This is a genomic window from Paenibacillus sp. SRL342 (assembly GCF_984798905.1).
This window is the reverse complement of the sequence record NZ_OZ481790.1, coordinates 2,824,222-2,939,564: the sequence shown is the minus strand read 5'-3', so window position 1 is coordinate 2,939,564 and position 115,343 is coordinate 2,824,222. Positions and strand designations below refer to the sequence as shown.

Sequence of the window (115,343 nt, the reverse complement as noted above, 5' to 3'; positions counted from 1 at the left end):
GATTCACTTATCGTGTTGCCCTGAGATTGCTGCGGGATCCAGTATCTTTCTCTTGCAAATGGATAGGTCGGTAGGGCGATCCGTTGGGGTTTACCCTCAGCAACATATAATGTATTCCAGTCCAGGTTCAGACCCTGCACCCATAAATCCAGTAATTTCTCATGCTGGCCCTTCTGAATCCACCGGTTCACCATTTCTTCCATATCCTCATCCCGACTAAGGATGGAAAGCATCTCTTTACCCTTTTTCACATGACCGGTATAAAAAACCATTTGCGAAGCTTGTGTTTCCAGATTGTTTGCCTGTTCAACATACTCTTTTAGTTTCGCAATGAGTTCCTCTATGGACACCGCCAGCAAGCCCAGACGCTCTTCCATCGATTCACGTCCAACTTGCAAAGTATAGGACAGGTTCCTCATATCCGAATCCACATATATTCCGGTGTATAACGCTTCAAGTAAGTCTTTGGCCTTTGCCAAGAGTCGTTCCTGATTTCTTGCGGACAACACAACGATAACAGGAGATTTAGGGTGATCTTTGCCAACTGTTATCTGTTCCGAGTACATACCTGTCTGGGTATACTCTTCAATGATGATATGTGCATTGGCACCCCCAGCTCCAAATGAAGATACGCCTGCACGTCTTGGGATCTGCACTCCATCTATTTCCGGACGCTTCCATGGTCCGAGCAACTTCTGAACCACAAATGGACTCTGGGTAAAATCAATGTTTGGATTGGTCTCTTCCGCGTGCAAGGATGGCGCGAGTTCCCCATGCTGCAGCTGCAGCAACACTTTGGTTACCGCAGCAATGCCTGCTGCGCTCTCGCAGTGACCAATGTTGGATTTGGCTGAACCGATGGCACACTTGAAGTTGGATTGGACCGTCCGCTGAAATGCTTTTGTTAAACCGGCCACTTCAATAGGGTCCCCGAGCGAGGTTCCTGTTCCATGCGCTTCCACGTAACTGATCGTTCGCGGATCAATACCTGCTTCAAGCAGGGCGTCACCGATAACCTCAGCCTGTGCATTGGGATTTGGCACGGTGTATCCATTGGTTTTCCCCCCGTGATTCAGCGCCGATCCTTTGATCACACCGTAAATCCGGTCCCCATCCGCTATGGCTCTCGCCAACGGTTTCAACAGAACCGCGCCGACACCTTCACCCGGAACATAGCCGTCCCCACCTTGGCCAAAGCTCTCACACCGTCCTTTGCTGGACAGAAACTTCCCTTGAGACAAAAGAATATATTTGTTGGGATGAACCGACACATTCACACCGCCAGCTACAGCTACCTGGCACTCGTTCTGTCGCAGGCTTTGACAGGCCAAATGAATGGATGTTAATGACGACGAACACATTGTATCCACGGCCATGCTTGGTCCGCGAAAATTACAGAAATACGAAACCCGATTGGCAATGGAAGAAGGATTACCGTTGAATGCCATGGAATTCTGGGACCCATAGAGCTGATACTCCTCATACATCACACCTACATAGACGCCCACTTTCTCCGTGCTCAAGCTTTGTCTTGTGTATCCCGAATCTTCCAGTGTTTCATATACACACTGCAAAAAAAGTCGTTCTTGAGGGTCCATTGTTTCGGCTTCACGAGGAGATACCTTGAAAAACAACGGATCAAACTCATCCACACCATCCAAAAAACCACCCCAACGGCCATAAGTTTTGCCTAGAATTCCTGGCTCTGGGTTATACACCTGCCCGTGATCCCAACGTTCAGATGGAATCTCGGTAATACTGTCCATACCACTACGCAGGTTATGCCAGAATTCACCGATATTACGGGCACCAGGATATCTGCCCGCCATTCCGATAATGGCAATATCCTGATGCTGATTATTCTTGCCCTTTTGACCACCAGAAGGTGAGTCCATATGAATGGCAAGGTCCGGGTCCGTTTCTTTCAAAATAGGTTCGGCTTCGGGTTCGAATGGGGTTCCTGTCAGCAGCGTTCGTTTCGACATCACGGCGTGTGTTGGTGCGTGTGTTTGGGAGTCCGACACATTCTGTAAAATCGCTAGCACATTCTTCTGTGTCATTCCGGCTGGTTTCATCCCTCGTTGCTGAAGCAGCGTATCCAAACGAACCTGATGAATGTTCATAAAGTAATGACTTAGTTCCCTCAGGGTCTGATATTCAAAGAACAGCGTTTTGGACAGAGACCCCAATTCATTCTCCAATACGTCCGTCATCTTCATAATGAGCAGCGAATCGATACCATACTGCTCCAGCGGGACATCTGGCTCAATCCTTGATTCTGGCAAGCCAATCACGGGAGCCAATGTTTTAATTAACCAAAGGATGGTTTGATCCTCAAGATTGCCTTCAAGTCCAGCAACCTCTTCCGTATCCTCGATACTCACAGATATATCTGCTGTTGAACTCTTGGAAAGGTTTAATTGACCCACGAACTGCTCAGCGGTTGCGTGGAGGCTCATTTGTTCCAACAGTGTCTCTGCAGAAATATCCCATCCATGCCGAGTTAGCAGTCTGCGGGAAAGTTCACTCCATTGCACCGGGTCCAAACCATATTCGCTCCAGTCCATGTCCGGGTCCACGTCCTGCTCCCCTACGTTCAACAAAGCGGCCACTTCCAACGTGAGCACAGATACAGCTTCCTGTTGGGTCATGCCTCCCGCCAGAGGGGCTCCAAGCTTGATGGATAACGATTCCGGCGAAGGCGCTTGCCTATCTGCGTCTGCGTTTGCTGGCTCGATCGATTCAGTTAACCCCGAATCTACCGGCTCCAGCAGGCTTCTTCGCAGCACCGACAGCTTGCCTTCCGCCACCAATACCTGGTTGCCTCCACTCGCCCAGGCCTGATACAACGCCTTTACTCCCGACGCGGTTCCCAGCGGTCTCAGTCCATGCTGTTTCCACAGACGCTGCTTCCCCTCTTCCTCCAGCTGCATTCCGCCTTCTTCCCACAACGGCCAGTTGATGGATAAGGTTCTCCCTTGACACTCCCCGCGTTTCATCCGCGCATTTCGGCTCACCGCATACGCATCCATATACCCATTGGCGGCGGCATAATCACCCTGCCCTGCATTCCCCGTCACCGCTGCACCCGAGGAGAACAGCAACAGCACATCCAGCGCTTCGGTCCCGATCGCTTCTTCCAGATTCCGTATGCCGACTACTTTCGGAGCCAGCACGGCCTGCCAGTCGGATTCCGTTTTGTATCGCATCAGACTGTCCCGGATTTCTCCGGCACAATGCAGCACCCCGTTCACCTGGCCATACTGCTGACGGATACGCCCGAACAGTCCGTGGACCGCCTCCCGATCGGTGACGTCCACTGCTTCATAAAGCACCTGGGCAGGGAGCTGCGCCATCTCTCGCTGTACCGCCTCTGGCATCGCCGGGGATCGGCCAGTCAATATAAGCGTACTGCCTTCCGTTTGGGCTGAAATCTCCCGGGCCCAGATCCGTCCCAGGCCACCGGCTCCGCCTGTAATGACGTACACGCCTCCGTCTCTCCAAGGGGACAACAGTGGGACACTGGTCTTCCGCTTTGTCTTCACCTCTGTCTCTGCATTCCCATTCGTCATCTCATCCATATCCACATTTGTATCCATGTCCACGTCGACCGCCTGCCAGCCCACTCGCTTCAGCTCACCCGCTTCCCAACGCAGGTGGCTCTCCTCCGCATGGAGCGCACACTGGTGCAACTGTTCGGTCAATATGGCGGCCGATGTCTCTGGCTGGACTTCGACAAGCTGTGCCAGACAGCCCGGATGCTCCAGTCGCACCGTCCGCAGCAGCCCGCTCAGGCCGGCGAACCGTCTTCCTTGTTCATCTCCCGCCACGACGACCTGCACAGCCATCCGGTGGCTTCGCTGCATCGCAAGCTGCTGCTGCACATGGTGCAGAATGGCCTGAACAGCCTGTCCGTATCGCGCCTCCAACGACCCCGTTAACACCATCTGCTTCCAGGACACATCCGCAGCCGCGAAGTCTTGCGGGGCCCAATCACACAGCAGCACCGCGGGTTCAACCCCCACAGCTTCAGCCGGTAGGGAGCGCTTCGGCAGCTCCTGCCACTCGGGCTGCACCAGCAGCACACCTTCCCGGCTTTCGGGTACACGCGAGGTCACGCCCCGCAGTCGAATGCAAACCTGTCCCTCTGAATCGCACAGCTCCAGATCCAGTTTACGGACGCTAGCCTCAGCGGAAGATGCCGCAGACTCGGGGCGAACACGCACCACCGCCCACATGTGCGCCTGGCAAGGGGATATCACTTCCGCCTCCTCCAGTGCAAAAGGCAACGGAGCGGAGGCGGGCGGGTTCCCATGTCGTTCTGTTGTGCTCGCAAGGGCCGTGCTCTCCAAGCTTACTGCCCCCTCCTGAGTAGTGGATCTCAGCACTTCCGCGATCTGATCTCCGGCCAGCAGGGCGATGGATGCTTGCAAGGCCCCATCCACCATACCGGGATGCAGCACAGTATCCGCTTGCCCTTCGAAGAGCGCTTGTGGCAGACGCAACTGCGCCAAGGCCTCGTTTGCCCCCCATTGCAATTCGGCAATGGTCTGATGGGACGGACCGTACTCCAGACCCAGTTTTCGGAATGCTTCATAACAAACTGCTCCACTGGCCTGTCCCTCTGTACACCGGCTGCGCACAGCCTGCAAATCCAAGGTTTGCACGGCTTCTACGAGAGGTCTTCCCACACTTACACGCCCTTGACTATACACCGCTTCTCCAGATTCAATTGCAGACTCATTTGCTGGCGCTGCCGAAACTCCATAGGACAGGCTTCCATCTGCCTCGGCCTCAAGCACGAGATGAACCTCCAGAGGCTCCTCTCCAACAACGAGCGGCCTGCTCCACATTACATGCCGCAGCAGCAGACTGTGTGTGAGCGGAGGCCAATTCGCTGCATGCGCCGCTGCTGCCCGGGCCATCTCCAGCTGAACAACAGCTGGAAGCAGCTTGTGCCCCTGTACAACATGATCGCTTAGGAAAGGCTCATTTCCATTGAACTGACTACTGTACCACTGGCCCCGCAGCAGATCCGAACGGTTGTGGTGCAGCATGGAGTGCAGAACTGTAACCTTTTTGCCGAAACCTGCAGTCCCGCTCTCCCTTTTTGCATGGACCATGGGGACCCAATAGCGTTCTCTTTGAAATGAATAGGTAGGGAGACTGATTCGAGTAGGCCTGCTGTCCTTCTGGTACATGCTGTTCCAATCAATGGTTATTCCTTTGGCCCATACTTCAGCGATTGAAGCCATCTTTCTTTTGTTCATCCATATTTCGATTGCTGTCCGAATGTCTTCATCTGATTGAAACAGTTCTGTGATCGCATCTTCTTGAAGCCTGACTTCTCCCTCATAACCAGCCCGACTGTTCAAAGATCCAATCCGCTGGCCTTGGTCTTTGCTTTGCACATACTCTGTACATTTCCTTCTCAGCTCTTCAAGAGAACTGACAACAAAGGCAACCCTGTATCGCATATGCTCTCTGCCCACCTGCAGCGTGTATGCCAGATTGGATAGCTTGATTCCCCGTGTGGCGGCGGAATTTTGATGTTCCTTACTGGTGGAGAGATAATTCATCATGTCGCGCACATGATCAAGCAGACTTGTTTGACTTTTGGCAGATAACGGAACAATGACTGGAAGCTCGGACTCCAAATCTGAACTGGAATTTACTGCTGTTGGTGCATATTCTTCAACAATCAAATGGGCGTTACTGCCGTTTGCTCCGAAGGAGCTAATACCCGCTCGCAAAGGATGGGTTTCTGGAGTGTTACGATCTGCCTTCATAGTTCTCCAGTCCTTTCCTTCCCTCTCCACATAAAAAGGAGTGTTCTGAAAAGGAATGTACGGATTCAGACGTTCCGCATGTAAGGAAGGAAAAATCCGATTGTGTTTCATCTGTAACAGTACCTTGGTTAACGCAGCCACACCCGCAGCCGCTTCCAAATGCCCGATATTGGACTTCAGTGAACCAATTGCACAACTCTGTTCCGGCAGTGACCAGTCCGCCAATGCTTTATTCAGTCCCTGTACCTCGATCGGATCTCCGAGGGACGTTCCTGTGCCGTGTGTCTCAAAATAACTGACCGTTCGAGGATCAACCCCTGAACGTTTGAATGCATGTTTAATAACTTCCGACTGTGCTGTTGAGTCTGGTACCGTTGGGCCTGATGTTTTTCCTCCATGATTGATTGCAGACCCTTTAATAACACCATAGATGGAATAACCTTGCTCTTCGGCATGACTCAGACTGGTCAGCAACACCGTTCCTGCTCCCTCACCCGGCACATATCCGTCTCCGCCCTCTCCGAAACTGCGGCATCGTCCATCGGATGATAATAGCTGTGCCTCTTTCAAAAACATGTATCGATGTGGATGCGTAATGACGTTGACTCCGCCAGCAAGAGCATACTCACATTCCTCATTTCGAATGCTTTCGCAGGCCAGATGAATGGCCGTTAGTGCGGAGGAACACATGGTATCTACCGCAAGAGAAGGACCATGGAAATTCATGCAATACGATACCATGTTTGCAACGGACGCTGCACTGATCCCCAAGGATGTAGGTACACCGCGATCTGTCAATTCCGATGCAAACAGCTCATAATGATTCCAGAATACGCCGGCAAATACACCTACACTCCGGGTACCTGTTGAAGCATCCTGGTGCTGACTGCGTTCAACGCGAAATCCCGCATCTTCACAGGCTTCCCATGCCGTCTCCAGAAAAAGTCTTGCCTGGGGGTCCATCATCTCCGCCTGACGGGGAGATAAATTAAAAAATAGTGGATCGAACTCATCAATCTTATCGATGAATCCCCCAAACTGATAATATGATTCCGGCGTATACGAAAACCGCCCCTGTTCCCAACGATCTCTGGGAAAACCTGTAATGCAATCCTTACCTGATAACAGATTGGCAGCAAATTCATCCACATTCCGAGCCATCGGATAGCGGCCAGCCACACCAATAATGGCTATATCTTCTGTATGCATTTCCGATGGTCTCTTTTCTTTTCGAGGAACCTCATGATTTAAAAGTTTTGCTGCAGAAGGGCCCTCCACATGGATAGTAGTTTGTGCAAAACTTCGGATAAACGAAGGTTTACCATACATCACAACAGTCTGCGTTGATGCATTCATCATAAGCGAATCGAACAGTTGCATTCCTTCGTCTTGAGGCAGCGGGGCCAATCCCGTTTTGACTTCCAACTGCTGCTGGTAAACTGGATCGATCGACATGCCTCCATTCGCCCATAGAGGCCAATTAATTGAAAGGGTTCTGCCTGATCGCTGTCCTGCCACAACCTGTTGCTGACGCCGCTCTGCAAACCGATCCATAAAAGCGTTACCACAAGCATAATCTGCTTGTCCCATATTCCCGAGCACAGCCGATAGTGAAGAGAATAAAATAAAAAAGTCCAGTGGTTGATCACGAGTATATTCATCCAGGTACCAAAGTCCGCTCACTTTAGGGCCTAGCACTTCCGAAATATTCTCTTTTGTTTTCTGTAAAATGAATTGGTCCCGGGTAACTCCTGCACAATGTATGATTCCCCGAATAACTCCCAGACTGGTCCGAATCTGCTGGATGACATGACTCGTCTGCTCGCTATGCGTTAGATCTGCCTGAAAATAATGAACATCCGCTCCCAGACTCTTCAACTCCGATATCTTATCGGACTCTTTTTTGCCAAGAGAAGAACGCCCCACCAGCGCCAATGTAACCCTCCCTTGCTCAGCCAAATGGCGACCTACCATCAAGCCTAATCCACCCAATCCACCAGTAATCAGATAAACACCATCTTTTGCAACATACTGGCTTTTCTGCAGCATCGGTATCGGCTTCTCACGGTATTTTTTCACCATCCGCACACGAGATTTTCCGGTGTAACACACTTCACTGACTCCCGAGGAATGTGTTACTCGCTCTTTCTCCAACCAGTCCGCCCATTGGGTTCTTGTAACGTTATGAATATCATTCACCGTGATGATCTGTCCATGTAGATGAGGGTTCTCTGCATGAGCTGTTCTTAAAAGGGCTCCCATCGCGCCTGAAAAATCAGTGCCCGTTCCTGACGGACCAATTATTTGAATATGGGTCTCCGCTTTGGGAAACTGCTGCATGTAATTCTGAAGCCAGACTATACTTTGCTCGCACATTTGTTCAAATGACTGTGGCATGGTACGTTCACTGGTTAGTGTGACAACCTCTGATTGCGGAAAACATTCCTTGATCATTTGATCATGTCCAATTGCCTGCTCGCAAAGAATAACAACGTGGCTCCGCACTGTGTTTGAGGTGTTACGCATATGCAGCGTGACCTCTTCCCAGAAGGGTTCGAGCATGACAGATGAGTAATCATCACTCTTTCCCCGATCATGATTGAGTTCTGAAGTTTTGATGCTTGCCTTGCTGGCCGAAGCTTTGCTCTCCGTGTACTGATTTTCAGTAAATGCCTCAGGCCAATGTTGGTGCAGGTATGCAGCAAGAGACTTAATATTGGAATATTCAAATAACAGCGTGGGGTAAAGCTGCTCCTTCACTTTGTTCTCCAGCGTCCTTGAAAGGTTGATAAGCTGCAAGGAATCCAGTCCCATCTGATAAAATCCCAGTTCTGTGTCCAAATTCGCTTCAGATGTTCCAAGCACTTTGCCTATCTCTACCTTTAAATAGTCCGCAACCTGCTTCGTGTTCCCTTCTGGAACACCTCTTCGCTGATTCGATAGTTCGGATGTATCATCTATGATGACAGGTGAATCTTGTATATTGACCTTTGTGGCCAGCTCTGGTACAGATGAATCCTCTGAACCTGAGCCTGCTACCCCATTTGGATTCTGATGTACTTCGGCCCATTGCTGTATCAAATGAGGATTACGAATACGTTTAGCGGTTAAACGCTCAAATTCAACCAAGGACTTGCCAGCAGAATCAACCACTCTAATATCTGTAGAAATCAGATCTGGTGATGAGACAGAATTATCGTTTATCAATGGTCGAGCGAGCGAGTACACACCAATGGTGTCAGGTAACGGACCATAAATACAGAAGCGTTCAATCATAAAAGGAATATAGGGAGTCTGATCATCAAACATCCCCTGTGCTTTTTCCTTTAAACGAAATGAGGAGCCCGCAAAAGTTGCCCCATCCAAAAAAGCTGCATGTGCATAAAATTCATTGGAGTAAACGGAAGCCTGCTCACTGAGATTCAGACACATAAGCTCCTGATTCTCATATTGGTAGACGACCCCTGAAGTTTGCATAAATGGCCCATGCTCGATGTTGACCTGCCTCGCCAATTGATAAACCTCATCCATGCTCCACTGATCTCGGGATTGAGTTTTCAGATCCTGAATATGGATCACGGGTGGATTAAACTCAGGATCAACAAGAAACATCGTACATTGCATATGTTGTTCTTCACTGCCCTGATCGATGGTACCATTCATCACTTTGTTGCTTGTAATGGTTACCCTCCATTGCAACTCTGAAGGTACAGGTGAGAACGTCACAGCAATCTCGCGATCAAATTGCTCTGATGTCACAATGGGCGTTGTAAACAAAATCTGCCGCAATTCGACAGAGTGTGTCTCCAAATATAAAGCCGACAAACGATAGATCATATCCAGTAGGGTGACCCCGGGTAACGTACAAATTCCGTGTACACGATGATCCTGAACGATGGCGTTGCTGTGGCTTAAACGTTGCACGTATGTTTCTTGATTGCGACCTATCAACGACAGTTCCCCCTTACTGCAATTTTTTCGGTGTGAAGAAAGACAGCATATGCTCAGGCTTACGATGGGTTTGTCCTGAAGACGATCCGAACACCAAGTTTTTCTCCTCAACCTCATCCGGCCAAAACCGGGCTCTATTCCAGATAATGCGATTGAAACGAGGTTCCAGTGTTGCTTTATTTGGGTCTGGTACACCTTCATTGCTGACAAGGATATGAGCGTTATTTCCTCCGAGTCCAAACGCGCTGACACCCGCACGCAACACTTTATTGGTCCAAGGTGTAAGTTCTTGAACAAGGAATAACGGACTTTCTTCAAACCGAAATCTCGGATTCGGATGCGGACAATTTAAACTGGGCGGGATCTGACCATGTACCATACTCAGCAAAACCTTGATCATGCTAACTGCCCCTGCTGCACTCAACAGATGTCCCACATTGCTTTTGACACTTCCCACACCGCAAAGATCCCCCTTTTTCATACTGGTTCCCAGCACTTGGGTTAACGCTTTAAGCTCAATGGGATCTCCAATGACCGTGCCTGTTCCATGTGTTTCTACATAATTGATTGAAGCCGGATCAATATTTGCATCCTTGATGGCACGTTCGATTAACGACTGCTGAGCCTGGGGATTCGGTGTGGTGACGCCCATTGTATGACCATCATTGTTAATCGCAGAGCCATCAATCACTCCGTAGATTTTGTCACCGTCCGTTATGGCCTGTTCCAATCGTTTCATGACGATTACTCCACAGCCCTCCCCAACCCCAATTCCATTAGCGGAGGCATCAAAGGTTTTACATTGTCCATCTGGTGACAGCACCTTTGATGCAGTCAGGGAAAGATAAGGGGTCTCGTCCAATAAAACTTCAACCCCACCGGCGATCACCAGATCTGCTTCCCCATTCTGCAAACTCCGGGCACCCAGATGGATGGCTGTTAGGGAACTGGAACAAGCGGTGTCCACGACCATGTTGGGACCTCTGAGGTTATATAAATGAGCCAAATGTGCCGTAATAAAATTTTGACCTGTGCCAATAATGGTTTGTTTGTTGTCCCGACGTATTTTGCTCATGAAATGACCTGTTCTTGCCCCTGCAAATACACCAACCTCAAGCGACTCAAGCTGACTCTTTCCATATCCTGCATCTGCAAGTGCTTCAGCGCTAACCTCAAGCCACTGCCTTTGCAAAGGGTCCAGATGAGTTGCCAGGGAATGATCCATTCCGAAAAAATCGGGATCAAACCATTCCAGCTCATCGAGAAAAGCCCCCCATTTGCTCATGCTTTTCCCGGCTTTGCCATCAGGATGGTAGTACGTTCTCCAATCCCACCGGGATGACGGAATTTCACGTATACTGTTTTTGCCTGTTTTTAGATTGTTCCAAAATTGTTCCGGGTTCACCGCATCCGGGAAATGACAGGCCATTCCAATGATGGCCACTCGGGATCGAGAACGATCTTTGGGCGGCTGGAGAATCTGTCGAGCCTCATGTCTGTTGATCTGTTCGGGAGATGTACGTGGACTTGTTGCGTATTTTTGCAGCAAAGCCCCTGTCAGTCCTGCAATCGTTGGATAGTCCAAAAAAAGACCAGGTTCCACCACAGGAATTTGAAGTTCGCGTTCCATCCGGCGTGCCAGCTGAGCAATCAAGATTGAATCCATCCCGAAATGTTCGAAGGATCGGTCCGGGTTCATTTTCTCGGGTTCAATACACAATTCCTCGGCGAATATGGAACTTAATTTCATCTGTAATATCTCGGATGTATCAGAAAAAGGAACACCACTTGTCATAGGTATTTCGGACATCGTTTCTGCTTTCACCACTCTGGAAATTCCCAATTTCCCCTCAGTGTCAATGAATTCGCTACTCACGATTGCCGGAAGCATAACTGCACCTGGTTGAGTGATTAGTGCCCAGTCCAGCAGCTTCAATCCTTCTTCATCCGTGATGCTAAGCAGACCGGTTTCGTTATAAGCTTGACTTGGAAACTCACCCATCCCGGATTCCTTCCAGTTCGGCCATTGGATACTGATGAGTGGACTGGTATGGGCATTCGCTTCGGCATAATAATCCATGTAGGTGTTAGCCATAGCGTAATCGCTTTGTCCGACACCAAGTTTCGAAATGGCTCCAGCCACAGAAGAGAACAGGACAAAAAATTTCAAAGGATCGTGACGGAAGCATTCATAGAGTGCTACAGTGCCTAATATTTTGGGAGACAATACGTTCCGAATCGACTCCAGTGGTTTACGAATAAAGGCGGGATTTTCCATGTCGGCTATGCCAGCTGCGTGAATTACTCCTCCGGCTACGCCCATCGTTGAACGTATGTGTTTTGCAGCCTCCAGAAGTTTCTCTTTATCACCTATATCAAAAGACAGTACTTCAATCTGAACGCCCTGCTTCTCCAATTCCAGGATACTTCTAACTTTACTGCCGATCTCATCTTTGTCCTCGCGTCGTGCCCCCCATTCATGTCGAGATGGAAATGGGGTCTGACCCATCAGAACAAGTTTACGGACCCCGTAGTGTCGGACGGCATGCTGCGCACAATGCATGCCTAGACCCCGTGTCCCTCCAGTGACCCAAAGAACGTGATTGGAGGGAAAAGCGAGTCGGTTTTGATTCAACTGCTGTATATTGATGTTTTCGAGTGTATCAAGATAAGCACTGTACCGCTGTCCTTCACGATAACAGACTTCCTGTTCCTTACCCGTATGAGTTAACTCCTGAACGATTTGTGCTGCGACATCAAGCTCACTGTCAGCCGGGTCCACATCGATATGCCGCGAAATAATATGTCTGTACTCACTTTGTAGTATCCTGTAGAGCCCAGCCCGTTCTGCTCCACCTAGATAAATCGATTTATTTTGGAAAGACTCCAGCCCCATAGTGACTCCAAGCAGCTTTAATTCTTTGTGACCACGGGTATCAATCATTTGTTGAAGCCTTGCTAACCAGTAGATCAGTTTGTCCAGCATCATTTCTTCTGCTTCCATCTTTCGCCCACAACCTGACAGATCTATAAAAGCATCACAATTCATCAAAACATCGAGCAAACGTCCAGAGTCCTGCTCCTCCTCACTCACAAGCACAACCTGGCTGCCCTGTATCATTTGTGAAAGTTTATTGGCAAGCCCAACGGTTTCCAGTGTAGATCCAACCACAACTTTTCCATGCCCAGGATCAGGATTTGTAACTGCCGAATGCTTCCATTGCTTCAAAAGAAGCTTTGCTATTCTCTCCTCTTTGTTGTCAGAAGCAACATTCGAAATCTCACTTTTTACATCTGTTTCAACGGACCTCGTCGCTATCCCAGACCTCACCCAATATTTTTCCCGTGCAAAAGGATACGTTGGCAGAGGTATTCTTTTATACTTTTCTGTCAAATAAAGCCGGTTATAATCCAATTCATACCCTTGTACATACAGTTCTGCAATAGTATGCAGGTTTTCAACATATCGCGAATCATCTAATGATTCGGTAGCTATTTGTTGGATACATTCATTGCCAAAACGTCGAAGAACGGATTGCTCTTGGGAAGGCTGGCCTGATAAATCCGTCGTGTAGATCTGTGATGAGCCTCCGGTGTCCAGCCATTGTTCCAAAATGGAGGCCAGATCGTCCGAATGCTGGACTACACAGGCTGCCCGATGCTCCAAATGCCTTCTCCCCGTCATCAAAGTGAAGCTTGCACTAGCAAAATCAAGCCGGGCAGCCACTTTCCCGTAATGTTGCACCATTCGTCTCACTTGTTCCCTTAACTGTCCTGTCGATTGTGCAGACCACACCAATAGATAACCCGGTTTATGTATTAAAGGAGACAACTCTCCGGGAGGCTCCTCAATGGCAAGGTGAGCATTGGTTCCACTAAAGCCAAATGAGCTTACAAGTGCAGCCCTTTTTTGTCCGGGGGGTGTATGCCATGGAATTAATTGAGTGTTGACATAGAATGGACTTTTCGAAAAATCAATATCTGGATTCGCTTTGGAATAATGAATGGATGGCGGAATCTGTTGATGTTTCAAGGCCAATAATAATTTGATCACACCAGCTATGCCCGCTGCTGCAATCGAATGTCCCATATTGGACTTGATCGAACCTAGTGCAGCATATTGTGAACGACTTGTATACTTCCGGAAACTTCGATTCAGCGCATCGAATTCAATGGGATCACCCAACTTCGTTCCAGTACCATGTGCTTCAACCAATTGGATCTGCTCCGGATTAACACCGAACTGGTCGTATAACTGGCGTTCCAGTCTTTCCTGCGAAGCTCTACTAGGGGCTGTGATACCATTGGTACTCCCATCCTGATTGATACAGCTGCCTTTGATGATCCCGTGTACATGATCGCCATCTCGGATGGCATCCTCCAGCCGTTTGAGCAACACGGCTCCAACACCTTCACCCGGTACAAAACCGTCTGCACGTTCATCAAAGCTATGACACCTTCCAGCAGGGGACAACATGCCCGCCCGACTAGCAGAATTATAAAAATCAGGCGTCGATTGCACAAACACTCCACCTGCCAGAGCAAGCTCCACTTCCCCTGACCATAGAGCTTGACAAGCCAGATGAATGGCAACCAACGAACTAGAACATGCGGTATCCACTGCGATTGCTGGCCCCTGTAAATTCAGAAAATAGGATACCCGGGCAGGTACGATGGATGCAGCATTACCCCAAAAAGCTTGTGCAGGTGCCTGTTCACCGACCAACTTCTCATAGTCTCCTCCGCAATATCCGGTGTAGACTCCGCATTTGCGGCCATGAATCAGTTCCCCTGCATATCCAGCGTGTTCAAGGGTTTTCCACGATTCCTCCAGAAACAATCGCTGCTGTGGGTCCATATGCATTGCTTCAACATTGGAAATTTTGAAAAACAAGGGGTCAAAACAGTCGCTATCTTCCAAAAAAGCTCCATGATTATTTTCCGTTTTCTCTACGGATGATCCTGTCTGTTCCGAAGTCCACCGCGCCCCACGCTGAATCAAGTCATGACCTGCGGCCAAATGCTCCCATAATTCATCCACATTATCCGATTGCGGGAATCTGCCGCTGTAGCCAATGATCGCAATATCCTTGTGTCTGTTGTTGGAACCGGGGGATGTTATATCGCCATCGGAATGACTCTCCATGGCATCATCCAACGTGAACTCTCGCTCTTCACTAATCCGTTCAGTTCGTTGAACGTCGGGCTTCTCGGCACTGCAACCTCCATGAAACTCCATTTGTTGTTCTGGCTCCAGCGGTTTCTCCTGATACATAGGGGCAATATACTGTGCAAGCAGGTTGACACAAGGAAAATCAAAAATATCAGTGGTGAACAGCTCCGTTCCCAATCGTTCATTAATCGAATGAATTAATCGAACACCCGTTATGGAGTCAACCCCATAATCGGAAAAAGCCTCCTCATGGTCGATAAGCTGTGCCTCCACTTTCAAAGATTCGCATAGTGTCCGAACAAGCACTTCCTTTATGTACTTCAGTTTTTCTTCGGATGAACGTGAACTCTCCAATTCAGGTAACCGGATTTCTGACGGTTTTTCCTGCATATTCTGCGAATTACGGCTCGTTTGACTTTGGACCTGATGTTTTACCGTTTGCTCATGTTTCAAGGTTTGCTGACGTACCACGCCATTGCTTGTCCCCATTATCACTTGCTGGCCCTTGAATTCGTCAGTGTGAGCCAGTAACTGAACTTCCCCGAACCCCTCGGATAACAATACGTTTTTCCAAGTTTCCTGTTCAAGCAAAGGTCCTCCGGAAATACGCAGAGCAGGGTCCACATAGCTCCACCACCCATCCAATAACCCAAACGTAAGGTGATTCATAAGCGTATTTTCGGTAATTTCATTAATCAAAAAGACACCCTTACAACGGAGCAATGCCTTAACATTCCTTAAGGCAAGGCGAATATTAGGAGCAGCATGCATGACATTAGTTGCTATCGCTATATCATAGGTCCCCGCTTGCAAAGATTGGGTGGACACCGGTTTGGACAAATCAAACGTTCCGTATGTAAGGTACGGATAACGCGGGCCATATACCTTTTGGGCATGACTTAAAAAAGCCTGGGAAAGATCCGTATAACAGTATTCCAGAATATGGGGATAAAAATCATTCAGACGGTTAAAAACTGCCTGGCTCGTGCCTCCTGTTCCAGCTCCGATCTCCACAAGGCGAATATGTGCACTCGGCTCCCGCACAAGTTGCTGTTTTATAATAGCTGCAACCCGATCTGCCAAAACGGCATTGAAATAATCGGCAGCAGGATTGTTCATGTAAATGTTCTCCACCAGATGCATGGAACTATTCGGAAAAATAATGTCGGTTGCGGACTTCTGACCAGTCAAAATGTCCGGCAGTGCTCGGAGCGTGGCATCCAGCAGTGGAATGTAGGAAGACACATTTGGATCGGATAGCCACAGCAATTTTTTCCTATCCCATTCCTTCCATGCATGAGCCAGGTCCGTATCGTTGGTCTGAATCAAGGGATTTACAGCGTCAGTAGAGGTGCAATAACCGTATTTTCGCAAATAAAGGAAACTCTCCCGCCACCATCTTTCGTAACGCTCGATCAATGAATCAGGTATTTCTGCTACAGCTGCATCTTCACCCCGGAAATTACTCAAAAGTCCTGCAGCATGCAGTCTGCCCCATAATAATTGACCCAACAACTCTTTCAGTTCTGTCATTACACGTTCCCCCCACCGTCTGATAATCCCCGCTCTTCAGACCCCTGTTATATAACCTGAGACGGTACAGCCCCCTGATAGACCATAATGGATTCTTCTTCATCTAAGATCTGTATATCTACCAAAGACTGTTTCTTTATCAATGCAATCTGATCCAGCACACCATTCATCAGTACATCTAGAGCCTCCATCGCTTCAGGAGCTTCGATTGAACCTTGTCCTGCTTTCGCCATGCGTGTCTTATAATATTCAGAACGTACCGAACCCACACTTCCCCAATATCCCCAGTTCATCACTTTGATAGGAAAATCACAGCACTGTCTCAAAAATTGGGCAAATACATCTTTGAACGTACAGCCGGCTACGTAATTCGCCTGTCCGGCCGAATTCAAAAAGGAATTCATGGACGAAAAAAAGAGTACAAAGTCAGGCGACTCTCCGATACACGCTTTGGCTATATTGATGCTGATGTCTACCTTGGTGGAATAAGCTTTCCGAAAAGAAGCTTCGTCCATATATTCCAGACTGCGATCCTCCAACACGATGGCAGAATGAATAAAACCATTAATGGCTTGATGATTCCGCCTAATATTTATACATGCCTGACGCATTGCTTCTGAATCCGTTGCATTAACAGCCATGTAACAGGGCGCGGGGCCAAGCTCGCCCAGCCATTTCAATTTCGCCTGAATATCAGCATCCATTTCCCTTCTTCCCAGCCAGATGATCTGGGCTTTGTAATGCCGGATCATATATTCACTCCATGCCTCTCCGATTCCGCCTGCTCCTCCAATAACAACGTATACACCCCCATGGCGATAGGAATGAGACTGCCCGGAACTCACAGGAGAATATGTAACGGGCACAAGTTGTTGACGAAACCATTCGCCTTGTCGGTTTACATATGGGAATCCATAGGAATCAGCAGACAGCGAAAACAATTCGTACATATTCTTATCATTCAACTGATCCAAATCCACCTGTCTAACCTTCCATCCGGGTCGTTCTTTGCACAGGACTCCTATAAGACCATGTATCCCGGCATGAGTGGGATCAACGGAATCAAGTGTATGAATGGCGTTTGCCCGCATCGTGATTACAGTCCATTCCATGCTCCGATTCCCATATCCATTCTGAAAAAGTGCCTTAATCAGTCTGTATAGAAGAAACACGCCATCTTCCTGAGCCTCAACCATTCCCTTGACATCAGGCGAGCTTCCAGCCGTGATCGGAGATATCCACACCATATGACGAAGGTTCATGATTAGGTTTAGTTGTTCAGAGATGCGCATGATCGAATCCTGTGGATTCAAAACGATCATCTCGGCATGTGGCAGGTGTTTGAGCAGCTGGGTCAAGTACGAGCTCTTCGTACCTACCAAGCATATTTCTCCCGGGAGATCGTTGAGTACACGTTCATGTTCATACAAGCCGATTGTCTGCTCTTTCCATACAGGGGCCAACATTTGTAACTCGTAAGTCTCCACACCTTTAGTTTCTTCAAGATCTGGAACTTTCGACTCAGGTCTTCTAAAACGCATTGCCCTAACGGATACCCGTACATCACCCTTCACACTAAACAAATCTATGTCATATTCGGTATCCGCGTGCACAGCAGCGCTGCCACTCTCCTGATGGACTCGGACATGAGCCCACATCTCAGCTTCACAGGAGCCAATGATTTGAATTTGTTGTATAGAGAAGGGCAACAAAGGCGTATCTTGCTGCTCGTCCTGAATACTTCCCGAAGTACTTAGCCAGATCCCGATTGCAGCCTGAAAAGCGTTATCCAGAAGTCCGGGATGAATGGTGCCGTCCTGATATCCATCCATAATACCCGGAGGCAAGGCAATTCTGGCCAGAGCTTGATCATGACCCACTGCTACAGATTTCAGACCCTGGAAGTCTGGACCATACTGCATACCCCTGGCTGAAAAAAAGGAATAACATTGCTCTGATGTAAAATTTCCCAGACTACAGCTGCTCAGGATAGTCTCCATTTCGTATGTTTTACGTACTTCACGCTTGGTTATCACAGCAGTCCCTTGGCTAAAAACCACGGTGTTTGTCTCATCCCCCTGAGAACTAGTTGGAGAATGAACGGTGACCTCAATAAATCCATTCGAAGATGGTTTAAGAAGTATTTGAAGCCTTCCCATGCCTTTTTTGGCGACAACAGGTTTGAGCCATACGAGCTTTTTAAGGCTGATTTGTTCGCCCTCTCCTGGTTGAGCAGCCATCATGACAGCGGCTCTGATCAATTCAATATGAGCTGAGGCAGGCAATACGTTATATCCGTTTATTTCGTGATCCCGAAAAAAGGATTCTTGTCCAGTAAATGCAAATTCGTAGCTGTATGCGCGAAAATCCGATCTATTTTCCAGCTTCATCATGAATCTGTTGTCCACTCCCGACCGATGAATCTCTTGGCTTTCTATCCGTTTGACTGGATTAGGAAGCCAGTGCCGTGTCTCTGCAAACGGATAAGTCGGGATGGAAATTTTCCGTTTCCGTTCTCCTTTATCCATTGAAGACCAATCAATCCGGTTGCCAGTTACCCAGAGCTGAGCAAGTTTATGGAGCTCTGCTTCAACCATGAAATCCTGATCTGTGGAAGGCTGATGGTAAGCTATAGCCTGTTCATCTTGTGAGGGCTTGCGCTTGGTTACGCTCCCTTGCCAAAATGGAGATAGATTTTCTGTCTCATCTGCAATAAACCGATTAAGCATTTCCACGGTGTCATCGATGCTTGAACTCACCAATGCAAGTCTTTCCTCCATCTCTTCCCTGCCCGTTTGCATTGTAAATGCAACATCAGCCAGGGTAATCCCATCCGTTTGACTCAGAAATTCAACGATTCGCCTCGCATATGCTTTCAATCGATCTCTGTTCTTTGCAGAAACGATGAGTAACTGGGGGCGATTGAATATAATCAGGGAACTGTCATGCTTAGTCACGTATTCGCTGATGACAATATGAGCATTGACACCTCCAAAGCCAAATGAACTTACGCCTGCACTTCTTGGGGCAGTATCATGTTTACGATTCCACGTCTGCCCTTCCTTTACGATATAAAACGGACTGTTCTCCAACTGGATGTAAGGGTTAACTTCATTTAGCTCCAGATTCGGCAACAATCGGTTATGCTTCATACTGAGTAACACGTTGAGGACTCCCGCTACTCCTGCTGCTGCCTCCAAGTGTCCAATATAGGTTTTTATCGTTCCGACTGCACAGTGCGGAACGGAGGACTCTGGGGCAGAACCGCTCGGCTTACCATGCAACTCATCCCAGTCTTGAACCAGCTGAGAGAAAGCTTTTTTAAGCGCATTTATCTCGATCGGATCACCCAATGGGGTCCCCGTACCATGTGCTTCAATATAATCTACTGTCCTCGGATCAATTCCGGATCTGGACCACGCTTCAACAATAAGTTCTGCCTGTGCATTAGGATTTGGAGATGTCAAAGTGTTGGCATGTCCCCCATGATTTATAGCCGTTGCCTGAATTACTCCATAGATATGGTCTCCATCCGCTTCCGCTTTGGACAACGGTTTGAGCAGCAATGCCCCACTACCTTCGCCACGAACGTACCCATCAGCACCTTGATCAAAGGTTTTACAGCGACCATCCACACTGAGCATGCCTGCCTGATTAAAGGCAATCATCAGCTGTGGACTTGCGATAACACTGATGCCTCCAGCAACTGCCAGTTCACATTCTCCGTTGTGTATCGATTCCACTGCCCGATGAATGGCGACCAGTGAACCGGAACAGGCTGTATCCACGGGTTCACTAGGTCCATGCAGATTTAGAAGATATGAAATTCGGTTAGCCAGAATGGAATGAAATATGCCCAAAGCTGTATGTGCTTCAGTTGGAATGCCTGATTGGTGCATCAGGTCATAATAATCTGAACTAACCACCCCGACAAACATACCTGTTTTACTCCCGGACAACTCCGATGGCCTGTAACCGGCATCTTCAATGGCTTCCCATACAGTTTGCAAATAAATGCGCTGTCTCGGGTCCATCAACCCAGCTTCATGAGGCGAAATTCCAAAAAACGAAGCATCAAATTGATCAATGGCTTTCATAAATCCGCCCCATTTGATGTTGGTTTTGTTGACTTCTTTTATTGGGTCCCCATAATATTGATGCCAATCCCAGCGTTCAGGAGGGATTTCGGAAATGAATGTTTTCCCGGAAACCAAGTTCTCCCATAGTTCATCCATACTCTCGGATTGAGGCATGTGAGCGCCTATTCCAATAATGGCAATGGGTTCTTTATTCCTCCTATGGAGTTCGATAGGCTCACTTGCAATCTCATGTGTTTCATCATCACCGACCATATGCGGAGTCTGCAATTCGAGTTCAACGTGCCCGCCACTCATTCCATGATATCGGGCGATGTCTTCGCCATAAGCTCCGATTAGGTAGGTTGCAAAAGCCCCTAAAGTCGCATATTCAAACACAATAGGGGGCGTTAGATCAATGTTGTACGTTGCGTTGAGTCGATTGACAAAGTCAGTCGTCGAAATGGAATCAAACCCATAGTCGCTTTTATCCGCATCCAGATCCATTTCATGTACATCAACACTGAGAATCTGTGAGGATATGGTCAACATAATTTCTGAAGCCCTTTCTAGTAAAACCTCCTCATTTATGCTGTTCTCTAACAACATTTCTTTTGGAACCGAGTCCACATCCGCAAACGACGTTTTCTCGTGTACCTTCTGAAATTTGGTTGCATCCCCGCCAACAATCACTAGCTGACTTTCCTTACAATGAAAAGCATCCTCAAAAGCTTGTATAGCATGTTCGCTGGATATCGATGAAACCCCGAGCGTATTTTCCAAAAAAAGACGATGGGTTGAATCTACTCCCATCCCTCCTTCCAACCACAGAGGCCAATTCAGAGAGAGCGTTTGACCCGAACGCATCCCCTCTTTGTTCAACCGATTCCGCTGACGGCAAAAACTGTCCATAAAGCCATTGGCAAAAGCATAATCACATTGTCCAGCGTTGCCCAGAATGGACATGACGGAAGAGCAAACGATGAAAAAGTCCAACTGTTCATGACAAGAAGCTTCGTCCAGCCAAACCGTTCCGTATACTTTAGGAGCGATAACAGCATCCATGTCCACTTTATTTTTGGATTGAAGCATTGAGTCTCTCAATACGCCAGCGCAATGAATCAGACCATGAATGCCCCCAAATCTGGTTTTGCACTCACGGATGAGATTAAAAGCGGACTCACGTTGCGATACATCCGCCGCAATATACACTATTTCAGCTCCAAACTTCCCTAGATCACACAATTGTTGTTCCTGATCCCTACTCAGAATGGAACGTCCAGACAAAACAATGACTCGAGCGGATTGGGCAAGCAAGGAGGCAAACTGGAGGCCGATACCACCCATCCCACCTGTAATCAAATAAACGCCTTGTTTATTCCACTCTACTTGTGAATATTCTGTTTTCGGCAGCGATAGCAATCTCTTCACATAACGTCGATTGCCCCGATAACGAACCTCTACCGCCTGGTCCCGAGCTTCCATCTCCTGTTGGATGAGGTGAAACATATCGACTGGTTCATTTCCCATGTCCAATGTACGGCATGTCCATTGCGGGTGTTCCCATTTCACACTGCGCATGAAACTGCTTACAGCTTCATTTGCCGGTTCTTCTTTACGATCGCTGGAATAAGCATATAAAAGATGTACTTTCTTTTTGTCAGCACATTTCGCCAGCCATCGGCATGTATAAAATAAGGTGTACACACCCTGGGCGAGCCACTTGTTCAATAGGGTCCCTTCATTTTCTGGAAGTACCGTACCACTCCATCCATGAACGACAGTATCAGGAATCCACTGTAATTCGGACAGCCTGTTGAACAAACGGTCAACATCCTCTTCCTGTCCCGGGCGGACTATAAATGTATTAACATCCTGCTCAATGAATTGATTTCCCTGTAACACACGAATTACGGAAGTGCTCTGGTTCCATTGCTGCATGTGTTCTTCACCAGAAACAAATAACAGAAGCCTTTCACTTTTGAAAACGGTACGTTGAAGGTCTTGAATTTCCCAGGATGGATACAGGTACGTATTCTGATGCAGGTTTTTCTTATTGGAAGCCGAAGTATCATGCCGCTCTATTTCCTGTATAAGCTGGTAGGCTGTCTCTGATGAGAGACGTCGTCCCTTCACCATTTCAAGAATCTGATCCAGTGATAACATCTGATCTTTTCTCATCGTTCCTCCATATAAGTTAAGACATCAATAGGTTCAACCTCTCCGGCTTCCAATTTTCGCAAAAGTGTTTTCAATGGGTCCTTCGCATGACTCTTTTTGTCCCGAACCTGTCTTACTGTAAAGTCGCTCATTTCCATGCATATTAGTTCCTGCTCATCAAGCAGTACAATATCAAACTTGAATGCTTTTTCCCCTTGCGTACCCTGCTGCCTGACATATACACTTCCCTTGTCTGGAAGCCGCTTCCACCATTTGACCGCACCTATGGAATAGGGCATACAAGGAGCAGAGCTCACCTTTTGGGCAAGTAACATCGCTGTCTGCAGTGCGCTGTCCATCACTACAGGATGAAGCGTATACGCGTGTAACTGTTCATAACAAGGGATTGGAAGGACAAACCTGGCAATAGCTTCGTTCTCACCCATACAGCAGTCCATAATGGATTGGAAGGAAGGACCGTAGACCAGATGGCTCTTTTCAAGTTTGCGATATACTCCTGAAATAGGGTCAACACATCTTCCTCTAATCGCATCGATATCCCGTTTAACCCTATTAGGATTGCCTTGTCGTGTGTCCTGTTTGTTGCCATCTGTCTTTATTCCATACAACGTCCCTTGCCCATAAACTTTTCTAGGGTTCACATCTTCGCCGGTCCATACGTGGAACTGAATTTTTTCCTGGGTTTTAGACAACGAAATGTTTACTTCAACAGGTTGCTCCATGACTATTAGGGGTCTTGACCACACCACATCACCAAAACCGATGACCTCCTGGATGCCTGCATTCTGCACAGCGGCTAATGCCATCTCCAAATAAGCAACACCTGGTAATGTTCGTTTACCGTCTACGCGGTGATCATTCAGAAAAAATTCTTTGCCTGTAAACAACGTTTGATACTTGAATTCATCCAAGGTTGAGGTATTCCGGCCGATCATCGGGTGCGACGCCCTATCCAAGCTGTTCTCATATACACTTGTAAGCATATATACATCGTTAACCGATTGATTAGCTACATGAGCTACCGCATCATTATGGTCATGTAATCGATGTATTACAGACTCGAAACGCTGAGTAGGCAGGGCAAGCTTGTTAAATGTTCCTGAAGGGAACCATAGGTCCCACCTCACATTCACGCCATGGAGCCATAACTGACCGAGGATATTCCAGAAGTCATATCCCGCTTCATCCTCTTTTAAAGCAAGTTTCAGCGTATCAGGTGCGGCCGATTGAACTACTCCGATGTCAATGATTTTGATGTCTGACGAAATCTTCTCCAGATCAACTTGGCTTTCTTGTGTTTGATGCAGCCATTGCTCAACATTTACAATTTCGGGCACGTTATCAATTCGAGCACATAATCGGTTGTCATTGGGCTCCATATCCCTTTCTCGCTGTTTCAGGTTCATGGATTCGGCAACAACCTTATAGTCCACATTGGAATCCAAAACAAGCCGGGCGACCATTTCAGGAAGTAAGATGTGATCGTTCATCAGATCCAACATTTCTTCGAATCGTGGATCGGGCTCAGCCATTATCGTCAAATTCCATTTGCGGTTCAACTTCCTTAGGGAATAAGCCACAACCGTAACTATAATGAACAACTGCTGAGTGGAAAGCTCCGTAAACATCAAGACATCAACAGGCTTTCCAAGCAACTCCTCCAAATTCCAATCGTCCCCACTTACTTTACCTAGAAGATTCGACCATTCATCTACATACTTTCTGAAGGTGAACTGATGAGCGATGAGTGATTGACCCTTAGTCAGATAATATTTAACCCGTTCGTGATCACTTACCATTGGATATTCGAATCGATCATGCTCGCTATTCCCAGAGTCCACACTTTCAATTTGCGAGCTACCCAACAAACGCCGGAGATAAGACTCGCCAAAGGACATCGGATACAAAATATCTCGCACTGTTGGGTCATAGTAAGGCAGACACGGACGATGTAGTTTAATGAAATCAGCTTCATTTTTTCCTGAAAGCCTCAAAAGAATTTCTTCGGGAGCGATCATTTGGTTTACGGCAAGAACAGCCCACATCCCTGTATGCTCCCCTGTCATCCATTCCACTTTTAAGCCCGCATCAAGTAAACATCGAAGTACGGCATATCCAGCAATGAACTGACAGCACGGAAGTGTCTCTTGCTCCCATGGTTCATTGTAGAACATCTGCCGATAGTGATCGGCAAGTGGACGATCACTATCGGCAATTTGATTCAGTAAGGATTGGATGATGTCCTCCACATGCGGTAAACCACGGGTTAACTTGCTAAATTGCTCATAGTTTATATAGGAAAAGTGCCCCACTCTTATTGCCCACTTTTGCTGCTTGGGCATGAAAAGACGACTTGATTCCGAATGTAACTCTTCCTTCAACTGCTGTAAATTGTCTACCATCACAGCATAACGATAAGGAAAAGCCACTCTTCCCGTGGACAATGTTCCACTAATATCACGCAGCGTACACTCATCAAACTCGGATGTTAGCGAGAATGCTCTCCACGATTCAAGCTGTTTTTCCAAATGCCATTTCGATTTGCCTGATAGCGTGAACAGTTGAGAACGGGCGGCGACGGCATCCTTCTGTTTGTTCGAGTGTGCAGTGCACCACTGTTCAATCACCAGATGTGCGTTGACTCCACCAAAACCGAAAGAGCTTATGCCCGCTCTTAAAGGTAAACCTTCGCCAGCACTGTTCCAATCAGTTAGAGCCCCCGCCACTTCAAAAGGAGTATTCTTAAAATCTATGATCGGATTAGGATCGTTAAAATGAAGGTTGGCAGGTATTTTACCATGTTTCATCATCATGATCACTTTCACAATACCAGCCATGCCCGCAGCACTCTCCAAGTGGCCAATATTGGTTTTTACCGAGCCAATCCGACAGAATTGGGTTCGGGAAGTATAGGCAGCAAATGCATTTTTAAGCGCTTCAATTTCAATCGGATCTCCCAATGACGTTCCCGTTCCATGTGCCTCAATATACGTGACCATTTCCGGGGAAATATCTGCATCCTGATAAGCAGCCAAGATGACGTCTTGTTGTGCCCTCATGCTCGGAGCAGTTATGGATGCGCTTCTTCCACCATGATTGCAGGCAGATCCTTTGATAACCCCGTAGATATGATTACCTTCTGCTAACGCATCTTCAAGCCTTTGAAGCAACAACACGCCTGCTCCATCCCCTGGTACATAACCATTGGCTTCCTTATCAAAGGTTTTACAACGTCCATCCGGACTTAACATTCTTGACTTGGAAAATGAGATAAACTTCCAGGGATGCAAATTTAGATTTACACATGCAGCTAAGGCGTAATTGCACTCTTTTCGTTGCAGGGCTTGTTTGGCTTCATGGACGGCTACTAATGAAGATGCACAAGCTGCATTTACTGATATACTCGCGCCCTTGAAGTCCATAATGTAAGAAATTCGATTGGCAAGAATACTTTCATAATTTCCAAGACAAGCGTAGCTATCTATCTCCAATTCGGGAAGGCACGCCATTTGGCGGTGATCTACCGTCATTACTCCGGCATAAACGGAAGTGATCTGATTCTGTAACCTTTGAAGTGAAATCCCGGAATCTTCAATGCATTGCCAGGAAACTTCAAGCATCATTCGTTGCTGTGGGTCCATATTTTTGGCCTCTCGGGGAGAGATACTGAAAAAGCGGTGATCAAAAGAATACACATCATCAAGCAGACCGCACCATTTACCAATGCTCTTATTCGGGGCGTCAATATCTTGAGAATAGAACTTCGATACATCCCATCGATCTGGAGGAATCTCCTTGACAGAATCCACTCCATTCGCAAGATTATCCCAAAACGTCGTATAATGATCAGCCTGCGGAAACCTGCATGCCATACCAACAATTGCAATATCTGTAAGGCGAAATCCTGGATCAATATCGGATGTTGGCTCCATGTTCTTCTTTTGTCGCATCATCACACCCCCCTGTCCCCACAATGCTAAAAGTTAGTTCATCTCAACGGCCATAGCCAATTGTTTCAGGCGCTCTTGCATAACCAAAACCGTATCTTCCATTAACTTTATGCCCACTTCAGCTACGCGGCGGTTTCTCCAGTCCTCCAGCGGTGTGCCTTTCACCCATTGATTAAAAGCTCCCAAGGCAGGACCACAGTGGATTTGATAATCGACCTGATGACCTGCTGTTCCTTCCATTGCAAGCATCGTACTGTGGGCAAAATACCACTTGAATACCAATGCCATTTTGTATTTGGGATTCTGTTCGGCTTTTTGTATTTCCTCCGGAGATCTATACTGAACGACCTGGCGATATACTTCTTCAAAGGTTTTTTTGAAATATTTGTTTTCCAGCTGCTGTTTGTTTTTTTCACTAATGTCATTTAAAGAATCATGCTGCCGGTACAAATCATAGAGCTTGTTCGCTCTGGCGGGGAAAAATACACCTTTGCGGAGAACCTGTACCTTGGCTCCAATCTCAAACATGTCTCCAGCAGGAGCATATTCCGTGTCGTGAATGTTCATATCCTGTAGTAAATCTTTGACAGCGTCACTAGTAGCTGCTTCAACCGTGCATTGATTGATTGAACCTGTTACGATAAAATCCGCTCCGAGCAAAAAAGCAGCTGCTGCTGCTTCAGGTGTACCAATACCACCGGCAGCACCAATGCGGACTTCTTTCGAATAACCGTACTTTTCCATCATTGTATTGCGAAGACGAACCATGGCAGGCAGCAGGACATACGCCACACCCGCATCTGTATGTCCACCCGAATCAGCCTCAAGGCACAGATCCTCTGCAATGGGTACTTTTTTCAGGAGTTCTGCCTGAACAGATGTAATCTTGTTTTCCTTCAACATCTTCTCAACCATGAATTCCGGAGCGGGGCTTAAAAATGCTTCAGCCACTTCAGGTCTGGATACTTTTGCAATAATGCGATTGGTTGCGGATACCCGCCCGTCTGATGAACGCTTCAGTCCATGGGCACGGTACTTGATTAATGCCGGAGTAACACCCATGAAGGCAGAAGCCTCTACTGTATTTACACCTTTACGTAGTAATAAGTTAACCTGTTCTTCTTCACGTTCAGGATGTGTCATTTGATGAAGAAGATTTAACCCATATGCCTGTCCATCCTGCAAATGGTGTTGTATATAATCGATTCCTTCTTCGATCTGCTTCAGGCTTAACCCCCCTGTGCCCAAAAAGCCCATCATTCCCGATTGCCCCACTTTAACAACCATCTCCGCCGAAGCAATGCCTCTGTACATTGCACCTGTCAAATAGGCCATTTTCAGATTATAGTCCTTTTTGAAGGGTTTCGAGCCAAGAGACTCGGCCAGTCGAGTTTCTTGGTTGCCAGGCTGTACAACGGATGATATTGGAGTATCGGGGTGGACTGCTGACGATAATGGTTTGACAGACATGTCTTCAGGACGATATACGATGGGTTCGCACTCTGTCTGAATCTTGGTAACCAGCTTAGTCAGCACATTGCCTGGACCGATCTCTTCTATTGTGTTTACGCCCATGCCCATCAGAACCCGTACCGTTTCAGACCAGCGAACCGGATGTGTAATTTGGCGGACCAAATTGGCATGAATTTCATTTGTACGATAGGGTCGGGCTGTATAATTTGAGATGACGGTCATCGTAGGAGCGGAAAATGTATAACGCTGGAGATGCTGATCGAATTGTTTGGCTGATTTTTCCATATAACGCGAATGAAATGCGCCGCTGACCCTGAGAGGGATATACATCTGTGCACCGTTTTGTTCAAAAATTGGTTTGGCCTGATCAATGATTTCTTGAGGCCCTGCCAAAACAATTTGGGTCGGGGAGTTCAGATTGGCGATATCCAGTTGATACAGTCCAAATCGTTGAAGAATTGTCTTCAATGCACTCTCGGTTAAACCGATAACCGCGGCCATCCCCCCTTTAGGGGCCATGCTCATGATTTCTCCTCTTTTATGTACAAGCTTCAATCCTGTAGCAAAATCAAATACGTCTGCGGCAAAAAGCGCATTGTATTCTCCCAAACTGTGGCCCGAAACCAAACTTGGCTTTCTGCCCGTTTCCTTGATTTTATGTAGATACATCATGGCATTAACAACAAACAAAGCCGGCTGCGTATATTCTGTCAGGCTCAATTGCTGAGACCGATCGTACAAGCACAGTTCCTGAATGGAAAATCCAAGAATATCATCCGCTTGCCGGGTCAACTCTGGAAACTGCTCAAATAATCCTTCACCCATGCCCAACTTCTGTGATCCCTGCCCTGGAAATACATATGCCCACAAAGGTTCATCCCCTCCAGTTTCATTCGAATTGGCGTAACGACTAATGATCTCTTCCACATGTTTTGCATCCTGATGGAAGGGAGTCATGGTTATATATGTTCGTTCCTTCCTGTGGCTAATCTGATTTATGAGGCTGGAAAGTGTACCCGAAGGCCCCAAATCCAGAAATATACTATCCGGTTTCTCTTCTCGTATATGAGATATCGCCTGAGAGAAAAGAATCGGTTCCTTGACAACTCGCCAAAAATGATCGGTTGATACCTTGGTGACAGCTTGTCCGGTCAAGCTAGAGACAAGCGGAATCTGGGGTGCATCGTAAGACAGCTTGTCCAGATAGGCTAAATACTCTTTGGCCGCAGGATTGATACATGCTGAATGGAAGCCATGAGTAACAGACAGTCTGACATGAGAAATCCCTTCGCCTTTTAGCCAATTCTCCGCTATTGTAAGCCCTTTCAACTCCCCCGAGATGACTAGATGATTTGACGAGTTCACAGCAACAAGCTCACACTCCGCATGTAGCTCCGGATTAGTGTCATAGATGTCACGACTATGCAATACAGCCAGCATGCCTCCCGGAATACAAGTCCTGTGTATAATTTCAGCTTGTCTATACACTGCTTCCAGTCCCGCCTTGGGAGTTATTACGTTGGATACAGCCGCTGCAGCGAACTCCCCCAAACTGGTACCAACAACGGTTGTGGGTATAACCCCGTTCTCCATTAATGTCCTTGCAAGCGCATATTCCAGCATATAAATGGCGGGATGTGTAATTAGAGTTTCTTCGAAACTATCAGAATAAGGCCGATTTGAATCATATAATTCCTGTATAATGGATCTGCCGCCGATGTCTTGAACCCAACGATCCATCTGCTGCATCCATCGGCGAAATACCGAATAACTCCGGTATAATTCTTTTCCCGCTTGAAGATATTGTGAACCCTGACCGGAGAACATAAAAACAATGTTTTCTTTCATATGCCACTCCTCTTGTTCCTTCACACAAAGCTTTTGGCATCCGGCTGATTCCTTCTCATCCGGAAAGCAATAAACTGTTCTTCATCGAAAATATTAAAATATATGTTTCTCTCAAGCAGCATCTGAAGTGTCTGACCCGGTTCAATGCCAAATGAATGTGCAGGGTATACCCTGACGGAAGGGTGTATTTGCTGCCGTATTTTTTGCAAACTCTGATACATCGCACCTGGATCCCCTCCGCGTTCGGAGCATATGCCACATCCCTCTGCAAACAGAGTATCTCCTGTAAAAATATGATTTGTTAATGAATAGCATATAGAGCCCGGCGTATGTCCTGGGGTGTTTATACAGGATATTAGTGTATTGCCCATTAAAACGGCATCTCGATCCTTTACAGGCTTCAAATTCTTACAGTGGTACCTAAAAAAATCAATTTCGGCACCCCCCATATAAACCTGAGGATTAAAACGGTCGAGCAATGCCCCCACAAGATGTACATGATCCGTATGGGAATGTGTCAACAGGATGTGTGTGAGTTTGGCCTGCTCAGCTTCCAGGGAATCCAGAATGGCTTCGAGGTCCCAGGAAGGATCAATAACCGCTGCCTCCCGGGTCGTTTCATCAACGACAATATAGCTATAATTAATGAATGCTTCATAACTGGATTTAATAGAAATCACCTTGTATTCACTGGTTGTCATATGAAGTTCTCCTTGTTAAACAAATGAAATGATCATGTACAAACACGCAAAACCAACGATAAGTATAAACGGTGTATCTACAGTATGGGGTGAGAATGCCTCAGCTAGAGTTACAGCTATAGGAAGAACCAGCAGTGCAACAACTAATTGTGGAACTGTAAAACTGCTTGCAAACACCAAAAGGATCAATACTGCGGATAAGAACACACATAAACTGCCTTCGATACTTCTCGTAAACTTTTTCTTCGAAAATAAGGCATGAACACGATATTTATGTTTTCCAAAGCGAATACCGATCGGTTCGGCAAGCCCGTCTCCTAGTCCATTAATGATAACGGGAATAAAGGCCAGCGTACCATAACCTATGCTTTGAAAATACAGAAAGCAGGGTGCCAGAACGACGTAGCCGGCAATTAATTGCGTATTCATCCACAGCAAAGTATGAGGACGATCTTCCGGACGATCAAAAGAAGCAAACATGCGTTGAACCAATACACTTTTCTCGCGAATTGGCTTAATATAAATGAGCATAATAACGCAGTTCATCAGCATTCCGACGATAAAAATGGGCCCGGTATATCCTGTACTGGAACTCACGATCAATTCAATAGCCATTGGTGTAATAAAAGACATGAAATGAACAATTTTACGAGCGTAATTCACACGCAACTGATATTTGAGTACAATCGTACCGATCAAAAATTGGATTCCATACAGTATGACAAACATGATGCTTTGCTTTATGATGAATGGTGTCATATTTTGCGCTCCCACCCCAGTAGATGAATCTCCCTTGATAACTACCTATTTCCAAAAAAAAAGCAAAAGGGAATCTTTCCTTTTCAATGTGAGTTGATAAAAACACTGATCATGGATAAGACTCCCGGCGACGGTTAATTTATTCACATGTAATAGATAATAAGAATGCTCTAGTTTAGCAAAAAGATCCAAAAAGCGGCTGCCAATACAAAACGATAGATTGCAAAAGGAATCAGTTTAATCCGGTTAATCAACTTCAGGAAAAATTTAACTGCAATCATGGCTACAATAAAAGCAGTCACAAACCCCGTAATAAATAAGGGAAGATCATCAACCGACAGATAATCCCAGCTCTCGTATAAATCCTTCAGTGAAGCTCCGAACATAATAGGAAGTGCCATGATAAACGTAAATTCCGAGGCTGTTTTGTGACTCATGCCTGCTAGCAAACCTCCCGATAGCGTAGCACCCATTCTCGAAAAACCGGGAACAAGTGCAAAGCACTGGAACAGACCTACGATTAAAGCCTGCCGGTACGTGACTTGATCCAATGTTTCTGCAGCCGGCTTTTTTGGTTTAAATATTTCGGCTGCAATCATCAGAATCCCGCCAAGGATTAACGTTACAACAACCGTTTGAGCACTGAACAAAACCTCTTTTATGTAATCGTAAAAAAATACGCCCCCAACACCAAAAGGGATAACACCAATAATGATATGAATAAGTGTTAATTTTTCCGTAGACTTTGTCGCTTTCCGATCTTCTCCAACATGGATACCGAGGATGCTGAGAATTCGTTTCCAGAACAGAAAAGCCACAGCCAGGATTGAACCGAGTTGGATTACAATCTCAAATGTCGAAGCACGCACAGTACCCTCGAAACCTAGCAAATGTCCCACCAAAATCAAATGACCTGTAGATGACACTGGGGCGAACTCCGTAAGTCCTTCCACTATACCTAGTATAAGCCCGATAATAATATCCACTAATTTTCCTCCAGATCCAATGAATTAAATTTATCGTGGTATGAATTCACAAAAATCGTTATATTTTGATAAACATTTACACTAGATTCGCTCCTCCCCAAAACTCTTAAACAAAATGGTAATGGATGCATCAAATTTTGTCAATAAATCCAATGAATAAATTTTATTTGTTTTTATTCCATAAATCTACCTCATCATGTTCAAACTGGACTTGACCTGAAAACCCCTTATAGAATAAATATGTCAACCCCTTACCTTATATACTAAAACCTGTTGAGTGATGAGAATTGTTCTTTGATCACTCGTTTCCACTCTCACGAAAACACCCTATAAAGTAGACGACGTGTCTGCTCCATAGGGTGAAATAGCGTAGTTGTGATGTCGCCCCAAGTCACTGTGACTTGGCGTGTTTTCTGGACTTGTTATGTTGCACAGACTTGATCTTTTTCACCTCAATCGTAGCAGGCTCCTGCGGATGTTCCACCGGGTACATTTTGCGGAACAATAATGTCTGTAGTACAAGGAATGCCCCCCCAACTGTCCAGTAGAGCGGCATCGCTGCCGGAGCTGTAAGAGAAAAGAATGCCATCATCAATGGGGAGAGATAACCCATAATGGCGAACTGTTTTCGCTGCTCAGGCGCCATATTGGCTTGTGATACCTTGGCTTGAATCAGATATATGACCGCAACCACCACAGCGAGTACATAGTCCGGCGCTCCCAGTTTGAACCACAGGAACGAGTGGGAGGACAACTCCGGTGTAAGTCGGATGGCTGTGTAAATACCTGAAAGTATAGGCAGCTGAATGAGCATCGGCAAGCAACCAATGTTCAGCGGATTGAACTTATGTTTCTTGTATAGCTCCATCGTTTCCTGAGACAGCTTTTGCTTATCAGCAGGATCATTTTTGCCTTCATATTTTTTCTTGAGCGCATCCATTTCGGGTTTCATGGCGTTCATGATGACTCGTGTTCCCTGCTGGGACTTGGCTTGACGCATCATCAAGGGCAACAGTGCTAAACGAATGACCAGCGTAATTACGATAATCGCGACCCCGTAGCTTCCGTTAAATATGGTGGCAATATGCTGAATCAGATACGACAGTGGAAATACAATGTAGTGATTAAAAAATCCCGGTGTCGATGAAGTAATCTCCGACACGTTGTTGCTGCATCCGGCAAGCAGCATGACTGCAAACAAAATGACAATCAGGCCATAGATCCGTCCCTTGCCCGTTCTAAAAGTGAATCCCTTGTTAGTCTTATGTTCCATATATATCCTCCTCGTTGATTTGTTGACCAATCGTTCAACGAGGAATGACAATCTGGTTCATCTTCATCGGGCGCTTCTCTTCGTCTAATCATGCGACTCCAGTCTTCCTGTCTATGCTGTCTGTCCAAACACAGGGCGGGAAGTACAGGTTCAAGTCCACCACCGGCGCCACCTTCCATCCAGTACTCTGTCATGCCACAATGAAGATGGGCAATATAGGCATAACTGACGGTGAAGATGAGTCCAATCGAAAATAAATATGGTAATAACTCCTGCAGTTCAAACAAGGGATTCACCCCCTTTATAGGTTAGTTTTTATATTATAACACTTACATATTGTTTTTGCATAAATCCGTACGTGAAAACAACTACTATTCAGCTATTCCGTTCTCAATTTGGACATTTCTAGCTCAGCTCGGTGTCTCGCCACGTTATAAGAAGGCCATGAACGATCTGATGCATCTCCGTCCAGGTAGGCTTGACGTTCCAGCATTTCCCTCTTAAGATCCAGATACTCCTCCTGAGCAAACTCTCGAAGTAACGGAACTGCATCTGCCGACAGACTTGCCAGATAGGTTGCATCAATATTGCCAGTCTGATGATAACGTTCTATGTTCAGCTCGGCAATCCGTTTATCCATGCCCACATAGTTGACTGCAACATAAGCTGTGAGCGCCAGCACGATATACCAGCGGATCAGCGGTATTGATGTGTACCGTATACGAAGGCCAGCAATCAGCAACAGGAGTGCGAGGAAGATCATGAATGCGTGTACCAGGAAGCGGATGTACGTATATCCATATGCCTGCTCATACAGATTTAAGCGCATAAACGCGGAATACAACATAATTGCTGAACAACTGACCAGAATCAAGAGAAGTACCTGATGCACGATGGAACCCGCTTTGCCACTCGAACGGGTATACTGCAAAGCAACAATAAGAATAAAGAAGTTAATACCTGTGACGAGAATTAACTCTGCGAATCCACTTCTCGCATAATCTGCGTAAGACAGATCTACCGGAAGATGCCCCTCTCCTGCACCAAACAGATACGAAAACTGTACAAGTACAAACAAAACGTACACACAGTTAATGACAATCAGCATCGTCCCCACAATGATGGGGTCCAATCTGAATGGTTCCCGCTGAACCGGAGTGCGTTCGGGCTCGGGGGTAATCTTATTGGTAACCTGACCTTCAGTGGCCGGGCCCACAGGAGAGAATATATAGGTGTGATCACGCTTATCAACCGTGGATGCTGCTCCATTTTTCCAATGTGCGTTCGCTCTCTTCTCTGCCTCATATTGCATTGGCTGTACAAATCCCCATACATAACCGAACAGTAATACACCTGCGATGACAATCCAGATGATTCTTGGTATCCCTGGAGTAAAAGCCAACTGATTCAGCCACTCCGGAAAACCGGCTAAATACTGATCAAAGACCCCGTCAGCAGAGGACAATAATGCAACGACTACAATGAGGATAGGCAAGGACGCCACAAGACCAATGAGCACTTTGAAAACAACTGTTTTCTGGGATTTGCCCATGCCACGCCCGCCTGCTCTCACAGCAATAGCAGCAACAGTCCCCCAATGACGTATGGCTTGAGGCAGCAAGTGGTCAATCGCCGTACCAATCAAACCGATCTCCCACCATTGCTTCTGTTTTCTGCCCATCAGATACGTCATATGTAAGATAACTACGCCAGGTATGACCAGAAAATTAAGAACATACAGCAGTTCATTGTCGTATAACAGGAACGTTAGCGACAACAATAGCACTACAGCCGCCACAAAAGCATCAATGAACTTGAAAGACCTCATGCGATCCCGTGCAAACAGATACATGAACACATAAAAGAGAATTACAAAGATAGGATACGATACGCCAATCTCATTACCATAGAATAAATACTGGTGAATGATTGCCAGCATCCAAGCAGACAGTAGCGTGATTAGAGCGCGTTGCGGTGAAGCCATTATTTTATCAATCATGGGAAAAACCTCCATTAACCTTTCTATGCTATATTCTAGATGATAAAATAGGAATATAAATAGAAATTAAATTCGACAAAACTTCTTATTTTAGAGGAATACGTCAGAGTTCACCTCCAGGAGGGAATCAACACTTGAAATTACATCAGCAATATCTGCTGTTGCATCGCCATTACGGCCACCACACAGAACATGAACTTACACTCGCCGATCTCGCTGAGTTGCTAAATTGTACACATCGCAATACGTTAACGATTGTCAAAAAGATGGTTGCCCATGACTGGGTTCATTGGGTTTCCCAGCGTGGCAGGGGTCGGCGTTCTTCACTTACCTTGCTTGTTCCGGCTGATCAAATCGCCGCAGAATATATGATGCAGGCCATGAATCGCCGGGAATTGCAGGAAGCTGCCGAGCAGGTGAGCGCATTCTCCAGTTCAACAATCATGCAGGATCATCTAAACCAGTGGTTGCTTGGGTATTCAGGACATCATACGGAAGCCGGCACCAATAATGAGCAGATTGATACGCTTCGGTTGCCCCTGCGCCAACAGCTTCATGCGCTTGATCCGCTGTACATTAATCTATTAGCTGAATCCTTTGTTACCAGCCATGTCTTTGACGGGTTGGTTCAGCGGGGCGAACAGGGAGAGATTCTCCCATGTCTCGCTCATACCTGGGATGTCAGTGCAGACCGAAAGACCTGGATCTTTTATTTGCGAAAAGGTATTACATTTCACGATGGTCAGTTGTTGACGGCCCATGATATTGTTCATACGTTTGAACGGCTGCAATCTACAGATCGCCGGACACTGTACCGTGATGTAAGTAAACAGATTCTATCTATTGAAGCGGTCGATTCCTTAACCGTGTGTTTCCAGCTTAAAAATCCTCATGAATTGTTTTTGTCCTTCCTGACAACAAGTCGTGCGGCGATTGTACCCTCATCAGGAACAAACGAACATAAGATGAAGCATTCGAGTGATGTGCATGGGATGCAAAAACCTGTTGGGACGGGACCGTTCAAGGTCACCGCCTGGGATGATCACTTGTGCAGACTTGAAGCCTTTTCATCGTATTTTCAGGGTAGAGCCCATATGGACCGGGTAGATATCCTGCAAATTCCGTGGAGTGCCTCGGCAAAAATGGATGATAGCCAAGATATCGAAACTCCGTTCTTTCATCTTGTTCATAATCCGTCTTCGTCTGCGGGTGCAGACTGGACACAGATTAGTGCAGGGGTGATGGTTCATAAATTACTCACGTGTAATACGCAAAAAACCGGACCGTTAAACGATCCGGAAGTAAGAGCACACCTTCAGTCATGCCTTGCTGGAATGTATAGAGATGACGGACGTGGAGATAACTCTGAGGTCGTGGAGACTGATTTTAGTGCCGTGAATACCAAGAAAGTCCAAGTCCACTCGGAGGGATTTAGCGATATATCGATGAGTTCCGTATCCTCCAGTCCCGTCTCCCTGCACATTGCAACCATCCCACAATATCGCAGGGATGCCCAACATCTGGCGTCCATACTGGAGCAGTGCGGTTTCTCCTGTACTGTCCGTACTGCTACGATGGAGCAGTTCAAAGGAAATCTGCGGCTGGAGTCTGATCTGATTCTCTTCTCTCTCATTCGGGACAGGGACGAAGAACTGCGAAGGTATGATCTCTACTCTACGTTATCTGAGCATCTGGAAGATTCTACTCGTATAACGATCCATGAGATCTTGCAAACCATCGTAGCCTCTCCCATCGCTGCGGATCGAACTCGTGAATTAGACCGCATTGAGCAATTTTTGGTTGGTCAGAATTTACTGTTCCATTTATCCGAAAAACCGGTAGAAACCGCTTATCTGCCTTCGGTACGTGGTATATCTTTCAACAGCCAGGGCTGGGCGAACCTGCGTCATATCTGGTTTCCTTCGCAGGTGATGAAGTGAGATTGTTATGGATTGTGCTAAAATAAGCAAATGATATTAGCTCACATCTTACACGCACTTGCACCATACTAAGGAGGCATTACATTCATGAGCAAATTGATTTTCTTTCTCGGCGGGGCCGGAAGTGGCAAGACTACACTTGCCAAAGCCCTTTCCCGTAAACATAAAGCGGCTTTCTTCGATATGGATATTCTGCTTCGTCCCGCGGCTGAGGCGATCATGACCCTCCAGGGACTTGATCCATCCGACCGAGATTCGCCTGAATACAAAAGGTTATGCCGTGATCTTGGGTACCGCATTACGATGGATGCTGCTCTGGATAACGTTCAGTTGGGTATCGATACGATCGTTGTGGGGCCATTTACCAAGGAAATCGGTACCCCGGATTGGATCAAGCAGGAACTTGCACGAATTGGACATACCCTGGATGATACGGATGTGCGTGTTGCCTATATTTATCTAGAGAATGAAGCGTTGTATCACAAGCGGATCACAGCAAGACAATCCCCACTAGATGAATGGAAGTTAGCCAACTGGGATGCCTTCACAGCTTCTCTCGTCCGTAAAGAAATAGCCTGGCCCCTCCCTTCTGCATCCGTCGCTTATATTGATAATTCCAGTGATGATCCTGCGATTGCCTATTCTGAACTTGAACGACGGATGTACGAATAGTTTTATAAAATCTACTTCCCAATTACTTTGCACTATGTCGCTTTGCATAGAAAATAAAAGACGAAACAAAAAGAGGTATTTGTCGAGGTCCCTGTTGGGTCCATCATGACAAATACCTCTTTTCATATATTCAAGATCATTCAAAACTCACTCTTCATACTCCATAATTGCGGGATCACGCAAAAAGGTTTGCGGAAGTCCTGCCGTAATAAGCGCGTACTACGGAATCGCCATCACATTTGAACTGATAGATTATAGATGTACTTAGATGTAAGAGAACGAACATATCTCAACTCAAAGGAGAATTTCATGAAATCTCACGTAGCAACATGTCCAACTCGACAACAACAAGAACAGAACTACAAATCAAATCACAGGTGGAAACGTGCCATAGCCAACATCCTCCTGGTTGCATCTCTGAGTTTTACCACAATAACCAGTGTATCCGCAGAGAGCAGACCCCCTCTTCCTCAGGTAAGCCCTCAGGAAACTGAATCGTTCATCAATCAATTCTTCGCCCAGCCTGAAGTGAAGTCTGCTCTGAAAGGTGCGGTAGTCACCGTTGTTCACGATCAACAGATCGTGTTGAATAAAGGATATGGTTATGCCAATGTGGCAAAACAAATCCCCGTCGACGCCGACTCCACTCTATTCCGTGTAGCCTCCATCTCCAAAACGCTGACAGCAACCGCCATTATGCAATTGGCCGAGCAAGGTAACGTAAAGCTTGATCAGGATATCAGCGCATACACAGACGCTTTGCATCTGACCAACCATACCGGAACAGCGTTAACATTGGAACATCTGATGACCCACACCAGCGGGTTTGATTTCACAGATGCAGCAGCTACAGACAGAGAACTTGAAAGTTCTTATCCGCTTGAGCAATTCATCCAAGACAACAAACCGTCCGTTGTTCGCAATCCAGGAGAAGTTTTCCGTTACGACAATTACGGCTATGCACTCTTGGGCTACATCGTTCAGAAACAGTCCAAACTTCCGTTTGAGACTTATGTACAACAACATATATTTAACCCTCTTCATATGTCGGATAGCCATTTTACCCTAAGCAAAGACACGCTGGGAAAACTCGCAACTCCTTATGGCGCTGAAGGACAGGAGCTTCCGCAATACCCCAATATACCGGACAGCTCCCCTGAGGGCGGATTAATTACAACTGGACGGGATATGGCTCACTTTATGCTTGCGCAGCTCAATCAAGGTTCGTACCAGGGTGCACGTATACTCGAACCGTCATCCGTCCAAGCGATGCAAACGTTGGATGTGTCCATACACCCGGATATACCTGGCACAGGTTACGGATTCGAATCCACCTATTCGCAGTATAATCATGGACGGAAAGTCGTGAGTAAAGCAGGCGATCTTGACGGATTCCACTCCAATCTGTGGCTGTTGCCTAACGAGAAGACTGGACTATTTATCGTCTCCAACAGTGATGGACCAGATGTGCGAGAAGCGCTTTTCCAAGCATTTATGGATCATTTTTATCCAAACAACGAGACGCATTATAGTGATTATAGCGTACCCAAGTCTTTACTTCTTACCTACGAGGGACTATATCGAGATATCCGTCTGCCCGCATGGTTGTATGATATTTCAGCAACAGAGAAAGGTCTTCAGGTTATAGATGCTTATGGCACTCACACTTTAACACCCGTTAAGGACATGTTGTTCATGGATGAGGACGGTAAGCTTGCTGGTTTCAAAAAAAATCAGTCAGGTGAAATCACATACTTCTATTACAACAAGTCAGATAGCTGGTCCGAGAAATTGCCAGAAGCCAAGCCTTATGAAGATGTGCCAGAAAACCATCCCTATGCTCCATACATCTATCGCTTAACACAGATTGGCCTGTATCCACAGGATCAATCCCTATTTGAACCGGAGAAACCCGTAAGTCGTGGGGAGTTCGTAACACAGGTTGTGGGCATAAGCGGGATGTCCATTTCAGCTCAATCACCAAAATTTAAAGATACCCAATCAAGTCCCTATGCCGCTTACATTCAAACAGCCCTTGAACTGGGCATTGTGCAAGGTAATACCCGTGGATTGTTCCATCCTGACCAAGCCATAACAAGGCAAGAGGCCGCGGTGATTATTTCGAGAACGGCACAACAACTCCTTGGCGCACCTGCCGTAACTGCCGATCTCATCGGTTCACAGGATCGTTGGGCTGAGGAAAGTGTCCAGTTTGTGGTTGCTCTAGGTCTCTACGGTCCGGAAGTATCTGTATCCAGCAGCGGTGCTATCGATTATAGATCGAAGCAGCCTATGCTCAGGCAGGAATCATCAGTTTTGATGTACAAAATGTTAGGCACTCTGCTACATTAACATAGAGTGATGCTCGGCAAGCCATGTCATTGCTACATGGCTTGTTTTTCCACTTCATTTTACCAATGATGCATTTTATAAGAACGGATGATTTTACCATGCGACTAAAACTCTCATTACATAGATTCATGAAAACTAAATTTAATTTCGTATGGATTGTAACGATGTTGTGCTTTATACTGACAGCCACGTATATCCATATCTCTTCATTTATGAATCCTTATATCGGACTTTCGTTGACACCAAATGCCTCCAATTCTTGGGCAGTACATGATGTAGATCCGCAAGGTTTAGCCTATACATCCGGGATTAGATCAGGTGACACCGTTATCTCGCTGGAACCCAAAGGAGGAGTCCGCTTACTCCATCAAAAAGGTGTATTCTTAGTGACTGAAGCCTACACCATCGGCGTTGAGAATTCTCAAGGTCAGGCATCCGAACATACCATGAAGCCTGGAACACGTGAATGGTTCAACATCGGCTTCTCATCCATTGTAGAATTATTGCTATTGCTGACCGGAACCTATGCCTTGTTTAGCCAACCCGGTTCACGAGTGATGCGCCTGTTCTACCTCCTTAACCTGTCCATGGCCATATGTATACTGACGATATACACATCCCAGTTGCCTTTATCTAATTATATTTTGGCCTTTTGTGCGGCATGGTTACCTTACTGTCTAACTGCTTTTTATGTGTCTTTTGTATTCCGTACCCGCCTGCATCGCTTCCGGTGGTTACTATTCATCAGCAGAGGTATTGCCGTTGCCTACTCTACTGGCCTTGCCTTTCTGTACATCAGGCAGTGGATGATGACCGATGTTCAGATCAATCAAGGCATTACTATAATTAGCACACCTGCTGCACCGTCTGGTCCAACCAATCTGCTTAACTTTATTCTTTGTGCAACCCTTCTGATCTTAATCTGGATGACATGGGTTAATCGTAAAAGCTACAATCGCAAGGAGCAGAACCAGCTATTGCTCATGTTAACAGGAATACTTGTTAGCCTAATTCCCTTCATCATCTGTTTTGCTATTCCAACCCTGCTTCAAGGTGAACCATTATTGCCTGTAGAGTACACATTAATTGGATTTCTGCCTTTATCATGGATGTTCACTTATGTACTTGTACAACGGAGTATGCTTGACCTCAAACTGGTTATGCCAAGATTGATGATTCATGGACTATATGCTTCAATCGTATTTTTACTGTTTCTGGCTGCTTCTCACCTGCATTCGTTAATTCATATCAGCTTGTTGTTTGTCTCGTTTTTGCTGATTACTTGGGTGTATCAGTACATGCTCACCCGCTCACGCAAGAAAAACAAACTTAACAAAGACTGGTTGGAACACCAGCAACTGCGGTTGACTGTGCGAATGGCTGAGCAGCAAAACATGCGGGACATGATTCACGTGTTTGCCGAGATGTTCCACAAGATGCTGGATATTGAAGGTGTAATTGTCATATGGATTGATGATAAACATAGATATTCTCAGGAAGGTACAGGGATTTTTGCTTCCATTCAGAATATAGATAACCAGGCGTTGGATATTGAAGTTTTACGACAAAAATATGATTTGGCACAAGTTTGGGAGCTGTCAGGTGAACCAACAACGGAGATGGCGGGATTTCTGGGCATTGGTCACAAAGAAAATCGAACCCTTTTTTCAGCAGAAGAGCAGGATATCATTGAACAAGGCAGGCTGGAAGCGATTCGAATGCTCGTCAATGGCAGACTCTTATCCGATCTTCAGAAGCGATATGAACACCGTGTAGATCAGACAACGCTTCATGAACACCAGATACGCCGTCAACGGGAGTTCAATGATATTTTGATGGAAGCCCAACAGGCAGAGCGTATGAAAACCTCATATTTCCTTCATGACCAACTGCTTCAAAACCTGATTTTCCTGTCTCGTGATTTGGAGGAATTACACGATACCGGAGAGACGCATAAGGATCAAACGGCTGTTTGGCTGGAGTGCCTGTATGCTTCCCAGAGAGATATACGCCAATTATGTGATGATCTCTACCCTCATATTATGGATCGAAGCGAACTTGAGGAAGCGTTGCAATGGCTCATCCGTACACTTCAAATGCAAAGTGGCATCAGAATGGAACTTAACTACAACGCCCTCTCTGAAGAGTTAAAGCACGAACCTCTGAAGTCCACCGTCTTTCGGACGGTCCGCGAACTCATTATGAATGTGATGAAGCACGCACAGGCGTCGTTCTGCTCCATTCAGGTACATACAAGGGATAATGACTTGATTCTCCAAGTAGAGGATGACGGCTTGGGGTTTAATGTTCATACCACATTTGATACTGCAACAGGGCACTTCGGTTTGATATCCATACAGAGCAGCATTCAACATCTCGGTGGAGAATTCACCATACATTCCAGCCTTGGCAAAGGAACCTCAATCAACATCCGTTTGCCTTTAACCAAAGGAGCAACTGAACAATGAGCGAACCCATTACAGTCGTACTACTTGATGATCACCCCCTGGTCATGGAAGGCCTCAACAACCGTTTGAATCGTGAACCAGACATACAGGTAGTGAAGACATTCAGCGACCCATTGCTTTTTTTATCCGAAGTAGAGGCGCTGCGGCCAGATGTTGTTGTGATGGATATCCGCATGCCCCAGCTTGACGGGTTCGAGGTTGTGAGAAGATTGAAAGATCAATACGGGTTATCCGTCAAAATTATACTACTATCCGGATACAATTATCACGAATTCCAGTTAAAAGCTTATGATCTCGGCGTTCATGCCTACTTGTCGAAACAAGCAACGTATGGACAGATTATCAACGCCATCCACCAAAGTATGTTGGGTCATGTGCTTATTCCAGAGAAAATGTTATCTCCTAATCTGGAGGAATCCCTCACAGCAACTGAACGGGAAGTGCTTAACCGCATTGCACTGGAGATGACCAATAAGGAAATTGCACAGGATCTGGCGATCAGTCAACGTACAGTGGAGTATCATATAACCTCTATTACACAGAAATTTGGTGTGAAATCTCGAATTGGTGCTGTAGTCAAAGGCTATCAGGCAGGGATTCTCGGTGACGTAACACTCCCAGAGAAACGGTAAAAACATATATCACCTTAAAAAGAACAACAAAAGAGCGGCAGAACCCCCTGTAATACAACCTGAGGTTTATTCTGGACCGCTCTATCTGTTGGTTTACTTTTCTATAAGGTGCATTCATGCTTGATGCGTGTGCTCCCTATCCGCGCTGACGCGCCGCATGACGTTCAGCAATACGAGCCGTGATTATTCCATGACTCTCATCGATTTCTTCCGGTGTACACGCGGCTTTCAGCTCATATACTTTCACTGGTGAACGATCAATGATATCCAAAAATGAATCAAAAAAGGTCATGTCTTTACTATGAATGTATGGACACCAATGATCTGATAACCCTAAGGTTTCATGAATATGCACGCCAACCACGTGATCAATCAATGTGTTAGCCTCACGTACATTATCGTACAGCCCCATTCGATCCATCATCATGCCGTGACCAATATCGTACCATAGACCAAGCGGTGCGCCCTTCATTTGCCCAATAATCGTTCCGGCTTCATGCAAAGTCGGCATCTGATAACAGCGTGAACGGGTCTCAATACCGAAATTCACCCCATATCCTCGCTTTTCAGACAAGTCACATACCTCTTCCAGACTCTCCTGAATCCGGCTCAGGTAATGTGCGCTGCCATCTTCCCGCTTCTCCAGCATCTCTTGCCATAAAGATTGATATGCCGGTGAGTCCGGCCCCTGATCGTGGTATATCTTTTTCAACGCTTCATCTATGTTGTATTCAAACGGAACCTCACCGGGATGTACAACAACAGCCTTGGCACCATAACGATGTGCGTACTCGGCTGAGCGAAGTAACAGTTCAATCGCCCGTTTGCGGCGCGGTTCATCATCGAATCCAAGCAGGATGGAATCCGTTCCGTAATCCGGATCAGCCACATGCGGAAATGTATTATGCACACTGGATACACCGATCTCTCCCCGTTCAATCATCGGCTCTATCGTCTGCAGCATCTCTTCCGTAACGTTATAATTCAGTTCAACCTGTTTGAATCCGAGAGACTTGATCTCCTCAATCATGCCTTGTCCGGTCGTATGACGTTTGATATTCCAACATGTTGAGAACGAATATTCTTGTTTGTCTGTGTACATACTTGGTCCCCCTGACACTCATTCTATCGGCCATTCATATTCCATTTATCTCTATCTATATAAGTTGAACCAATAAACTTTACACTAGATCACTCCAATTGCAGTACCATCTTCCGATCGCTGTTATCCCCAGATTTTTTTGATCCCCTTCTCCAAAGGGAAAAATCCGGTGATAGCTTATGCTTCCGATGCAGCTTTCTTGCAGAAAGCTTTCAGGCGAACGCTCCGCTTCTTCAGATCGGTTCTGCACTCTTCGTTCTCGTGTAAATGTTCAGTTCATCTTATCTACCTATTTATTCCTCAAACCGTTGTCTTCACGGAGAGTCAATTCAAATCTCATCTTGTTTGCCGTCTTCCCAGGCACATAACGATAGATGATCTCCGCATGATTCACGTACATTAACACAGATGGTTCAGGCGCTTCAGCCTTCACGGCACACGTAAGTCCAGGGAACTGCCATAACGCTGGTGTAATATCCTGCTGACGAAGGGATGGCCCTCTGATTTCAAAATAAACATCGATCTCTTCCTCCGTATAGAGCTTCACATCAATGGTTAACGAATCAGGTGTGAGATCCGCATCGAACGTTATTCCGCGCAGATGACTATTCCACCCCTCGCCCACCTCACGGCGGATCAAGCGAAGATAATAACGCTCCCCCGTCTCTGTCTGCCAGTGGATCGTGGCTGGATGCATCTGGCCGTTGGTATTCACACTTCCCGACATGGCCCCGATCATCCGGTCCTCACCAATCCAGGCTTTGGCTGTACACAAATTCCGATTGGACGTTGGATCATTGCGCTCACACAGTTCCATGAACTGTTTCTGCACAAGCCGATCCTCTTGATGATCCTTGAAATATGGCACGGCTTCAGCGGGCACATCCACCCCAAGGAGCGCAATCAATGGATCATGCCCAGATTCACAGTTGATTCCTGCCAGATATTCATAGCCTTCACCGAGCAAGAGATAGATAAATACACCGATCGAACTATGTTCTCGCATCTCCATGTCGTACGCCCGAGAGAACGGGCCGGAGAGATTTTCGAGGTTGGCATTGTAATATAGCGCAATGTTATTCCACAGCCCATGTTCAATCCGGTGTCCAATTTCGATCAAACGTTCGGTGAGTCCATACTTTCGATACATGCCAAGCACGGACAGATCCACCCCATAATACGTTGTCGTATTGAACTCCGCGAATGTACCATCGTATTGTTCAAACTCTTTTATCAACCCCTCCGCCTGTTCATCCGAATGCTGAATCCAATCTGTTCGGTTCAAACGATGGCCGTAGTAGTGGGTGATGAAAATATGCATTAACTCAATATTGGTGTTCATCGGGATTACGTCCGATAACCTGCGTTCTATTGATCCTTGAACAGCCAGTTCCATCGCATAATCCATCCGTTTCACGAGTGTCTCCGGCAGTAGATCGGCGAATTCAGCAGTTACAACCACACAGACACAAGCGATAAACTCACGCCAGTTGGGATCATAGCTGATCCAGACTGGTGGCAGAACCTGATTCACTGCCGAATAAAAAAGGTTTTTCAGTTGTTTGGGGTCTGCTGCCTCTGTTAGCAGAGAACCCTCTTCCTGTAGTTTATGGATAAACTGCGCAGACACCTTCTCAAAGGTGCGTTCCAGGAAATAGGCCGTGCCTGGCGCAAAAGATTTCCAAGCGTAGTGACCCGCTGGTGGATGCACATCATTGGGTCGGGTCGCGAAGGTCCCGTGATAGATCTCATCCGGAGCGTCATATTGAACATCGAGCACCTTGTGGAACACTCCTATCGCGCGTTCCACATCACCAGGCTCATTTCGAATCAACAACCCGAGTGCATAATGTGCACTCGCTCGTGTGCTGTGCTGCGATGAATCCTCCTCTTCAAAACTCCGAAGCAGATCCAATTCCTCGTCATAAAAGCTATCCATCATCAACATGGACTGATTTATAAGATACTGCTGCTCTTTCGACATCTTCTCTACCATTCGTTGTGTCATGTCATGGACCTCCCGAGACTGTTAACCTTTTACAGCACCTACCATTACGCCACTGATAAAGTACCGCTGCAACCACGGGTACACAAGCAGGATCGGTAACGTGGAGAATATAACACTGGCTGCTTTCAGACTCTCAGGCAGTACTTGAACAGCACCAATGCCTTCGTTCTGCATCAATTCTGTAATCTGGTTTTGCTGAATCATCTGATACAACTTCAATTGCAAAGGATATAGCTCAGGCTTCGTAATATACATGAGTGCATCCTGGAAACCATTCCACCGTCCTACCGCGTAGAATAAGCTCAGTGTCGCCATAACCGGTAGGGACAGCGGCAAGATAATGCGCATAAGTGTTCCGAAGTGGCTGCTTCCATCAATGCCTGCTGCTTCTTCCAGACTTTCAGGAATACCTCGGAAGAAGGTAATGAGGATAATCATGTAGAACGGACTAATCAATCCAGGCAGAATAAGTCCCCATGTGCTATCGAGTAAATGTAGATTTTTGATCAGAATGTACTCGGGGATAATGCCGCCACTGAAGAACATCGTCACCACAATGACAAGCATGAACCACTTGCGCCCTTTCAGATTACTCTTCGCCAGTGGATAAGCTGCTGCGATAGTCATCACCATGCTTAGCACCGTACTCAGGACGGTCAGCCAAATGGTATAGATCAGGGAACGAATCATTGATCCATCTGCAAATACTTTGGTGTACGCCTCAAAGGACAACTCTTTGGGGAAAAAGGAAACTTCTCCTGAACCGATCGCCCGGTTTGAACTGAGCGAGATCGCAATAATATGAATGAATGGTGCAAGGCACAGCACCATCGTAATGATAATAAGAATGACGTTTACCGTGTTGAATATTCGATTCGCCGTGTTTTCAGACATCTCACTCACTCCTTACAGATCATATGTGAATCTAATCCACTACATAATGCTCTCATCAGTTAATTTCTTGGACGTGTAATTCGCTCCCAGTATGAAGACAAGTCCAACTAATGCCTGGAACAAACCTACAGCTGTTGCGAGCGTGACCTGACCAGATTGTAAACCGACACGATAGACAAACGTGCTGAGTACATCCGAGTATTCACGTACAGCCACGTTTCCGATAATAAACGGTCGGTCGAAACCGATGGAGATCATGTTGCCGACATTGATGATCAATAAGGTAACAATCGTTGTTTTGATGCCTGGCAAGGAGATATGCCAGATTCTGCGTAACCGACTTGCTCCATCCACTTCAGCCGCTTCGTAGAGTTCCCGGTTAATGCCCGTCAGGGATGCCAGATACAGAATCGTACCCCAGCCTGCACTCTGCCACACACCTACCGCAAGATACGTAAAGAGCCAATAGTTTTTGTCTGAAAGGAAAGGCAATGGATCAAACCCCATGCTCATTAAGATATTGTTAATGAAACCGGATTGCGTACCAAATACCTGAAGTACGATTCCTCCAATAATGACCCACGAAATAAAGTGAGGAATGTACAGTAAGGTCTGTGCCAACTTTTTGAACCAGGCCTTCTTCAGCTCGAATAATAAGATGGCCAGTATAAGCGGCGCCGGGAAGGAAACCAGTAAATCCAGCATGTTTAGCACTAACGTGTTGCGTAATGCCGTGTAGAACCCCTGATTTTGAAAAACTTCTCTGAATGCATCCAAACCAATCCACTCACTACCAGAGATCCCTTGAAAGAAGTTAAAATCCTTGAACGCAATCTGCACGCCATACATTGGCCCATACTTGAAAATAATGAAGTAGATCATGGGCAGTAGGAGCAACGCATATAGTTGCCAGTTTCTGCGGAAATAGATGCTTGTTTTCATAAACCTTCCCCCCATGTCATTCAGGATTCTTCATCAAGGCGATGTTGCCATCGCCCTAATAAAATCCCTGTTCTTTGTTGTCATACACATTTAGATGTGATCTCTACTCTACTTATTTCATCGCTTTGTAAGCTTCTGTACGTTCATCCAGGATTGCTTGACCACCGCTCGCCATGTAGTCCTTCATCATGCTGTCATACGTGGCTTCAAAATCAGCGGGTTTGGAAATGGTAGTTTTGACGAAAAACTCCATGAACTTGTCTTTTAAACCGTTACCGTAACGTGCTTCTGCATCAATCGGTTTGGAGAAACGTACTGGTTGAATGGTGTCCGTGTTAGAGATCGCTACCGACTTGCGCATATCATCCCGATACTTCGACTCTACCTGTACGACATAGGCCTCTTCATTTTTCTTGTCATCCCCAACGTATTTACCGTTCACGATAATGGCAATGTCACCGGAATTATAGATACGGCCTGCAATTTCAGGAGAAGCATCATCTTTGATCAGTGGTACCCCATCCACAAGTTCATAGTTCTCGTTTTCAACACCGAATTGCAGGTCGAACAGGTTGTTGCCCGAAGCCATCCAATCCAGATACTTCATCGCGGCTTCCGCATTTTTGCTCGATTTCGGGATCATGACATACATCGCATTGGGTGCATATGCCGGTTTGGCAAATTTGCCTTCCGAGTTTTTAAATGCATCAATTGGTGTAATCACTGCACCCGGTTGATTGGTTTGCAGGTTTTTGTACGTACCAGAGATATAAATCTCCCCTGCATCCTCAGTGTAGAATCCAACTTTCCCGTTAGATACATCTTCCCACAGCTTTTTCTTGTCTTTGTCGAGTCCAAAGTCCTTGCTCATTAATCCTTCATTATAAAGTGTGTTCATATATTTCAGGGCGTCCTTGAAACCAGGCAACAACGTTGGATAGTCATTGGAACCCAGTTGCTGCGTTAATGTATATTTCTGTTCTTCCGTCAGCGGTTCAATGAATGACCAGATCAGTGGTTCATATTGAGCCGAGGCAATCGACATCCCCATCGGAATAAGTCCTGTACCGACTTTACCCGGATCTTTTTCCTTAAAGGCCTTCAGTGTTGTATGCAGCTCCTCAGCTGTCTCAGGGGAAGGCAATCCGAGCGCGTCCAGCCAGTCCTGACGGACATAGGATGCGTACTTGCCAAGTACAAGACGTTTACCTGGAACCGCGAACTGTTGTCCATCGTATTGACCGTAGGCCAGCGTTTCATCTCCCAGGAACTTCTTCAGGTTAGGACCACTTTGATTGATCAGATCCGTAAGTTCGGTCAGACCTCCTTGCTCTGCATACCGGTTGAATGTTCCCGAATCGTAGGTAAAGACGATATCAGGTACTTCAGAGCCACTCGCCATCAGAACATTAAGCTTCTGTACTTCCTCCGAACGTGGTACTGGAACAAATTGAACATCGATGTTGTTTGGATCACCAAACTTCTCTTGAATGAAGCGAGTCAGATAACTGTCCGAAATGGTGTAGCCCGCCGGGGTGTTTCCCCGGTCGAAGATTTCTACTTTCAAAGTTGTTTTTTCCCCCGAACCCGACTCTCCTGATGAAGATGTCGATTCGCTTCCTGATGAACATGCAGATAATAATAGAGCGAACGCTGTTACCACTGCGAGGATTGAACTTGCCTTGCCTGCCTTACGTCTTTGAAATAATCTCATTTGACCTTTCCCCTTTCGCACACTCTCTGAATGGATTCACATGATTGCCACTCCACTTTGTTCATCCCATTTTGTTGCACCTGTGAATGTCACTAATCATTACATACGATCTGATATTTAGACAATAAACTATTTTCAAAATGTAAAACTCACGGTTTTTAAGTTAAATACTGCGATATATAAACATAATTCCTGACAATATACAATTTTCACACCTTTAATGTTAACTACAATAACATAAAATGTTGTATTCTATTTGATTTCTCATACCCAATCTGGCATCCCCCAACTTGCAATAATCTTTTTTCCATTAAATATCTGTTCAAAAAATGAAAAAGAGACCACATCTTATGTGATCTCCTTGTTTAGCAACACGAGTAGAACGATTCGACGTATTAATTCCTTGGCGGAAGATTAAACTTCATTTGACCAAACAAAATATCGATGGCATTTCCCGCATGTAAAAAATCTCCTGCAAAGGAAGACAAGGTTAAGGACCTTATTCCCTCATACAGGAGATTTCATGGATATCTCTAGGATTATTCGATTTCCCCCGATACCCGGATGTTCTAACACGTGCAATTCCGTTATTGATCTCCTTGTTTTCCACTCTGCTTGCGGTAGTCCCCTGGTGTCACGCCCATAATCCGTTTAAATACTCTGCCAAAGGAGATGGCATTGGCATAACCCACTTGCAGAGCAATATCCTGAACAGCCATATCGGATGCAGACAACAGACGGCAGGCCTTTTCGACCCTCAGTTTTACCAGAAAATCAACAAACTTCATTTCAAACTCTTCCTTGAACAGATAACTCGCATATTTGCCCGAGATCTGGAACCGATCACTCAAATGTTTCAGCGACAGATCCGGATCATCAAAATGCTCTTCAATATAGATCCGCAGCTCGTTGATCATCGCGCGATGACTTTTCGTTTCATTTACAGACACATAATTGCGATAAACCTCTTTAAGCCACTCCTGCAAAATCTCTTGAATCCCCTCCAGTGTCTCCACCTGCTGGATATCACTGCGAAGACGAGTCAGGATTTCCTCGGCAAATTGGCTTTGCAACCGCTCAGACAGCTCCCCGAATTCACGGGACAACATCTGGATTAACGCCTGCAGCAACATGCGAATATCGTGATCTGTAATCTGATCTTCGCTGAACGCAACAAACATCTGGTCCAGCTGCGTTCGCCAACCATCACCGGTTAGTCTAAATTCACGGACAAAGTCTGCGAGCATCTGCAAATACTTGTACGATTGCAGCTCAATACGATCCGGCAGTTGCTCACTGAGAACGATGGCATCTTTACCAAGCGTAAGTCTATGCTGCAAACCCGCATCTGCACTCGCATAGGAACGAGTAATCTCCTCCCAGCCCGGTACGGTTCGTCCAATCCCGAACGTAAACCGTAAGCGGAAGTTTTCCGCAATCCACATATGCATCTGCTTAGCCAGATCCATAAGTAATTCACGATCCAGTCCTTCCTGCTCATCCGATGCAATCACTACAATAAGCCTGCGGTTCCCAAACCATTCAGCCCAACCGCCGAACTGGGTCTCATTCTGCACAAGTTCTTCCACTACGTTCATAAGCGCAATCTTCAGAATATTCTGATTGGTCGAGAGATCGTCACCATTCATCTCCGCAATGAGGACTGCAACACTCTTCGGTTCCATGAATCGTTCCTCTAGCGGTTGCAGATGGCGAAGTCGCTGACGGAACGAATCCATTCGCTCTCCTTCCATCAGATCAACAAGCAACTGTCTGCGATGAATCAGCAAGTTTTCATGATGTTGTTTCTCATAGTCAACCGTCTGAGCAATCAGATGTTCCAGCGCACGATCGATGAGTGCCAGTTCATCTTTGACGGATGGAGTTGCTTCATCCTCCTCGGCACGTGGCTGTAACGCCTGAATTCGATTCATGATCAGCTGAATGGGGCGTGTATTTCTGCGAGTAATGTAGATTAGTCCAGCCACCGCACCAACAATCGTTAATAATCCAATACCGATCCACACATAAGAGACAAGGGATACCCATGAATACAGCTGTCCGGATTGAATACCACTCTCAAAGATCAGACCAAGCTTGTCCGCAGTCACACGATTAAGGATTTCACCTGCTGAAGGGTCAATTTGATGGGCGGTATAGATCAGATTGTCGCTTTTATCCCGAACCTGAAGAACAGATAACTTTTCATTGGTCATGTTATCAATCTGCCGTTCCACTGCATACATGCGGATGGTAATGACGAGTAGTCCTTCCCCGCCCCACGGTAAAGGAAGCCATTTATTCATGCTAATCACCTGTGAAGGTACGTCGAAGGAACGTTCCTTATAATCACGTGGCAAGTTCCAACCGAGGTTCTCGCGATCTTTCAAGGCTTGCTCAATATAGTCACGATCTTCGAAATCTTCCAAACGCATCATGCCTCTGGGCGTAAGAATCTGGGAATCGGACATACGATAGAGATAAATGGATTGAATCATATCCTGCTGATCCAGCATACGTCCCAGTCCACTTGCCGCATCATAGATGAACTGACTCGATAATTGTCCCTGTCCAGCTTCCAGAAAGCGACTATATGTCTTGTTTGCACCAATGTCTTCAAGCAACCGAAGTTCAATGTCACTTAGCGAGCGCTCCAGTGTATCCACGATATAGCGGGTGGAGATCATGTCGGCTTTTTGAGTTTCGTTACGTGAGAGTTCGTTGACAATCAGGAAGGAGAGAAAGATCAGAATGGAAATCGTAAGCAGAAAAATAGGAAAATACGAATACATTAACTTGGTGTGCCAATTCCGCTTCAGATTTACTTTCATAGGCTCCAACTCCTTCCATCTCTATTCTAATGAGTATACTCTTCTCTGTTCTTTGGCCTGCCTGCTGACGATATACAGAATCACTGATCCTAGTGCTGCACTGATCGTGCAAGCCAGATACATCAGTGATGGACCGCCGGAATCGAGCAAATATCCGTTAAGCATATTACCAACAATTCCGCCCAGGCCAGCAAATACCATGTTAAATAAACTTTGACCTGTGGCCTGCATCTCCCGTCCCGTAACGGAAGCCACATATTCCACAGCTGCAATATAAAAGAATCCGAAGGATAACCCATGCAGCACCTGAACGCCAATCATGACCTCAGGCGATGGCCATAGCCATTGTATTCCCCAACGTAACATATACGCCCCCGCTGCAAGCAGCATCGTCCGTTCATGTCCCCATTTTCGGAGTATGAATGCCGCTGCCAACATGGATGGAACATTAGTAATTGACGCCAGCAACAGTGCTGTACCTGTCATGGTCACAGAACCGCCAGCCATCTGAAATGAAATAACAAAAAAGGAGTTAAACGCAGTGAGCGTTTGGTTAATCAGGAAACAACCTGTTAGAAATAGAAGGAATGTCCGGTTTCGGAGCAATCTTGCCAAACCTACGGAGAAGGTTACCGAGGACGAGGATATGCTCGTCTGCCGGGGAAGTGTACTTGCCAGTATAGCGCTCAGAATGTTAAACAGGAGAAATGGCAGCCATAACATGTGAATGGAAAACTGGGAGAGATACATCCCTGCGGCAAATCCCCCAACTCCCGTTCCTATGCTGCCGAAGAGTCGGATCATGCCATATGAGGTGTTCGCGGCTCTCGCAGCTGTAACCGCATAGGAGTCAGCAACGGGTATTTGAGTCACTTGGAATATAGTGCATAAAGTATAAATCAATATTAATATAAAGTACACTTGAATATTGTAGAAATACGCTAACGATGCAGGAACAAGCAGGCTTATCACCAGTACGAACCGTGTCTTTTTAAACTTGTCTACCAGAATTCCCCATATAGGTTGAAGAATAATGGATACAAGTGTGCCAAACGCCATAATAAATCCGGTTTCTTTACTGGAAAACCCTTGTGCTACCAATATGGGATTAATGTACGGATTAAACATCCCCCCGGCAAGCCCCATAAACAGATATAGCCCCTGCAATTGGAGTAAAACACGTTTTGCATCATTGGAATCGGCTTTTGTTTTCTCTGTGTAAGCCTTCATATGTCTACTTCTCATCCGGATCTCCATCCTTTATGTCTGTAGTTGCTTCGCCTATTCTCTATTTTTATGTGCGTGTCAGACTCGACTTGATTGCAGCCAATGCCCCGATTGCTCCTGCTTTGTTCCCCAGTTCAGCTACAGCTAAAAGTGTAGGCAGAACAGTATAACGTTGGAGGCGTGTATGCACTTCATTTAGATAATAGGATGGGTTGGATGCAGCCACGCCACCACCGATCACTATAATGGAAGGATTGAGTAAAGCCGTAATATTCGCCAGACCTCTAGCCATATAACGCATGGGCAGTTCCAGAATTTCCAGGGCAGCAAGATCACCCGATTCCGCTGCTTTGAACACATGCCTGGCTTCAATCTGTTCCGATTCCCCTCCTGCCAGACTCATGATCACGGATAAGGAACTTCCCTTTCCATCAGCAAAATACCGCCTTGCCTGTTCCGTAATTCCGGTACCTGAAGTCGCTTGCTCGAATACACCAAATGAATCAGCATCCGCAACGTAGCCTGAATGAAGCCCTTCGTCTCCTGCAATAAAATGCCCAATCTCGCCGGCTGCTCCATGCTGACCACTGTATAGCTGTCCATTCAGAACTAGTGCAGCTCCAATGCCGGTTCCAACCGTGACCATCACGCAATGGCGATGTCCCTGCGCTGCCCCTTGATCATATTCTCCCATTGCGGCCATATTCACATCGTTATCCAACATGATGTTCCCGGTGTAATACTTCGCAATAATAGGACGAATATCTTGCTCAGGCCACTGAAAAGCTGGAGCATTTCGCAGTATTCCTTCCTCCTGCAGAATCACACCAGGAAATCCCAAACCTGCACCTGAAAGTTGATTCAGACTGCACCCCACCTCACGGCAGAACGTTTCCAGTTCAGCGAATAACCATCGGAAAAACACATCCGGCTGATCACTGGCAAGAGTAGGCAAGATTCGTTCATGAACTTCATTTCCAGCCTGTTGTGATGACAAGAGCATTAATGTTTTGGTGCCTCCAATGTCAATACCTGCAATCCAGCCGGATGGATCCCCTCCAACCGTACCATTCTGATTGGACTGATAATCATTACTTACGTTTTTTACGGATTCTGTCATGCCTTTCCCTCCTCACATGTTGTCTATCCAATCTCTTATTCCATGGCTTCCTGCTGAAGGTTCAGCATCGTTTGTTGTATGGCTACTTGTACCGCACCAGTGACAACAGCCTGCTCACCAAGCTTGGAACAGATTAACTGTGGTTGCACCGGGAATTGCTCAGAGATGATCTGCCTCAGTAAAGGCAATAACACATCACCGTTTCCTCCTACACCTCCGCCAAGCACAATGAGATCCGGAGCAAGCACAACGCTAATCTGACGCAGAGCGGAAGCAATCTTCTGGCTGTATTGTTGTAGAATCTCTACAGCCTCTACTTCTCCACTGCGTGCAGCTTCGAATAACTTCTCAGGAGTCAGGTGTCTGTGAAGAACATCCGCACCCGAATGAGCAGCCTCCAATAATAGTTCATCATGCTGATCTAGATCATCTTTTGCCAGTTGCATCAGACCATCAGCGGACAGCACTTCCTCCAGACGTCGGCCATCGTCCACCAACATCTCCGCGATCTCTCCAGTTAAGCCACCTAAACCTCGAAGCAGTTGGCCATGTACCATGATGCCAGCGCCCGTCCCTGTACCGATGGAGAAAAAAACAAACAAGGGATACCCTGCTGCTGCACCACTCCGATACTCCCCAAGCGCCGCAAGATTCACATCATTTTCCAGTATTACTTCACAGGGAAAAGCTCCTGACAACGACTCTAGAGAGAAAGCTTCTTCCAGACCCGCTAACGGGTCCACAATACGATTGATACGCCCTGAATCAGGCAGCACTACGCCTGGTATACCGAACCCGATGCACTGAATCTGATCCCAGTTCAGATGATTCTCATCAAGCAGTTCGTTCATATGGCTTCGAAGAAGCTCCAGCATTGTCGCTTCTGCTCGCTCATAAGCTCCTTGAACAACCATGGGATATGTTCGATAGGCAATGATCTCTCCATTCAGATCGGATAACGCAATCCGAATACGTGTTGCACCGATATCTATACCACAGACATAATAAGCCGTTTCATTGAAACGAATGAGGGTTGCTTTTCGACCCTGAGCGTTGTCAGCTCGCCCCATTTCCTTCACCAGATTACGGTCAATCAGATGTTCGACCGCCAAAGATACCGTTGGTTTACTAAGTCCGGTCTGACGGCTGATATCCGCTCTCGACATGGTTCCCTGAGTTATAAGAACATCCATGATGAGATTTTCATTCAGATTGCGAATATATTGCGGTGTGCCAGCCATATTATCGCCTCCTCCTATAGTTAGTTAAGTTTATTAACAAAATAATTAAATTCAATATATCATCGTGCTTGGTAGGTGTACAGCTTTTTGTCATTGCACTCTTTTACTAGAAAGAATCACACCTTCACCTGTAACACAAAAGCCTAATAAAGGAATTATTATACAATAATAGACGTTTATACATTTCCGAAACAGTGACCTGTTCATAGAATACCTTATCACGATCAGGGAGGTTTTAATATGTACAGAAAGCATCATAAATGTCATCATCCAAGACCAAAGTGTTTTTACAAAAAAATTACGAAAACTTGTGTTACCAAAGTTAAATATGTCCCTACAAAGTGTAAAAAACACTGTCATGTCACTGTTGAATATTGTCCAGTCAAAAAAAGAAAACATTATTAATACTCTTTTGCCCTTCTCTTCGGAGAAGGGTTCTTTCTTATCGAACTAGATTAATACCGCATACCATTAACCTATCAAAAAGTTGCGGTGATATTCACCGCAACTTTTTCTTCCTTATATACATATATTCATCAAGTTTTGGAGAGCTCAATAAATCCTTCACCGAAAACATCACGCACGTCATGAATGGTGATAAAAGCAATCTCATCTTCTGCTCGTACAATCTTCTTCAGCATAGAAACTTCCTGCTTGCTAATCACAATGTATAGAATTTCTTTCTTATTTTTTGTGTAATAGCCATGACCGGACAGGACGGTTACTCCGCGATCCATCTTCTCAATGACTTGCTTTGCGATTTCATCCTGTTTGGAAGAGATAATCATAACGGCTTTTTTCGGATTGAGCCCTTCAATAATGAACTCCATCGTTTTTGTTCCAACAAACAGCAAGACAATTGTACACATTAATCCTTGTGGTCCAATGATGAAGTATGAGGAGAAAGCCACAATCAGATCGAAGAACAGAAGTCCGTAACTGATATTCCAATCCAGATATTTGTTGGCAAGTCGGGCCAGGATCACTGTTCCCGCCGTTGTGCCTCCCACTCTAACAATCAAGCCAATACCAAGACCGGCAAATAATCCAGCAAAAATGGTATTGATCCAGAGTTCATCCGATGCAATCGTCCAACTCTCCGTCAGATGCAGGAACAACGAGTTGAATACCACTGCAATAATTGTATATACCGTAGTCGTTTTATCAAGAAACCGATATCCCACAATTAACAAAATACCGTTCAGGATCAAGTTCATCAGTCCAGGGGACCATTCAAACAGGTAATACAAAATAATCGTGATACCCGTGACGCCGCCTTCAGCCAAATCGTTCGGGATGACAAACAGGTTCACCGCCAGTGCAAACAGAAATGCACCTGCCATAATAAATAGGATATCCGTAATTCGTTTCTTCATTATGCATTCCATCCAATCCATCAGAAATCAACCTAATCGACCCGTCTCATAAGTTGTCATAACCACTCAAGGATAGATTTTACCATGCTCCCAACAAAATTTGTATACATAATACAAATTGTTGCGTAATTTGTGCAAAGGAATTAGTAAAACCTGCTCTTCTGTCTTCTGCAGAGCTATTGAGTATCATAACACCCATGACAAATGTCATGGTCCATCGTTGATATTCATCATTACAGAAGGCTGACGTTTATGACTTACTGTCATGTTCGGATTGTTTTACAATGATAAAAACGCTTCCCACAGGAAAGTCTAGCGGGAAACGCCAAGTTGTAGCTGATTACAGTTATAACGATTGAAGGAGGACACAATTTTATGAACAGATCAAAAGAAATGGCCTTAAAAAAAGAAGTTACCCCTTACGAAAAAAATGATCTCAGACTAAGTATCCGCCAGTTAATCAATACATTGCTCCCGCTCTTCTTGTTATGGGCTGCAGCTTACTTTAGCTTATCGGTTTCCTACTGGCTGACCTTCCCGATTGCCTTGGTGGCATCCGGATTTGTACTGCGGACCTTTATTATTTTCCATGACTGCTGTCATGGTTCATTCTTCAAGAGCAAACGCGCCAATGATATTCTCGGTACCATTACTGGTGTATTAACAGTTACACCCTATCAGCAGTGGAAAAACGAGCATTCTATCCATCACGCAACAAGCAGTAATCTTGACAAACGTGGTGTAGGTGATATCTGGGTTATGACGGTTGACGAATATAAAGCAGCTTCTCCTTGGGGTCGTCTCTTCTATCGGATTTATCGTAACCCGTTTGTATTGTTTTGTATCGGACCCATTTACGTGTTTCTGTTGGCTTACCGTTTTAACCGTAAAGGTGCTAGACGTAAAGAACGTATCAATACACACCTGACTACCGTATTGATCGTAGTGCTCTATGCATTCATGTCCTGGTTAGTCGGATGGCAGGCTTTTGTAATGGTGCAGGCACCTATCTTCTTCTTCTCCGGTTTCTTTGGGATCTGGCTGTTCTACGTTCAACATCAGTTCGAAGAGACGTATTTTGAACATGAAGATGAGTGGAGTTATGTAAAAGCAGCTGTTGAAGGCAGTTCTTATTACAAATTGCCAAAATTATTGCAATGGATCAGTGGTAATATCGGGTTCCACCATGTGCATCACTTGAGCCCGCGTGTACCTAACTATTTCTTGGAAGAAGCACATAACGCAACACCACCTTTGCAAAAAGCAACAACTATTACACTACGTTCCAGTCTGGTTGCCCTGCGCTTCCGTCTGTGGGATGAAGATTCCAAACAGTTTATTAGCTTCAGACAGCTCAAAAACTTATCCCGCAAGCCGTATGTTCAACCGCCTATCCGAGTAACCAATCCAGCGGGTCTGACAGAGAAGCCTTAACTCTGTCGGATTCGTTTTCTTGTGTTCAAGCCATAGTCATGCTACAGTCATGCTAAAGTTGAGTACAAGTGCAAGGAGGAGAATTACATTCAAAAGTGGATGCAAAATTTTTATAAAAAAACAGGGTTGAACCTTTATGTATGGCTCGCCTTTTTCATCCTGCCATTCTATTTTATATCGCAATATTCTAAATTATGGACGATGGTAACCGGCATCATCATTATCCTCGTTTTCTTCGTTTGTTACCTGCTCGCCTTCATCACCAAGGGCTGGCAGGTGTACATGTGGATTGGAATGCTTATTGCCATATCCATTACGATGACGATCGCCTATGATTATGCGTATTTCTCATTGTTTCTTGCTTTTTTTATTGGGAATATTAAAAATAAAGCCGGATTCTTCACCCTCTACTCGGTGAACCTGGGAGCCAGTTTCGTAACCATTAATTACGGTTTCATTAATCAGAGTTCTCTGTTGGTGAGCCAACTCCCGTTTGTATTCATCAGCTTAATGGCCTCCATCCTGCTCCCAATCAGTACGTATAACAAAAACAAAACTGAACATTTGGAAGGCCAATTGGAGAATGCGAACAAGCGACTTGATGATCTCGTAAAAATGGAAGAACGCCAGCGTATCGCTCGTGATCTGCACGATACACTTGGACAGAAGCTCTCTCTGATCGGTCTGAAAACAGATCTGGCGAGACGGTTGCTCCGCAGTAATCCCGATCAGGCCGAGATTGAATTGAACGACCTCAGGCAAACGGCAAGTACAGCTCTGAAGGAAGTCCGGGAAATGGTCACCACCATGCGTGGTACACAATTGGTTGATGAACTGTTCCGGGCGGAGCAGATTCTGAAGGCCGCTTCGATTGAATTTGTGCTGGAAGGTAATCCGAAGTTACAGGATACGTCACAATTGAATGAAAATGTGCTCGGTATGTGCTTGAAAGAAGCTGTTACCAATGTCGTCAAACACAGTCAGGCAACAACCTGTACTATCATCATTAAAGAAACACTAGCGGATAATGTATTAACCGTTCAAGATAACGGTGTTGGAATAGAACGAACTCGCAAACAGGATCGGCGCGGAACAGGAATTTTGGGCATGAAGGAACGACTTGAATTTGTGAATGGTTGTCTGGATATTCGCTCTGCAACAGACATCCAGGGCACAGCGATCATTATTCATGTTCCGAAACTCGTTCGCAAACCGATAAAGGAGGCAGAATCATGATTAGAATTGTAATCGCGGAAGATCAGCGCATGATGCTCGGCGCCTTGTCTTCTCTCCTCAATCTGGAGGAAGATATGGAAGTCGTCGGACGTGCCAGCAACGGCCAGGAAGCCCTTGCCCTTGTCCAGGAGCTTGCACCAGACATCTGTCTGATGGATATAGAAATGCCCGTGAAAAGCGGCCTTGAAGCCGCAGAAGAACTCAAAGGAATGAGCTGTAAGGTCATTATCCTGACCACTTTTGCCCGGACCGGATATTTCGAACGTGCCCTAAAGGGTGGTGTCCGTGGTTACCTGCTCAAAGACAGTCCAATTGAAGAACTTGCCGAGTCGATCCGCCAAGTTATGAATGGCAGACGCATCTTCGCTCCGGACTTGGTAGATGAAGCTTATGTAGAAGAAAACCCTCTTACAGAAAGGGAGAATGCCGTACTAGGCCTCATGGCAGATGGGAAGAACACCAAGGAAATCGCCGGGCATCTGTTCATCACAACGGGCACGGTACGTAACTACATCTCCATTATTCTCAACAAGTTAAATGCCAGTAACCGAATTGAGGCCATCACTCGCTCCAAGGAAAAAGGGTGGTTCAAATGAAAGAACCGCTTTAACCCATTGAAACAAAAATAAGCATGTACCCCGACTGCATAAGCTGCGATAACATGCTCAAAATAAAAAGCTTGGCCCAGTAATTTCTTCCTGGTCCAAGCTTTTTTATGTGTATCGTAACAATCCAACACTCATCTCTTCTACATTGCAGAATATCCGTAAACACTCAAGATTTATTTTACAGATACAACCATGCCAAGAGCCTCTAGTGGCACTTGATCGGTCTTAAGCTGATGAGTTTGGTTACCGTCCTGCCATGAGATCGTTACATGAACAGACTTTCCACCACTTGGATATTCAACCTTGATATACCCTTTATCTTTAGGTACAGGCAAGGTATGTGACTCCAGATACTCCACCATTTTCTTCGCTATGCCCGGATTATTCATTTCATCTTCGGAAACCGAACGAATTTCCAGCGTCCATCTACCTTCCTGCCAAGTCAGATATTGACTGCCTGCGGCACCTTCACTCATACCTTTGATGCCATGTCCCAGATCCACAGCCATATCTGCTGGAATATCTTTCAGGTCCTTCTCAGGGAAAATTTCTGGCTGATTCGGGTCCTTATAGGTCTTCACTTCATAGGAAGCCAGTACAGGTATCTTACTGTCGGATGCAGTTAAGGATTGATCATTAATGGCAACAGACTGAGTGGTAGCGTAGAAGTTTACCTTAAATGCATCAGCAGTATTGGACAGTATTGCCGCACCCAAAGACGTACCCTTGTCCAATGTGAATGAAGTGGGTAACGCTGCATCCTTCATCTTCAACTGGTTGCGAACTTGCTTGATCACATCATTCACACCTGATTGACCAGTGGCAACCTGGTTGTCGTTTGCCTTGGATCCTGATGTGTTTTCATTATCGGCTGTGCTCGTATTCTCTTTGATTCCCGTTTCATTTTCATTAGAGAAATCAGCACCACCACTGCCAGTCTCGGTCTGCTCACCCACAGTTGTCATTGGTGAAGAACTATTCTCTGATGATGCTGCATTTGAATCCGGTCCGCCACATCCTGCCAGAGCAAGTAAAACGGCTGTCGTTACTGGAATTGTGATCCATAATCGTTGTTTCTTCATGATGTGTACCTCCTTCGTTGTAGCCAATCGAAAAATTAAAAAGATTAACGCTTGTCGTTCCAGAAGTTAACCGGCTGCACTTTTTTGCTTAATACTTCAAAACGATACCCTTCTGCCTTCAATGTTTTTAATACTTGCGGTAATACTTTCAGCGTCGCTTCCTGGTCGTGCATAAGCACAACTGGCGTTGTTCCGCTCTTTTGCACATTGTGGATCTGTTTCATTACACTGTTATAGACTTTCTGATGATCTTTCTGGTATTTCCAGTCTTCCGAATCCACATTCCAATCCCATAGATGGAATCCACCCTGACCCAGCAGTACATTACGGAATGCCGGTTTGAGATAAGGTTTACTACCATATGGCGTCCGCACGAGACTTGTTTTAACTCCAGCAACCTTGTTCAGACTTACATTGGCCTGTTGCATCTCTTTTAATCCGCTATATGCAGATTTATAGAATTTGCTTGGAACGTGAGTCACACCATGCAGACCCAATCCATGCCCGTCAGCTACGATTCGTTTGGTAGCCTTCTGAAATTTCTCCATCTGAGGACCCAGCATGAAAAACGTTGCCTTCGCATGATACTGATCCAGAATATCCAGTAACTGACCCGTATGAGCGGTTGGCCCATCATCAAACGTCAGGTATATGATTTTGGAATTTGCTTTGCTTGCACCATCCTTGGATGCAGCAGATTTGGCAGATACCGACTGCGGCAATAATAGTGGGATGATCAATAGAATTGCAAGTGTGACCATGATAGATTTACGAATATGTAGCATAATTAAAAGTCTCCCTTATGTGTTATATTTCCCCGGGTGTCCATGTTTTCTACCTTCATCCCTTGGCGATTAATCCTAATACTATCAAAGATAGGGACTCCTGTTCTCGCTCCAAAGGCTACGGTAGAGTTACACTTTTGTCAGATAAACCTAAAATTTAATACGAATTTGATAGATTTGCGCAAAATAAGATCCCGTCAGGATAGATCAATTGTGACATATCCTCTATTACCCACATTCAGAATTTTGATAGACCTTTACTCCATTTCAAGCAAATCAATATAATCATTACATATCTTTGCATGCAAAAAAGCCTGCACAAGTGCAGGCTTCTTTGTATTCAATCAGCATATGGCATCAAACCATCATCCCTTGCAAGGTGATTGCCCGATTGCATTCAGGATCATTACCTCATGCAGTATGTAAATGGTGTTTTGACGCTGGAATCTTATTGACTCCCTACATGCATTTATTCAGCAGGAGCAGTGAACGAACGTTTGCCAAACTCGGCATCCAGCATGTAGAAGGCATTGCTGTCTTTTTCAATGCGGCGCAGCTTCTGAATAATGTTGTCAAACAATGCTTCCTCTTCAACCTGCTCATCAATGAACCATTTCAGGAAATACATCGTTGCATGTTCACGTTCATTCAGAGCGATGTCAGCCAGATTGTAGAATTTTTTCGTGTTTTGCTGTTCATGAGCATAACCATGCTCAAATACATCCAGCATCGAAGCATATTCATTCTTCGGTTCTGGCAAAGCCTCAAGTGTGGCACGTTGTCCACGATCATTCAGGAATTTGTATATTTTCATGCCATGGAATCGCTCTTCTTCCGCTTGCACGATGAAGAAGTTCGCAAATCCATCCAGACTTTTGCTTGAACAATAGGCTGCCATAGCCAAATATACATGAGCGGAATAAAACTCAAAATTCATCTGTTCATTTAAAGATTCTGTTAACGCTTGGCTCATAATCAAAACACCTCTTTCTTTCTCTAGGGATGGTTATATTCTAACATAACGTAAGCAGGACTTACACCGATTTTCTACAAAATTCGCCAATGACTGAACGAACAAAAAAGCTCTGCCGCGATGGCAGAGCTTCTTTCATTCTTAAGAGATATGCAATTATACCAAGAACGCTTTGGAGATGATAACCAACAGGATGAACAGAACCAGAATGGCACCTACAGAAGTGAAACCTCCGTATCCGTAGCCTCTTGTTTCTCCACCTAATACTTCGCTCATTGACCGTACCTCCTCTGCAACAGGTATGGGATATCTTATGCAGGAAGAACGACTTTGACAGGGCGGATGCCCTAATTATTCAATTTGCTGTTTTTTTCGTTCAGTACCGGGGAGATTGCACACGCATGATATCCAGAAAAGGCACCTTCGCCGTGAACTCTTCTTCGGTATACTCTACATGCACGAGTCGTGTACGGGAGTCCATTTTGACGATGACTCCTTGCACCTGATCTTCTTTGCCCCATACCGTCAACAGTACTTCCGAACGTTCCCGAAAGGCTTCAACCAGCTGGTTTCCCAACTCTTCAAGTTCAAACTCATCCCGTGTAGGTCTTTTTGCTACTTTTGCTTTTGCCAATGTGGCTGCCTCCTCTACTCCGACGTCCCGATTCCACGGGTTGATTGCCGAGTTCATATTCAATTAGTATACCATTCATTTACGTTCGTGTAATCTCATGGCATCCAGAATGAGCAAATTCCTCAGGCAAGTTACCGTTAACCGTGATACCTCCTATTCTTCTCCATACTCCACAATGATGCTGTACTCATTCGAACGGGTTTCGCCAGCCCGTTTTTGTCCATTCCATTCATACGTGTACCTGGCAATCAAGGCTCCTTGGAGCGTACCCGTCTTCTCAGAAGCTAACTTCGCTACATAGGAGATGTTCTTTTCCGTTCCAGGCTCAATCACACCCACATGCAGAACCCGTGGTGTGGAATACTCTGGTAAGCTCAATTGGATCTCACCCGTAGCTTGCCCAAGCCATCTGGCACCCTCAGGTAGAATACTCCCAAGTTGTACACGTGCCGGCAAATTGCCCGTATTCCCCACACGTACCTGAAAAGTGACCGTACCTCCCTGCTCGACCAAAGTGGGTGTCACTTGAACATAAGCCTGAATTATCGGGGCTTTTAATTCAACCACAGCTTCATTGGATGTAATCATCCGCTGCACTGACCGTGAATCCGGCAACCGAAATGTATACATCAGGCTAGCATGATTCACATACCTGTAGTCATCAGGCATCGATTCATCTCGATCTGGAAGTTTCGCTTCGAACTGAATATTCAGAACCGACCGTGCTGTCAACGTCCCCAGATTAAGCCCTTTAGCCAAATTGGATCCGGGACGTTTAACCCCATTCCAGCCCAGACTGCCTTCGATAAATGTCACACCTGTTGGCAGTACATCGAGGAGAGTTCCATCCACCGCATAACTGCTTGCATTGGAGACGGTAATATTATATTGGACGGCATCACCCAATGTGGCCGTTAGCGGGAGTACACTTTTCAGCACAGAGACCTGGGGCTGTATCACTTCCAGGGTAACCTGATTGGAGTAGACCGTTTCCTGCTGCCCTGCCGAGATATACGTCAGTGCAGCTACACTTGATATTCCGTTCGCATCGCTTCCCGCCATAACCTGAACCCGATATTGGATCCTAATTGAGCTTCCAGGCAAAATCTCTCCAAGTTGTATGCCCGTATCAGGCGTTACTTGTGGCGCAAACATTTCATCTACGATGACACTGGCAGGTATAAAAACAATACCTCGTGGCAAAGAAATCGTTACTTGGGCATTCGTAGCTGCAATAAAACCCGGATTGCTCACGATGACGGTGTACATGACAATATCCCCGGAGAAGGTATAGATGTGATCCGCCTGCAAGGATATCTCCAGCCGGGATGAGACCAGATTGACCTCCACGATATTGGATTGTTCCATACCCGTAACCGTTCTGCCTTCCGGTGTCAAAAACTCATAGTTAACCTGTGCCTGATTCAGCAGCTTCAGTGCCTCAGGTAAACGCAAGATTACAACTTGGAAGTGGTATCGCAACGTGGCTCCCGGCGCGATTTCAGCTGGAGGCAATCCTCTCTCCGGTGATGCTCCCGGTAATGGAATACCATCACGCAATACACTGTTGGGAAGCAGTGCCGTCTCTGCAGATAGCTGATCCAATAGGTGCACTAGGGCCGTAAGATTTCCGGTGTTAACAATTTCAACAAGGTAGATAAGAGACTGCCCCAAGGCAGCCTCTGTGACATTGCAGACTTTTCTGACTTCAAGCCTGGGGCCGATCCACGGTGTTACAACTGTATTCGAATAGGATACCTGTTCCAGTTCAGTCGCACCCGAGCTGAATCGAACCAGGGACTGATTCTTTAGCCAATGGGACAACGGACCGGAAGATTGGCTCATATCACCACAACCTCTACTCTGAATGTAACCGTAACGGAAGCACCCGCAGCAATCGAACCAAGCGTGATGCCTGTATTCGGATTGCCTGTTGGTCTTGGCACACCATCCACCGTAACACTTCCTGGCACAAATACTGTACCGACAGGTACCGGGTCAACCATGACCACATTATTCACCACTTCAATGCCGCTATTGGTTACTACAACAGTATAGGTGATTACATCACCAACAACTGCATCAATGGCACTTGTGCTTTTGGCAACAACAACATTTGGTGCAGATACAGGGATAACCAGAACATTCGAAGATACGGTCCCCGTCAACAGACGGCCATCGGGTGGGCTAAATGTATAGTTGGCCACCGCCTGGTTAACCAGTTGCTGATCCTGCGGTAACGAATCTACAGTCACTTCGAGGGTAACCGTTACAGTAACCGTACCTCCGGACGGTATAGTACCCACAACGATGCCCGTCTCCGGATTGGCACCTGGCTGTGGAACACCATCAATCAGAACACTGTTGGGAAGCAGCACCGCTCCGTTCGGTATACTGTCGATTAATGTCAAATTAGCAGCAAGATTCCCACTATTAATAATGGCAAAAGAATACGTGATGGTGTCACCAATCGTTGCATTGGAAGTGCTCCCTGTTTTGGTTAAGTCAATAATCGGCTGATAGATTGGTGTTACAACCGTATTGGAATACGCTGCTCCCGAGAAAACACCCGATGTGAAACTTACGGAAGACTGACTGCTTACTTCCGGTGGTGTTGGCAGTGTATTGACCCGCACTGCATACGATACCGCTATCGATGCTCCAGGGGCTAAACTACCAAGGGCTATGCCCAGCGCAGGGTTGGCCAAGGCACGTGGGACGCCGTCCACCAGAACACTGCCTGTAACAAATGTGGTGGCTAGGTTAATCGGATCGGTGATCACAATGTTGTTTACCGGGTCAATTCCTTCATTGGTCACAACCATTTCATATACAATCGTGTCGCCTACCACGGCATCAACTACCGAAGCCGTCTTGACTACACTCACATTCGGAGCAGATACTTGAATGTTGAGTGCGTTGGACGTAATCGTGCCTCCAAGTGTTCTTCCATCAGGTAAGGTATACGAAAATGTCGCAGAAGCCTGATTGGTAATGGACTGGCTCAAAGGTAAAGTCACAATCACCACGGAGAAGGTAACTAGAGTTGTTGTGGAAACGACACCAAGCGGAATACCCGAAGCTGGATCTGCACCTGGCGCAGAAGCCCCGTTAATAATAACGCTATTTGGAACAAGCTCTGTTCCTGCCGGAATGGTATCCGTTAAAGTGACAGATGCCCCATAGTTCCCGGTATTGGAAATGGCGATGCTGTACACAACGGTATCCCCCACTGTGGCTACTGTCTGATCTCCCGTTTTGACTGCAGCCAGAATAGGTTGATAGACCGGAGTTGTAACTGTGTTGGAAAATGTGGTCGCTGAGAAAGCCCCTGATGTAAAGCTGACCGTGGACTGATTGTTTAACACTGCACTCGCCGGGAGCGCCGTAACCTGCACACTAAATACAACGGTTACCGTAACGCCAGGTGCGATGGAACCCAGTGTTATTCCCGTAGAAGGATTGGCTCCAGGGCGCAGAACACCATCGACAAACACGCCGGTTGGCGCAAGAACGGTACTTGTCGGCACTGCATCCGTGAAAACCACATTGTTCACCGTTGCGATTCCGTTATTGGTTACCGCGATGCTATACGTTACGACATCACCAACAGATACCGCCGTCGAAGTTGTTGATTTGACGACATCGACATCTGGTGCCGATACAGTAATAGTCAGCACATTGGATAGAACAGACTCCGTGATGTTCCGCCCATCCGGCAATGTATATGATAGAGCTACCGTAGCCTGATTCACCAGTTGTTGCGGACTTGGCAGCGTATCAACAACCACTGAAAAGGTAATGGTGGTCGTAGCTCCGGGAGCCACATTGCCTGCGGGGATGCCCGTTGCCGGATTTCCTGCTGGCAGTGGTTGACCGTTCACAATAACGCTATTTGGAACAAGGATGGTTCCGGCTGGAAGGTTATCTGTCAGGTTAATCTGGGCTCCATAGTTTCCCTGATTGCTCAAGGTTATCGTGTAGCTGACCGTATCCCCAACGGTAGCATTTTGTGTACTGGCTGTTTTTTGTGCTAAAAGAATAGGCTGGTACACCGGAGTGACCACGGTATTAGAGAATGTTGTGCTTGAGAACGTACCTGAGGTAAAACTGACCGTAGAGCGATTGCTCAACTGATCACTTGGCGGGATCACGTCGACACGGATACTGAACGTGACCGTCGCGGACGTTCCGGGCCCCAATGTCCCAAGGGATACTCCACCTGCCGGATTGGCTCCAGGTTGCGCAACCCCATTCACTGTGACACTCCCTGTAACAAAGGAGGCTCCGGCTGGAATCGGGTCCGAAAACTGAATATTGTTCACCGGTGCAATTCCGCTGTTGGTCACCAGAATGGAATAGGTCACCGTATCGCCTACAGTTGCCGCAGTGGAAGCTGTGCTTTTGACAACAGCGACGTTTGGTGACGAGACCGGGAACGTGAGTGTATTCGATGTGGCTGAGCCAGTTAACGTCCGCCCATCTGGGGGTGTAAATGTAAAGGATGATGTAGCAAAATTGCTAAGTTGCTGCGGAGATGGAAGTGAATCCACAACAACGGCAAACGTGACAACAGCCGTCGCCCCCGCTGCTACAATACCTACTGGAATACCTGTTCCTGGTGTTACTCCCGGCTCTGGCACACCGGATACAACCACACTGTTGGGTACAAAAGTAGTCGCAGAAGGAATGTTGTCTGTGAGAGTAACATTTGCTTCCAGATTGCCAGCATTGCTGACCGTTACCGTGTATACAACTGTATCACCTACAGTTGCATTTACGGTATTTGTTGTTTTGACAAGTGAAATCTGCGGTTGTATGACCGGAGTCTGAGTGGTATTGGACGATGATGACCCTGAAAATGAACCGGATGTGAAGCTGACCGTCGACTGATTGTTAATCTGCGAAGGAATCGGCATGGTAATCGTCACCTCAAAAGTTACGGTAACCTCGGCTCCTGGAGCCAACGTACCGATTGGAATGCCGGCGGTCGGATTGGAGAGCGGGAACGAAGTCCCGTTCACAATGACACTTCCGGGTACAAATGGGGTATTCGAAGGAAGAGGATTGACATATACCACATTATTAACAGCTACTGTGCCGTTATTACGAATAACAGATGTGTATCGAATGACATCCCCGACTACGCCGTACTCTACATTGTCACTGTTAACAATCGTAACATTGGGCAGAGACACTGGAATAGTGATGGTGTTTGATGACGAGAGACCGGCAACCGTTCTCCCACTTGGAAGCGTGTAGGCAAATGAAGCAACCGCCTGATTAATTAACTGCCTTGCATCTGGCAAACTGGTAACCGTCGCAACAAAGGTGACCGTTGCACCTGAACCCGCAGCAATCTCCCCTAGACTGATTCCCGACTCCGGGCCGACCCCAGGTGTAGGTACGCCATTAATAATGACACTATTTGTGCTGAATACTGCTCCAGCTGGAATGGGATCTGTCAAGGTAACCGTTGCAGCTATATTACCTGTATTGTTAATTTGGATGGTGTAATTAAACGTATCGCCGACCGTCAAACTTGTTGTACTTGCTGACTTCACCACTTGGATCACTGGCAGAAATATGGGGGTATTTACTGATATGGAAGAAGAAACACCATTAAAACTGCCTGATGTAAATGCTGCATTGGCCCGGTTACTAACCAAACCCGTGGATGGAACAGAACTCACTCGGGTCTGATAGGTCACAGTTACACTGCTTGAGCTATTTAATGTACCCACTGCGATTCCCGCAACGGGACTTGCGGTGGTAACAGCAGATCCATTAATCGTGACACTACCCGGGACAAATTCAGAGCCGGATGGTGCATCCGAAATCACCAGATTTTGTACTGCACTAATTCCTGCGTTTGTTGCAACAACGGTATACGTAAGCACATCTCCTACTGTCGCATCCGGTGTGTTTACTGTTTTACTAATAGAAACATTGGGAGCCGATGCAGGTATACGAACGATATTGGATAAGCTGCTGCCGGAGAGATTCCGTCCACTTGGAAGCTGGTACGTATAACTTGCAGTCCCTTGATTCTCCAGTGTTGGGGGAGTCGGAAGTGTGGTGAGTGTAACGCGAAACACCACCGTAGCTGTAACTCCCGGCAGGAGGCTGCCCAGTGTTATTCCGGTTAACGGGCTGGCTCCAGGACGTGCAGTACCATTCACGGTTACCGAATCCGGGACAAACGTCAGCCCCGCTGGAATGGTATCGGTCACATTCACTTGAGTCGTTATGTTTCCACTGTTCGTGACCGCAAGTGTGTATGCAATCTGATCCCCCAGTGTCGCATTGGTTTGGCTTGCCGACTTGTTGATACCGACAACGGCTTGGTAGACAGGGGTTGTAATGGTATTGGAGTTGGAAATGCCCGTGAACGAACCAGAGCTATAGGACACTACCGCTCGATTGACTAATGAACCTGAAGCAGGCAGAGACTGCACATTCACTTGAAATGTCACCGTTGCAGAACTTCCTGCATCCAATGTCCCAATAGAGATGCCACTGCTCGGATTCGCAGACGGTACGACAGTTCCCCTTACGGTTGCACTGCCGGAAACAAATGTTGCTCCGGCAGGGAGCGCATCTGTAAGTACCACATTGTTAATCACCTGAATACCGCTGTTGGTAGTAACTACGGTGTACGTGAAGGTCTCCCCGACAGCAACATCGGTAACGGATGCTGATTTTACCGTGGTCACATTGGGCAATGTTACCGGGATTGTTAAGGTATTCGAGGCGATGTTTCCCGTGACCGTCCGACCATCAGGTGAATTGAAGGAATAAGAAGCCGTCGCCTGATCCACAAGAGTCGGCGGTGTCGGCAAGCTTGTTACAAGTACCTGAAACGTCACCGTATTGGTACTTCCTGCCGCCAGGCTACCCAGATTAACCCCGGTAACCGGATTGGCGCCAGCAATCACATTTCCATTCAGACGAAAGCTACCTGCTACATATGAGCTGCCACTTGGAATGTTATCCCTCAATGTAACGTTGGCCGCAACATTCCCTCCGTTGTTCACCTGGAGTGTATAGGTTACCTGGTCACCCACCGTGGCATTGGTGGTACTCGCCGATTTCACAATGGACAGGTTTGGCGAATAAACAGTAAGGGTGGAGTTATTGGACGGAATAACTCCGGTAATGACCGGCCCCCCTGCTACACTTTGAAATGTAAAGGCTGCATTGGCCGAATTCACCAGTTGCAGGATACTTGCATCCTGACCGATGCGTGCTCGATAGGTTACAACGACACTGCTGGATAAAGTTAACGAACCCAGTGGAATGCCTGCCGTCACATCAAGTGTTGGACGGGATATACCTGCAACCGTGACACTGCCTGGAATAAAGGTAAGACCTGCAGGAAGTGAATCGGATAAAACAACACTGGCCGCACTCGCAGTGCCTGCATTGGTAACGGTAACCGAATATAGAATACTATCCCCGGCAACTGCACCGGCGGCGACCGTTGCCTTAGCCAATGTGATCTTGGGCGCATTAATATCAACTTGAATCGCATTGGCGTTGACAATGTAGGCATCCCCCGAGGTCGTTAATGTCAACACCGCAGATGACTGGTTATTGATCAGTCTTGCTGAAACATCCACATTGGTAATATCCCAGCCTTGACGTCCACCGATAATATTGGTACCTGGAGCTCCGTTAATCTGATTTCGTGTCCCAAACGTTCCTGTTGTATTAAGCGCTCCGGTATCTCCGTTAATCTGAGAAGCAAAAAAGTTCGCAGCTAGATTATTGGGCCCGGACAAAGCAACCGATGTAGCTGAGGTTGGCCCGAATAATGCCTGGTCACCGGTCCGGTTCGCGTCGCCCTCCTGCGCACTAAACAGTATTCTTCCTCCCAATGCACCAGAGATTGGCGTAGCAAATCCAGTCAGTGTGGTAACAACTGGTCCAGAGTTGGCTTGAACCAGTACCCCACCTGCACGCAAGGACATGTTGCGAAAGGGCAGACTGGGATTCTGATAAATGACTCCAAGTGTCCAGCCTGCATGATTGGCTGTAGAATCATTAGTGATGACAATAGTCCCTACCACTGCTCCAGTGGTGTATGTACCGGCTCCCCCATTTTGTACAAGTGAAGTAACATTGGCTGAACGCACATAGCCGGCAGCGCCGTTCCCCAGATCAAACTGATTATAAGTAGCTGGGTCAGGAGTAATACTGGCTGTCCCTGCGGGAGTAATAAACGTAACTGGATTGTTGATGGCAGCACTCAGATTGACTGTACCATTGATGTAACTGCCGCCCCAGATCAATTCTGCATATAGAACGGTACTTCCAGCAGGCAGTGTAAGAATGGCTGCTGAACTGTTGCTCTGATACAGACTTGTCGTTCCCAATGGATAGATGCCGTACTGGAGGCTGGTGTTGGTTGTGGTAAAACCTCCAATACTGTCCTGTGTTCCGGGTACCCCTGCTGTTTCCGAACGACTCAGTCCAAGCGTATTTCCTGTAAATGTAATTGCTCCCGTAGCATTAACGGTTGAACGAACGACAAGAGGAATGAAGATCACCTCCCCTTCATCAATGATTTCCTACATATGGATCGGAGCCATGTTATATAGTCTATGAGTGTATCATTGAGTTTTGTTTGTCCTCCATAAAAAGTTTGTGACAACGCGAAACTTCTGTGAGTCTTGTTTTCATAGAACAGTTAAATACATTTGCGTTTTGTTCATTGTGATTTATAATCATCTTATACGAGAGTAATTCTGTCGTACCATTATGATGCAGTCAGCGGTGATATATGAAAGGTTTCGATACTCACAATAGTCATATTCCAACAGAATACGAGTTCAAACATTCCAAATGGATTCAAAAAATGCTCCATGCCTACTGGGTTGTTATTATTGCACATTTCGCCATTCAGATTGGCTGTTTCCTGTATCTGGAGTATGATCGCACACCTACAGATTTCTTGATAAATGTCCTGTTCTGGCCTACGGCCGTCAGCAGTTCATGCATTTTGTTCGCAAGTTGGGTTGATCGGCGCTCCAGCTCATATTCCTTTTACACCATGTCTATAGCCAGCACGGTTATCGCTTGGACGATTATTTATGTCAATTATGACATTCGGATTATATTAGCAATCTGTCTGTTGCCCATCTTCGCTTCAGTTCTGTTCTTCAGCAAAAAGAGAGTCTGGATTGTTTTCCTGATGCAGATGATTGGTTACCTTCTCGTTCTGTTCGACCCTGCCTACCGATCCTACCTTTCTTCATTTGACATGGTATCCATTCCTGCTTTTCTAATCTTAGGCACATATGTAGCACAGGTTATCGTAACCAGCGGCGTTGAGGTGCTCGATGATCTTGAGGCCAGCATGCTTGCCAAGCAGGACCTTATTGTGCGAAATGCCATTATGACCAAACAGTCCAAAACAGACGGTTTAACCAACCTTTATAATCAAAGCTCATTCAAGGATTATTATGAAAAAGCATTTGAGTATGCCAACAGTGGCATGAGTCTGCACCTGGCCCTGATCGATATTGATGACTTCAAATCCATTAATGATACCTTTGGTCATCGGGTTGGAGACATCATTTTGGAGAAAGTGTCCCTGATCATTCAGGAAACCATTACCTCAAGTGATATTGCAGCACGGTACGGGGGCGAAGAGTTCGCCTTATTGATATTTGAGCAATCTTTCAAGCAGGCCTATGCCTTGGTGGAACAGATTCGTCAGAAGATTGCCCTGATGGGCCATCTTGAACTTGAAGGAGCTTCCGTCACGGTGAGTATCGGTCTCAAAAGCTACAGTCCTAATCTAACCAAAGACAAACTGTTCGAGGAAGTGGATGCCTGTCTGTATGCAGCCAAACGAACAGGTAAAAACAAAACCGTAACATCACTTGATCTGACTTCATCCTTGTCAGAGAAACTATAAATAAAAAAGTTGTGCTGTACACCGAAGTTCCGGTTTGTACAACACAACTTTTTTTGGGTCTGAATACGATCAGCAGGCCAATCTTCTTCATACGTCTATGTTTTCATTCCGCCCATTCCCAGCGATGACGATTTTGCTCCAGTCCAGGATGCAGGTATTCGGACGATCCGTCAATGATGAGACGCAGCTCTTTGATCCAATCCTTGAAGGAATCAAATGAAGCAAACATATTTGCCATCTCTATCGTCAAATAAAGAAAGTGAGGGGCTGGATATTCCGCAGTGATATGGCGCAGCGCGCTATCCACAGGTGTATATTTCTTTCTCTTGCCCTCAAGCCCCTCCACACGTATACGAGAAGTTGGATGTTCCCGCCGCCAATCATGCAGGCGGTCTTCTCTTTTGTAATATGCCCGTATCGGTTCCTTGCTCATGCGCTTAAACGTACTCTCGTGTAAAGGATACAGCACAAGTTGTACGAATGAACGGGTATCCACTGTTGAAGCGGCACGCTCGAGTTGCTCATTAGTTACATGTTCAAACGAGTCATAAAAAGTCAGTGTGCCTTTGCGGCTGGCCGCAGGTGGCTCATAACCATAAGGTACAGTTGTATATTTTCCAGACATTTCACCCCTCCTTGTTTATACGTACATTCGCACAAAGATGATTGGGATAACCCAGCTAATGTTATTATACGCTAATGGTCCTGCTTCAACTCGGAATAAAATGTCATTCTGTTCTTGCCTGAACGTTTGGACTCATACAGAGCTTCGTCCGCCATCCGAATAATCTCACTTGGGTTGTCGCTGTTGGTTGGATATTCAGCACCTCCAATGCTACATCCAATTCGAATTCGCTCGTATTCGATAATAAACGGCTTGTTCAGACTTTGAATGATGGCTTCTGCATAAGCCATGGCTTCTTCCCTCGGATGACTTCCAACAGACTGAAGTACAATCAGGAATTCATCTCCGCCCAATCGGACGGTTATCCCCTTCACTTGACCAAGAGCAGACAGTCGCTGGGCCACTTTCTGTAGCAGCACATCTCCAGTCTGATGTCCAAGTGTATCGTTGACCCGTTTGAATCCATCGAGATCCAGATAGAGAAAAGTCAACGTGTGATTTTCACTTTCGGTCTCCAGAGACTCCTCCAGATACACTTCAAGGGCAGTCCGATTCGGCAGTCTAGTCAGCTGATCAAAATGCGCCAGATTCTGCATCACGACCAGCTCTGAGTCTTTATTCATAAGAGAGGTCAGCATATCCCGAAGCGAACGGGACAACACTTCAATCTCCTTAATTCCCTTAATCGCAGGAATCTCAAGCTCTTCCCCTGCACGCAGTCGATTGGCTACTCTGGTAAGACGCACAAGGGGGGCAGAGATCAGACGTGAGACAAACCAGCCAATCAGTGCAAACAGCACAGTAACGGCGAGTCCAGTCCACACATTAAACCACATCAGATCAAACACAGAAGCAAAAGCAGACGACTTGACTTGACGAATGACTACGGTCCAGCCTAATCCGGGATAATCCAGATGGCCCTGGCTGTAGGCAAACCCTGTCACATATTCATTACCGTCAGGCCACTTTTCAATGGACCAACTGCTTTTGTTGTGCCGGGCCTCTTCGATACCAGGCAATACCAACGGTTTACCGACCCATTCCTTCGGCCCCAGCAACACGGTATGTTCCTTTTTGCTCACGATAAAAAACTCAATGTCTTTTTCTTCCCTTTTCAATGGGGCAAGTACGGATTCCTCGACTTCCTTCGCCCATTCCCAGCTTAAATGTGCAGCGAGCACACCTTGAATCATTCCTTTGCTATCCTTCAGCGGAAAACTGATATCGACAAATTGCAGCGGCTCTCCCGTTGGATTCGGAAGCAGCTTGGCAAGAAGTACTGCATTATGCACATCTCCAATGAATTTACCCTTTATTCCCTCCTGATACACAGGTCGCTCTGATAAATTTTCCCCAAGCAAGATACCATCCGTGGCAGCTAACACTTTTCCCTTCGGGTCCATGAATCCAACCCATGAGAATGAGGGAAAGCTATCTTGTAACTGATCCAGCAGCATCTGAATCTCATCAGGTTGGAATCCATCTTCCAACGAAGCCATTTGGCCCAGCAGGTCCAGTTCACCCGCGCGAGCGGACATGAATCGATCCAGCTTGTCCGAAGCCTGTGAGGCCGTGCCTGTAAGCGAGTGACCAATCTCAGTCTCTACAGCAACAAATGACTTTTGGCTAAAAATAGACCCAATCGTCAGGGTAACAAGCAAGGATAACACAGCAAAGATGACTGTAAGCACAGTTCTAATTTTGAATGACATTACTTCCTCCATTACACGGTGAAACCATCTTGCCTTTCAACATAACTATGCTGCAAAGAGTACACGGAATGTCACCTAATCGTTTTCATATTTATCGGAACTTGTATGTTTTTTTATTATACATGCCCATATAATATTATACTGAAATCTTCACCGTGTTTCTTCCATTCAAAGAATAGACACGATTCTGTATATACATACTTGGGTTATGAATATAGAGAGCAAGCATATCCTTCAAAGGATCATGCGCCTGTATGTCACAGAGAGAGTAATCGAAATACTAAACATTGGGGGTGTAATGTTGAGCCTGCTTCATGTTGCTGTTATTTTGCCTTTTGCCGCTGGCATTTTTCTTGCCATGCTGCATCGTTTCTTCCGTAAAAAACATTTGGGATGGCCGGTTCTCCTTGTCCCGGCACTATTATTTGTATACTTTGCGAGTCTCATACCCGCTGTGTCACAGCGCAATACCGTATCTGGAAATATCCCGTGGATTCCTTCACTGGACATTGGATTTAATCTGTATCTGGACGGTCTGAGCCTCATGTTGACACTGCTAATCACCGGAATCGGTGTCCTCGTTGTTCTCTACTCCATCTTCTACATGGATATGAAAGAAGCGCTGAACCGTTTCTACCTGTATCTGTTGATGTTCATGGGAGCCATGTTGGGCGTGGTGCTGTCTGATAATATGATCGTGCTCTACGGATTCTGGGAATTGACCAGTATTACGTCATTCCTGTTGATTGCATTCCATTACAAACGTAAAGCCTCGACTTCAGGAGCACAAAAATCATTCCTGATTACGGTATTTGGTGGTTTCGCCATGCTTACCGGATTCATGATGATGTATCTCATTACCGGAACATTCAGTATTCGTGCAACCATTACAGGATTGGGTCAGTTTCAGGAGAGCGCATTATTTCTACCCGCACTTGTCTTGATCCTGATTGGAGCTTTCACCAAGTCAGCTCAGTTCCCATTTCATATCTGGCTGCCGGATGCCATGGAAGCTCCGACACCTGTTAGTGCCTATCTTCACTCAGCCACCATGGTTAAGGCCGGACTGTACGTTGTAGCCCGGTTTACACCAATCTTCGGTGGACAGGGACTCTGGTTCTGGCTCGTTACCGGCGTTGGTCTTCTGACTTTGTGTTATGGATCATTCCTGGCGGTGAAAAAAAACGATCTCAAAGCGATTCTCGCCTATTCAACCATCTCTCAACTTGGTCTGATCATGTCCCTCTTAGGGGTTGGATCTGCTGCTCTCTACTTCGGATATGGCGAATCCTCTGCGATGTATACCGTGGCAATAACCGCTGCGCTGCTTCACCTGTTTAACCATGCGACCTTCAAGGCCGCTCTGTTTATGGTCGTAGGCATTGTCGATCATGAAACGGGTACACGTGACATTCGAAAGCTCGGTGGACTTGCTTCATTCATGCCAATTACATTCACCGTGGCATTGATCGGTTCACTTGCCATGGCGGGTATTCCGCCGTTCAACGGATTCCTGAGCAAGGAGTTATTCTTCCAGGCAATGGTCGAAGTCACGCATCTACGAATCTTTGGACTTGGGTCAGGGAGTATTCTATTGCCGGTATTCGCTTGGCTTGCAAGTGTGTTTACCCTGATCTATGCGCTTATTATCGTGTTCAAAACATTCCTCGGTCGTAGCCAAAGCGAGATCCCTGCCGAGAAGCTGCACGAAGCGCCCGCTGGCATGCTCATTCCGCCTGTTGTTCTAGGTGTTCTTGTCATTGTATTCGGACTCTTCCCGAATCTGCTGGCCGGTTCACTGATTGAACCGGCAATGGCCGCTGTGCTCCCATCCCTCTTGAATGGGAATGAGCGCTTCGATGTACATTTCTCCCTGTGGCATGGATGGACTCCGGAACTGATTATGACGATCGGAGTTGTGATTCTCGGAATCACTCTCTACAAGCTGTTGCCACGATGGAGGAATATTTATGAGCACTATCCACAAGGATTAACGATTAACAATATGTACCATGTCGTACTGGATAATCTCCAGCATTATGCACGCAAATGGACGGAAGCCTATATGAATGGCTCGGTTCGTAATTATCTCGTTTACATTTTCTCATTCACGGTCGCGTTGCTGGTCTATGCCTTCTTCCGTTCAGGTGAAAATATTACCTGGAATCTGCAGGGCAATGCACCTTACTCATTCTATGAGGTGGTACTGCTAGTCACGCTCATCGGTGCTGCAGTTTCGATTCCTTTTGCCAAGAACAGACTGTCGGCAGTCATTATGACCGGAGCAGTTGGTTACCTCGTAACGCTGCTGTTTGTACTTTTCCGGGCGCCGGATCTGGCGTTGACACAGATGATTGTTGAGACGGTGTCCGTTGCATTGTTCCTGCTATGCTTCTACCATCTGCCTGAGCTTCAACGTGGCAAATCAAGCCGCAGTTATCTCACGGTAAATATGATCGTAGCGATTGCAGTCGGAATCGTGATGACTTTTGTTGCACTGGCCGCAAGCGGAACAGCATCACTGGACAGCATTTCTACCTTTTTCCTTCAGGAAGCTTATGACTCGGCTGGTGGTAAAAATGTCGTGAACGTGTTGCTGGTAGATTTCCGTGGCTTCGATACGTTATTGGAGATTATGGTGCTTGGCGTTGCTTCATTATCCATCTACTCCATGATTAATCTGAACCTCGAAGCGAAAGACCTCGGAGCCCGCTTGAAGTTCCGTAAGAAGGACGAGATACAGGATTCCGAACCTGCTCTGGATGATGAAGCGGACAATACGAAAAAGTATGGTAACCGGGAACGCAGCTCATCCTCGTGGGATACCGTCCCCTTGCAGAGTAATGATGTATTGCTGCAAACGACCACCAAAGTCGTTGTGTTCATCATACTGACGTTTGCCATGCACCTCTTCTTTGCAGGTCACCACAATCCGGGCGGAGGTTTCATCGGCGGCTTGGTAACAGCGGCAGCACTCGTATTGATTGCTCTGGCATTCAGTACAGATACGATACGCAAAGCGTTACCGGTTGACTTCCGTATTCTAACAGGAATCGGATTGGGTATAGCCTTACTTACAGGTGCGGGTTCATTTATATTCGGAGTCCCGTTCCTAAGTCAAACCTTCGGCTATTTCGAACTTCCTTTGCTGGGAGAGACAGAACTCGCCACGGCCATGCTATTTGATCTTGGCGTGTATCTCGCTGTCCTGGGTGTCACCATGACCATCATTCTACAGATCGGGGAGGATCGCTGATATGGAAATATTGATGTGTGTAGCCGTTGGCATTCTGTTTGCGGTTGCCGTCTTTTTAATCTTGTCGCGGAGCCTGCTCCGTATCGTACTAGGCATGTCCATACTAACCCATGGCGTGCATCTGCTCTTGATCACCATGTCACGTCTCAAAACCGGGGCACCACCACTGCTTGGGGAGATGGCTGAACGTTATGTCGATCCTCTTCCTCAGGCTTTGATACTCACTTCGATTGTTATTAATTTTGGACTCACTGCGTTCTTCTTTGTTCTCTCCTATCGTTCTTATCTGAAGCTGAAAACAGACGATATGGAAGAAGTAAGGGGGCGCCCATATGAATAATCTCGTCGTTCTGCCCATTCTGTTGCCTTTGATTACAGGTGTTCTGGCCCTGCTATTTTTCCGAAAAATAAATATCCAGCGGATCATTAGTGTCATTGGACTTTTGTTTACAGCAGCGGTCTCAACGATACTCATTACGCGGGTAGCTCAGACTGGAGTTCTAACGCTTAATATGGGTGGATGGGCACCTCCCTATGGTATTGTGCTTGTTGCAGACATGGTCTCGGCGCTACTTGTCGTTGCCGCTTCCATCATTGCACTGGCGTGTCTGCTGTATGCGTTCCGCAGTGTGAACAAGGAGCGGGAAGAGCATCACTTTTATCCGTTCTTTCATTTTCTGATCGCAGGAGTTAACGGTTCATTCTTAACCGGAGATTTGTTCAATTTGTTTGTCAGCTTTGAACTGATGCTCATCTCTTCTTATGCACTGATCGTATTGGGAGGTACGGAAAGACAGCTTCGGGAAACGATCAAATATGTCCTGATTAACATCGTTTCTTCAGCACTGTTTGTCGCTTCCATCGGCTTCCTCTACTCCATTACTGGCACACTGAACATGGCAGACTTGTCGGTAAAGATTGCTGAAGTGGGACAAAGTGGGGTCATTACCCTGATTGCCGTACTTTTTCTGATCGTATTTAGCATCAAGGCCGGACTGTTCCTGTTCTTCTGGCTGTCGGGCTCTTATGCGGCACCACCTGCTGTCGTCACTGCATTGTTCGCAGGATTGCTAACCAAGGTTGGCTTGTACGCGATTGTGCGAACATTCACACTGATCTTCTATCATGATCCGGATTTCTTCCATGCACTGATCGGATGGATGGCTGGTGCAACGATGGTCCTTGGTGTCATCGGTGCGATCTCATACCGCGATGTAAACAAGATTCTCATCTACAACGTGGTCGCAGGTGTAGGGTTTGTCGCTTTTGGTATGGCCTCGGCCAGTCGCCCTGCACTGGAAGGTCTGCTCTTCTATATGCTGCATGATATGTTGATCAAAACATTGCTCTTCCTGCTCGGCGGTGCCTTGATCGCTGTTGCCGGAACATCCAAACTCGATAACATGGGCGGGCTGATCCATCGCTATCCGCTGCTCGGCTGGATGTTCTTCATCAGCGCACTTGCCTTGGCAGGTTTGCCGCCATTTAGTGGATTTCCAGGGAAGTTGCTTCTCTTTGAAGGAGGCTTGCAGGCAGGCCTGTATGGTCTTACCGGCATTGCGGTGCTTTCGAGCTTATTGATGTTATATTCGGTACTACGCATCTTCATACAAGCGTTCTGGGGCGAACCACCTGCCGGGGTTACAAGACGCCCTTACGCGGTGAACGGCCTTCTGATTCCTGCCGGAATTCTGTTTGTATTCATCATCGTAATGGGTGTGGGGGCTGAAGGCATGTTCCAATTGACCTCCCGCGCAGGCGATATTCTACTGCATCCCAATATTTATATTGATGCCGTATTGAAGGAGTAGATGTCTATGGCCTTTCAGATTGTACTGAATCTTATCATTGCTTTTGTATGGATGTTTCTGAACAATGCCTGGAATGGTGTTGGTTTTCTCATAGGTTACCTGCTCGGACTGCTTCTCATCGGGGGGATGCGCAGATTCTTCCCCCAGCGCTTCTATGTTGTTCGAGTCTGGGCCATCTTCAAACTGATTACACTGCTGTTCAAGGAACTGGTGCGAGCCAGCATTGAGGTTATACGCCAGATTATCAAGCCAAAGTTAGATATAAGGCCCGGTATTTTTACGTATAAAACTCAATTGTCCTCGGATTGGGAAGTTACTCTGCTCTGCTTACTCATCTCATTGACACCAGGTTCTCTGCCGCTTGAGATCTCGGGTAACCAACGCAAACTGTTTATTCATGCACTGGATATCAAGGATGAACAGAAAATGAGAGATGATATCCAAAATACATTCGAAAAAGCAATTATGGAGGTGACGCGTTAATGTTATCCTCGCTGTTGTTCATCTCATTGCTCATTCTCTCCTTAGCCATTCTGGGTTGCTTGTACAGGGTGCTTCGGGGACCATCCATGGCTGACCGGATCACGGCACTGGATACCATCGGTATCAATGTGATTGCCATCGTTGCCGTTCTGTCGATGATGCTGCAAACCCAAGCCTATCTGGATATTATCTTGCTGATTGGCATTTTGGCTTTTCTAAGTACAGTGGCATTTGCACGTTATATCGAACGGGGGGCGGTATTCAAAAATGATGGAGATCGTTAAAGTAGCCACTGAAACCGCTATAGGTCTACTCGTACTGCTCGGTGCACTACTCAGTGCACTCAGCGCATTTGGACTTATTCGTCTGCCTGATGTATATCTACGTGCCCATGCCGCAACCAAAAGTATGACACTCGGAGTGTTCTGTGTATTAAGCGCTACATTTTTCTACTTCTGGTATTTCGATAACTATATCAGTGCCCGCTTGTTGTTAGGTATCCTGTTTGTATTCATCACGGCTCCGGTCGCCGGACATCTGAACGGACGGGCCGCCTATCGCACTGATGTACCCCTGTGGGAGCAGAGCGTACAAGATGAATTGGAACCCTTGTTAAAAGGGAAAAAAGTGAACCATGAAGCCAAGGATATGATGGAGTAATCCCCAGCCTGGGCATAACAAATAACCCCGAGGATCAGCCGCCCGTTTCGCGGGTTGTTCTCGGGGGTATTTTTTTTATTTTGCATACACGGATCCTATCAGCCGTGATTATGCAGACTGTTTAAGTAGTAAAGTCAGAATCCATTCAGTCCCTGTCTTCTCAGATCCGCAGCCACAATACGTGCAAGCTCCGCAGCCCCTTGACGATTCGGATGCAGACTATCCCCTGTCATATACAGAGCAAGTGTTGCAGCAGGACCAATAGACGTGAAATAGGCAGAACTCAGCTTGTTCAGTTCAACAAGGGTGACTCCCTCTTCCTGAGCAAGTGCACGTGTGGATTGATTGTACCAGCGGTTCTCCGCTTGATGTACATTGGCTGTATTAAAGTCTGTTGCCCGGCCCTGAGGCGTGGAGAGGATCACCGTTGCTCCTTTGTTCTTCGCCTGACGCACCATATCCCGCATAATTTCCTTGAACTGTGCCTCCGTTGTATTATTCTTGGCATTGGTATCGTTAATTCCGAATTGCAAAATAAAATAATCTCCCGGCTTGATATACTTCAGAATCGCTTCCATCTGACCATCATCGCGGAAACCTCTCGCAAATTGACCACTTGCCGCCATATTTCGAACCTGGAAGGTGGAATTGTTCACATAGGACGGAAACAGCTGTCCCCAACCTCCTTGTACACTGCTACCCAGCGGATAGTAATTGCAGACTGTTGAGTCACCACCAATGTAGATTGTGCGGTTGGTAACGGTCTGATTGGATAACTTCCGGATTTCAAGTGCACTAAGTGTGAAGGCGGTGCCTGTCTTTCCTTCCGTAACCAGGAGGTTTAATTGCCCGTCAGTCACCGGAACTTGAAATTGGTCCGTTGCCCCGTTGCCCGTCATATTAATAATCTGGTACACACCTTCTGCAGCTACACTCGCTCTGGAGGTGTTACCCAGGATCACTTTAACTTCATATAGGCCATTGGACAGATTCACATTGAAGGTATTGGTGCTCTTGGTGCCGTAAGTCAGAAACTGCACAGCGTCACTCTTAACCCCGCTTCCTGAGGCAGACACATTCCTCATCTGTGCAGGTGTGTTGAAGCCATAACCTTTCGTAGGCGTATAGGCATCTCCTGCGGACACGCCTGTGTAACCGCTCTCAACAGCACCCGAACCAAAATCAAATCTGTAATTGTCCGTTGCCGCTTCGGCGACTTGCCCTCCACTGCTTCCCAAACCGATGCCCATTGTACTCGCAAACAGAACAAAACAGAGCAGAAGCTTTACTGATATTGACCATTTCATCACTGAATTCTCCTCTCGAATATACTACGAAGACAGAATAACCTTCCAATCGCTGTTATCCCAGATTTTTCGATTTCCTTTTCTCAAGGGAAAATCCGGTGATAAAGGCGAACGCTTCGCTTTTTCAGGTTTTTTCTATCTTCTCCGTTATCGTGTAAATGATTAGTTCAACTTATATAGATGGTAATAAGCCTCAGCTTCACAGCACTTGATCAAGCCAGTCATAAGCCTTCGCACCGCTAATCTCATGTCCACCTGTAAAGAAATCCGCATCCAGTGATTCTGATGCTCCCGCCTGCTCATATATGTGTGTCAAACGGGCATACGCCTCTCTCGCTGCATGGATTGGGAACACCTGATCATCACTTCCGGCTTCAACAAAAAGTGGCCTAGGCACAATCAGGCCGATGAGATCCGGCAACTCCGCTTCACGCAGGATACCTGGCACATAGTTGTCCAGACAATGGTTCCGATCCAGTATGCTGCCCTGGAATGTACTTGCATAACCACTTACTACAGTTGCCCTGAACCGTTCATCCAACGCGGCTGTAAATGCGGTCACCAACCCACCACCCGAGATACCCATGCTTCCAATTCGCTCCGAATCCACTTCTGGCCGGGTCAATACATAATCCAATACACGTGTTGTTTCATACACCCTATGACCGGCGAGGGTCTTCCCCACCATGAGCAGATGCGCAGCAATCTTCGTGCAGGAGCTTACCCCTGGTGGCGCATCGCGGTCCTCTTCCAATCTTCGATCACCAAATCCGAGCAGCTCTGGAGCCGCAACCACATATCCACGCTTCACAAGAGCTACTGCAAAGTCCTTGTGTAATCCGGGCTCTCCTGTCCGTGGCGATCCATCCGGTTCCATGCCCGATATCTCTCGGCTACCGTAGCCATGCCCATGACAAGCAACAATAGCAGGTCTCTTTGTATCAGTAACGCTTCCATCACCCGGAATTAATAAATATACAGGCATGCGAAGTCCTGCATAGGTCGTGATTTCAATCCGCTCCCGAATATATCCGTCACATGTAATGCGCTCCAGTAAGACAGGATTCAGTGTGGCCGCCATCGTTGGAAAACCGCCCAGCCGCTCTTTCACACGAGTACGTAACTGACTGCACCATAACTCCAGGGGTTGATCTGCATGATACGCGGAACGACCACGAAGATTCGTTTGTTGTTGTAGATAGGCTTCAATATCAGACATGGGCCTGTGTCCCTCCTGTTTTTCATAAGATAACGTAGATAAAAGACTGTTGTATGGAATTAATCCCATCCATTATAGAACATCTAGGTCACCCATGAATTGAACATGTTTGCCTGTTTTGAATGGAATCACATGATTTCTAGCCAAAAAAAGGATATCTCCAACCTGAAGACAGGTTACGGAAATACCCTTCATTTCGTCTGACCTGGCAGCCACCAGTTCCACCTGCCCATTAATTTCATCAATGCTGGTACCAGTATTAGACGGATTAATGTAACGTCAATCAACACCGCTGCCGTGATTCCGATCCCTAACTGCCTCACACCTGCAACTTCGGCAAAAGCAAACGGCACGGTCACCGCAAGCAGAATTGCCGCTGCGGAGGTAACCAGACGGCCAGTGGAAGCCAATCCCTGTTGGACAGCCACATCACTGTCTCCGGTTCGTCTATACACTTCCTGAATACGGCTCAGCATAAACACACCATAATCCATGGATATGCCAAACACCAGTCCTGCAATGAATACAGGAATCATAATGGCAATAGCTGACGGCTCCATACCTAGATGTCCTTCATTGAACACCCACACCAATATGCCAAATGAAGCGGCTAAGCTGAGCAGATTCATCACAATTGCCTTGATTGGAATGAGCATCGATCGGAATGCCGCCAGTAACACAAGATAATTGGTGACCACTACAAATACCAGCACTTTGGGCAGTTGACTTGTGACTTCCTGCATTATTTCATACTGCTTGGCAGCTTCCCCACCATAACGTAGTTTTACGTTGTTGGAACCTGGTGCATGATCGCTATTCCTCATTTGTTCCAGCCAGTCTGCGACCTGCTCCGACCCGGGCTCCCCGTACACGTTGGCTATCAACCGTATGGAGTGATCAGAGACCGTTGAACGCAGCCATGCCGTCCTTGCTGACTCCTTGCCTTCTATGGAAGGAGTTAATGCCGACGGTGGAATTTGAAAAAGGCTTTGCGAGCCAGTTTGATTCGGCTGTAATAGGCCCCATGGTGAAACAATGCTCAATACGCCTGAGTCCTGCAGTAGTTGACGGGCTTTATTGTGGGCCAAATGCCAGTGAGAGGCAGTCAACAGTTCCTGCTGTCCGCCAATCACGATCTCGATGGCGGAGGTATTCTTTTGCCCCAAATCATGTTGCAACTGCTCTGCTGCCTGGCGGGAGTCCATTCTCTCTGGCAGTGAAGAGGCATCCGGGACGGACAGTTCCAGCCGGGTTACTGGATAAACACACAGGAGAAGCACAACCGTACCTCCAATGGCCATACTGACGGGTCGTTTCATGACCATTGCTGACCATCGATGCCAGACCGAGCGTCTGGGTAACCAATGGACTAACTTTCGCCTGAATACCCGATCCGCAGACAGTGACAGGAGAGCTGGCAGCAGCGTAACATTTAACAGTAGCGACAGGAGCAGAACAATAATGGCCCCCAAGGAGACACTTAGAAACATCGGCAGTCTGATCCAGAGCAGACCCAGCAGCCCAAGGAGCACGCAAGCTGCCGAGAACAACACTGCTCTGCCTGCTGTACGCAATGTTCGCTGAAGAATCTCACTCCGCAAAACCTCGCTCTGCATATCCAGGCTGCTACCCGTAACGTTAGCTTTGCCTTCATCTTCGTAGACGTGCTGAAGTTCTTCCCTGTACCTGCTCAGGATGATCAGGGCAAAGTCTATACTCAGTGCCATGCCCACCATGGGAATCACATTAATGATAAAGTTGGACAATTCCAGATGATAACCAAGGAGTGACGTAACTCCCATAGCGGTAATTACAGCACTGATCCCCATCATGACAGCAATCAACGCGGCATATAGCCCCCTGAATGCAAAACACAAAATGACCAGGGCAATCGGCAGTCCCACCATCTCTGCCCGTTCCAGATCACGAAAGCTCAGATGATTGACATCCTGCTGGACGACTGCCTTTCCCGTCAATCGCACCGTACCTGGACCGTCTGTTGCCAGTACGGCGCGCAACTGCTCCAGCGGAGGACCCATCTGATGCGCGAGCACATCCATTTTCACAAGGGCATATGCCCTTTGGTCTTGAAGCGTTAACCTTTCGCTAGCATCCAGAGGGGACGTGATAGAGGTTACTGCAGGCAGCACTTGGACCTGTGTCAAACGATCCTTGATCCACTGCCGGAACTGTAACGGTGAGGTATTTTCCTTTTTCTCAAAAACCAGAATAACCGGATCAGCAGGAGATCCGAATTCGTCCTCCAGAACAAGTTCAACCGCTTGCGCATCCCCGTGAACCCGTTTTAAGCCGTGATCCTGAACAATGTCAGGTAACTTCCACGCCCAGACCGCTGACATCCCGATGATAAATACCCAGCAGAGAATAATGAACCGCGGATATCGGCTGATGAAGGCAGCAAGTCTGCGATAACCCATACCTTAGCTCCTCTGCGATCAGATTAGTCATTCGATTATATTCATTGGCAAGGGTAAGATCATAAGCACGTTCATACACTTGCGGTGTATATCTCCTTCACTCGGGTTCGTGAACTATTGAATGCCATGATTCACAGGTGTTCTGTTCGCTATGGGGGCAGGGATGTATGTAAAAGGAAGTAACTCTGCTGTTAATCCCGGGCCAAAGGCCAGCGCTATCCCACTGGAATGCTCTTCCTTCTGTCTGTAATCCTCGCGGATCGCTTGAAGAACAAAAAGAATCGTCACGGACGACAGGTTGCCATAATCCCGCAGGATGTTTCGGCTGTAGGAGACCTGCTCATCTGTCAACTGATACAGCTTCTGAATGGCATCCACGATGCCTCTGCCTCCCGGATGGATCGCCCATATTTCCGGTAAACCGCTCCCCTCCAGCAACCGTTCTACCTCTGGACCGAGATGCAAACCAAGCAGCTTCGGAATCTGTGGTGACAGGTAGAGATCAAAGCCTGTATTGCCCACTTCCCAGATCATTTCTTCTGCACAATCCGGGAGTAGCGTTGAGTGCCCTCGGCCCAGTCGAAAACATTCATTGCGGTCTGTTCCGGATGCACCAATAACACAGGCAGAGGCTCCGTCTCCGAAAAACGATGCGGCATACAGGTCGTCCCGTTTGGCAGATGGCTGAAAGTGAAGTGTGCATAGTTCCACACACACGATGAGAACCGTAGCTTTCTGATCTGTCGTTACGATTGAATTCGCCAGTTGGATCGCCTTCAGACCGGCTGCACATCCTTGAAACACCAGTGGAATCCGGTTGATCTGCGGTGACAATTCAAGCTGCTGGATCAGCCGAACATCAAGTCCGGGCAGGAATTGCCCCGTGCAACTCACCGTAATGAGATGTGTAATTTCCGAGGAGATTACGTCTGCATCCTGAAGGGCCTGTCCGGCCGCCTCCAGACCAAGTGGAACAGCAGCGGCTTTGTATTTGCCCATACGCTCGGATGTAGTCGGAACCTCACCCGCATTGGTAAAGGGTAAATATCGACAAGAATCAACAGGCTCAAGCAGATTCGGTTCACACGTATAACGAGTCTCCACACCGCACTGATTAAAGATCCGTTTGGCCCACCTTCTCGCATCCGGCTCATGTTCCAGCGCTTGCGCGAGACGGGCAGACACATCCTTTTGCTCAATACGGTGGGCAGGCCATGCCGTTCCTATTCCCATAATACTTGCCCCAGTATTTGCCTCAAGCTGGTTCATCGGCTTAACCCCCTTATAGTACGTGTTCAAAAGCAGGCTTTTTAAACAACCTATATATAAAATAGGTTCATATGACATGCAGGATATAGTACAAGTCTATTCACTCCCTGTCCTGTTTATGTTCATATTAACAAGCAAAGGCGGACAACATATGCGAGTTTCGCACGTGCTGTCCGCCTTTGCTTCCGGATTGAACCCATTCATATATTACAAATTCGGTCTGTAAGAACTATTCAGGTCGAATTATCGTGAATCTCTCCCCAAGCTTGGCATAATCATTACCCGCCAGTCGGCTGACTGGTTTCAAATGATCCATCAGGATATAGCCCTTATCAGGATTATAGACTTGTTCGCTGAAATGATACTGTACAATACGTACCAGCAGCAAGTCGCTCGCGGGTTTGCCCTCATCATTCGTGATGGGAATGTGTTGATACAGCTCACACTCCATCCGAATGAGTGCTTCCTGAATTCCTGGCACAGCAACCTTGGTACTTGGCACTGTAGTAAGTTTTGTCCGCTCAAGCTCACTTTCGTGGGGTTCCAGTATGGCTGCTGTTTCATTGACTTCTGTTATGATTGCTTCATCACAGATATGCACGACCAGTTCTTGATGAGCAAGCACATTACGTGCAGTATCTTTCATGATACCGTCTTTACGTGCAATGGATATGGATAACAGCGGCGGGTCCGAACTAACCACATTAAAGAAACTAAACGGCGCCGCATTAATTACACCATTCTCATCTGAACGAGTCGTCACAAAAGCAATTGGACGTGGTACCACCGAACCACTCATCAGTTTATAATTGTCTCTTCCCGTTATTTCACGTGGATCCAATGTATACATATGTAAATATCCCCTTCCATGCTCGTGTAACAAGTGTCAATTTCACTTCAGGACACGATAACACACTCATATTTATTATATAACGTAAAATGCTGAATTAACAAAAAAACTCCCTGGTGCGATTGCACCAGGAAGTAGGAACATGTTTTTTCATACCGACTATTTCTTATTTAACAATGCTGTTCTGAATGTCTTCCATAATTTGAAGGTTCGCTTGAACTCCGCTGTACAACCAGCTACTGGACCGGGTGAATTCAAAGACATTACCTGTCTTTACAGCAGGAATGCTCTGCCATACGGCATCTTTCAGCGCTTCTGAGCCTGCTCCCTTGTCACTGTTCACCAGGAATAGATAGTCTGCGTCCATTTCCGCGATCTTCTCCAATGAAATCTCAGACCAGTTACCCGTTGCCTTCGCAGATGCTTCCTTCACAACATTAGGCTCTGCAAGTCCAAGTTCGTTGTACATCACTTCACCACTGGAAACATTGTTGCTTACAACATAAAACTTGTTATTGAACAACCACAACGCTGCGGCCGACTTTGTTCCTCCAGTAACAGCAGTTACTTTTTCTTTGATTTCCTTTGCCTTGGCATCATAATCGTCAAGCGCCTTCTGCGCTACATCCGATTTGTTCAGAAGCTCGCCGATCTTGAGCAGAGCCTGACGCGAGTCCTTGTTGACCTCATCTCCGAGTACATAAGTAGGGGCAATTTTGTTGTACTGTTCGTATTTCTCCCCTTCAACTGTACTTTCAGAACCCATAATAATCAGGTCTGGTGAGAAACTGGCCATGGCTTCAAAAGGTAGATCACTTGCAATACCAGGTATGCCATTCAGATCGGTTTGCAGATAATCCTGCAAACCACTGCCGTTGTTGATGGCCCATTGTGCTGCTGGCTTAACACCGAGTGTAACAAGATGGTCTTCCAGATAAGAGGCGATGATGCGCTCCGGATTAGCCGGGATGGTAACCTCGTGTCCCATTGCATCTGTTAATGTGCGCTCTGTAGCGGATTCTGTTTGTGTCTCTGTCTCCGTTGTTGTATCGCTCTCTCCTGCTGCTCCATTCTCTGCCGTTTTTGTACCACACGCGGCCAACCAGATGGACATAACCATCACCGTAATCAGAAGCATGATCATCTTTCTATTTTTCTTAAGCAATTTGTTAACCCCTCTCATTTCATTATAAAAACCTTATTCGGCGTTATTGTGACAGATTTTAATGTTCAAAAATATTGATACATATAATATCCGTATGTACATTTGTCCGATTTCATTGACAATGATAATTGTTATCAGTTCAATTGTCAATCCGATTATGCGACGAGTTGATCATATAAAATCTTCTGACGGCACTCACATATAGGCAGATGCCGCCATATGCTGAATGCAGAATACGACGACAGGAAGGATGTTCTGTACATGTATTACGAATATAACCCTTATCTAAGTTATGGAGAAGACCGTTCCTTTCAATTGCCTCCACTGTTCCCAGGAGGTGGCGGTGGCGGCACCCCGGGTGGTACGACGTTTCCGGGTATTCCTGGCGGTCAAGGCTCCTATCCTCCATACATTCCAGGCGGAGTACCCGGTCCGTATATCCCCGGAGGCATTCCAGGTACAATCCCGGGTACAGCACCGGGTGTACCTACGCAACTGACTCAAGGAAACCTGCCCACCCTGCTTAGTGCCTATCCTCGTCCGGTAGGTCAGCCTCCGGCAGAGATGCTTTTTCTGTATAACCTGATCAAAAGCAGCCCGGGTCTGCTTCCGCTCTTCCTCCAGCAACAGCCGCAAAACCTCACTCAAGCTGTGCAATTTGCACAGACTGGTGCAGCGGCACCACGAGATAACGAAGAACGTGCGCTGCCCAACTTTTGTTATAACCGGTGGTCCCTTGTCTTCACATACAATGATGTCTACCTGATGTGGCCTGCGATTAATCTGTTTGGTTTTGTGGTGGGGTACTTCTATCCATTCCTCACGCCAGGTATACTGTCCAATACACAGATTTTGTTTGCGCTCTGCTAAACCTGTCCTTACCTACAGCAAGAGCCTCATTTGGAAGCATGATTCCTTCCAAATAAGGCTCTTTTTCGTTCTTTTAACCCAAAGTCACTTTACACTATTAAGACTCCATAAACGCAAGGTTGTGCAGAATCAGTGCATTTAACTCAATACTTAATTGTTCTGGCGCTTCCTACCTCTACTGACCATTAGGAAATAAATCACCAAGGCACCGAGATCAGCACACGCAATAACGATTCCCATTGGCACAGCTGTTCCTTCTCCCCCAAGACCTACGAGGGGAGCGACAATACCTCCGAACAGGAACGTCATCACACCAATAAGTGCAGACGCACTGCCTGCCGATTTCTCCTGATTGGCCATCGCCAAGGCAAAGGACGCAGTATTGACCAACCCAACACTGGATACCACCAGAAATAACGGAATCAGCACAGAGATCAGATTACCTCCGGCCAGAATGGCGATGAGCAGTGAAGTTCCTCCGAGCGCCGCGATTAGCAGCCCCGCGATTAACAGCCGGGTTTCAGATACCTTACCTGCAAGTCTGCCAGCAACCTGACTGGCCAGAATAATGCCAAGTCCGTTAATGGCGAAGCAGACACTGAACATTTGCGGGGATACCCCGTATATTTTCTGAAGCACAAACGGCGAACCGGATATGTAGGCAAACATGCCAGCCGCTACGAAACCCTGGGTCAACGCATAACCCATAAACTGACGATCCCCTGCGATTTGGCGAAACGTAATTAATGTCTGCTTCAATCCTCCGCTTGATCTGCGGTTGGAAGGTAATGTCTCTCCAAGACCGAAAATGACAGCCAACAGCGTCAGTATACCGATGAGGCTAAGCAAAATAAATACGCCGCGCCACGACGTATACGTCAACAATTGTCCACCAATGATTGGTGCAGCAATCGGGGCTACGCCATTTATCAGCATTAACAGAGAGAAGAACCGTGTCAGTTCCGGGCCCGAATATACGTCTCTGACGATTGCGCGCGAGATGACAATCCCTGCCGCTCCAGCTACACCCTGAATGAACCGCAGCACAACAAAAGAGCCCATCGTGGGGCTGACCAGGCATAGTATGGAGGCTATCGTATAGAGCACAAGCCCTGCAATGAGCGGTGTTCGCCGACCACGTACATCACTTAGAGGTCCGGCAAGCAACTGTCCAACTGCAAGTCCAATCATACACGCCGTCAGACTGAGTTGAGCATACGAAGTAGATGAACCAAACTCATCAGCCAGCGTGGGCAATGCGGGTAAATACATATCCAGGGACAACGGCCCGAAGGCCGACAATGTCCCCAGAATTAAAGCCATCCGTACACGAGATGTGGAGTTTGTGTTCAATGAAGCTGTTGTACTTCTCATCAAATACTACTCCCCGCTACCCAACAGCTTGAGCAAGTTAGACGGCAGTGTGAACTGCTGATTGTTAATAATAATACGGCGCAGTTCTTCTTCATCCCGCTCGTTATCGGCGTCCTTAATCTCCTGTATTTCCCGGTGAAGTCGCTCCATCTGTTGATCCAGCGCATTTGCCGAATCTGCCGCACTCTTTAACTCTCTCGTCAAATGCTCGGGAACATCCTTATTGTATTTATAAAAAATCTTATGCTCCAGACTCGCCCAGAAATCCATCGCAATTGTACGGATCTGGATCTCCACGCATGCTCGTTCCTCACCATTGGACATATACACAGGCACTTCCACCAGAAGGTGAAGGCTTTGGTAGCCGTTTGGCTTTGGATTCTCGATGTAGTCTTTGACCTCCAGTACACGCAGATCACTCTGGTTGCACAGCATATCCTTAATGCGGTAGATGTCCGATATAAAGGAACATGTAATCCGTACCCCAGCAATATCCTTGATATTTTGCTTGATGCTCTCAAACGTTAACTCATGATTTTTGCGGAACATCTTGTTCATAATGCTCTCAGGTGATTTCAGTCTGGACTTTGTATGCTCAATTGGACTGTAATCATGCAAAGACTGGAATTCTTCCTTCAGGACTTCAATCTTGGTCTCCATTTGATCCAGAGCAAATTTATAGATCATCATAAATCTGGTAATTTCATATTTGAATTTCTTGAATTGATCGATTGGATGTGGAGCGTTCATCATGGCTTTCTCCCTTTCTTTCTGCACACTAAAATTAGTTTTATGAATATGAGAACAAGCGGTCAATCCACAGGTCTCCTGAACCATTATAAATCATATGGAGCCAATAAACGAATTTCTCACATTTGGGCTGGCGATTCAGCCTGGAAGGTATGGGAACTTATTTTACGCGCATCCTATAGAAACATCCCTGTCATTTGGCCCGCAATTATTAATAAAAGAGGTGGATTTTCCTGCTCTATCAAGTGACGTATTCATCCGATACACTTCGGGTTAAAGCTTATTTATACCTGCCACAAGGTTGTTCATTACCTGATATCACGACATATGAAACTTCTCATTCCGGCTCTGTTTCCTCTGCCTTTCCGGAATTCGCTTCCATACATACATCTCTACATTTGCAACCACTCGCCAGCCACTACCCTTCTGCCAGAATGCATGATATCGCTCACACACAGGAACAGTGGCCTGTGCTGATCTATTGTCGCGGCGGACTTGGCAGCTATGGCGGGGTAAATACCGTTTGGCTTGAGCAATTTGTACATAAAGGTTATATCGTGTTCGCTCCATCCTATCGTGGCAACGAAGGAGGTGAAGGTCGTGACGAGTATGGCGGGAAAGATGCCGAAGATGTGCATGCCGCTTACCGGTTGATGAAACGATTACCTTTTGTCGATCCGACTCGGATATCGTTAATGGGTTTCTCCCGTGGAGCCATTAATGCTGTACATACCGCAACTGCCTATAATGAGGGACTGGACAGAGTACATAAGTTAGTTCTTTGGAGCGGTGTCGCCGATGTGGAACGCACTTACCATGAGCGAACCGACCTGAGGCGCACATTGAAACGGGTGCTGGGTGGCTCCCCACGCGCAGTTCCGGAAGCTTATCTCGCCCGTTCTCCCTTGTCAAAAGCGAACAAACTATCTTGTCCCGTGCTAATCATGCATGGCACATCGGATACACAGGTGAATTACAGTCATGGCACCCGAATGTATCACTGGCTTAAACGCCGAGGTGCGGATGTCACATTTCACGCCTACGGCGGGCAGGATCATCATTTTCACGAGAAAATACATCAGTCAGCAGTGAACAATATGTTTGATTGGCTCGCTGCACCTTAAGTCTTGCGCTATGAATTCATTTTGAAGAAGCATGGGTTATGGCTGTATACTGGAGGGGCTACGTTTTTTTGAAAGGACGGATAGGATGAATCAAAGCACCCTCCAAAAATACGCCATGCTGCTTCTATGCATGTCTGCCGGAATGGTGGATCTGATCGGATATCTGGGACTGGGGCATGTGCTCACAGCCAATATGACGGGAAATATTGTACTGCTCGGTATTGCCATTGCCCGTGCTCAGGAATTTGTCGTGCTGCGGTCACTGCTTGCTCTCATTGGTTTTATTACTGGCAATGCCATTGCAGCACATATGGTTGGACCTGTGCAGACCAAAAATGGCTGGTCTTCTAAGGTCACAGCTGTATTTACTGTTGAAAGCATATTGCTCCTACTGTTCGCGATCGCCATGATTAGTCCATTTTCAGAACAACTGTCCTATCTGTTAATTGTCATCCTAGCCGTTGCAATGGGGATGCAAACAACTGCGGCACGCCGCATTGGCATTGCTGGCATCTCAACAACCGTGCTCACCAATAATTTGGCCGCTGTGGTCGAGGATACCGTGAACATTCTCAAAAAGCTGCGACATGCCAATATCCGATCGTTAACCAAAGCCTTGTTTACAGACTCCTACCTTCGTGCAGGTGCTGTTGTCATCTATTTGATCGGCGTCATTGCAGCCGCATTGTTATTCCACCGTGTGCCCATGATTGCAGTCTGGATTCCTGTCCTGATCATTGGCGGCGTAACCCTATACGCCCGATTACATGCATGGGGAACTTCACAACAAAGCGAAAGTTAATAAAAGTTAATAGTAGAAGAAGCAATCTGTCCATTCAAGAGGCTGTGCAAAAATCCACTTTAGGATACTGAAAACTGGTCTTTTGGAACATGGACTTTAAGTTATTTTAAGTACAATCACGCTATTTATTTCATCAAAGCAGCTTCTTGGCGGATAAGCTTGACCAGATGCTGTGCAGCAGGTGATAGTACCTCCCCGGCTCGTGTACATACGGCAACCGTATTTCTCAGCTGTACACCTCGAACGTACACACGTGCCAGCCTGCCTTGCTGCACATCCTCGTTCACAACCAAAGAAGATATAAAGTTGGCCCCATAACCTGCCTTCACCGCACTAATCGTTTCGTTCAGCCCGTTGAACTGAAGCGCAATGCGGGGAGCGGCCAGGTTATTTGTTGTGCAAAGGGAAACGAGTCGCTCACGCGTGGCACTGCCTTCTTCGCGCATAATGAACGGTTCTGCCATCATCTCATGCAGCTCGATTTCTTTTCCCGCATACGGATGGTCAGGGTGCACAACAAACCACATCTCATCGTCAAACAATTCATCCCATTGGACACCTGCATGTGTAATTCCACTTCCACCATACACTGCAATCTCTGCCTCATAACGAAGTAATTGGTCAAAAGCCATCCGGGTGTTGGTTGTGCTCACAACAATCTCCACATCCTCATGCATTTGCTTGAACCGCGCAATCCAGCCAGGCAGCAGAAAATTCGAAGGCAAGTAGGTTGCCGTAAGACGGATCAGTCCTTTCTTGCCCTCCCGAAAATCCTGCACAAAATTCTCGACATCCTGCTCCAGCATGAACAGACGTTCCGCATAACCTGTTAACTGTATCCCCGCATCCGTAAGCACCAGTCTTCTTCCCTCCGAAACAAAAAGCTGGATTCCCAATTCACGTTCAAACTTCTTCACCTGAGAAGATACCGCAGGTTGACTAATATTTAGTTCCTCTGCCGCACGAGTGACCCCGCCATATCTCACGATGGCATGAAATAATCGTAATCCATGCAGATTCATGTTTACACCTCTTCCACGTCAAATACATAATCTAAAGTTATATTATCATACATAATATATATTTTATTTATATATCTACTCCATTTATAGTTGAAATATGAAATCCAATACAAGGAACAAGGAAAGGAACATGTGAAGATGAAGAATATTAATACAACCGAACTACAGAATACCTGGACTCAAGTCGACGACTACATGAATAATCTGCTGATTCCATCAGATTCCCTGCTGGAACATACACTGCAAAGCAATGCCGAAGCTGGACTCCCTGCTCATGACGTAACACCAAATCAAGGAAAGTTACTTCAACTCCTGCTTCAAATCCAAGGCGCATCCCGTGTACTTGAAATCGGCACATTGGGTGGATACAGTACCATCTGGATGGCAAGAGCGCTGCCTGAACACGGACGCATCGTCTCACTGGAATCAGAATGGCACCATGCAGACTTGGCCCGAGCCAATCTCACACGAGCAGGGCTGATGCACAAGGTTGACCTTAGAGTTGGTCCTGCCCTAATCACCCTTCCCGATGTTCAGGAAGAATACAGAGAACCGTTTGATATGATCTTCATCGATGCTGACAAACCGAGTAATCCCGATTATCTGAGATGGGCCCTGCGACTGACTCGGCCGGGGAGTCTTATTATTGGTGATAATATCGTCAGGGACGGTGAAGTGATCCGCACAGACAGCACAGACCCCAGAGTTCAAGGCGTTCGATCATTCCTGCAGTTGATCTCGGATCACCCTCGGCTTGAAGCTACAGCACTGCAAACGGTTGGTAGCAAAGGTTACGATGGATTCGTCATTGCTCGTGTGATTGATGCCCCTGAACCAAAATAAACAGTGGTCAATTCTTCCGCAAATTCCCCTTTCCTGTTAAACTGGAATCACTGCACAGGCAGACTGGGGGGAACCACTTGAGAGTTTTGCAACATATTAATGATGAAATTCGCGGCTGGTCCCGCAATATTCAACTGTTTTTCCTGGCTAGCATTCTGTATCAGATCGGAAATGGCATGTTCTCTGTCTTGTACAATCTGTACATTCAGGGTCTGGGCTATAATGATACAATGAACGGCCAGATTGTAAGTATTCAATCACTCGCAACAGCCATTATGTTTGTTCCTATCGGTCTATGCGGTGATCTGTTCAGCCGCAAGCGATTACTCATTACCGGGGCGTTATTCAGCGGAATCTTTCTGATCGGACGCTCCTTCGATTATTCGGCTACAGGACTGATCTGGTTCGCGGTATTCTCTGGCCTTTTCGCTGGGGTGTTCCAAGTACTAGCCATTCCTTATCTGGCGGAAAACGTCAAGAAAAGCCAGCGGCTGAAGATGTTCAGTTATTATTCATCTCTTGTGCTCGCTTCCCAAGTGCTTGGTAGCCTGGGTGGCGGTGTATTCGCAGATTTGTTACATACGGCAGGACTCGCCAAAGTGACCGGATTGCAGACGGTTTTATTTGTCGGTGGTGCAGCAACACTAGCTGCATTTATACCGCTGTTATTTGTAACCGAAGGCAAGGCTGCTCCGCAGACAACAATCCCGGCGCAACCCGTTCTTCAACCCAATGCGGATCTAAAAGAAAGTTCAACGAATACCCCAAGCACGGACGATTCGATCACGAAGAAAAAAGATTCCCGACTGATTGGTCAGTTTATAGTGACTCAGTTGTTAATTGGATTAGGTTCCGGACTGGTTGTACCGTATCTGAATCTGTATTTCACCAATCGGTTCTCGGTTTCTCTGAGCGGCATGAGCTTACTGATTGCACTTGGTCAGATTATGACGATTGTATCCATGCTGATTGGTCCTACCCTGGCCGCAAAGGTCGGAAGCGTAAGAGCCGTTGTCATTTTCCAGGTCATGTCGCTGCCCTTCCTTCTATTAACAGGCTTCACCAATCTGTTGTTCATCGCTTCGCTCAGTTTCTTATTCAGACAAGCATTGATGAACGCAGCCAATCCCATTCATTCAGCCATACTGGTGGATCGGATCTCGGACAAACGCCGCGGCATTGCCAATTCATTGATGCAGACCTCGTTCATGATTGGTTGGGCGACCATGGGACCTGTTCAATCCTATCTGGTCACCACGTACGGAACGTATTGGGGTTACGCGATCACTTTCAGCATCACAGGCTGTCTATACGTTATTTCATCACTGATGTACTATGTAATGTTCAGAGAACCCAAAACATCCGCTACGGCTCTCGCAGGATCTTAATGAGTTGAACAGTAGTAGCCTGGTTATTCCGCAGATAACGCAACGTATCCCATCATCAGGAGTGATCACACATGAACATGAATCCTTCATTAAACCTGAATGCATACCTGAATCTCATACCACCTCATTCAACCGGTAGGCTAAACGGATGGAACTGATGCGCAAGCTTGGTTCCCACGTTGTCTTTCGGTTTTTTCTTAGTCTGGGTGTCTCTGTTCTTGGCGGATTGCTGTTCACAGTCATTCATACACCGATCCCGTGGTTGCTCGGGCCAATGGTATTTATGCTGCTTGGCTCCCAAGTCGCCAAATGGCCGCTCATGTGGCCTGCCTCCATTCGGGACTATGGCATTCTGATTGTTGGTTATTCGATCGGACTCACCTTAACAAAAGAGGCCCTGCACGGCATTTTGCAACAACTTCCCATGATGCTTCTGATGACCTTGCTGTTAATCGGATTGTGTGTAATTACGGCCTACATCGCTTCAAAGATAACCGACTTTGACTTCCCCTCCCTGCTGGTTGGCAGCATTCCAGGAGGACTGTCCCAGATGGTGTCCCTTGCAGAAGAGATGAAATCCATCAATCTGACGCTAGTTACCTTTTTGCAGGTGACTCGGCTGATCATGATTATCTTCTGTGTTCCGTTCCTGCTGTTCAGTCCGTGGATTGGAGGTATCGCAGGTGGTGGTTCAGGTCATCCGTTCATTGACGTAGCGACGTGGGGTTCCCTTTTCCCCGAGATTCTTGTCTATGCTCCGCTCTGTGTAGCTGGTGCATGGGTTGCACGCAAACTCCGATTTCCGACGGCCTTTATGCTGGGTCCCATGATTGTCATGTGTGTCGTTCAATTAAGTACAACGATGCACACGCCAAGTCTGCCAACCTCTCTCTTAAACGTATCGCAATTGATGATTGGCAGCCACGTTGGACTGATGCTCAAGCCGGAACAGTTGCAACGCAAGACACAGACAGTCACGCTAGCGGTGATGAGTAGTGTACTGCTCATTGTTGGTGCGCTTGGATTGAGTTATCTATTAATGAATGTGTTCTCCCTCTCCGCGGCAACCTCACTACTCAGTATGGCCCCTGGCGGGATGGATCAGATGAGTATCATGGCACATGAAGTCAATGCCGATCTTTCGGTTGTATCCGGATATCAATTGTTCCGCATCCTGTTTATCTTTTTCATCGTCTCTTCCTTACTGAAGATGATTCTTGTACATATGTTAAAAGAAAAGAAAGCAGAGCCCTCACTTCAATGATCATATTTCGCCCCGATTCCATGACAAAGAGAGTATCCATTTGATGTCACATCCTGCGGGTACTCTCTTTTATTTGTACAGACTCATCTTCAACATTTGGCCTCATTCAATTTTAAGCATAATGATGTCTTATGAATAAATTCGGTTGTACATCCAGCCTACAATGCCCACCGTAACCAATGTTGCCCCAATAATAAATGCATAATAGCCAATCTTACTTTTAGACTCCGAAGTCTGATGGTCATAATAATCCGAGTTACGTCGGTAAAACCCCATCCATGACTCTCCGATCATATTCACTACAACCAATACAAAACGTTTAACAAGCCCCATTGTATTCGCGTCTCCTCTCTCTAATCAACCTTCTTCCCTATTAAGTATAATTATCCCAATTCATTAAAACAACCCACTCATATTACCTTCGGTGCGGTTTCATGCTCCAACCAGGTTAGAATATCAAAGGCTTCCTGATCGGTGCTACCACACATCTCTTTCTCAGCTTGCAATCCACTGCATACCGCAGGACGATCTTTTTGGCCAAAAATTCCGCAGCGATTATCATCGGTAAGCTGCACACAACGTACACCTGCCGGCTTGCCATGAGCCATGCCCGGTATCGGTGATGATATTGAAATCGCGATACAACATGCGGCACAGCCTGTCCTGCATTCCATACATATTCCCTCCTAATTTTAATACTTATAGTACTGACAATACGTGTTCAAAAAGACCGGTTTTCAATACCAAGAAGATGGGATGAAGATAGAAATGGAGTAGCGGAGCGTAGATAGAGCTACGTGAGCAACGGACATTTCGGCTGAATTCCATATTCGATGCTGATGATGCCATTAGGCATCCTTCGTAATCAAAAGCGGACTTTTTGAACTACCTCTTAATTATGAACGATTTATCCAGGTCCAGGTTCGAGCCAGTCCCTGAGCAATTCTCCGATTCATACTTCGATTGGAAAAATACCCCCCATGACTTAGCGGATTCCAACTCATAGCCACGCCGCCAGAGTTCACTTCAATGTCTTCTTTGACCGCTTTCTCATAAGCGGGATCAATGGGGCGTAATGGATAACCCAGAATATCATCCCGATCGTAGAAGTTCACCCACTCCCCTTCCAGCCCAGCATAGTACTGATTCACATGGGAAGAGGGCACCTGAATTGGGCAACTAAAGTCATGGTAACGCAAACTCCATAAGGGCAGGGTTGTACCAAAGGAGTAAAAATGGGTCAGCGTATCCCCCCGCTCCAGAGCCGAGTTCACATCCACAACCTCAGGCACACGACTGGACGGATATTGCAGATCGTAGAAGAAGTTACTGGCGATTACTGCACCCAAACTATGGGCAACCACACAGAGCGGAGCTTCCGGTCCATTACGCTGTGCAAGGGTATGCATCGCCTGATTCAACGTTCGATGTACGGCATCGTAGTTATGGCCTTGATTTTCCACCGGTTGATAAGCAACCGCATCAGCCAGGTAGTGGATGACAAATCGGCGCAACGCCTGAAAGTTCAATCCCGGAGAGCTGACGAGCTGTTGAAAGAGCGCCTCTTCCCGCTCCTCAAATACATCCGCCCAATATACAGGTTCGATATCGAGCATCTGTTTGGAGGCTCCAGGCAAGACCATCACCTTGTCCAATTCCTTATGCAAACAAGCAATCAGCTTGTCCGCGTACCCATCCTTCCGCATACCCAGCCCATGAATGACCATCACCGCAATCCGTGTCATGGCTCTCCTCCTCATCGATCTAGGAACTCTTTCTCCACCATATGAATTCCACGACTCGAACATGCCTGAAGCTTGCTTTGTCAGAAGAACCTTTCCAACCACCATTATTTTAAAAATGTGATTCTTCCATTTTATATACAGTTTACCATGATCGCCATGAAAATAACGATCTCACAACAAAAAAGGAGCTGCACATCACGCAGCCCCTTCTTGTTGTTGTATTCAATTAACCTTTCAGATGAACCTTCAACACACCATTTTGATTAGATGTAACATCACCTGTCGTGACTTCCACCCATTCAACCATATCCTGACCATCTGGAATGATAATCGGGGTAATCAGCGGGTATCCCGCATCTTCAATTACCTTACGATCAAACTCCAACAGCTTTTGTCCAGCCTTTACATGCTCGCCAGCTTCCACATGCATGTTGAAGCCTTCACCCTTGAGGGATACGGTATTAATCCCGACATGGATCAGAACCTGTAATCCACTCGCGTGTTCAAGAATCACCGCATGTTTACTTTTGATCACATGAGCTACCTGAGCATCAAACGGGGCAACAACAACGTTGCCGGAAGGCTCAATTGCTACACCCTCACCCATCTGTTTCTCGGCAAAAGCCGGATCTGGTACTTGCTCCAGTGATACGGCCTGGCCTGTTAATGGCGCCATGATTTCCAGTGTATTCACGGCTTCGTCTCCTACTTGAGCTGCACTACGTGTGCGCTGGTTTGGATCTGTTTTTGCAGTTGAAGAGGTAACACCCGAAGCAGACTGCGATGTAGCCGCTTTAGGCTCAGCAACGGTTTCATTGCTTGCACTACGATCTTCTTTTCTCAGTTTGGCTCTGCCAAAAAGGACTGTCAGTACAAATGGTACAACCAGGACAATCGCCATGCCGATGAAGAAGACACCCCATTTGTTAGGGAAAATCGACAGGAATCCAGGTACACCACCTACACCGATGGAGGTTGCCTGAACATTATTCATCGTCAGCAGCACACCACCAATCGCGGAACCGATCATACCAAAGATAAACGGATAACGGTAACGGATGTTAACACCAAAGATCGCCGGCTCGGTTACCCCGAGGAAGGCCGATACCGAGGACGTTGCCGCAAGTCCTCTCATTTTCTTCTCACGCAGGACAAGCATCATCGCAAGTGCCGCCGAACCCTGTGCGATATTGGACAATGCCAGCATCGGCCACAGGAACGTACCGCCCTGACTACCAATGAGCTGAACATCCACCGCGAGGAACGTGTGATGCATACCGGTGATAACGAGCAAAGCGTACAGACCACCGTAGATCAGACCACCCAGCGCCGCGTATGAATCGTATACATAGATCAAGCCGGATGTAATTGCATTTGCAATAGCAAATGTAACCGGTCCAATAATCGTAAATGCCAGGAATCCGGTAATCAGCAACGTAACTGGTGCAACGACCAGCAGTTTGATCGAATCATGTACCCTTTTGTTCAGGAAAATTTCCATCTTTGCAAGCAGATAGGCCGATACCAGTACTGGCAGAACCTGCCCTTGATAACCGATCTTCTCAATCTCCCAACCGAACAGATTCCATGTTGGCACCGTGCCATTATTCACAGCATCAGCGTAACCATATGCACTCAGCAGATCGGGATGTACCAAAATGAGACCCAGCACGATCCCGAGCAGCGGACTGCCTCCAAACCTTTTTACAGCTGCCCAACCAATTAGAGCCGGCAGGAACGTGAAGGCTGTACTGGCAATCGTATTAATAATGGACGCAAGATCCTTCCAGGCTGGATAAACATCCACCAATGATTTTCCATCAAAGAAAATGCCTGGACCTGTAAGAATATTGTTAATCCCGAGCAAAAGACCTGCCGTAATGATTGCAGGCAAGATCGGAATGAAAATATCCGAGAGTGTTTTAATCGCTCGCTGAATTGGATTTTGCTTTTTACCAGCAACCGCCTTCACATCATCCTTGGAAGAACGATCTCCCCCGGTAATCTGAATCATCTCATCATAGACTTTATCCACCAGACCAGGCCCAATAACGACCTGGAATTGTCCTTGGGAAGAGAACTGACCTTTAACCAGATCATTCTGATCCAGACTTTCAGTATCCACTTTACTCTCATCGTACAAGGCAAACCGGAGTCGTGTAACACAGTGCGTTGCAGCTTCAATATTCTCTTTGCCACCGACTGCCCGGACGATCTCCTCAACCTGTTTTTTATCGATTGCCATAGTGTCACTTCCTATTTATAAAATGTGATTAGTCCTGTTGTGGCACAAGCCACATATAGGATGCATACGGACTGAGAGAGATTTCCTGCGTCAGCGCAGGGGCTGCCTCCGTATTCCCTATGAGTAACTCTGCTGATTTGCCTGCAATATGATCATTCCAGACCACTTCCGGAAGCGAAAACGTGACGTCTCGTTTACTGAAGTTGGATACAACAATCAGGGTTTCACTTCCATTGGTCCGTGCGTACGCGAATACATCCGGGTGTGCATCGTCCAATCGTTCATACAGACCGTCGATCAGCACGTTAACCTGTTTACGCAGGGCAATCAATTTGCGGTAGTGGTAGTAGATCGAATCTGGATCAGCCAGCTGCTGTTCCACGTGAATCGAAGGATACCGCTCATCTACCTTCAGCCAAGGTGATCCGGTAGTAAATCCGGCGTTCTTACTTCCATTCCACTGCATCGGTGTGCGGGAGTTGTCCCGGGAACGCTCCTTCACGATTTGGAATGCTTCTTCAGCAGATTTGCCTCGTTCTTCCTGAAGCAAGCGGTACATGTTCGTTGATTCGATATCACGGAACTCACTAACGTCATTCCAGACCGGATTCGGCATACCGATCTCTTCACCCTGGTAGACATAAGGTGTACCTTGCATTCCGTGTATCGTTGTTGCGAGCATCTTCGCACTCTCGGCACGATAATCACCATCATCGGCGAATCGGGATAATGCCCGAGGCTGATCATGGTTATTAAGGAACAGGGCGTTCCAGCCACCACCAGCTTGCATGCCTGTCTGCCACTCACTAAAGAGTTGCTTCATCGCTTCGAAATCATACGGCATCAGTTCCCACTTCTGACCATTCGGATAATCCACTTTCAGGTGATGGAAGTTAAACGTCATCGAAAACTCCCGGGAAGCCGGGTTCGAATATTGGATACAATGTTCCAGTGTTGTGGAGGACATTTCCCCTACGGTCACCATGTTGTAAGGCCCGAATACTTCATCGTACATCTCGGTGATGTACTCATGCACACGCGGTCCATCCGTGTAGTATTTGCGTCCATCACCCGGTGACACGCTACCATCATCATCAGGGAACCGCTGGTCTTTGGAGATCAGGTTGATCACGTCCATACGGAAACCATCCACACCTTTTTCGGCCCAGAACTTGATCATATCCCGTACAGCTTTGCGTACTTCTTCATTCTCCCAATTGAGATCTGCCTGCGTTTTATCAAATAAAGTCAGGAAATATTGTCCCGTCTGTTCATCGAACTGCCAAGCAGGCCCACCGAACTTGGATTGCCAGTTGTTTGGCACACCGCCATCCGGAGCAGGATCTTTCCAAATATAATAATCCCGATACGGATTATCCTTGGAAGAACGGGATTGCTGGAACCACTCATGATCGGTCGAGGAGTGATTCACCACGATATCAATCATCAGTTTCATATCACGAGCCTTCAGACCTTTCAGCAATTCGTCAAAATCCTCCATCGTTCCATAATCCGGATTAATCCGATAATAGTCCGCTACGTCATACCCATTATCATGCTGCGGAGATACATATACCGGCTGCAACCACACAATATCGATACCCAGATGCTGCAAATAATCAAGCTTCTCGGTTAATCCACGAATATCTCCAGTACCCGATCCGGTTGTATCATTAAAACTCTTCGGATATACCTGATACACCGTTGATGTCTTCCACCAAGATGACGGAGTTGTGTTATTAGAACTCATGTTAACGCCTCCAATAAATGTAATGCTCTTATGTGATGTTCTCGGCTAACTTCATATCTATATTACATAAGTAAACATGTATATACAAGTTGAAACTATAATATGTATATTCTTCGCCTCTTCTACACATTCCCCATAAATCTTTCCTCTGTAACATTTATTTTGGAATCTGCGTTCGTGAACTCCATGATATCTGTATTGGGATAACAAGAAACCGTCTGTTCTTCCCACGATGGATGCGGGCAACAGACGGTCTAATTTGGTTGAACTTGTTAATTGAATTTGCTGTTCGTCAGTCAATGATTTCGTTGATTTAAATGATACGGTTACTTTCACTTGACTAAGTCACTCTAGTAGGCACATTGCCTCCTACGACATCTCCGGTGAAACTGCGGCTTTACCCTGTTTTTCCTGCATATTCAACATCAATAAAGATAGTGCAGCTTGCTCTTCCCTTTCCAGTTCAGCAGCACTGATCTCACCAGAGAGTACGGCACGCATTCGCTTTTGATCCAGCAGACCTTCCCATTTTGCCACCACAAATGCTGCGACACAGTTGCCCATCAGGTTGGTGAATACACGCATTGTATCCATGAATCGATCTGCACCAAGCAGCAGAGCAACCGCTGCTACCGGAAAAGCATTGACAGCCACTGCCGTTGCAGACAGGGCCAAGAATGCGGAGCCAGGTACTCCTGCCATGCCTTTGGAACTTAACATCAACACCAGCAAAATCGTAATCTGCTGCATCAATGTCAGTTCAATCCCTACGGCCTGAGCAACAAAAACCGTTGCCAAGGATAAATAGATCGAAGCGCCATCCAGATTAAACGAGTACCCCGTCGGCACTACAAGACCCACAACCGCACGATCACAACCCGCCTTGGTTAGTTTGTCCATCATGCGTGGCATCACCACTTCTGAGGATCCGGTTCCAATTGCCAGCATCACTTCAGAACAGGTATACTTCACAAATTGCAGGAAATTCAGCCCGGTAATCCACCAGGCAGCCAATGCCAGCATGACCAGAAACAGCAGCGCTGCGCCGTAACAGGCCAGAATTAACAGACCAAAGGATGATAAAGTGGAAGCCCCATAGGCACCTACCGTGTAAGCCATGGCTCCAAATGCACCAATTGGCGCGAGTTTCATGATATAACCGATGATGCGGAACATAATGCCGAGCAAGTTCTCAATCAGCGTAAGTACATTCTCTTTTGCCTTACTCTCCGTTGCTGCCAGCGCAACCCCGAACAGGCAGGCCACGAGCAGTACTTGCAGAAGTGCATTTTGTGCAAAGGCATCCACAACACTTGTCGGAATAATATTCATGATAAAGTCTACCGTGTGCGGTAACTCGGAACCATTGGTTTTCGCTTCAATGCCGCTTGCGTCTATGGTTGAAGGGTCCACGTTCATTCCGGCACCGGGGCGAAGCAGATTGGCTGTTCCCAATCCAAGTACCAGCGCCACTGTAGTTGCAATCTCGAACCACACGATGGCTTTCAGCCCGATGCGACCTACTGACTTCAGATCGCCGATCTTGGCAATACCTGTCACAATCACCATGAAAATCAGTGGTGCGATGATCATCTTGATTAATTTGATGAAACCTGTTCCGAGCGGTTGCAGCAAGCTACCCAGATCCGGCCACAGGATGCCTACGCCAATCCCGATGATTACCGCTACAATAATTTGAAAAAATAATGATTTCATAAATGACATGAACGCTCCCCCTGTTTGCGGTCAATTCGGATTTCTGTTTGGTTCCCGTGTAACTTTTTATATCATTCTAAACGGGAGTTCAACAATGGAATTTCAATGTTTTTGTCATTTGTACCAACTCTATCGGTGAAAATTGAACCTGAAACCGAAAAAAGACGAATATCACGTCAGTTATCTTGACGTGATATTCGTCTTTATCCATAAATCTATTTATTATTGAACAGCGGTTAAATGTGCATCACAGGGTAATAGATTCTCCGGGGGCGAGCACACGGCCTTCCAACCCTTTTGCAGCCAGTTGTTGCACGAAGTGTTCCGCATCCTGACGAATTACCGGGAACGTATCATAATGAACCGGAATCGTCAGTTTGGCATTACACCATTCGGCCGCTTGCAGCGCATCCTCAGGTCCCATGGTGAAATGTCCACCAATCGGCAAGAAAGCTACATCAATATCATGACGATCACCGATCATTTTCATATCCCCGAAGAGACTTGTGTCTCCGGCATGCAAAATCGTTTTACCACCAATATTAATGATATATCCAGCAGGCAAACCTGCATACATGATCCGTTGTTCTTCTTCCAGCACAATCCCCGAAGTATGGAACGCCTGAATCATTTTGGCTTGAGCAAAATCAAGATCTACCGTTCCGCCCATGTTCATGCCGAGTGTATCCAGACCTTTCCAAGACATATATGTAGCCAATTCCACAATAGCCACAACTTTGGCGTTATTTGCTTTGGCAATCGGTTCAGCATCGAGGATGTGATCCATATGTGCATGTGTCAGCAACACAACATCGGTCTTAATATCTTCAGGCTTCGTGACGGCAAGCTCGTTGCCACGCAGGAAGGGATCAATGATCAGAGACTTTTCTTCTGTGCCCAGCTGTACACTGGAGTGACCGTGGAACGTAATATTCAACAACTTGGATTCCTCCCGACATATGTTTTGATTATTTTGAAAACCACTATTTATTATAAATCATAGCTCTTCACCAACGCAAAATTACGCTAGCCTCCGTCTCACCGCTGCTTACGATATACCCTTGCTTCATACGGCTGAAGCTGAATCGCGCCTTCATCGGTAGAATAACGTCTGCTTACATTGCTGATGATCAGCTTGGCATGCTCGGAATCCCAGCCTTCCGGCCAGTGCATCTCCGGTTCATGCCCACGAAAATTCAGAATGACCAACATCTGCTCATCATCCAGCGTTCGTGTATAGGCATAGATATCCGGATCATCCGGCAGTAACAGTTCATACGCCCCATAGATAAGCACTTTATGCTGTTTGCGAAGCACAATTAACTTACGGTAATAATGCAAAATGGATTGCGGATCACTTTCGGCATCAGCCACATTAATCTCAGGATAATTATCATTCACCTGAATCCACGGCTGACCCTGGGTAAACCCTGCATGTTCCGTCTCATCCCATTGCATCGGCGTGCGGGCATTATCGCGACTCTTCAGCCAGATCGCCTGCATGACTTCATGCTTCGACTTACCTTGACCAATGTAATGATTGTAATAATTTTTGGTCTCGATGTCCCGGTACTGCTCGATATCCGGGAAAGCGACATTGGTCATGCCAATCTCTTCCCCTTGATAGATGTAGGGGGTCCCTTCGAGTGTAAGCATCCATGTCGCCAGCATCTTAGCAGAACGTACCTGATATTTACCATCATCACCAAAACGGGAAACCGGACGTGGCTGATCATGGTTGCCCATATAATTGGCGTTCCAGCCTCTACCATGCAAAACCGTTTGCCACCGGCTCATGATTTCTTTGAGATCTGTCAATTTCCATTCCTTATAGTTCCATTTACCAATTCCGGAGGATTTAGCATCGATAAACATATGCTCAAACTGGAATACCATATTAAGCTCATCACGATCCGTCCCGACATAAGCCAAGGCCTGCTCAGGCCCAAGTCCCGAAGTCTCGCCAACTGTCATGGGTCCGTAGGGTTTCAGGATCATGTTATTCAGCTTCTTCAAGATCGAGTGTACCTGTTCCAGGTTGGAAAAGAGCTGATACGCTGGAACCACCGGCAGATTATCCGGATTGTGGGCACTTGGCAGACCCTCTGCCTTGGCGATATGCGCCACTGCATCGAAACGGAATCCGTCGACCCCTTTTTCCAGCCACCAATGCACCATCTCATACATCTCTTCAGCCATCTGTGCATTGTTCCAGTTGAGATCCGGTTGCTGTTCGGAATACAGATGCAGATAATATTCATTTGTCTCGGGATCATGCTTCCACACCGAACCCCCAAAATAGGACTCCCAATTATTCGGCACCTGCCCATTTTTGCCTGAACGCCAAATATAATAATCCCGCTTCGGATTCATCTTTGACGAACGCGATTCAGCAAACCACGCATGTTCATCTGACGTATGATTCAGCACCAGGTCCATCATGATCTTGAGACCACGCTTGTGTGCCTCTGCCAATAATCGATCAAAATCCTCCATCGTGCCATACTTGCGTAAAATGCCGTAGTAATCCCGGATATCATATCCGTTATCATGTCCTGGTGAATCGTAAATGGGACAGAGCCAGATCACATCCACGCCTAAATTCTCCAAATAATCGAGCTTTTCATAGATTCCCTGCAAGTCGCCATATCCATCCCCGTCCGAATCTTTAAAGCTGCTCGGGTAAATCTGGTATACCACACTCTCTTTCCACCAAACGATATCGCCCACCTCGCTCTCATCTTTGTCCACTATATAAATTGAACTAAAGAATATTTACACTGGACACTCCGATGACAGAACAACCTTCCGATCGCTGTTATCCCCAGATTTTATGAATTCCCCTTATAAGGGGAAAATCCGGGGATAGCGTATGCTTCCGATGCAGCTTTCTTTCAGAAAGCTTTTAGGCGAACTCTTTCGCTTCCTCAGGTTATTTCTGTCCTCTCCGTTTCGTGTAAAAGTTTAGTTCAATTTATATATATAATCTCTGCTCACGATATAAATAAGCCGTTAATATGTTTTATCCGAAATGATTCCCTTGTAAACATTTGAAAGGTATCTTATGCAAAAAGACCCGGTCATGGACCGCGATCTGCGGTTCAATTCCGAGTCCTTTTTTGTGAACATAAGACTAACTTAAATCCGGCGTATCCGATCCAGGCACCGATCGTGTTCAGAATAAAGTCATCCACATCAAACGAACCTACACGTGTAATCAATTGTGTGACCTCGACACCCAGCAGAAGTAAAACAACTGTAGATGTAAATGTCAGGAACGAACGACACCTCCGAAACAACCATGGAATCCAGATACCCAGCGGAATAAACAATACGATATTGCCAAACAGGTTTTTGACCCAGGTATCTGTATTGTACCTCTCCCTCTCCATAAGAAGTGGACGAATCGTCTCGAAGGGTACGAGATTATATTGATAATACATGCTAGGTGTTCGTCCACTGACAAACAGTAAAATGCCCATAATCAGTAGGTAAAGGACTGCCATGCAAGTAACAATGGTCAGCATCCACTTGGAGTGGAGCCACGACTTTTCGCTCATTCATCTGTCCTCCGACCTTGAATTCCGCGAAGCGGTAAGGTCTATTTTAACGGGATATAGATCTTCATGTCCAGTTGTTCAGGGGTCGATTTCCAGACATCCGTCACTTCAAAGTCCGGCCCTTCCCTCCGTTCATAGTTCGACTGCGGCAGCCAGCTGCCATAGATCATTTTACGAATATCCTGCCCGGAGCCTTCCACGGTGAATTCTGCATACAAGCCGCCCGGAATTTCAATCGAAGTAAAACCGGGTTCAAGTACCTGCGATGTTCCACCGCTTTCTTCACCCACAATAAAAGAAAATGCTCCATCCTCTTCAAAATGACAGGCCACACCATAAGCCATATCAGGGCGTGTCCTCTCCGGGATTGCCATGAATTTCTGTTCCATGCCAAAATCGTGATAAAATCCGGGGATTTCAGCATAATGCTGATTGTCATTCAGGTTGGTCTTATATTCATAGCCGACAATCCAGTTCGGTGCCAATGTGACCAGACGGGGTGTGTTCATGTGGAAAGTTCCATCAAGCTGAGTTCGATAATCGTTAAAATCAATGCTCCGCTGCATCTTCAAAAATGACAACTGATCCACTTCCAACTTACGCAGCTTCGCGGGTGTCATTCCAAAGTAAGCTGAAAATGCACGTGTAAATGCCTCTTGAGATTGATAGCCAAAGCTCATCGCAATGTCCAATATGCCTTCCGATGTGCCCCGCAACATCGCAGCAGCCTCCGTTAATCTGCGTCTGCGCACGTATTCCAGTACTGTGAATCCCGTAATTGCCTGGAATAAACGCTGAAAATGAAACGCCGAAAAGCTCGCAGCAGCGGACGTCTCTGATATTAAAATCATCTTGCAAATGCTGCTCCAAATACTCAATAGCAAGCTGAATTCGTGTGTAATGATCCATAGTGACGGCTCCCCTATCTAATTCAAAATATCAAACGATTTCTTATGTAGTATGACTGAGATCCAGATCTTTTTTTTGATTTTGTGTGCGAACTTGTATGATGAAAAATACGCGAGTTTCGCTTATCTTCAAGTTGAATGACACTATGATACACTGTATGCCAAAATCCCCTTGTTCTACAAGGAGATGCTCTCTACGATGGTTGATTTACCAGCAGAGATGTCTCTTGTGAACAAGGGGACTTGTTAGTCTAACAATCTATTCTTAACCTTTCCAGTTCCCGGACACGGGATGAATACCCCAGATATCTGTCGCATACTCACTAATGGTACGATCACTGGAGAATATGCCGGAATGAGCCGTGTTTAATATCGCTTTCCGAGTCCAGCCCGGAATATCCCGATACGCCTGGTCAATCGCAGCATGCGCGTCTGCATAAGCAGCAAAATCACGCAATACAAAGTATTCATCACCATGGGCCAGTAAGGAGTCATAAATATCCCAGAACTCCCCGTCACGATAACAGAATGCACCTGGATGTACTAATTGCTCCACAACCTCGCGAATGCGTTCATCGTGCTGCACAATCTCATTCGGACGATAGCTACCCGAACGATAGTACTCAAGCACTTCGTCTGCACGCAGACCATAGATGAACATATTTTCTTCCCCGACCTGCTCCGCCATCTCCACGTTGGCTCCATCCATCGTGCCAATCGTTAAAGCACCGTTCATCATAAATTTCATGTTGCCCGTACCGGAAGCTTCCTTACCTGCGGTTGAGATCTGTTCACTAACATCCGCAGCGGGAATGATTTTCTCTGCGAGAGAGACGGAATAATTCTCGAGGAAAAATACCTTCAAGCGGTCATTCACGGCCGCATCCCGATTCACTGTGTCAGCCACGGTGTTGATCAGCTTAATAATTTTCTTGGCAAAATAATAACTCGGCGCTGCCTTGGCACCAAAGATGAACGTTCGTGGTACCATATCAAACGAAGCATCATTCTTAAGCCGGTTATACAGATGCATGACATGCAGAATGTTCAACAGCTGACGTTTATACCCGTGCAGCCTCTTCACCTGTACATCAAAGATGGAATCCGGATTCACTGCTGTCCCGGTATGGTCCAGAATATACGCAGCAAGCCGCTCTTTGTTATCCCGCTTAATCAAACGGAACTGCTCCTGAAATGATGTATTATCCGCAAAGCCAGCCAACTGCTCCAGCTTGCCCGGCTCTGTTATCCAATCGTTACCGATTGTATCCGTAATCAGATCCGACAGTTTCGGATTGGCATGCATCAACCAGCGGCGATGGGTGATACCATTCGTTTTGTTATTGAAACGCTCTGGATACAGTTCATAGAAGGGAGCCATCTCACGCTCTTTCAAAATCTCGGTATGCAAAGCAGCAACACCATTCACGCTATGACTGCCTACAATCGCCAGATGTGCCATCCGTACCTGATCGTTTGCAACAATCGCCAGATGCCCTATGCGATCCTGATCTCCTGGATACCGGTCCAGCAGCATGCCACAGAAGCGTTTGTTGATCTCTTCAATGATCATGTAGATTCGTGGCAGCAGCCTGCTGATCATGGATACAGGCCACTTCTCAAGCGCCTCACTAAGCGTTGTATGATTGGTATACGATACAGTACGGGTTGTGATATCCCATGCTTCATCCCAGCCATACCCCTTCACATCAATCAGGATGCGCATCAGTTCTGGAATAACCAAGGTTGGATGCGTGTCATTAATGTGGAAGGCCACTTTATCAGGCAACCGATCATACGGTAGCTCCAGCTTGTTGAACGTACGCAAGGCACTCTGTACACCTGCCGAGCACATGAAGTATTGCTGCTTCAATCGCAGCAGCTTTCCTTCATACTGGGAATCATCTGGATATAGAAACTCCGAGATTGATTCAACCGAACGGCTATAATCCAGATAACCGTAATAGTTCGAAGGGGTGTCGAGTGAAGTCTCGCGCTTTGGCTCGGCACTCCAGAGTCGCAATGTATTTACATGGGTCTGACCATAACCGATGACAGGCACGTCATAGGGAATGGCGATAACCGATTCGGCATCTTTTGTAACAAACTGATATTCTCCATCCTGCTCATGAGCTTCTACCCGGCCCCAGAACTGTACTTCCACCTTTTTGTCTGGACGGCGGACTTCCCATTCATTGCCCTTATCCAGCCAATTGTCGGGTAACTCGACCTGATTACCATTGATGATTTTTTGCTCAAACAAACCGTATTTATATCGAATCCCGCAACCATGTCCTGC

Annotated in this window: 70 protein-coding genes and 1 pseudogene (2 of these 71 only partly in view); 21 read left to right on the top strand and 50 right to left on the bottom strand. The window is 46.6% G+C overall.

Annotated features, from left to right (window positions below; translation table 11 throughout):
* From AC4E8D_RS13445 to AC4E8D_RS13395, 11 genes are all read right to left on the bottom strand, one after another.
* On the bottom strand, window positions 1-9,857 hold the 5' portion of the coding sequence (locus AC4E8D_RS13445; protein WP_490206318.1) for an SDR family NAD(P)-dependent oxidoreductase. Its footprint begins 1,942 nt before the window's first position; only the first 9,857 of its 11,799 coding nucleotides appear in the window; the start codon lies at window positions 9,855-9,857; its stop codon lies off the left edge, out of view.
* Entirely contained in the window at window positions 9,754-16,446 is a 6,693-nt protein-coding gene (locus AC4E8D_RS13440) for a beta-ketoacyl synthase N-terminal-like domain-containing protein (RefSeq protein WP_449004450.1), read from the bottom strand. The genes AC4E8D_RS13445 and AC4E8D_RS13440 overlap by 104 nt, the downstream gene beginning before the upstream one ends.
* Window positions 16,447-16,493: 47 nt before the next feature.
* Complete coding sequence (locus AC4E8D_RS13435; protein ID WP_490206317.1) at window positions 16,494-22,703, bottom strand: SDR family NAD(P)-dependent oxidoreductase; 6,210 nt, start codon at window positions 22,701-22,703, stop codon at window positions 16,494-16,496.
* Entirely contained in the window at window positions 22,700-26,656 is a 3,957-nt protein-coding gene (locus AC4E8D_RS13430) for a type I polyketide synthase (protein ID WP_490206316.1), read from the bottom strand. The genes AC4E8D_RS13435 and AC4E8D_RS13430 overlap by 4 nt, the downstream gene beginning before the upstream one ends.
* A gap of 30 nt (window positions 26,657-26,686) precedes the next feature.
* A complete protein-coding gene (fabD, locus tag AC4E8D_RS13425) occupies window positions 26,687-29,974 on the bottom strand; it encodes an ACP S-malonyltransferase (RefSeq protein WP_221824840.1) in 3,288 nt (1,095 codons plus the stop codon).
* A gap of 20 nt (window positions 29,975-29,994) precedes the next feature.
* Window positions 29,995-30,675, bottom strand: a complete 681-nt coding sequence (locus AC4E8D_RS13420; RefSeq protein WP_076217160.1) for an MBL fold metallo-hydrolase — start codon at window positions 30,673-30,675, stop codon at window positions 29,995-29,997.
* 15 nt (window positions 30,676-30,690) lie between these two features.
* Complete coding sequence (locus AC4E8D_RS13415) at window positions 30,691-31,434, bottom strand: diacylglycerol/polyprenol kinase family protein (protein WP_221824842.1); 744 nt, start codon at window positions 31,432-31,434, stop codon at window positions 30,691-30,693.
* A 170-nt stretch (window positions 31,435-31,604) separates the two neighbouring features.
* A complete protein-coding gene (bacA, locus tag AC4E8D_RS13410; RefSeq protein WP_256704411.1) occupies window positions 31,605-32,441 on the bottom strand; it encodes an undecaprenyl-diphosphate phosphatase in 837 nt (278 codons plus the stop codon).
* A 370-nt stretch (window positions 32,442-32,811) separates the two neighbouring features.
* Window positions 32,812-33,693: a membrane protein insertase YidC gene (gene yidC / locus AC4E8D_RS13405; RefSeq protein ID WP_490206315.1), complete on the bottom strand. Its 882-nt coding sequence runs from the start codon at window positions 33,691-33,693 to the stop codon at window positions 32,812-32,814.
* A complete protein-coding gene (locus tag AC4E8D_RS13400) occupies window positions 33,630-33,980 on the bottom strand; it encodes a hypothetical protein (RefSeq protein ID WP_490206314.1) in 351 nt (116 codons plus the stop codon). The genes yidC and AC4E8D_RS13400 overlap by 64 nt, the downstream gene beginning before the upstream one ends.
* Window positions 33,981-34,072: 92 nt before the next feature.
* On the bottom strand, window positions 34,073-35,692 hold the full coding sequence (locus AC4E8D_RS13395; RefSeq protein ID WP_490206313.1) for a DUF4153 domain-containing protein: 1,620 nt from the start codon (window positions 35,690-35,692) through the stop codon (window positions 34,073-34,075).
* 134 nt (window positions 35,693-35,826) lie between these two features.
* Here AC4E8D_RS13395 and AC4E8D_RS13390 point away from each other — a divergent pair, with 134 nt between their 5' ends.
* The 5 genes from AC4E8D_RS13390 to AC4E8D_RS13370 all read left to right on the top strand — a co-directional run bounded on the left by AC4E8D_RS13390 (window position 35,827) and on the right by AC4E8D_RS13370 (window position 43,756).
* Entirely contained in the window at window positions 35,827-37,632 is a 1,806-nt protein-coding gene (locus AC4E8D_RS13390) for an ABC transporter substrate-binding protein (protein WP_221824847.1), read from the top strand.
* An 87-nt stretch (window positions 37,633-37,719) separates the two neighbouring features.
* Window positions 37,720-38,304: a P-loop nucleotide/nucleoside kinase family protein gene (locus tag AC4E8D_RS13385; RefSeq protein ID WP_221824849.1), complete on the top strand. Its 585-nt coding sequence runs from the start codon at window positions 37,720-37,722 to the stop codon at window positions 38,302-38,304.
* A gap of 309 nt (window positions 38,305-38,613) precedes the next feature.
* Window positions 38,614-40,656, top strand: coding sequence for a serine hydrolase domain-containing protein (locus tag AC4E8D_RS13380; RefSeq protein WP_490206312.1), 2,043 nt, complete (start codon window positions 38,614-38,616; stop codon window positions 40,654-40,656).
* A 128-nt stretch (window positions 40,657-40,784) separates the two neighbouring features.
* Window positions 40,785-43,124, top strand: a complete 2,340-nt coding sequence (locus tag AC4E8D_RS13375; protein ID WP_490206311.1) for a sensor histidine kinase — start codon at window positions 40,785-40,787, stop codon at window positions 43,122-43,124.
* Window positions 43,121-43,756 carry a response regulator transcription factor gene (locus AC4E8D_RS13370; protein WP_490206310.1) on the top strand — a complete coding sequence of 212 codons (636 nt, stop codon included), beginning with the start codon at window positions 43,121-43,123 and terminating at the stop codon, window positions 43,754-43,756. Before AC4E8D_RS13375 ends, AC4E8D_RS13370 begins: the two co-directional genes overlap by 4 nt.
* Window positions 43,757-43,892: 136 nt before the next feature.
* Here AC4E8D_RS13370 and AC4E8D_RS13365 read toward each other — a convergent pair whose 3' ends face one another.
* From AC4E8D_RS13365 to AC4E8D_RS13320, 10 genes are all read right to left on the bottom strand, one after another.
* Complete coding sequence (locus tag AC4E8D_RS13365) at window positions 43,893-44,858, bottom strand: sugar phosphate isomerase/epimerase family protein (RefSeq protein ID WP_490206309.1); 966 nt, start codon at window positions 44,856-44,858, stop codon at window positions 43,893-43,895.
* A gap of 289 nt (window positions 44,859-45,147) precedes the next feature.
* The gene (locus AC4E8D_RS13360) at window positions 45,148-46,866 is read right to left on the bottom strand and encodes a DUF8769 domain-containing protein (protein WP_221824859.1); all 1,719 of its coding nucleotides are present in this window, start codon (window positions 46,864-46,866) and stop codon (window positions 45,148-45,150) included.
* A gap of 21 nt (window positions 46,867-46,887) precedes the next feature.
* A complete protein-coding gene (locus AC4E8D_RS13355; protein ID WP_076249554.1) occupies window positions 46,888-47,760 on the bottom strand; it encodes a carbohydrate ABC transporter permease in 873 nt (290 codons plus the stop codon).
* A 39-nt stretch (window positions 47,761-47,799) separates the two neighbouring features.
* Window positions 47,800-48,702, bottom strand: coding sequence for an ABC transporter permease (locus AC4E8D_RS13350; protein ID WP_062834078.1), 903 nt, complete (start codon window positions 48,700-48,702; stop codon window positions 47,800-47,802).
* 112 nt (window positions 48,703-48,814) lie between these two features.
* Window positions 48,815-50,416, bottom strand: a complete 1,602-nt coding sequence (locus AC4E8D_RS13345) for an extracellular solute-binding protein (protein WP_221824862.1) — start codon at window positions 50,414-50,416, stop codon at window positions 48,815-48,817.
* Window positions 50,417-51,003: 587 nt separating this feature from the next.
* Entirely contained in the window at window positions 51,004-53,247 is a 2,244-nt protein-coding gene (locus tag AC4E8D_RS13340) for a helix-turn-helix domain-containing protein (protein WP_490206308.1), read from the bottom strand.
* Between the two features lie 21 nt (window positions 53,248-53,268).
* On the bottom strand, window positions 53,269-54,492 hold the full coding sequence (locus AC4E8D_RS13335) for an MFS transporter (protein WP_260633020.1): 1,224 nt from the start codon (window positions 54,490-54,492) through the stop codon (window positions 53,269-53,271).
* 49 nt (window positions 54,493-54,541) lie between these two features.
* Window positions 54,542-55,594 carry an ROK family protein gene (locus AC4E8D_RS13330; RefSeq protein ID WP_221824869.1) on the bottom strand — a complete coding sequence of 351 codons (1,053 nt, stop codon included), beginning with the start codon at window positions 55,592-55,594 and terminating at the stop codon, window positions 54,542-54,544.
* A 35-nt stretch (window positions 55,595-55,629) separates the two neighbouring features.
* Window positions 55,630-56,835, bottom strand: a complete 1,206-nt coding sequence (locus tag AC4E8D_RS13325; protein ID WP_221824870.1) for an ROK family transcriptional regulator — start codon at window positions 56,833-56,835, stop codon at window positions 55,630-55,632.
* A gap of 536 nt (window positions 56,836-57,371) precedes the next feature.
* Window positions 57,372-58,211, bottom strand: coding sequence for a YitT family protein (locus tag AC4E8D_RS13320; RefSeq protein WP_017688839.1), 840 nt, complete (start codon window positions 58,209-58,211; stop codon window positions 57,372-57,374).
* Between the two features lie 375 nt (window positions 58,212-58,586).
* Here AC4E8D_RS13320 and desA point away from each other — a divergent pair, with 375 nt between their 5' ends.
* From desA to AC4E8D_RS13305, 3 genes are all read left to right on the top strand, one after another.
* Entirely contained in the window at window positions 58,587-59,645 is a 1,059-nt protein-coding gene (gene desA / locus AC4E8D_RS13315; protein WP_091016855.1) for a Delta(5) desaturase DesA, read from the top strand.
* A gap of 87 nt (window positions 59,646-59,732) precedes the next feature.
* Window positions 59,733-60,881, top strand: a complete 1,149-nt coding sequence (locus AC4E8D_RS13310; protein ID WP_339308679.1) for a sensor histidine kinase — start codon at window positions 59,733-59,735, stop codon at window positions 60,879-60,881.
* Window positions 60,878-61,477 carry a response regulator transcription factor gene (locus AC4E8D_RS13305; RefSeq protein ID WP_036608692.1) on the top strand — a complete coding sequence of 200 codons (600 nt, stop codon included), beginning with the start codon at window positions 60,878-60,880 and terminating at the stop codon, window positions 61,475-61,477. The genes AC4E8D_RS13310 and AC4E8D_RS13305 overlap by 4 nt, the downstream gene beginning before the upstream one ends.
* A gap of 185 nt (window positions 61,478-61,662) precedes the next feature.
* Here AC4E8D_RS13305 and AC4E8D_RS13300 read toward each other — a convergent pair whose 3' ends face one another.
* The 7 genes from AC4E8D_RS13300 to AC4E8D_RS13270 form a co-directional block, all read right to left on the bottom strand.
* The gene (locus tag AC4E8D_RS13300; RefSeq protein WP_490206307.1) at window positions 61,663-62,571 is read right to left on the bottom strand and encodes a hypothetical protein; all 909 of its coding nucleotides are present in this window, start codon (window positions 62,569-62,571) and stop codon (window positions 61,663-61,665) included.
* A gap of 44 nt (window positions 62,572-62,615) precedes the next feature.
* Entirely contained in the window at window positions 62,616-63,356 is a 741-nt protein-coding gene (locus tag AC4E8D_RS13295; RefSeq protein ID WP_490206306.1) for a polysaccharide deacetylase family protein, read from the bottom strand.
* Between the two features lie 469 nt (window positions 63,357-63,825).
* Window positions 63,826-64,329: a ferritin gene (locus AC4E8D_RS13290; protein ID WP_221824880.1), complete on the bottom strand. Its 504-nt coding sequence runs from the start codon at window positions 64,327-64,329 to the stop codon at window positions 63,826-63,828.
* A gap of 156 nt (window positions 64,330-64,485) precedes the next feature.
* Window positions 64,486-64,605: a hypothetical protein gene (locus AC4E8D_RS13285; RefSeq protein ID WP_017688846.1), complete on the bottom strand. Its 120-nt coding sequence runs from the start codon at window positions 64,603-64,605 to the stop codon at window positions 64,486-64,488.
* A 100-nt stretch (window positions 64,606-64,705) separates the two neighbouring features.
* Window positions 64,706-64,963: a YolD-like family protein gene (locus AC4E8D_RS13280; protein ID WP_036608707.1), complete on the bottom strand. Its 258-nt coding sequence runs from the start codon at window positions 64,961-64,963 to the stop codon at window positions 64,706-64,708.
* A gap of 153 nt (window positions 64,964-65,116) precedes the next feature.
* The gene (locus AC4E8D_RS13275; RefSeq protein ID WP_490206305.1) at window positions 65,117-66,808 is read right to left on the bottom strand and encodes a hypothetical protein; all 1,692 of its coding nucleotides are present in this window, start codon (window positions 66,806-66,808) and stop codon (window positions 65,117-65,119) included.
* Window positions 66,805-73,515 (bottom strand): DUF7507 domain-containing protein, encoded by a 6,711-nt coding sequence (locus tag AC4E8D_RS13270; RefSeq protein WP_490206304.1) that lies wholly within the window; start codon window positions 73,513-73,515, stop codon window positions 66,805-66,807. Before AC4E8D_RS13270 ends, AC4E8D_RS13275 begins: the two co-directional genes overlap by 4 nt.
* Window positions 73,516-73,748: 233 nt before the next feature.
* On the opposite strand from AC4E8D_RS13270, the gene AC4E8D_RS13265 reads away from it, so the two are divergent.
* On the top strand, window positions 73,749-74,888 hold the full coding sequence (locus AC4E8D_RS13265; RefSeq protein ID WP_221824887.1) for a GGDEF domain-containing protein: 1,140 nt from the start codon (window positions 73,749-73,751) through the stop codon (window positions 74,886-74,888).
* A 103-nt stretch (window positions 74,889-74,991) separates the two neighbouring features.
* On the opposite strand, the gene AC4E8D_RS13260 is transcribed toward AC4E8D_RS13265, so the two are convergent.
* Window positions 74,992-75,513, bottom strand: a complete 522-nt coding sequence (locus AC4E8D_RS13260; protein ID WP_221824890.1) for a hypothetical protein — start codon at window positions 75,511-75,513, stop codon at window positions 74,992-74,994.
* Window positions 75,514-75,584: 71 nt separating this feature from the next.
* On the bottom strand, window positions 75,585-77,237 hold the full coding sequence (locus AC4E8D_RS13255) for a GGDEF domain-containing protein (protein ID WP_490206303.1): 1,653 nt from the start codon (window positions 77,235-77,237) through the stop codon (window positions 75,585-75,587).
* Window positions 77,238-77,526: 289 nt separating this feature from the next.
* Here AC4E8D_RS13255 and AC4E8D_RS13250 point away from each other — a divergent pair, with 289 nt between their 5' ends.
* The 6 genes from AC4E8D_RS13250 to mnhG are packed head-to-tail and all read left to right on the top strand — an operon-like array spanning window position 77,527 to window position 83,435.
* On the top strand, window positions 77,527-80,481 hold the full coding sequence (locus AC4E8D_RS13250; protein WP_490206486.1) for a Na+/H+ antiporter subunit A: 2,955 nt from the start codon (window positions 77,527-77,529) through the stop codon (window positions 80,479-80,481).
* A 1-nt stretch (window position 80,482) separates the two neighbouring features.
* Window positions 80,483-80,821, top strand: a complete 339-nt coding sequence (locus tag AC4E8D_RS13245) for a Na(+)/H(+) antiporter subunit C (protein WP_036670645.1) — start codon at window positions 80,483-80,485, stop codon at window positions 80,819-80,821.
* A complete protein-coding gene (locus AC4E8D_RS13240) occupies window positions 80,814-82,292 on the top strand; it encodes a Na+/H+ antiporter subunit D (protein WP_221824895.1) in 1,479 nt (492 codons plus the stop codon). The genes AC4E8D_RS13245 and AC4E8D_RS13240 overlap by 8 nt, the downstream gene beginning before the upstream one ends.
* A gap of 6 nt (window positions 82,293-82,298) precedes the next feature.
* On the top strand, window positions 82,299-82,775 hold the full coding sequence (locus tag AC4E8D_RS13235; RefSeq protein WP_047842677.1) for a Na+/H+ antiporter subunit E: 477 nt from the start codon (window positions 82,299-82,301) through the stop codon (window positions 82,773-82,775).
* Window positions 82,775-83,059 (top strand): Na(+)/H(+) antiporter subunit F1, encoded by a 285-nt coding sequence (locus AC4E8D_RS13230; protein WP_017688855.1) that lies wholly within the window; start codon window positions 82,775-82,777, stop codon window positions 83,057-83,059. Before AC4E8D_RS13235 ends, AC4E8D_RS13230 begins: the two co-directional genes overlap by 1 nt.
* Window positions 83,043-83,435, top strand: coding sequence for a monovalent cation/H(+) antiporter subunit G (gene mnhG / locus AC4E8D_RS13225; protein ID WP_221824897.1), 393 nt, complete (start codon window positions 83,043-83,045; stop codon window positions 83,433-83,435). Before AC4E8D_RS13230 ends, mnhG begins: the two co-directional genes overlap by 17 nt.
* 134 nt (window positions 83,436-83,569) lie before the next feature.
* Here the strand turns inward: mnhG and AC4E8D_RS13220 are convergent, their stop codons facing one another.
* The 6 genes from AC4E8D_RS13220 to AC4E8D_RS13195 form a co-directional block, all read right to left on the bottom strand.
* Complete coding sequence (locus tag AC4E8D_RS13220; protein ID WP_339185387.1) at window positions 83,570-84,685, bottom strand: rhamnogalacturonan acetylesterase; 1,116 nt, start codon at window positions 84,683-84,685, stop codon at window positions 83,570-83,572.
* 256 nt (window positions 84,686-84,941) lie between these two features.
* Window positions 84,942-85,961, bottom strand: coding sequence for a dienelactone hydrolase family protein (locus tag AC4E8D_RS13215; protein ID WP_339184483.1), 1,020 nt, complete (start codon window positions 85,959-85,961; stop codon window positions 84,942-84,944).
* Between the two features lie 191 nt (window positions 85,962-86,152).
* Window positions 86,153-88,399, bottom strand: coding sequence for an MMPL family transporter (locus AC4E8D_RS13210; protein WP_449004440.1), 2,247 nt, complete (start codon window positions 88,397-88,399; stop codon window positions 86,153-86,155).
* A gap of 114 nt (window positions 88,400-88,513) precedes the next feature.
* Window positions 88,514-89,668, bottom strand: coding sequence for a type III polyketide synthase (locus AC4E8D_RS13205; RefSeq protein WP_490206302.1), 1,155 nt, complete (start codon window positions 89,666-89,668; stop codon window positions 88,514-88,516).
* A 229-nt stretch (window positions 89,669-89,897) separates the two neighbouring features.
* Window positions 89,898-90,518 (bottom strand): flavin reductase family protein, encoded by a 621-nt coding sequence (locus AC4E8D_RS13200; RefSeq protein ID WP_221824905.1) that lies wholly within the window; start codon window positions 90,516-90,518, stop codon window positions 89,898-89,900.
* Between the two features lie 166 nt (window positions 90,519-90,684).
* The gene (locus AC4E8D_RS13195; RefSeq protein ID WP_221824906.1) at window positions 90,685-91,683 is read right to left on the bottom strand and encodes an ABC transporter substrate-binding protein; all 999 of its coding nucleotides are present in this window, start codon (window positions 91,681-91,683) and stop codon (window positions 90,685-90,687) included.
* Window positions 91,684-91,944: 261 nt separating this feature from the next.
* Here AC4E8D_RS13195 and AC4E8D_RS13190 point away from each other — a divergent pair, with 261 nt between their 5' ends.
* Window positions 91,945-92,553: a hypothetical protein gene (locus tag AC4E8D_RS13190; protein ID WP_221824908.1), complete on the top strand. Its 609-nt coding sequence runs from the start codon at window positions 91,945-91,947 to the stop codon at window positions 92,551-92,553.
* 150 nt (window positions 92,554-92,703) lie between these two features.
* Here the strand turns inward: AC4E8D_RS13190 and AC4E8D_RS13185 are convergent, their stop codons facing one another.
* Window positions 92,704-93,927 (bottom strand): multidrug effflux MFS transporter, encoded by a 1,224-nt coding sequence (locus AC4E8D_RS13185; protein ID WP_221824909.1) that lies wholly within the window; start codon window positions 93,925-93,927, stop codon window positions 92,704-92,706.
* A 6-nt stretch (window positions 93,928-93,933) separates the two neighbouring features.
* Window positions 93,934-94,677, bottom strand: a complete 744-nt coding sequence (locus tag AC4E8D_RS13180; RefSeq protein WP_036608962.1) for a GTP pyrophosphokinase — start codon at window positions 94,675-94,677, stop codon at window positions 93,934-93,936.
* Between the two features lie 245 nt (window positions 94,678-94,922).
* Here AC4E8D_RS13180 and AC4E8D_RS13175 point away from each other — a divergent pair, with 245 nt between their 5' ends.
* Window positions 94,923-95,801 (top strand): alpha/beta hydrolase family protein, encoded by an 879-nt coding sequence (locus AC4E8D_RS13175; RefSeq protein WP_221824910.1) that lies wholly within the window; start codon window positions 94,923-94,925, stop codon window positions 95,799-95,801.
* A gap of 85 nt (window positions 95,802-95,886) precedes the next feature.
* Window positions 95,887-96,603, top strand: a complete 717-nt coding sequence (locus tag AC4E8D_RS13170) for a YoaK family protein (protein WP_221824911.1) — start codon at window positions 95,887-95,889, stop codon at window positions 96,601-96,603.
* A gap of 125 nt (window positions 96,604-96,728) precedes the next feature.
* Here AC4E8D_RS13170 and AC4E8D_RS13165 read toward each other — a convergent pair whose 3' ends face one another.
* Entirely contained in the window at window positions 96,729-97,625 is an 897-nt protein-coding gene (locus AC4E8D_RS13165; protein ID WP_237175686.1) for a LysR family transcriptional regulator, read from the bottom strand.
* Window positions 97,626-97,763: 138 nt separating this feature from the next.
* Between AC4E8D_RS13165 and AC4E8D_RS13160 the strand changes: the two genes are divergently transcribed.
* The 3 genes from AC4E8D_RS13160 (at window position 97,764) to AC4E8D_RS13150 (ending at window position 101,120) form a co-directional block, all read left to right on the top strand.
* Window positions 97,764-98,468, top strand: coding sequence for an O-methyltransferase (locus AC4E8D_RS13160; RefSeq protein WP_221824913.1), 705 nt, complete (start codon window positions 97,764-97,766; stop codon window positions 98,466-98,468).
* Between the two features lie 77 nt (window positions 98,469-98,545).
* Window positions 98,546-99,856, top strand: coding sequence for an MFS transporter (locus tag AC4E8D_RS13155; RefSeq protein WP_490206301.1), 1,311 nt, complete (start codon window positions 98,546-98,548; stop codon window positions 99,854-99,856).
* Window positions 99,857-100,004: 148 nt separating this feature from the next.
* A complete protein-coding gene (locus AC4E8D_RS13150; protein ID WP_260633021.1) occupies window positions 100,005-101,120 on the top strand; it encodes an AbrB family transcriptional regulator in 1,116 nt (371 codons plus the stop codon).
* Window positions 101,121-101,249: 129 nt separating this feature from the next.
* On the opposite strand, the gene AC4E8D_RS13145 is transcribed toward AC4E8D_RS13150, so the two are convergent.
* The 11 genes and pseudogenes from AC4E8D_RS13145 to AC4E8D_RS13095 all read right to left on the bottom strand — a co-directional run.
* Entirely contained in the window at window positions 101,250-101,453 is a 204-nt protein-coding gene (locus AC4E8D_RS13145) for a hypothetical protein (protein ID WP_490206300.1), read from the bottom strand.
* Window positions 101,454-101,530: 77 nt separating this feature from the next.
* The gene (locus tag AC4E8D_RS13140; RefSeq protein ID WP_221824916.1) at window positions 101,531-101,794 is read right to left on the bottom strand and encodes a YkgJ family cysteine cluster protein; all 264 of its coding nucleotides are present in this window, start codon (window positions 101,792-101,794) and stop codon (window positions 101,531-101,533) included.
* Window positions 101,795-102,016: 222 nt separating this feature from the next.
* On the bottom strand, window positions 102,017-102,865 hold the full coding sequence (locus AC4E8D_RS13135; RefSeq protein ID WP_221824917.1) for a chemotaxis protein: 849 nt from the start codon (window positions 102,863-102,865) through the stop codon (window positions 102,017-102,019).
* A 226-nt stretch (window positions 102,866-103,091) separates the two neighbouring features.
* Window positions 103,092-105,110, bottom strand: coding sequence for a PTS system trehalose-specific EIIBC component (treP, locus tag AC4E8D_RS13130; RefSeq protein WP_221824919.1), 2,019 nt, complete (start codon window positions 105,108-105,110; stop codon window positions 103,092-103,094).
* A gap of 28 nt (window positions 105,111-105,138) precedes the next feature.
* Window positions 105,139-106,860, bottom strand: a complete 1,722-nt coding sequence (gene treC, locus AC4E8D_RS13125) for an alpha,alpha-phosphotrehalase (protein ID WP_490206299.1) — start codon at window positions 106,858-106,860, stop codon at window positions 105,139-105,141.
* 369 nt (window positions 106,861-107,229) lie between these two features.
* The gene (gene dctA, locus AC4E8D_RS13120; RefSeq protein WP_490206298.1) at window positions 107,230-108,585 is read right to left on the bottom strand and encodes a C4-dicarboxylate transporter DctA; all 1,356 of its coding nucleotides are present in this window, start codon (window positions 108,583-108,585) and stop codon (window positions 107,230-107,232) included.
* Window positions 108,586-108,823: 238 nt separating this feature from the next.
* Window positions 108,824-109,516 (bottom strand): metal-dependent hydrolase, encoded by a 693-nt coding sequence (locus AC4E8D_RS13115; protein WP_339308020.1) that lies wholly within the window; start codon window positions 109,514-109,516, stop codon window positions 108,824-108,826.
* A 98-nt stretch (window positions 109,517-109,614) separates the two neighbouring features.
* On the bottom strand, window positions 109,615-111,327 hold the full coding sequence (locus AC4E8D_RS13110) for a glycoside hydrolase family 13 protein (protein WP_445252498.1): 1,713 nt from the start codon (window positions 111,325-111,327) through the stop codon (window positions 109,615-109,617).
* Between the two features lie 350 nt (window positions 111,328-111,677).
* On the bottom strand, window positions 111,678-112,136 hold the full coding sequence (locus AC4E8D_RS13105; RefSeq protein ID WP_490206297.1) for a VanZ family protein: 459 nt from the start codon (window positions 112,134-112,136) through the stop codon (window positions 111,678-111,680).
* A gap of 41 nt (window positions 112,137-112,177) precedes the next feature.
* Window positions 112,178-113,045, bottom strand: a pseudogene (locus AC4E8D_RS13100) (effector binding domain-containing protein).
* 264 nt (window positions 113,046-113,309) lie between these two features.
* Window positions 113,310-115,343, bottom strand: the 3' portion of a protein-coding gene (locus AC4E8D_RS13095; RefSeq protein WP_339184434.1) for a glycogen/starch/alpha-glucan phosphorylase. Its footprint extends 399 nt past the window's final position; 2,034 of the gene's 2,433 nt are visible here — the last part of the coding sequence; its start codon lies beyond the right edge, outside the window; the stop codon is at window positions 113,310-113,312.

What these genes read in the sequence shown, in the direction of transcription:
- AC4E8D_RS13440 (WP_449004450.1), bottom strand. Translation starts at nt 16,446, where the DNA reads ATGACAGAACTGAAAGAGTTGTTGGGTCAATTATTATGGGGCAGACTG.
- AC4E8D_RS13435 (WP_490206317.1), bottom strand. Translation starts at nt 22,703, where the DNA reads ATGAGAAAAGATCAGATGTTATCACTGGATCAGATTCTTGAAATGGTG.
- AC4E8D_RS13430 (WP_490206316.1), bottom strand. Translation starts at nt 26,656, where the DNA reads ATGATGCGACAAAAGAAGAACATGGAGCCAACATCCGATATTGATCCA.
- fabD (WP_221824840.1), bottom strand. Translation starts at nt 29,974, where the DNA reads ATGAAAGAAAACATTGTTTTTATGTTCTCCGGTCAGGGTTCACAATAT.
- AC4E8D_RS13420 (WP_076217160.1), bottom strand. Translation starts at nt 30,675, where the DNA reads ATGACAACCAGTGAATACAAGGTGATTTCTATTAAATCCAGTTATGAA.
- AC4E8D_RS13415 (WP_221824842.1), bottom strand. Translation starts at nt 31,434, where the DNA reads ATGACACCATTCATCATAAAGCAAAGCATCATGTTTGTCATACTGTAT.
- yidC (WP_490206315.1), bottom strand. Translation starts at nt 33,693, where the DNA reads ATGGAACATAAGACTAACAAGGGATTCACTTTTAGAACGGGCAAGGGA.
- AC4E8D_RS13395 (WP_490206313.1), bottom strand. Translation starts at nt 35,692, where the DNA reads ATGATTGATAAAATAATGGCTTCACCGCAACGCGCTCTAATCACGCTA.
- AC4E8D_RS13385 (WP_221824849.1), top strand. Translation starts at nt 37,720, where the DNA reads ATGAGCAAATTGATTTTCTTTCTCGGCGGGGCCGGAAGTGGCAAGACT.
- AC4E8D_RS13380 (WP_490206312.1), top strand. Translation starts at nt 38,614, where the DNA reads ATGAAATCTCACGTAGCAACATGTCCAACTCGACAACAACAAGAACAG.
- AC4E8D_RS13375 (WP_490206311.1), top strand. Translation starts at nt 40,785, where the DNA reads ATGAAAACTAAATTTAATTTCGTATGGATTGTAACGATGTTGTGCTTT.
- AC4E8D_RS13370 (WP_490206310.1), top strand. Translation starts at nt 43,121, where the DNA reads ATGAGCGAACCCATTACAGTCGTACTACTTGATGATCACCCCCTGGTC.
- AC4E8D_RS13365 (WP_490206309.1), bottom strand. Translation starts at nt 44,858, where the DNA reads ATGTACACAGACAAACAAGAATATTCGTTCTCAACATGTTGGAATATC.
- AC4E8D_RS13360 (WP_221824859.1), bottom strand. Translation starts at nt 46,866, where the DNA reads ATGACACAACGAATGGTAGAGAAGATGTCGAAAGAGCAGCAGTATCTT.
- AC4E8D_RS13355 (WP_076249554.1), bottom strand. Translation starts at nt 47,760, where the DNA reads ATGTCTGAAAACACGGCGAATCGAATATTCAACACGGTAAACGTCATT.
- AC4E8D_RS13350 (WP_062834078.1), bottom strand. Translation starts at nt 48,702, where the DNA reads ATGAAAACAAGCATCTATTTCCGCAGAAACTGGCAACTATATGCGTTG.
- AC4E8D_RS13345 (WP_221824862.1), bottom strand. Translation starts at nt 50,416, where the DNA reads ATGAGATTATTTCAAAGACGTAAGGCAGGCAAGGCAAGTTCAATCCTC.
- AC4E8D_RS13340 (WP_490206308.1), bottom strand. Translation starts at nt 53,247, where the DNA reads ATGAAAGTAAATCTGAAGCGGAATTGGCACACCAAGTTAATGTATTCG.
- AC4E8D_RS13335 (WP_260633020.1), bottom strand. Translation starts at nt 54,492, where the DNA reads ATGAGAAGTAGACATATGAAGGCTTACACAGAGAAAACAAAAGCCGAT.
- AC4E8D_RS13330 (WP_221824869.1), bottom strand. Translation starts at nt 55,594, where the DNA reads ATGACAGAATCCGTAAAAAACGTAAGTAATGATTATCAGTCCAATCAG.
- AC4E8D_RS13325 (WP_221824870.1), bottom strand. Translation starts at nt 56,835, where the DNA reads ATGGCTGGCACACCGCAATATATTCGCAATCTGAATGAAAATCTCATC.
- AC4E8D_RS13320 (WP_017688839.1), bottom strand. Translation starts at nt 58,211, where the DNA reads ATGAAGAAACGAATTACGGATATCCTATTTATTATGGCAGGTGCATTT.
- desA (WP_091016855.1), top strand. Translation starts at nt 58,587, where the DNA reads ATGAACAGATCAAAAGAAATGGCCTTAAAAAAAGAAGTTACCCCTTAC.
- AC4E8D_RS13305 (WP_036608692.1), top strand. Translation starts at nt 60,878, where the DNA reads ATGATTAGAATTGTAATCGCGGAAGATCAGCGCATGATGCTCGGCGCC.
- AC4E8D_RS13300 (WP_490206307.1), bottom strand. Translation starts at nt 62,571, where the DNA reads ATGAAGAAACAACGATTATGGATCACAATTCCAGTAACGACAGCCGTT.
- AC4E8D_RS13295 (WP_490206306.1), bottom strand. Translation starts at nt 63,356, where the DNA reads ATGCTACATATTCGTAAATCTATCATGGTCACACTTGCAATTCTATTG.
- AC4E8D_RS13290 (WP_221824880.1), bottom strand. Translation starts at nt 64,329, where the DNA reads ATGAGCCAAGCGTTAACAGAATCTTTAAATGAACAGATGAATTTTGAG.
- AC4E8D_RS13285 (WP_017688846.1), bottom strand. Translation starts at nt 64,605, where the DNA reads ATGAGCGAAGTATTAGGTGGAGAAACAAGAGGCTACGGATACGGAGGT.
- AC4E8D_RS13275 (WP_490206305.1), bottom strand. Translation starts at nt 66,808, where the DNA reads ATGAGCCAATCTTCCGGTCCGTTGTCCCATTGGCTAAAGAATCAGTCC.
- AC4E8D_RS13265 (WP_221824887.1), top strand. Translation starts at nt 73,749, where the DNA reads ATGAAAGGTTTCGATACTCACAATAGTCATATTCCAACAGAATACGAG.
- AC4E8D_RS13260 (WP_221824890.1), bottom strand. Translation starts at nt 75,513, where the DNA reads ATGTCTGGAAAATATACAACTGTACCTTATGGTTATGAGCCACCTGCG.
- AC4E8D_RS13255 (WP_490206303.1), bottom strand. Translation starts at nt 77,237, where the DNA reads ATGGAGGAAGTAATGTCATTCAAAATTAGAACTGTGCTTACAGTCATC.
- AC4E8D_RS13245 (WP_036670645.1), top strand. Translation starts at nt 80,483, where the DNA reads ATGGAAATATTGATGTGTGTAGCCGTTGGCATTCTGTTTGCGGTTGCC.
- AC4E8D_RS13240 (WP_221824895.1), top strand. Translation starts at nt 80,814, where the DNA reads ATGAATAATCTCGTCGTTCTGCCCATTCTGTTGCCTTTGATTACAGGT.
- AC4E8D_RS13235 (WP_047842677.1), top strand. Translation starts at nt 82,299, where the DNA reads ATGGCCTTTCAGATTGTACTGAATCTTATCATTGCTTTTGTATGGATG.
- AC4E8D_RS13230 (WP_017688855.1), top strand. Translation starts at nt 82,775, where the DNA reads ATGTTATCCTCGCTGTTGTTCATCTCATTGCTCATTCTCTCCTTAGCC.
- mnhG (WP_221824897.1), top strand. Translation starts at nt 83,043, where the DNA reads ATGATGGAGATCGTTAAAGTAGCCACTGAAACCGCTATAGGTCTACTC.
- AC4E8D_RS13220 (WP_339185387.1), bottom strand. Translation starts at nt 84,685, where the DNA reads ATGGGCATCGGTTTGGGAAGCAGTGGAGGGCAAGTCGCCGAAGCGGCA.
- AC4E8D_RS13215 (WP_339184483.1), bottom strand. Translation starts at nt 85,961, where the DNA reads ATGTCTGATATTGAAGCCTATCTACAACAACAAACGAATCTTCGTGGT.
- AC4E8D_RS13210 (WP_449004440.1), bottom strand. Translation starts at nt 88,399, where the DNA reads ATGGGTTATCGCAGACTTGCTGCCTTCATCAGCCGATATCCGCGGTTC.
- AC4E8D_RS13205 (WP_490206302.1), bottom strand. Translation starts at nt 89,668, where the DNA reads ATGAACCAGCTTGAGGCAAATACTGGGGCAAGTATTATGGGAATAGGA.
- AC4E8D_RS13200 (WP_221824905.1), bottom strand. Translation starts at nt 90,518, where the DNA reads ATGTATACATTGGATCCACGTGAAATAACGGGAAGAGACAATTATAAA.
- AC4E8D_RS13190 (WP_221824908.1), top strand. Translation starts at nt 91,945, where the DNA reads ATGTATTACGAATATAACCCTTATCTAAGTTATGGAGAAGACCGTTCC.
- AC4E8D_RS13185 (WP_221824909.1), bottom strand. Translation starts at nt 93,927, where the DNA reads ATGAGAAGTACAACAGCTTCATTGAACACAAACTCCACATCTCGTGTA.
- AC4E8D_RS13180 (WP_036608962.1), bottom strand. Translation starts at nt 94,677, where the DNA reads ATGAACGCTCCACATCCAATCGATCAATTCAAGAAATTCAAATATGAA.
- AC4E8D_RS13170 (WP_221824911.1), top strand. Translation starts at nt 95,887, where the DNA reads ATGAATCAAAGCACCCTCCAAAAATACGCCATGCTGCTTCTATGCATG.
- AC4E8D_RS13165 (WP_237175686.1), bottom strand. Translation starts at nt 97,625, where the DNA reads ATGAATCTGCATGGATTACGATTATTTCATGCCATCGTGAGATATGGC.
- AC4E8D_RS13160 (WP_221824913.1), top strand. Translation starts at nt 97,764, where the DNA reads ATGAAGAATATTAATACAACCGAACTACAGAATACCTGGACTCAAGTC.
- AC4E8D_RS13150 (WP_260633021.1), top strand. Translation starts at nt 100,005, where the DNA reads ATGGAACTGATGCGCAAGCTTGGTTCCCACGTTGTCTTTCGGTTTTTT.
- AC4E8D_RS13145 (WP_490206300.1), bottom strand. Translation starts at nt 101,453, where the DNA reads ATGGGGCTTGTTAAACGTTTTGTATTGGTTGTAGTGAATATGATCGGA.
- AC4E8D_RS13140 (WP_221824916.1), bottom strand. Translation starts at nt 101,794, where the DNA reads ATGGAATGCAGGACAGGCTGTGCCGCATGTTGTATCGCGATTTCAATA.
- AC4E8D_RS13135 (WP_221824917.1), bottom strand. Translation starts at nt 102,865, where the DNA reads ATGACACGGATTGCGGTGATGGTCATTCATGGGCTGGGTATGCGGAAG.
- treP (WP_221824919.1), bottom strand. Translation starts at nt 105,110, where the DNA reads ATGGCAATCGATAAAAAACAGGTTGAGGAGATCGTCCGGGCAGTCGGT.
- treC (WP_490206299.1), bottom strand. Translation starts at nt 106,860, where the DNA reads ATGAGTTCTAATAACACAACTCCGTCATCTTGGTGGAAGACATCAACG.
- dctA (WP_490206298.1), bottom strand. Translation starts at nt 108,585, where the DNA reads ATGTCATTTATGAAATCATTATTTTTTCAAATTATTGTAGCGGTAATC.
- AC4E8D_RS13105 (WP_490206297.1), bottom strand. Translation starts at nt 112,136, where the DNA reads ATGAGCGAAAAGTCGTGGCTCCACTCCAAGTGGATGCTGACCATTGTT.